The sequence below is a fragment of the Pseudanabaena sp. FACHB-2040 genome (assembly GCF_014696715.1).
GTDB lineage: Bacteria > Cyanobacteriota > Cyanobacteriia > Phormidesmidales > Phormidesmidaceae > JACVSF01.
In genome coordinates this window covers 57538-169339 of record NZ_JACJQO010000002.1, presented here as the reverse complement: position 1 = coordinate 169339, position 111802 = coordinate 57538, and the positions used below count along the sequence as shown (strand labels likewise).

Below are 111802 nucleotides of genomic sequence, written 5' to 3'. Positions count from 1 at the left end.
CTGCCAGACCGAAGGATCAAAGCTCAGCGAAATATTCTGTAAAACCCGATCTGCTGCCGATAGGGGGAACGTCGTCTGTCGCCAATGCAGCTGATTGTAAATGCTGCCATGCGTAATCATGACGCCCTTAGGTTGGCCCGTTGATCCAGAGGTATAAATTGTATACATCAAGGTGCTGCTATCAGCCACACAAATTGGATTTTCTGAGGGGCTTTTAGCAACACGGTTCCAGTCAGTATCTAAGCAAATTACCTTGGCCTGATGGGGTGGTAGGGAGCCTGACAGAGATGCCCGAGTTAAGATAACTGGAGCCTGCGTATCTTGCAGAATAAATGCTAGTCGTTCAGAGGGATAAGCCGGATCTAACGGGACATAGCTGCCTCCGGCTTTAAGAATGCCTAATAGGCCCACGAGCATGTCTAAAGAACGCTCCTCATAGAGGCCAACCAGCGTCTCTAATCCTACACCTATAGCTCGCAGATAGTGAGCCAATTGATTTGCTCGCTGATTGAGCTGCTGATAGGTTAACTGCAGATCGTTAAACGTAACAGCAACAGCATCTGGAGTTTGTTTGGCTTGGGCTTCAAACAGTTGGTGAACGCATAGGCTTTCAGGGAAAAAGGCACGCGAATCACTCCAGCTCACCGAAGGAGACATTGACGCAACTGCTGTCAAGAATTCTGCCTGTCGGCTTGCTAGTTCGGTCTCTAACCCTTCACCTTGGCTCATCTATTTATCCAATGGGATCACTCGCTCACCAGTGTAGTAAGCAGGGGTGGAACTATCTAACCTCTCACGAACCCGGTAGGTAGTATCTTCACTTCTGTCAACGATTAAACAAAGTTTCCGCAAATACCGACGTTATAGGGTGACGACCAGACTGAGAGTAGCTAAATATACATAGGAAGCCTGGGTGATTTCCCTGAGATTTTCGCGTCTGCATCGATAAGGCAGAAGATTTCTCAAAACGTATGGGGCTCTGTTTCTGCTCAGAAGAGCTAGCAGAAGGGCTTTGCAATGATTCAGAAAGTCTTGTCTAAAGGGTTTAGAGGACATCCAAGCTGATGCAGATATATTCAACTCAAACTTGTACACCCCAAATTTATACTCTTTCTGATCTCCGTAATCTTCAGGGCAATGACTTGCCCTCTTTGAAGAAAACTGCTGCTTGGACCAAACAATTCCTAGCCAGACCTCATCCTCAACTAGGAAGATCAGGCCCAGTTTGCCCTTTTTTACCCCGTGCTTTGAAGCTAGATGCTATTCGATTAGCCGTGGTTCGGACTAAAGACTTGAACGCGTCACAGATCGAAGCCATCGTTCAACAGTACCGAAATGTTTTTCTGGAGCTGCAGCCTAATCGAGGAGAGATGGCAGTATATAAAGCAATTATGCTGATCTTTCCCGATTTAGAAAAAGAGGAAGAGGCTAGCCTGATTGATGAAATTCAGCAGAGGTTGAAGCCCTTCTTTGTAGAGGAAGGCTTGATGATTGGAGAATTCCATGAGTGGAATCAAACTCCTGGCCTACACAACGCTCAGTTTCGCCCTTTGCAAAGCCCCCTTCCTATGCTCGCAATTCGCTTTATGGTAGAGTCTGATTTACCTTTTCTAGACCGGCTAACCGATGATCCTCAGGTTCGAGCCTGCTACCTGAAGGCTTATTTAAACCGCTTAGGTGCAGGACTTGAGGAACAAAAACTGCGGCATGCTCAAACGGCTTTGATGTTAGCTCAAAGTCGAATCGAACCACTTTCTACTCAGCTCAGACAGCCAGCAAGTAAGTGCCCTTTTGCTCGATTAGCGGCAGCCTATAGAAGGCTATTTACTAAGGGGACAGCCGCTTAGTCTCCCATGCCGTCTCACCTTTCTCGTACAAGAACCGATCGTGCAGTCGACTGGGTCGGCCCTGCCAAAATTCAAAGCTGGTCGGCACAATTCGATAACCGCCCCAAAAGTCTGGTAGCGGGATCTCCTGGTTGAGAAACTTCTCTTTGATCTTCTCGAACTGCATCTCCAGCAGCTGCCGCGAGGAAATCACGCTGCTCTGCTGCGAGACCCAGGCTCCGATCTGGCTGCCCCTAGGACGAGAGGAAAAGTACTTGAAAGACTCTGCTGCTGAGACTTTGGTGACGGTGCCTAAGATGGTTAGCTGCCGCTCCAGAGGGTACCAAGGAAACAGAATCGAAACGTGAGGGTTTTCCTCAATGTGCTGGGCTTTGCGGCTGCTGTAGTTAGTAAAAAAGACGAACCCACTGCGGTCAAAGTACTTCAGGAGCACCGTTCGTTGAAAGGGATAGCCCTCTGGCGAAACAGTAGAAAGTACTATAGCGTTGGGCTCTAGCAACTCGGCATCGCACGCCTGCTTGAACCACAGGTCAAACTGGTCAAAAGGATCTGCTGCCAGATCTTCTCGTGTCAGCCCTTTTTGGGTGTACTCCCGGCGTAGCGCTCCCACATCCATAAGATCAATTGCCTCAGATCAATCACTTTTACGGCAAAGCTAAGAACAGCAGTATGAAGACAAGGTCTTCATACAATTTAACGTTGCTGGGGCTATATTTTCTCTTTTCACAGCTGCTTCTTAGCCAGGCATACTGGGAGAGTGCTCCTGGTCTAGGTGCTCTCTATGACGGGTGAACTTTCGGCATGATTGATTTAAGCGGTAAAGTTATTCTCATTACTGGGGCCTCACGCGGCATTGGGGCAGTTACGGCAAAAGTACTGCATCAAGCTGGCGGATCGATCATCTTGCACTATGGGCAGGGCCAGACGGAAGCTGAGGCTGTAATAGCGAATTTGGAGCCCGATCGCACTCACCTGCTGCAGGCAGATCTCTCTCTTCCAGGTATTGCGGAGTCGCTGTGGGAAGATGCGATCGCAGTTCACGGTCGTATCGATGTTCTAGTCAACAATGCCGCTACCATGCCGGCTGCTGCCGTTAACGCTGACTGGGATATCTGGTCAACCGCTTGGCAGAATACGCTGCAGGTCAATCTGGTCGCTGTCGCTGACCTCTGCCGCGAGGCCATTCGCCATTTTCAGGCTGGGCCAGGAGGCATTTTGATCAACCTAGCTAGCCGTGCCGCTTTTCGCGGCGATGCTCCTGAGTTTATGCCCTACGCTGCTTCTAAGGGCGGCATTATTAGCCTCACGCGCACGATTGCTCGGGGCTTTGCTCAAGATGGGGTGCTGGCTTATGCGATCGCACCCGGTTTCGTTCGCACTGATCGCATTGAGGAAGTGATGCAGGAGCGCGGGGCAGAGTACGTCACCCGCGACATTCCCATCGGTGTGCCTGCTGACCCCCACGATATTGCCAACCTAATTGCCTTTCTGGCTGCTGGGCTAGCTCCCCATGCCACCGGAGCTACCTTTGACGTCAATGGAGCCTCCTACTTTCACTAACTTAGAGCGGCACAAAAAACTGCCCTCTTGGCAAAATCCCGGTGTACAATCGCAGTAAACCTGGGGCTGTAGCTCAGCTGGATAGAGCGGCCGCCTCCTAAGCGGCAGGTCGAGGGTTCGAATCCCGCCAGTCCCGTTAGTCAAACTCAGTGAATTCGGGGGTTTCAGCCCTATGGTAGGTCGGAATATTTCCGGATTCGCCAGATTTTTTGACGATGAGAGAAAGTTTACGGGGGATACGAGTAGTCAGACTGGAACTGTCTGATTTGTTTCTTCAAGTGAAACCGTCAACTCTGTTGGGTTACAGCATTTGATTAAAGAAAGCATTTCTCCCGTTCCTTCTTTAACCAAGTCCTCGATATAACCAGGGCTGTGCAGTTCGGCTTCTCGGTAGCTGTAGAATGGGCCAAAATAATAGGTGCAAGGCGGCTTAAAGGTGGTGATTTCAACCCACCAAGTTCCGGTACCGAATTGGGGGAAGTAATCTGCTGTGCTGTTCATCTTTCTCTCCATGTTTAAGTAAAAGGTGTTTCCTTAATCTTCTTAATCGCTGATTTAACTAAATTGGCAGTGAACAATATAGGAAAGTATCGATGTGTTGCCCCACAATTAACAATTAAGCCTTTTATTTTGTGAAATAGAATCAAGAAAAACATTTGTTCTTGATAGTTGTCAATTATTTTTTAAGTCAGCAGTGCCACTCGCATGGTTGCAACTTTATGTTTAGCTCGAAAGCAAACAGCATCTATGCTGCGGTCGGTTCTGCGATGGGTGGTGGGATCTGGGTCGTGAGCAAATGAGCCGCTTTCTGCCCGATCAGCGAAATGCTGGGTTGAGGGGCTTTGCGATCGCACCTCCACTCTGAACCCTCCCAAGTTGGAAATTCAATCGTCGTAATCACTCAGCGTCAGAGTTGAGATGCCTCTGCTCAAGCCAGTTCCGCATTTGCTCTTCCGAGAGCCGATCAATAAAGCAATCCAAGACAGGATCGTAGGCACTCCACCAAATATTTCCCTCCTCGTCACCGGTTCGCCAAACTCGAGTTTCTTGGCACGCAAACAGCCGCTGTTTGAAAAAACGCCCTGTGACTATCAGCAATTTCGATATTAATTTCCTAACTTTGTAGTCCCATTTAGGCGGAACAATGAGTTCTAGCCTCTGATATTCCGATCTATTCATTGAAGGTTTCATCAGTTGCAACTCCTAGTTAATGCCTATAAATGACGCCGAGATTAAAGAGTTTGAGACAGACAGGCACACTCTAAGTGCGCCTGCCTAAGAGCGGCAAGAGGCAGAGTGCATTACATCCATCAATGGAATTGATAGGTAAAGGTTTCCTCGGTCGTTTGTTTCTGCGACAATTCAGGCGTTGCTCAGGTTACTGCTATGGGTTATGGCCGTCACCATCAGCTCAAGCTGTTTCAACTGCAGGTTTTAATCACAGTGGCAGACTGCAGCAGCTTTAGTGAAGCAGCCCTGCAGCTGCAGGTGTCTCAGTCGGCAGTCAGCTATGCGATCGCAAGCCTAGAACAAGATCTGGGCGTAGTTTTGCTGTTGCGGGGTCGCTTTGGGGCGCAGCTGACTCCGGTGGGAGAGCAGATTGTAGATCGCGCCCGACAGGTAAGCTACCTGCTAGAGGAGATGTTCAAGCAGGCCAATCTAGCTAGGGGATTGAGCGGTGGGCACGTGCGCATCTCTTCATTTCGCAGTGCCGCAACTCACATCTTGCCTGAAGTGATTGCTGAATTTTGCCGCCTTTACCCTGCGATCGCTGTCAGCATTGCTGACTATGATGACCGTCCTGACGTTGAAGAAGACCTGCGTAAAGGCCGAGCCGATCTTGGCATCACCTATCTGCCTACCAGCGCTGAGTTTGAGACTTGGGACCTGATGAGAGACGAGATTGTGGCACTCTTTCCCCCTGATTTTGAACCCCAAACTGACCAACTGGCTTGGGCAGAGCTAGCCGCGTACCCGCTGATCATGGCCCCAGACGGTGATAGCTGTGACGCCATGATGTATGCCCACTGTGAAAAGCACGGGATTAGCCTGCGGCCAACCTATCAAATCCGATCAGACGCGACAATTATGAACATGGTGGCTAAGGGATTAGGCGCTGCCCTCAGCCCCCGACTTGCAGCCGAGCCTATCCCTACGGGGGTCAAGGTTTACCAATTGCCAGTGCCCATGCATCGAGTGATTTGCATTGCTGCTTTAAAGGAAGCGCTGCTGACTCCAGCGGCCTATGCCTTTCTCGACCTGCTTAAAAATGCGGCTCATCGGCTTCAGTAGGCAGTCCTTACACAGCAATGCATGGCGACACGCTTTGGCTAAGGTGTTGAGACGGCTTCTTCGAGCCGCGCCTGATTACCCTCAGCGTTCGTGCGAAAGACCCAGTTCTGATCGCCGTCAGAAATTACCACGCGCCACCCCTCAACCAGGGCCGCCAAGCAAAGTTCTGCGGGTCCCCCTAGGCCAAAGCAACCGTCTGTCCAGGTGCGTTCTTCTGCCTGAATTACCTGTAGTGTTGCAGGCTCAACTTCAAGCTGCTGGGCTGCTGTTTGCACAATTGCTTGAGCAACGGTACTGGGCAGATCTGCCTCGTCGTCTTCGTAAATCCGTTCCACCTTAAAATCAAGAATGGTGTCTTCAAATCGATTAAAGGTGACCCGCATTTCCCCATAGGAACGGGCTGTAGAAATACCCCGATGAGTTGGGCACTCAACCTGCAATAGACTTTGGAAGCTGCCGTATTCAGCATGGGTGTAGAGGGTCTTTTGGCAGGTAGGGTTGATAAACCCTTCAATAGCCAGCTGATTGAGGGCTGCAATACCCAGTGGACTATTTAAGATAAACTCCCAAATTTGGTTTTGATCTGCTGGAGTGGCTCTTTGCCAAACAGCGGGAATGGCGGTTTGAGCGCCTGGCTCAGCCGCTTTTGCAGCGAGTGGCGCAAAGCCGCTGATAATGGCCCCACTAACCCAAGCAACGGACCAGGCCAGGGAGTGCAGCTGAGATTTCCCTTGAGATTTTTCGATGCGTCCCACGCGCAGTTTCCTCTTTAACATTTTTGTACTGCGGCAATTTTGGTTGAGATGTGAATGGGGTATAGGCAGGGAAACCTCTTTAGAATCACAGCCTACATCCCTTCTTTTCATCAACGACTAGCGATTGCGTATATCCAGAATAGAGGAATTTGCCGTTCGAGGCGGCATTCTTAACCTGGCATAATGTTCTTTTTGATTACTCCATGAACGCCCCAGTTGCCGTCTACAATTTGAGTCACACCAAAGTCAGCGGCTACAGACATGAGGGAAATTGCTTCATCCTTAGACATTCCTTGGGTAGTCATTAGAAAATGATGCATCTTGCGAAAGGCATCGCGCATAGCTTTGTCCATGGAAGACTGCCCATAGATATCTCGCTGGGAAGTTTCACCTAGCTCTTCAAGATAGTTGGCGTAGCTAAAGCCATGAACGATAAACTCATCGTCTGTTTCTAGCAACGGGTAATACAGGTCTTCCAAAATGGTGCCGGGCAGATCGACCTGCTTGTGAACAGTTACTGGATTTTGCCGGCTAATGAGGTTTCAGTATCGGTTCCTGCCAGTTCAGAATCTCCCTGAGAGGCATGAGAATCGGTATCTCCCTGAGAGGCATGAGAATCGGTCTAAGATTTTGACTTCTAAGACATCGGCGTGGTGAGTTAGCGTCTCGATGGGCATTGATCTACTCCTACACCTAAAGGAACACACATAAGTGCGGCTATCTTACGAGGGGGATGGCCCAAGATTGTATTTTGGGAAATATTCGCAGAGATTGGTTCGGGTCGGCTGCTCTGCTGGGATTATTTGAAATCGCGGACTTAACTGGCCGGCTTCAAATACAGGCGCAAGTAATTCTTAAGGCACTTGCGGAGAGGCAACTCAGGGAACCAGGCTAGAAATCGTCCCCGATCAAAGTAGCAGGGTGTCATGGGGCGGTGCTGCACCTCGCGTTTACCCAGGCTCGTATTTACCAATGGTTTTGTCTAACTTTATTCTCGTTCTAGATGGGCTGCTGCTGATTTCGCTGATTGCGATCGCAGCCTTCTACGCCCTTCTACTGCGATCCCTAAAATCCGCGCCGCGCTTGCAGCCTACAGCAAGTCTGCCTAACCCTGACCTGTCGCTGGCCCTGATCATTCCGGCTTATAACGAGGCGGGCAATTTGCGGGCCTGTGTTGAGGCAGCGCTGACGACAGAACTGCCCGCAGCAACTCACTTTAAGATTTGGATTGCCGATGACCAGTCCACAGACGATACAGGCAAGATCGCCCAAGCACTGGCAGAGGAACATGCCAACGTCAGCGCTCTCACCGGCCCACCTCGCCCCAGCGATGAAATTTGGCGCGGCAAGAACTGGGCCTGCGCCCACGCTGTTCAGTTTGCCGAAACTGATTACCTACTGTTTCTAGATGCTGACGTGCGGCTCACGCCAGGAGCTATATCTGCTGCTCTTGCCGAAGCCCAAACTTACAAAACCGATCTGCTGAGCTGCGCGCCCAAGATTGAGTGCAGCTGCTTTTCGGAGTGGCTAGTTCAGCCGATCATGATGAGTGCGATCGCAATCAACTTTGACTTTGAGGCGATTAACACTTCTAAGCGTTTAGAAGATGCCTTTGCCGCTGGACCTTTCATGCTCTTTCGGCGAACGGCCTATGAAACCATTGGTGGCCATGCCGCCGTCCATGATCAGGTTGTAGAAGATGTTGAGTTAGCGCGTCAAATCCGCGCTAAGGGGTTAACTCTGCGCTATGTCCTGGGAGTTGATCTGATTGACCTGCGAATGTACTCGTCTTTTGGTGCCTTGTGGGAGGGCTGGACAAAAAATTACTACTTAGGAACTCAGGAAAATCTGCCGCTGACGCTCCTTTCGGCCTTTGCAATTGGCATGGTGTTTGTCATGCCCTGGGTCGGCCTACTCGCTAGTTTGCTCCTGAGCCTGCCACAGATCAACGCTATTGCGGTCGCCTATTATCCCACCCTTAGCCTCTATGGCTTAACTGCGGTGACTCTGCTGCTTTACTGGCTGCTGCGCATTACTGGTCATCGGCGGGTCAGCGTCCCCATACGCTACTGGTGGTTGAGCGCAGTGGGCGGCATTTTGGTAATAGCTATTGCCCTTGTCTCTGTCATCAAAACCAAGACCGGCTGGGGCTGGACTTGGCGGGGTCGGCCCTTAAAGGCTGCGTAATCTGGACAGCCATGAAAAAAGCCTAGGTCATTGGACCCAGGCTTAGGATTAGCGATGGCTAACTAGTTTTGCTGAAAGATAAAGTTTCACCCCAGGCTTAGCTGGCAGAGGCATGACCGCGATCGTAGGTAGCCCAGAAGCTAGGATGCACTTTGCCCTGGATGTGATTCCAGTAGCGGGAGGCATCGGCGGGCATTCCGGCTTCGGTCGCGCTCCGGCTTAGCATGGACTGCTGACGGCGCTTCACCAACCGGTGATGGTTGATCAGCATCATTCGAGCTCGGTCTTCAGTTGTGCGGGTTGCGACAGGGGCGGCAGGCGCTGCGATCGCAGCAGGCGCTGTCACAGGTTGTGCTACAGGAGCAGCCGTTTCACCTGTTCGATAGCCAACACCCCGATACATTAGGTCCAGAGTGGACTGCTGCACAGGAGCCTTGGCAATGGTGCGGAACCGGATATCTACACCTCGGAACGTGCCCGTTTCATCCGTCGATTTTGCTGCTACGACGGGAGGGGTGTATTCGTACTTAACGCCACGATAAGAAAGTTGCATGATGTCGCCTCCAAAAGAATCAAACGTATTGATCCGTGCATTGGGGCGCGTTCCTTCGGGGGGATCAGACCCCTACTTCCGTCTCTTGAGCGCGTCTTTAGCTTCGATCTATAGCTGCGACAGTTAAGAGATGAACGATTTGCTTACTTCTGTATAATACACTACGATTTTCAAAAAATACCGCTGAAAATGTTAAGAATTTGTGACTCACTGGCGCTGCTAATCTGTCCTCCTTAAAGTCGCTTCTTTGCGTTCTTCTCCAACCTAGGGAAGGCTTACCCCGCTTGAGCTTGGTTGGATTACTAGGCTGGTTTCTTGGGCAGATGCTATTTTTGACCCTATCTAGCTGTAGCCCTCGATTTGAAATGCTTGCTTTTGTTCTAATTTTCGTACTACTGCTGCTGCCGCTGCCGGCTGTAGCCGCGCCAACAACGCCCAATTCTTTGGCTCGACAGCAGCCCATGCTACCCCAGCAATCGCCTCAGCAAGCCCTAGAACGCCTATTTGTCGAGTCTCAAGCTCAGTCTGGTTGGTTTGCGGAGTCCTTTCTTAGGCAGGTACCTCTTGCAGGCATTCAACCACTACTGGATGATCTAAAGCAGTCACTGGGGGAGTTGCAGGAAATTCGCCCAGGTCCAGATGGGTTTGAGCTGCAGTTTGAACAGGGCCGGGTGCGATCGCAAATTTCCCTTAATGCTCAGGGACAAATCACCGCGCTCTACTTTGCACCTCCCGAGATTCCGGTGGCATTAGAGGATGCGATCGCAGCCGTCCGTTCCTTTCCGGGGGAGGCAAGCCTGCTGGTGCTACAAGCGGAGCGAGAGTTGGCTAATGTTAACGCCGAGCAGCCGTTGGCCGTCGGTTCTGCCTTCAAATTGGCTGTTTTAGCGGCACTCCAGGGCGAGATTGAGCAGGGCCGTCATCGTTGGGATGAGGTTGTAACTCTGCAACCAGGCTGGAAAAGTTTGCCCAGCGGTCTGCTGCAGGACTGGCCCGATGGCACTGCTTTGACTGTAGAAACACTCGCTACCCTGATGATCTCTCTCAGCGACAATACGGCTACCGATGCGCTGATTCACACCGTGGGGCGTCAGCCGATCGAGGTTCTCAGCCCGCGCAACCACCCCTTTCTGACTACCCGTGATTTTTTTGCGCTGAAGAATCCGCAGAATGCCTTGCTTTTGTCTCGGTTTCGGGCGGGTAATGAAGCCGACCAGCGGGCACTGCTGGAAGAACTAGCAACTGCGCCTCTGCCCGATGCCAGTGTGTTTGCCGGAAATCCGGTAGCGCTGGATGTGGAGTGGTTTTTCTCAGCCCAAGAACTGTGTGCTTTGATGGCTCAGGTTGCCGAACTGCCGCTGATGCAGGTTAATCCAGGAGTGGCTAACCCGCAGGACTGGGATGCGATCTCATTCAAAGGCGGCTCAGAACCGGGGGTGCTGAATTTGACTAGTTGGGTGCGATCGCACAGCGGCACTTCCTACTGCGTCTCTGCTACTTGGAACAGCTCTACCCAAAGCCTCGATGAAACTGCCCTGTCTCGGCTCTACAGCGGCATTTTGGCGAGGTTGCAAAGTACCCCTTAAATGCAGTTGGTTTGAACTGACAGTTACAGCACCTCAGATTGCTGAGGCAAGACCACAGAGCGAATGCTGGGCTGACAGAGCCCAGCAATAATAGCCGTACATAGCGTCGCTGAGAAATACACACCAAAAGAGGGAGCCTGCCCCCCGAGCAGCGCCAGTCCATTGTTCAGCAGGCACAGGCCCTGAAATAGCAGAGACCCAACCCAGCCCCACCGCTTTAGCTGATACAGCCCAACGGCAGACACCATACCCAAAATGCTGATGAGAAACCCGGCAACCACCAAGCCCTTAAAGAACGGTGAGAGCCGGGTCAGGTCAGCCGAGAATAGCTCAACCTGGCCCGTCAGTAGCAAAATCAGTAGCGCTCCGGTAATTAAAGAAAGCCCGCTGATAAAGAACTGGACCCAGGCAATCAGACCGATTCCCCACGAGCGATTCATAGCCGTAAACCCTGCCACTATTCCTGCAGCCCCATTGTAAAGGTAGCTGCAAGGGGCCAACCTCAGGGAGCCAACTCATGGTGGTAGAGGTCTGGCTCATTGGGTAAATACGTCATCCTTTGCAGGGTCTGCCCCTTCACCTGAAAGGCGCTGCCAATGTTGATCCGGCTGAGAAAATCCAGGTCGTGGGAGATGACTAGGAGAGCTCCCTGATAATCATTAAGAGCATCTACCATCTGATCGACTGTGCCGATGTCTAGGTTATTGGTCGGCTCATCTAAAATCAGCAAATCAATAGCAGAAATGCTGATCATGGCTAGAGCCAATCTAGCCAACTCACCGCCACTCAAAACTGAAGCTGATTTGTAGACCTCCTGATTAAAGAAAAGAAAATGCCCTAGCTGCTGGCGAATGAGTTGATAGTCGAGATCGGGGTTAACTGACTGCATATTCTCTAATAGCGTAAGGTCGTGGTTGACCAAGTCGTAGGCTTGATCGAGGTACACGCTCTTGATCTGAGGCGCTAGCAAGATCTCGCCCACTATCAAAGAAGCTTCGCTGCTTGGCTGGTAGCAGTTCAAGATAGCCTTAGCCAAACTCGATTTGCCGCAGCCGTTCGCGCCTGCGATCGCAACTCGATCCCCCGCTGCTAGGTGCAGTTGAATCTGTCGCAACAGCACTCTATCGCCTACGTTCAGGTCGGCTCCCTGAATCTCAAGCAAATGTCTGTGCTTGAGACTGCTTTCCTCTAGCTGGATGCTCGATGTCCGGTGGGTTCTGACTTTAGTTTCAGCCACTTTTTGGGTAGCTGCTGCAATAGCTGCTTCGTGCTTTTGCTTGAGCGCTCCGGCAGTGACTTCGGCTTTTCGCTGCAGGGCTCCAGCTACAACTTTGGGCATACTGCCTGCCTTGAGTTGCCCGCTGCGGCGAGACTGGGCCGCTCGCTGCTGCTCCTGCAGGGCGCTGGTCTTAGCCCGTTTTAGAGTCTTCTGAGCAACCTCGTGCGATCGCACCTGCGCCTCTAGCGCCGCCTGCCGCTGCTGCCGGTAGGCAGAGAAATTGCCGCCGTAGATCGTGATCCCTTCAGGGCCCAACTCCCAAACAGTATCAACCACCTGATCTAGAAAAAACGGCTTGTGCGAAACAATCAAAAACGCATCCTTAAATTGCGTCAAAAATTGCCGAAGTTCCTCCAGCGCAGCATAGTCTAGATGGTTTGTCGGCTCATCTAGCAGCAGCACATTGGGCTGACGGGCCAGGCCGACGGATAGGAAGAGCTTAGTCAGCTCGCCACCACTGAGTTTAGAAAGGGGCAGAGATAAATCTAGGGACATGTTGAACTGGGTTTCTAGCAGATTGGCAATAGTCCACCATTCCTCAGAACAACTCGTTAGAAAGTTCAGAACTGTGTCTTCTTTAATGTGCTGCCGGATCGTGCTGATTTGGGGCAGGTAATATACTAGGCCGTGGCGCTGCACTGAACCAGTAGTAGGCGCAACCTGCCCTGCCAAAATCTGCAGCAGCGTTGATTTACCGACGCCATTTGCGCCGACTAAGGCAATGCGATCGCTCGCCGAAAGGCTGACCTGCACATGCTTAAAAAGGGTGCGGTCGGGCGGCAATTCGTAGGCCAAGCCGTCAGCCAATATGTAGGGCTGCCGGGGCATCAAGACCTCCTTATAGCTATGAAATTAGAGTGAATGAAGCTTGCGCGGAGCAGCTAAGCTCCGTCATTTGAAACTCTCAGGCACGTTTAGCCAGGCTATGCAGAGATCAGGCTCATGGCTGGTTTGAAAACTCAAAAACTAATGCTACATAATATACTACATTAAAAATACGGCAATTCCAAGAAACGAGAAATTAGGCCTTTCTCCTACTTATCCCCTCAAAGCCAATTAAGCTCAGCGCAAAAAATAGCGGGCGCATCCTCAAGGGATGCGCCCGCCTATTACAAGTACTAATGAATGAAATTAAATTGCTGCTCCGGCAGCAGGCTCAGCCCCCATCCCAGCGACTGCATCGCGCAGTACGCGGATTTGCTGCTCCAGCTCCATTGACTCTAGGGCTGACAGCAAGTTCTGACCTTCGTCAGACATCTTATAGTCATCGGGCATAGGGATGATGGTGCCTTCATCCATCCCGCAGGACAGGAAGAACCAGAAAGCTAGTTTGGTGTTGGCACTGAGAGATCCATACTCACGACAGATCTGGTTGTTGGCATCGCGGTTTGCGATCGCACGCATCGTATCGAGCTGCTGCTCGTGAGACTGCTCCTTCACTTGCTCAAACAGACCCCCTGCAATCTCAGGAGACGCCGCACCGGGAGCAGCTGGCGTAACCGCATCGCCCATTTGCTCATAAACAAACCATAGCCAGGCAAGCTGTTCATCAGTGCCCAACTGCCGAAAATTTTCAAGGGCGTTATCGGTGTTATTAACTGCGTTGGTATAAGCCATAAAGTACCTTCCTAAAACTGCACAGCGCCAGTGAGTCTCTCAAAATAGCCGGTATCGTGCGCTCCCAGGCTTTTGAGCTGATCACTGACTACTGGGGTAACCGTAACTTTAGGGTCAGCTTTAGCCCATCTATCAATCGCCAGAGAATCGAGTACGCCCCTCGAATCTCCTCCTGAGGATCAGTAAGTTGCCTGCAGGCGGCTCTTCAGGTAATCCCCGGCTGTGATTGGCTCATACTGAGGCTTGTCTAGAAAGTTGCTCTGGGAGCCATTTAAGTCGGCCACAGCCGTCACCAGCGTTTGCGGATCAGGATCGCAAAACAGCGCCATAGAATAGCGGGATTGGCTTACAGCCGCACCCGTCGGCAGCACAACCCGATGTGGCGTTGAGCGAAAGCGATCATTGCTCCAGCGCTGCATCAGATCTCCTAGGTTTACCAATACCGCGTCGCCCTTGGGCGTGGCTGCGATCCACTCTCCAGCTGGGGTCTTTACCTGTAGGCCGCTCTGGGCATCTTGAAAAAGCAGGGTAATGCTGCCATAGTCGCTGTGCTCCCCGGCTCGAATATGTTCACCCTCAAGCGTTTGAGCCGCAAGCGAATCGTAGGGTGGATAGTGCAGCAGACGCAGGGTATGGGCAGGTTGCTGATGGTGTTTGACAAAGAAATCTTTCGGTAGCTGTAAGGCTAGAGCCAGGGCCTGTAAAACCTGCCAGGCCAAATTATTCGCGCTTTGATAGAAGGCTTGCAGAGTTTCTCGAAAAGAGGGCAACGCCGGCGGCCAGCGATTGGGGTTGCCCGGATTATTGTCAGAACCGATATTAAACGCTTCTTTGAGATCTATAGTCTGGCCAGGGTTCAGGCTCTCTCTCCCTACCCCTACATATCCCAAGTTGCTTTCTGTGGAAGACCAGCTGAGCGCGCTTTTTTCCTCAGGCGGAAGCTGAAAGAACCGAGCCGATTCTTTAAAGGCCGCTGCTCTTTGCTCAGAGGAGATATCGTGCCCAATCAGGTAAAAGAAACCCATTGACTGGCAGGCTTGAGCGACTTGATTAGCGATGGTTTGGCAAGCGAATTCATCGAATTTATCGCTCTGAGTCGGCTGGCCTGCCCTGCGCGGGAAAGTTGCCGGCACCCTGAAGCATCTGAAGTCGATAACGGGAATTTCCATTGCTTAACCTTGACTGCCGATAGGGTTCAGGGTGGGCTCATACCAGCGCCGCAGCCAGTCCAGGTCAATTTCACTGAGATAATCTACGACCCAAGTCGCCCGCCGATGAATCATCTGGTATGGGTAGGTGTGAGCTACGCCCATCACTGGCACCCCCGCCTGCTTAGCAGCCTCAATTCCGGCAAAGGAGTCTTCAATGGCGAGACAGTCAGCGGGTTTTAAAGCCAATTCAGAAAAGTGCTGATTTAGCTGCTCGATTGCCATTAAATACCCGTCTGGGGCTGGCTTGCTGGCTTTTACAGAAATATCATCACAGGAGACAATCACGGAGACAGTCTGCCTCAGACCGATTTTCTCAAGCACCCACTCAATCTCAGATCGGCGGGCTCCTGATACAACCGCCAGCTTGAGCTGGGCTGCTCGGATCCGGAAAATCAAATCATCCAGGCCAGGATACAGGGGCAGCTGGTCTAGGGTTGCCATCTCAATGCGGTAGTTGGCTGATTTTTTCTCTAGCAGCTGATCGAGGTAAGCATCGGTAACCAGGCGACCTCGGCGGCTTAGGATGTCTGCAACACAGGCGCGATCGCTCCGGCCTAGGCACACCAAGTTGTACTCTGCTGAGTCAGGCCGCAAATTTTCTTCCAAAAGCAGCTGCTCAATCAGGTACTTATGTAGGCCCTCGTCGTTAATGACAATGCCATTGAAGTCAAGCAGAACCGCTTTGAGAGGCATACGGTAAATGGAACAGGAAACTGGGTAGGGCTGCGATGCTCCCAGAGGACCATTGCCCCCTGAAGACAATCCTCGCAAATAACTATTGCGATTTTGTTACTAACGTTTCTAGCTTACCGCGACCGCCCACAGATTCTAGGGTGCTCTCCTCTAAGTGCCTGATTTTCTGGGGTTTAGCACAGTCTTAGAGTAGCTCCTCTAGTATTTCTGCGAGTCCTAGCAGCCTTCTAGACGTCTTTGGCCACGATACTTCACTGAGAGCATCCCCGTGTTATCACGTATTTCTTTCGATAGAGGCGTTAGGACTACCGTGTATTAACGATGGTGCTGAGCAGGGCCACTCCCGAGAATAGATACAGTTCTCGATGACTCGCTCTCCCAAGGACACACCGATATGGCTACTGAAACTTCTGCCCTCCGCTCCCATGGTATGGAACTACTCATGGAGTACAAGCAGGCTCCCTCTGTACCCCTGCGTAACAAGCTGGTGCGGTTGAATGCCGGTCTAGTCCGTAAGATTGCTCACCGAGTCAGCCATCAGTGTTCTGAACCCTACGAGGACCTAGAGCAAATTGGCTTTATCGGCCTGATTCGTGCCATTGAGCGGTTCAATCCCGGGCAGGGGTGTGCCTTTAGCTCCTTCGCGGTTCCCTATATCCGGGGTGAAATGCTCCACTACCTGAGAGACCGGGGCACCACTGTTAAGATTCCCCGCCGCTGGCAAGATCTACAAAAAGAGGCCCAAAAAGTTCAGAGCGAGCTTACCCGAGAGCTAGGCCGCACCCCCAATGATTTTGAAGTGGCCCAGGCCATGGGGGTTGCCGTCGAAGAGTGGCGCGAAGTCAAAATGGCTCATAGAAACCGTCTGCCCCTCAGCCTCGATGCAACCGTGAGCCAGCAGGTAGATTCCTCTATCACGTTGGGCGATACGCTGCCCGATACCCACTATCAGCTCTTACAGCTGCTTGAAGAAGACCGCCAGCAGCTTCAGCGGGCTCTCAATCAGCTAGAAGACAAAACCCGCTCTGCCATTGAATTTGTCTTCTTCAACGGCCTATCTCGCAAGGAAGTCGCTGAAAAAATTGGGGTTAGCCCAATGACGGTCACTCGTAGAATTCAACGCGGCATTGACCAGATGGTGGCTTATCTACAGCCCCAAGCCGCACAGTCTGACTCCTAAGCATTTCAAGACATCTCCAGCTTGCCAGGGTGTGTCAGCATCGACTCGGAAGGAACTTAACGGTTCCTTCCTTTTTCGTTTGTGACGAGTTGTTAACTAGAGGGCTGCTCTAAACGCCTGCCAGGCTTACGTTTCGCCTATACTCTTTGCATAGCAGTCTCACCCGATGGGACCTACGCTGACAGGTTCGCATGAGGTAGGCCCACAGGCCCATGATTATTAACGCACCCTCTTACCCTGAGTTGGATCAGGCCACTCGATTTAGGCAGCTGCAGACTCAGCTGCGGCAGCGCTGGCTGCCTGCGGATGATTTCGATGATCAGGAGCGCCAGATCCTGGTGGTGCCTTCCCTCAGCATGGATCAGGAGGAGCTGCAAAAGATTGCTGGGGTGCACTACTACGAGGAGCGGCTGCTGTTTTCGCTGATCCGGCTGCGCAATCCCAACACGCGGCTGGTGTATGTTACGTCTCAACCGCTGCATCCCAGCATTGTGGACTACTATCTGGAGCTGCTACCGGGCATTCCCAGCTCCCATGCCCGCAACCGGCTCGAGCTTTTTGCCGCCTACGATGCTTCTAAAAAGCCGCTCTCGCAAAAGCTTCTAGATCGGCCTCGGCTACTGGAGAAGATCCGCAAGACTTTAAATCCTGAGCAGGCTTATATGGTCTGCTACAACTCTACTGAGTTAGAGCGCCAGCTGGCCCTAGCACTAGACATTCCCCTGCTGGCCCTGGACCCAGATTTGCTCTACTGGGGCACTAAGAGCGGCAGTCGCGAGATTTTTGCGGCCTGCGGTATTCCTCACCCCGACGGCAGCGAACTGGTGCACACCCAGGAGGATCTAGCCCAGGCGATCTCTGATGTCTGGGAACGTCAGCCTGACCTGAAGCGGATGGTGATCAAGCTCAATCAGGGCTTCTCTGGAGAGGGTAACGCGCTGCTGGACTTGCGATCGCTTACTGACATTGCCCCTGGTGCCGCTAGCCATCGAGAGCGCCTCTCTACTCTACGCTCGGTGCTGCCAGAGCTGCGCTTCCAGTGCGAAACCGAGACGTGGGAAAATTTCTACCTCAAGGTTGGGGATTTAGGTGCGATCGCAGAAGCCTTTATCGAGGGTGACGAAAAGCTCTCCCCCAGTGCTCAGGGGCGTATTACTCCCTTTGGCGAGGTAGAAATGCTCTCTACCCACGACCAAATCCTAGGTGGGCCAGACGGCCAGATTTTTCTGGGCTGCTCCTTCCCGGCCGATGCCGCTTATCGGCTAGAGATTCAGGAGATGGGGCGCTTAGTGGGTGAACAGCTTGCCGCCAAGGGAGCGTTAGAGCGCTACGGAGTAGATTTTATTGCTGTCAAACAGCCCCCCGGCAGTCCTGAGCCCTGGAAGCTCTATGCGATCGAAATTAACCTCCGCAAAGGCGGTACTACCCACCCTTTTATGGCTCTGAAGCTGCTAACTGAAGGCAGCTACAACCTTGCTGATGGCCTGTTTTACACCCGGCAGGGTCAGGCAAAGTACTACCGTGCTTCAGACAACCTGCAAAACGAGTCTTACCGAGGGCTGCTGCCCAGCGACCTGATGGATATCATCGTGGCAGAACGGCTGCACTTCAACTCCATCAACGGCACTGGCGCAGCTTTTCACCTGATGGGCTGCCTGTCGGAGTACGGCAAACTTGGCATTACCAGCATTGGCAACAGCCCTCAGCAAGCCGAAGATATTTACCATCAGGTTGCTGCCGCCTTAGACAAAGCAACTCAATCGTAGTGGCATTTGGCCCAATTTAGGGAGTGCATTTACTGGTAGGGGCGTCATCGCAACGCGTGACGCCCCTACAACTGCACACTTTTAGCGATGACATGTTAATCAGCTAGTCCTAAGAACCTTCCCGCTGGTTGGTCGCCTCAACCAAATCCTGAATCGCACAGTCAAACGCCTCAAGCAATTTCTGTATGTGAGCAAATGTCAATCGAGGCACCTGGGCTCCCCGCTCCCAAGCGCCGACGGTGGTGACAGTGACGTTGAGCAAATCAGCAACCTGGCGCTGAGTCAGGCTGGCCTCTTTTCTTAAATCCGCTAGCGTTGGCCGTTCAGATTTGCCCATAGATTGCTGCTGTTGTGTCAATCCAGCCTGTTTATGGAGATCTGCAAGGGTTAATTGCTCACTGTTGGCAGACATCCTATGACTCAACCTCGTTGTCACCAGGCTGAGTGGCCTCTACAAGCTCTGCAAGGGTACAGCCAAGTGTTTCTATAATTTTCTGAACCTGAGCAAAGCTAAGGCTCGGCTTTTTAACACCGCGCTCCCAGCTACTGATCGTTGTAACAGTTACTCCTAGAACATCGGCTAACTGACGCTGGGTTAATCCAGCCCGTTCTCTTAATTGTTTGAGAGTTAGTTGATTATCTCCAGCGCTCATATTAAACTCTAGCTATAGAACTAGAGTTACATAGCTAGAGTTGCGTAACTTTAGTTCTAATACCTGTAACGAAATTAGTGAGTCCTACAAGCAGCTCCAAGCCTCTTTGAAAGCTGCCATTTCATAGTCTCTCATCTCGCGGAATGAATTAGCGGCTCTGGCAGGCTGCTGATTTGTCCTGCCCACTTTTCCTTTACCCGCAAAACTCCCATGAGCTACCGCAATCGCCTCTACCATTGGCATATCGTTCGCCTGCTGCCCCAAGCCCAGCGCATTACCGTAGCCCGCTTTCGCCATCGCCGCGAAGCCGAGAACCACGCCCGCCTCCTACGCTACCTGATTCCTGCTGGAACCTTTGTCATTCTCTTTGAGCCACCCTCAGTAGAAGCTCGTTTGAATCGGAGTATTGTGGAGCGGTCTTAGCGGGTTACAACTAAACTCTCAACCAGGCTCTTAGTACTGTTTCATTGCCCGGTCGATTTCTCGTTTGGCTTCCTTCTGTTTGACACTTTCCCGCTTGTCGTGGAGTTTCTTGCCCTTAACCAGGGCCAAGTTGAGCTTGATCCAGCCGCGCTTGAGGTACATCTTCAGGGGCACGAGAGTCAGGCCTTGCTGCTCTACCTTGCCAATCAGCTTGCGAATCTCATCCCGGCGCATCAGCAGCTTGCGAGTGCGCTTGGCCTCGTGGTTGTAGGCTTTGTTTGTAGTTTCGTGGGGGGAGATGTGAACGTTGTGGAGCCAAACTTCACCATCGCGAATCAGGGCAAACCCGTCCCGCAGATTAACCTTGCCCTGCCGGATAGACTTGACCTCAGAGCCTAGCAGCTCCAAACCTGTTTCAAACGTCTCTAGAATTTCGTACTCATAGCGGGCCTGTCGGTTATCGCTGATTACCTTATAGCCATCGCCGGATTCGGCTGGCATAGCTTATCCCCCTTACTCAACAACAACTCGCCACTCGTGGAGTTCATATTCTACGCATTGATTTTGAATTAGAGGATCTGCCTCTACGATAGCTTTAGCCTCTTCTAAAGAGGATGCTTGGAATAACAGCATACCACCGCCAAATTCAGCCCAGTAGCCTGTACGGGCCTGATAGCCTTGATCGATTAGCTGCCGAACATAGTTTTTGTGCGCAGAAACATGCTGGTCGAAAATTGGCTTGTTGACGATGCCTCTCTCGATCTTGACAAACCAGGGCATTTTTTAGATCCTCCAGAACTGGAAATTGCGGTGTCCGTTGTAAATTATGGATTTTGGAATCTGAATTATGGGCGCTCTTGGCGTTAAAACGGTGAAAACTTAAAATCATCCCATCCCCAATGGCTCATACACCTGGCATGGCAGGCCCCTCTAACAGATCGGAATCGAAAAAAGCCGAAAAACACCGCTTCTTCGTGGCCCTGCTGCCCCCCACCGAAGTGCAGGCAGAGGCGACCGCTATCAAGACCTATTTTCAGGAGCACTACCAGAGTCAGGCGGCCCTGCGCTCTCCTCCTCACATCACTCTGCAGCCGCCTTTTGAGTGGGCCAAGGATGATCTCGATCAGCTTTTTCAAGCTCTGGCAGCCTTTGCCCTGAACCAACCCCCCGTGCCGATGGGGCTCTCTGGGTTTAGTGCCTTCCCGCCTAGGGTGATCTTCATTAATGTGGTCAAAACTGCGGAACTCATGGCCCTTCAACCTACTTTGATGGATTGGCTGGAAGTTAGGTTGGGAATCGCTAATGCTCGCTCTAAAAATCGCCCTTTCTCTCCCCATTTAACGGTTGCGTTTCGAGATCTCAAGCCTGGGGCGTTCCGTCATGCCTGGCCGGAGTTCGAGCATCGGCCCTTTCGGGCAGACTTTACTGTGCCGGAATTGACTTTGCTCATCCACGATGGGTACCGCTGGCAGATTGCCCAAAATTTTCCCTTCCGGCAGGAATCTAACTAAAAATGTCGCCCTTGAACGGCTAGAGTTCCCATCTAACAGCAGCGCTGTAGACCGGGCTTAAGCATGACCGTATTGTGCCTATCCGGTAGGAGAGGTGAAGACCGAACTTGTTGATATGCAGCTGAGATCGCCACGATGGGCTTTATACATGCACCAAGGGGAGCACCATCATGGTTTTATCGCTGCAACAACTTGCCCATGAAGGGACAATGCAGGATTCAGCCCTAGGGAATCTGGTTGAGGAGAATCGGGATCGGGGGTTGCTTGATGCCTACTCTAGTGCAGTGACTGGGGCTGTAGCTCAGATAGGCCCGGCGGTTGTCAATATTGAAGTACAGCGGCTGCAGCCAGGCAGCAGAAATCGACAGTCCCGTTTGGTGTCTGGCAGTGGTTCTGGCGTAATTTTTACACCGGATGGCTATATTTTGACTAATAGCCATGTCGTTCAAGATGCAGCTCAGATTGAGGTAACGCTGGCAGATGGGCGGCGCTGTCAGGCTCAGCTAATCGGGTTGGATCCTGATACTGACCTAGCCATAATTCGCATTCACGCAGATAAGCTAGCGGTAGCTCGGCTGGGGGATTCTGGGACGCTGCAGCCGGGGCAGGTTGCGATCGCAATCGGCAACCCCTACGGTTTTCAGTACACGGTTACAGCAGGCATCATTAGCGCTTTGGGCCGCTCGTTTCGAGCCAGCACCGGGCGGCTGATCGACAATATCATTCAGACCGATGCCGCGCTCAACCCCGGCAACTCAGGCGGGCCCCTAGTCTCCTCTCAGGGAGAAGTGGTGGGTATCAATACGGCGGTTATTCCCACGGCCCAAGGTATCTGCTTTGCCATTCCTATCAATACGGCTAAGTGGGTCGCCAGTGCCCTACTGCGGGAGGGACGAGTGCGCCGCAGCTACCTAGGCATTTCGGCCCACACCGTACCCTTGCCTCGGCGGCTACAGCTAGCCCACAGCCTAACGGTTGAGTCGGGCATCCTGATTCTCTCGGTGGCTAAGGAGGGTCCTGCTGAACAAGCAGGGCTGCAGGAGCGGGATCTGCTGGTCGGGTTTGACGAGGTGCCCCTGGGCAGCATCGATGACCTACATCGGGTTTTGACTGAGGATCAGGTGGGGGTGCGATCGCAACTGACCCTGCTGCGTCGGGGTGAAAAGCTACACCTAGAGATCGTGCCTGCCGAGGTCAATCCCGAGGCTTAGCGAGCGGCTGCCCTCGCTCCCTGTAATGCCTTTACAGCAGCCATTCCAGGTTGATACCGAGGCGGCTGTCCTGGCCAAAGCGGGAGTTTTGAAACTGCAGGTCTGTGGACAAGCGCAGACGATTTGTCACCGCATAGCCGACTGAGGCTCCGGTTAAGCCCACTTCTTCGTCGGTGCCGGGAGCGACCCAGGTCTGACTAAGGCTGACATCGGCCCCACCACCGCGCGAGGGAATGATCATCAGCCGCATGCCCACGGTGACGCCGCTGGTGCTGTATCGCGGGGTAGAAAGCTGGCGGTAGCCCACTACGGGGGCAAAGTTAACGTAGCCGCCCAGGGGGAAAACGTAGTATCGGGCCTCTGCCCCGTAGGACTCTCGATCGCCATTCCAACTGCGGGCATAGTCACCACTTACGGTCAACCCCGTTCCTGGCCAGACAAAAACATCTTCGACCCCAGCATTAAAACCACTGACATTACCGCTGGAGGGAAACTGGGCATGGCCCAACCGCAGCCGAGTGCGAAAGCTAGGGTCGTTGGCAATTTCGTCAGCAATATCGGGAGTGCGCTCCAACCATTCTCGCAAGACTGGGCTATTTTCAATGGCTTCAGGGGGCAAATCGAGGGGAGTTGCTGGAGCAGGCTCTATCTGTTCGGGTAGGGGAACGAGCGGTTCTGCCGGCTCACTGCCAGCATCAGGGGTTGGGACAACTTCAGGGGTTTGGGCTAAAAATTGGGCGAGTTCTTCAGAGCAGACCGCTATTTCAGGAGTAGGGCAGCTCTCAGAGCGCGGCAAGGGCTGAGACGGCAGGTCTTGAGCATAGACGGCTTCCCACCCCCCGAGCAGCGCCGAGGCACTCAAAATACTTACGTGGGAGAATTTAGAGAATCCTGCTTTCCAGTCGTTCATTGGCTAGCTGCCCAGTCTTTCCAGAACTTGTCTGCCGTTTCTCGAAGAATCCGAGGAAAATAGTGGCATGAGGGGTGAATCTTTACAAGAATACTGGCAAATGCTCCTTAAAATCTGATGACACAAAAAAGCGGTTCTGCCAGTGGCAGAACCGCACCTCAGGGGGTTAAAAACCCGAGCAATTAATTAGTAAACTTCACCGCGCTTGGTGACCATATCAATGGGCTTCATGAAGTAGAGAGATGCGATCTGCCAGCCAATGTTGACGATGTGGGGCAGCTTGCGAAGCGCTTTCAGAGGGGCGGGCTGGTTTGACTCAGCCACTGCAGTGAGCTTGGCATTTGCCGTTGCTGCCACATCTAGCCGCTTAAAGAAGTCGGGATGATCCACATTGAGAATAACCGGGAACACGCGGCCAGCGGTTTTGTTGGTTTTCTCGATGACTTCAATGTCGTACTCACGGGCATTCAAACCTAGGGCGGCGTAGAAGCCGCTGGCTCGGAGGTCGTTGAGGTACATGGTGGCAAACACCGACAGCAAAAAGAAGCGGCACCACAGCCTAGCCTTCCAGTCGTTGAGAATTTGGGGCTGGGACTTCATCAGGGCCGAGAAGAAGTCGCCGTGGCGGTTTTCGTCCTGGCACCAGTTCTCAAAGAAGCGGAAGATGGGGTAGATCTCGTTCTCGGGGTGAGACTCAAGGTGGCGGAAAATAGTGATATAGCGCCAGTAGCCAATCTTCTCCGATAGGTAGGTGGCGTAGAGGATGAATTTGGGCTTAAAGAAGGTGTATTTCTTGCTCTTGGTCAAAAAGCCCAGGTCTAGCTGCATGTTGAAGTCAGACATGGCCTTGTTGAGAAAGCCCGCATGACGCGCCTCATCACGCGAGATCAGGTCAAAGCACTCGGCCAGCATGGGGTTTTTGCCCTTGAGGCGACGGCTCAGTTCTTTGTAGAGCAAGAAGCCGGAGAACTCGGAGGTGCAGGAGCGCTCCAGAAATTCCACAAATACCTGCCGGGTTTCGCCGCTAATGCAATCCCAGGATTTGTCAAAGACATCACTGCGCACGAAGTGGTGGCGGTTATAGTCAGTCCGCAACTCCTCGAGAATGGCGAGTAGTTCCTCTTCGTTGAGGGAGAGGTCCATCTGGGCCATCTCATCAAAGTCGGTGGTATAAAACCTCGGTGTCAGGATGGTATCTTTGGCCGGAGCCTTGACACCGGGCCGAATTTCTTGAAGATCAGGCTTTTTTAGGGAATCTACCATGAGTCCGTTGTCGCGTATTTATGTGTCCACCTTAGTGTGTCAGCCGTAGGAACCAGCCCACAGGGATACACCAATGTTACAGAGCTGCCCAGCCGAGGAGTGACCCTAAAATTGGCTGAAGTCTACAATAGCAGGGCGTTTGAGTGTACCCAAACCCTGAGACTTAGTCTATCAATGGAACTGCTGGGAAAGAAGGGGGTTTAAGAATTGCAACATTCCTCAACGTCGTCTTTCGTTTCTGGGCTTTTCCCGCTCGTAATCTGCCACTAGCTTGCTAACCTGCTGACGAATTTTTAGGTGTGGTTCAACCCCCTCATAGGCAAAGCGGTTGAAGCCGCCCTGCTCCACTAGCTGCTTGAGGTAGCCCACGCGGTCATCTGGGGCCGGATGGGAGGCAAACCAGTTTAAGCCGCCAGAGCGCTCCCGGTTTTCCTCTCCCAGCGTGACCATTAGGTTGTGCAAACCATCGGCCGCGTAATCTCCAGCCGCCAAAATTTGAGTGCCCAGCACATCAGCCTGCCGCTCCATCTCCCGTGAGTAGCTGGAGACAATCAGATTTGCCGTTAGGCCAGCTACCTCAGGAATGGGAATAAAGGCTGCCAGGCTGGTGGTCAAATTACCTTGGGTGACTAGCTGAAAGCCGTGGGAAAGGGCGGCGTGGGAGATCTCATGGCCCAGCAGACCGGCTAACTCAGCTTCCGACTCGGTTTTCATGATGGCTCCAGCGTTGACAAACACTTTTCCGCCAGGGAGAACAAAGGCGTTTAGCGTGTCGTCTAAGACCACGTGGAAGTCGTAATCGAATTCGTCTCGTCCGGCCAGTGCGGCTAGCTTCTGACCAATCGAATCAACGTAGGCAACGACAGCAGGATCTTTAGTCACCGGTAGCTGTTCAACGGCCCGATTGGCTACTTGAGCGCCGATGCCACTTTCTCCTTGCAGCAGGATCATGCTGGAATTAATGGCAGTAAATGGCCCTAGCAAGCCCCCTGTGAGAATGTAGCCTGCCGCTCCAGTAATAATGTTGCTGATCAGGTTGCCTGTCAGCCGCTCGTTGAGGGCTGAGCGAAACCGATTGGAGTTGTTCTGCGAGAGCTGCAGCATCGCCTCGTTTTCGGGGTGGTCGGGGTTGAACAGGGTAAATTGACGGGCGGTGATGGCAGCCTCTAGCCATTTCTCTTGGTGCATTAAGACCTGAGTTTGGACTTTGATCAGGTCGGGGTTGAAGGGGTAACGTGCGATCGCAGCCTCCATTACCTGCTGCGCCTCTTCGGCTCGGTTCTGCTGCAGTAGGTACTCGATGTACAGCGTTTGCCCTGGCAAAAACTCGGGATATTCCTTGACCAGCAGCTCCAGCGGCACCCGAATCCGGGTGGGCAGACCAGCTTCTGCTCCAGCATGGGCCTCGCGCCAATAGACTGCTGCTGCTGGCGGCAGGGCTGCTGGGTCGGTAACAGGCTCAACCTGAATAGGCAGATCCATCTCAGCGTTCCATTCAGGGTCTTTGGCCTGGCGGTAGAGCGGTTCGGCTGCTCTTGTGTCTCCGGCTAGGTAAAGCTGATCAGCCTGCATCAGGAGTTGGGCTCGGGCGGCGGCCTCTGGCTCCATCCCTACTAGCAGCGAGTCGACTGTGGTCTCTGCCTCTGCTGGGGCTTCTGGAACCGCTTCAGCCTCAGGGCTGACGGTTTCGGGAAAAGGCGATCGCAACTCCTCTGGCACCTTAATCGTGCCGTCAGGCGGTTCTGCTGTAGGAACTGGCAGCGTGTCACCTGTGGAAGCTCCCTCTACCTCAAGAGAGCCTGCATTACCTGGACTAGAAGAGGGTTCGGAGGGAGACGCTGCTGGCTCGGCTGACGGTTCTGCTGCCCTCACTGAGTGTGGCTGAAAAGGAGTGCCCTGGCCGGTCAAGCAAGCAATAAGCAACCCTGCCATGAGGGCCGACAGAAACCGCTGCCAAGATTTCATGCTCAACGTCCTTTGGGAGATTCGATAGTTCTTATGAATGGCTGGAGATGCGTTCTGAGGGCTGTTTCAGCCCTAAATTACCAGCTAGTGATAATGCCGGAAGTTCCTGTGAGACATAACTTATGCTGCCTCGACCTTTGCGTCATCGGGATCACTGATTCTATAATTTTTGTTAAGTCGTGCCGCCTTAAACTTTATGAGTATCGAGTCGATTAAGCCTTATCTGAATTTCATTCATCCTCTAATGATGTGGGGTTTGCTGGCCCTGACCCTCTACGCCTTCTACCTAGGTATGAAGTGGCGCAAAACCCGCCTGTCTGAAGGCGATGCCAAAAAAGAGCTGTTGAAAGGTCGCTTTAATATTCGCCATCACCAAATCGGATCGCTGCTGTTAGCCCTGATGATCGTCGGCAGTATTGGAGGAATGGCGGTCACCTATATCAACAACGGCAAGCTGTTTTTTGGGCCGCACTTGCTCGTGGGGCTGGGCATGACGGGCATTATCGCCACTTCAACCGCGATGGTTCCCTTTATGCAGAAGGGCAATGATACTGCCCGCTATACCCACATTGCGCTGAATGGAGCACTCGTCGGGTTGTTTGGTTGGCAGGCCGTTACCGGGGTACAGATTGTGCAGCGGATTCTAGCCGATTTTTAGACGTAGCGGTAGTCAACACGATAGGTGCCCATAACTAAAGTTATGGGCACCTATCTTTTATCGATTAACAGCTGGAGAAAAAGCGCAAGCACCAGGATTTCCCTTCTGCCCTCTGCCTTCCCATTTCTGCCCTAATCTTCGCTAGCCTGTCCTTTGCCCCAACCAGACCAAAAATGATGTCCGTGGTAGCTCTGAGGCAAAGGCAGGCCTAAAGACTCATGAAAGTCTTCCTGCACTTTACGGGTCAGCCGCTTTGACACCTGCCGGACGATTTGGTTGAGCAGGCGATCGCCCGACACTTTGACCAGTGAACCTGGCAGGGAGTGGATAAAGCGAGGAAACTGAATTTTGACAGTGAGGTGTAGCTCCCATTCTACCTGGGTGCCGATGCCGTTTAGGGCAGCCTCATTGGTAGACTCTTTGAGCTGTAGGGCTGCTCGAAAATCGACGTCGTACCCCGGTGGAGTGTATCCCGGAATGGGAATAGTCTCGATGCGGTAAACACCCTGGTCTTGGGGCAGCAGGTGCAGCCCAATTTGAGGGTCTACCTCGTAACCAAGGGCACCGAAGTGGCCGATTAAGAGGGCATACCCATTTTCGGTAATGGGTTCAACTTCCATCGGCTGGGCACATCGCTTAAACCACTCCTGGTGAACATCCAGGTAGCGGGCAACAGTGGCCGGGTCAGCCGTCATGTCCATTTGCCCGACGTATTGTCCTTCAAAAGCAACGGCGTTCATGAAGCCATCGGTCGCATGAGGGTTTTCGGAACTTTCGATGATCCCGGAGACTGCCTCAATGAACTGATCAGGCGCGGATGAGGAATAGGGGTTGGTCGACGATGACTGCATAGGTGAGCAGAACTAAACCACAATCAGCAAATCAGGAGATGCGCCATTCCCGGGAATCAGTATAAGGTTCCATTGTATGGTTCCTTACCTGACTTAACCAGGTCAGGCACATCCTAATCTGGTCCAAAAGAATGAATCTGTGACGGGTGTCACGGGATGGCAGTCCCTTTACAGAATCAGTCACACCATAACCCGATTCGCAAGAAAGCTTCATAGAGCGATCTACGGAGAAATTCTTTTCTATTTTTGGAATGAGGGTATTTACTACGTAATTTGGCGGTGCCTAGCGAGGTCTAAGACCGATGGCGCTTGAGATTTAGCAGTTCACAATGATTAAACGGGAGGCAGTGTGTCTATGAAAGCCTTTGTAGCAGGAGCAACTGGAGAAACGGGACAGCGAATTGTGCGGACGCTGGTGCAGCGAGGCATACCGGTCAAGGCATTAGTGCGAGATGCGCTGAAGGCGCGCACTATCTTGCCAATCGAAGTGGAGCTAGCCCAGGGAGATGTAACGGATCGTGAGGCGATGCGGCTTGCGATCGCAGACTGCACAGTTTTGCTGTCTGCCACAGGTGCCCGACCCAGCCTAGACCCAACAGGCCCCTATAAGGTGGACTACGAAGGGACGAAAAACCTGGTTGATGCGGCCAAAGAGAGCGGAATTGAACACTTTGTCATGGTCTCTTCTCTATGTACGTCGCAGTTTTTCCACCCGCTCAACCTCTTTTGGCTGATTCTCGTGTGGAAAAAGCAGGCGGAGGAGTACCTGCAAAAAAGCGGCCTGGTCTACACTATTGTTCGTCCTGGCGGCCTGAAGAATGAGGACGCTGATGAACGGCCCCTAGTGATGGCCTCCGCCGATTCTCTCTCCGAGGGTAATGTGCCGCGCTTGAAGGTAGCGGAAACCTGCGTAGAGGCCCTTTTTCAGGCCAACGCTCGCAACAAGATTGTAGAGATTGTGGCTGAGGAGTCGGCAGAGCCAAAATCCTTTCAGGAGCTGTTTGCTCAGGTCGCTTAGGCCTCAAGCGAGGGGTTAAAAGAACCAGCCATAGCTGTGTAGCCCCTTGCCCAGCAGGTTGACTCCCAGATAGCAGACCCATACCACGACAAAACCAGACGCAGCCAAGATAGCGGGGCGACGGCCCTGCCAGCCCTTAGTAATGCGGGCATGGAGGTAAGCGGCAAATACCAACCAGGTGATTAGCGCCCAAGTCTCTTTGGGGTCCCAGCTCCAATAGGAGCCCCAGGCTTCGTTAGCCCAGACGGCTCCGGCAATAATGCCGATAGTTAGCAGGGGAAAGCCCAAGCCGATAATGCGGTAGCTGATGTTGTCGAGCGTGTCGGCTAGGGTCAGCCGTTGGGGTGACAGGGGCTCTGCGGAGGTGGACTGTACTTTTTCTAGGACAGCGGTACCGCCATCAGCAGTGCTCATTGCAGCTGCCGGTTGGGCGACGGTTTCACTATGGCGCTGCAGCTTGACGTTGCGGAAGCTGCCGGTGCCTACAGAGCTACCTTTCAACTCAATCGCCTGACCGCGAGTGACTACCAGAAATGCGATCGCAAGCAGTGCTCCCACCATCAGCGCCGCATAGCTCAGGAGCATGACACTGACGTGCATCATGAGCCAGTTTGACTTGAGCGCCGGAACCAGGGGCTCGGAGGCCTGCATAGTGTCGGGCAAAGTCAGGGTGGCAAAGGCAGCAATGCCCATCGCCACTGGGGCAGTAACGGTGCCTACCAAAGAACTACGGCTCATGCGCTCGGCCACCAGGTGCATAGCTGTTACCCCCCAAGCCAGGGCAAAGAGCGATTCGTAGAGATTGCTCATTGGGAAATAGCCAGCCTCAATCCAGCGAGCCAGCAGCAGAGCTGCCATCGCTAGGTTCGCGACGGCCATGCCTGCAGTGCCTAGGCTGGGCAGCCAGGTGAACCGGGGGAAAGCCGCGCCGCTCCAGTACAGAAGCAGAGTGACAAAGAGAACGGCAAAAGAAAGATTGTCTAGCCAGCCCTGGAGGGTAATCAGATCCATGACGCTGCTTGCAAAATCGCTTGGTTTTATCCTACAGACTTCTATCCTACAGACTTTGAGCAGCCGAATGCTTACTCATCAGTAGGGGGTTGCGAAGTTTCTGGCGTAGGCTCTGTCTCAGGGGCGGCATCAGGATCCGCATCAGGGCTCGCATTGGGGCTTGCATCAGGATCTGGATTGGGGGTGGCATCTTTGAGCTGGGGGAGATCTCCGGGGCGGTTGCCTCGGTTCAGCGCGACAAACAGGTCGTAGCGCACCTGCCGCTCTCCTAGGGCCGTTGCCGTTACGCCAATGCCCTCAACGGCTTGGGAGGCAATGATGCCATCTTGAGGCAGGGGCGGCAACAGCAGATTGTTTTGAGCCTCGGCCATGGCCTTTAAGTTGAGGAAGAAATGGCCGTTGTTGACCCGAGGAGCCTGGGTAGTCGTGAGCTGAAAGAGGCTGTTTTGGGCCAGGGATTGCCGGGGCAGGGGTGCGATCGCACTCTCAATGCCTTCACCCAGCGACAGAAAGACAACATCGCCCTCCAGCCACCCGTAGCTCATGGCGAGCGATTGAAAAGGCGAAGTCCAGCGAGTGACGGCCACTCCCTTTAAGTCCGCTGTGTTGACGGCATAGCGGTACCGAGTTTCCATCACTTCATTAAGCTGAGCCAGAGTGGTCTCGGCGGCTTTGCGATCGCTCGCCTTCAGCATGAGCACCAGGGCCGGATTGGGCAAAGCCTCCTGATCTGGGGTTGCAGCAGAGGCTTGGGGAGGAGCCAAAATCCCCAGGGCAAACTCACCCTGAGTCCAGGGCAACAGGTCTTCTTCTAGCGTGAGGCCAGTGGCTGCCTGCAGACTTACCGACAGGTTCTCGGGGTCAATGGGCAGCAGGCTAGCTAGAGACTGGCCGGCTTTAAGGTCTTCCCAAAACCGCTGGAAGTTACCTCCTGAGGCAAACAGCAGCGCCTCTGTGGGAACCCGCTGGGTTAACTGCGTAGTGCCATTGTCTTGAGGAAAGGTTTGGTCCGTGCCCGGAGGGAGCCAGCTAACGCTCTCTAACCGCACGCCCCGAGCCTCCAGATTGATCGCTCCCACCAGTCCCCGATCTGTTTTGAAGGTTTCTAGTTGAGCCGGGGGCAGCAGGGGTTGGGAAGTGCTGGCTAGGGTTTGTACAGCAGAGGGCACATTGATATAGAAGCGAGAGAAAGCAGCAGAGCCCTTGAGCTGTTCAAACGACCGATTTAGACCGGGCAAATCGACCAGCGACTTGCCTCCTTTAAATGCGTCAATAGAGCGCTCTACCGTGACAAACTGATTGCTTAAAACTACCAGCTCAGTACCCAGCACAGCAGCGTAGAGAGTTGTCCCCTCAGCGCCTGCTAGCGGCTGGATGGCCACCCCCTTATAATCTTGAGCTGCTCCCGCCTGGGATCGCTCGATTTGGGCTGAGAATCGCGCCTGAGCCTCTGCCGGATCGGCGATGGGCACAATCATCAGGGTGTTGGCGACATCCTCAGGCAGCGGTAGGGGGGTAGGCTCAGTGTCAGTGCCCTCTTGGTCGGGCAACACGGCAACCGTTACCTCTGGCCCCACCCAAGGCTCAATATCAGCAGCGAAGGTCAAACCGTTATCGGTGAGAATGCGATCGCGCCACTTAGCCAAGAACTGGTCAAACTGCTCTTGGGTCTTGGGGGTGCCAAACTGCCGCAGCCTGCGCCACTCCGCCTCATCGGTGCTGAGGGAAAAGGCCATGACCGCATCTTCAGGAACAGCCTGCACCCCAACCGGCAGATTTTGGGCCAGTGTATTGCGGCGAGACAGCCCCCAATAGGCCACTGCCCCTCCCCCTATTAGCAACAGGGCAGCCCCAACCGTCAGCAAAAGAGGAGGTCTTTTAGAAAGAAACATGTGTGTACCCGTCTACCCTTCCGCAGATGCCCTGCCACTTTAGCAAAGAAATTCTGTCATAGGGTATGCCCGCTGTGCCAGACACCAAGTCCCTAAAACCACTGGTTTACCCTCGGTTTGAGCACTTCTTCAGGGGCCTCGATCGGTATCCAGGTGCCGTCTACCTTACAGGTCAGCGCAGCTGTCAGCTGGAGAAAGCACTATCGCCGGAAGCTAAAGTCGTAGCCAGCGTATTCATCGCCCTCGTAAAGAATCACCAGCCAAGTCTGCGGGTCAAACGCCAAAGGATAGGCTTCCCGCTCAGCTACAGCGCCTTCACGAACTTCAACTGAAGACATTAAACAGAAGGGTTCGGCGATTACCTGCCGCACGGCTTCTTTAGCTGAGCGCTCAGGAACAGAAAGCAACTCAGAAAGCTCGGTGCGGGAAAGAACTGACTGTGCCTGCACCTCCTGCTGGCAGACCTCGGCTTTGGCAGGGGCTTGCGACTTAAAATTCTGCGGCAGCAAAAAGGCCATCAGCGCCAGCATCATCGTCCCCCCGGCCAGAACATAGCCACCGGGCCTGCCCCTTCGCGGGGGGACAGCATGGGGAGACGCTGGGTGAACTACAGACCTAGCCGGTGCTACTGGGCGCTGCCGAGCCAGCACTGGTCTGGGAACTGACGGCTTTGCCGCCCCTGCTCCAGTCCCGCCATCTAGAGCAGGCACAGATCTGGGCAACGCGTGCTGTTGGTAATAGTGATTGGAGTGAGACTGGCGATGGTAGTCAGATTTTGGGTGCTGAGGCTTTGAGTACTGGAGCTTTGAGTGCTGGGGCTTTGGGTACTGGTACTGAGACTCGGAAAGGCTAGTTCTGTCGTTATCTCGATAGGGAGTCATGGGGGGACTTCTCTAAGCAAACTCAGTTGAGTATAGAACACTTGTACTATACCATCAACCCTTCGACAGAAATTTTTAGGCCCCAAGGTGGACTTAGGCAAGCGTCCTCCCGCGCCGGGCCGCTTCACCGTAGAGTCGCCACGTGCTCTTGAATCTGGCTTTGAATCAGCCCGTCCATAGCAGGAACGAAGCTTACCCGCAAAGCCGTTGCAGAGACCACAACCAGTAAAACTGCGCCGAGACGATGACACCACATAGCTGTAACTGGAGGAGACGATAGGAAACACAGTGCCATGACCTCTCAGCCTTCAAAAAGTGCCCTACCGACAAAAAATCTTGCGCCTTTGTGTAAAGTGATTAGTCACATAACAGCTTAGACGTCCTCTATGAACTCAATCCTCAGAGCGGCGCTGCTATGATGCATCTAATTCAACCGTAGGCTTTCGAGAACGACGCAGCTAATCCCGATGAAAGACCCGATTCTCGACGTTCGCAATCTCAAGGTTCAGTTTCAGATCGACGACCGCATTATCCCCGCTGTCGATGGCATTTCCTTTCAGGTGCAGCGAGGGCAAACCCTGGGGATCGTGGGCGAGTCTGGATCGGGTAAATCGGTGACGTCTCTGGCTGTGATGGGCCTAATTCCCAACCCTCCCGGCAAAATTGTGGACGGAGAAATCTTGTTTCAAGACGGGGTTGTGCAAGACGGTAGCCGGGGAGTGAGCCCAGTTGATTTGAGCCGCCTTTCGCCTAGCCAAATGCAGGCTTACCGGGGCGGCAAAGTCTCGATGATTTTTCAAGAGCCGATGAGCTCGCTAAACCCGGTTTATACCTGTGGCTTTCAGCTGACTGAGGCGATTTTGCGGCACCAAAACGTCTCTAAGGAAGAGGCGCAGCGGATTGCGATCGCAGGGCTGCAGGAAGTCAAACTGCTGCCCTCGGACAGTGAACTGCAGGCGGTTGTGCTCAAGAGCCAGCCCAAGCTTACCGACCGGCAGGCGCAGCAAGAAGTTAATCGCCGCAAGCAGGCTATTCTCAACCGCTATCCCCATGAATTGTCGGGCGGCCAGATTCAGCGGGTGATGATTGCGATGGCGATCTGCTGCAATCCCTCGCTGCTGATCGCCGACGAACCGACTACGGCTCTCGATGTGACGGTGCAGGCCACTATTCTCGATCTGCTGCGGGAACTGCGCGACCGGCGCGGCATGTCTCTAATCTTTATTACCCACGACCTGGGCATCATTGCTGAAATTGCTGACCAGGTGGCAGTGATGTACCAGGGCAAAATTGTTGAAGCGGGGCCAGTCTGGGAGATCTTCTCCAACCCTCAGCACCCTTATACGAAGGGTCTATTGGCCTGTCGCCCCAAGCCCGATCAGCGGCTGCGGCGACTGCCTACAGTGGCTGACTTTATGGAGGTCGAAACTACCAGCAGCGGGCAGGTGCAGATTCGCGAAAAGGTGCTGGATGAAAGTAAAGTTATCCAGTTTCGAAGCGAGATTAGCGAAACTGAGATTCGCGATCGCATGACTCAGCTGGAGCAAAATGCCTCCCTGCTCACTGTAGAAAACCTAGAGGTGGGATATCCGGTTCGGGGAGTTTTTGGCAACACGCAACGCTACGTCATGGCGGTCAATAAGGTCTCTTTCCAAATTCACCAGGGAGAAACCTTTGGTCTGGTGGGCGAGTCGGGCTGCGGCAAAACTACCCTGGGCCGAGCTTTGCTGCGGTTGGTGCCTACTCTCGGTGGCCGCATTTGGTTTGACGGCAAAGATGTTCTCGGTCTAGACAATCGTCAGCTGCGGGTTTTGCGCCGAGATATGCAGATCATTTTTCAGGACCCCTTTAGCTCTCTCGATCCGCGCATGAACGTGGGGGATGCGATCGCAGAGCCGCTAAAGATCCACAAAGTGATTAAGAGTCGTCGTCACCAGCAGGAGCGGGTGAGCTATCTGCTGGAGCGAGTAGGTCTGTCCGGCGACTGCATGAACCGTTACCCCCATGAGTTCTCGGGGGGGCAGCGTCAGCGCATCTGCATTGCCCGCGCTCTGGCCTTAAACCCCAAGTTCATCATTTGCGATGAGTCGGTGTCGGCACTGGACGTGTCGGTGCAGGCTCAGGTGCTCAATCTGCTCAAAGAGCTGCAGAGTGAGTTTAACCTGACCTACATCTTCATTTCCCATGACCTAGCGGTAGTCAAGTTTATGAGCGATCGCATTATGGTGATGAACCAGGGACAGATTGAAGAAATTGGTCCCGCTGAGCAGGTCTACCGCCAGCCTCAGCAGCCCTACACCCGCCAGCTCATCAGCGCCATTCCGATTGGCAGCCTAGATCGCATTCAGGAACTGCAGGCTACTCGCAGTCTGGCCAGTTAAACTACCTGCCTTGCGACAGGGTAGGTGAGGGCATAGTTTTGCTTTTTATAAATATTGCGATCGCCTGCTGGCATCAAGCAAGCTAAACCACTGAAGCCCACCTTCCTCAGCGCAGGGCTGCCGCTGCTGCTTTAAGCGGAGGCAGCAAATCTAGCGGCACCTGTAGCTGGTTGAGCCCTACGGAATTATTCACTCCGGCGCTAGCAGGGCCGTGGTAGTCACTGCCTCCGGTCATGAGCAAACCATAGTCCTCGCAGGCTTCCTCTAGCTTCCGCTCGTCGCTGGGGCTGTGGTGAGGGTGGTAAACTTCAACGCCTTTCAGCCCAGCCTCTACCAGCTTGGGCAAAATTGTCTGCACAGTGCCACCGCGAAACAGGTAAGGGTGAGCCCACACCGGCACAGCCCCACAGTCTAGCAGCAGACGGATGCCGTCTTCGGCTGAAAACTTGTCGTACTGCACATAGGCTGGCCCTCGTTCTCCCAGCCAACGGGTAAAGGCTTCTTGGTTAGAGCTTACGTAGCCCGCTTTAACCAGAGCAGCGGCAACGTGGGGCCGACCTGGGGCCATGTTGCCCGACATCGACGGCAGCTCGATGGGGTAGCCTAGCGCTGCCAGTTTTTCGACCATTTCACGGGCTCGCCGATGCCGCCCAGCAATTCGCTCTTGTAGCGGTGGCTCCAGCTTGGCTCGGTCGGGGTAGAAGCCCAGAATGTGAAGCGAACGGTCGTTATAAACGGTGCTGAGTTCCAGCCCCGGCACAATCTCTAGCGGCGTATCAGCAGCCGCTTGAAAGGCATCGTCCCAGCCTGCCAACGTGTCGTGGTCGGTGATGGCCAAGGCTTTAACGCCCGCCTTGAGGGCAGCAGCAATCAGTTCCTGCGGGGTAAGAGTGCCATCGGAGTAGGTGGTGTGGCAGTGGAGTTCTAGCATGTTGCGTGGGGGAGGAGGACGGGAGACAGGGGACACCGGAACGGGGGAGAAGGGCAGCACCAGGGAAGGTTGAGGAGGCTCTTACCTTCTACCCTTTACCTTTAATCCTTTCTTCCCTCTCCCAACTGTTCAAAAGCTACCTGTACAAGCTGCTGGGCTTTTTCATCTAGGGCTAGCCAGTCTACGTCGCCGACTTCGTCGAGCAGGTGGGGATCGACTTCGGCTGGGGTGTCAGGGTCGTAGTGGGTGAAGCAGACTTGGTAGCAGAGGTTCCAGACGTCGATGCGCTGGGTGTGCTCTCCTTGGCTGAGTCGCAGTTCGTAGCCGGGGAAGGGCATGGGCAGGTGGCTTAGCTGTTCCTGCAAGTGCTGGGCTGCTTCTGGGTCGGCGTCTTCTAGTTGGGCGGCGATTTGGCGGACTTGCTCTTGTTCGGCGGTGGTGGTACCTTCGGGCCAGAGCAGGTGCTCCTCGTAGGTACCTATCCAGTTGGAGGCTTCCATCGCCTTGCGCAGGTTGTCTACAACTCGAATCAGCACTGGCTGCAGCAGCTGTTCGGCCTGGTGCTGCTGGAACGGGTCGGCAAAGGTGGGCATGGGTTTCATTAGGGCACCCCGCAATACTTCACAGTCAGATGACTCTCCGGAAAGAGCTGACTAAACTCTTAATAGGGTCATAGAGACTCTATGCCTATCGTAATGCCCCGTCGTAAATCCTATTCTTTTCCTTTGACTGTGGAAAACCGGCTACTGCAGGCAATAGTGTTAATTGGCTCGGTCTTGCTGCTGCTGGTGATTCTGCAAATTTTGCTGCCCTGGCTGGTCTTGGCGGCCCTGTTTGGCGCGGTTTTTTGGCTTTGGCAACGGCAGCAGCAGCGGCAGCAGGATTTGCACCAGCTTTTTTATCAGCTGATTCGCTCTAGCGGTGGTCGTATTAGCGTGTTGGATTTTGCGATCGCAGCCCGCCTCACCGGCCCCCAGGCCCGCACTTTTCTCGATGCTCGTGCCCGCGAGTTTTATGCCAACTTTGAGCCGACGGAGCAGGGCGATATTCTCTACACTTTCTCTTCGCCGGGAATTCAAACGGGGAGTGAGGGGGCACTTGCGATCGCAGTAGATCCCAGCTCAGTTCCCGAGCCGCCCATTTTGCCAGATCAACTGGCCGCCCGACTGAAGTGTTCAACCGCTCTGCTGCACCAGAAGAAATGGGCCACCGATTTTGGCTCCTGGTCGGGCGAACGAGACCCAGAGGGGCAGTCCTGGAGGTATGATCCGTTGGCCGATCAGTTTTTTCCGCTGGCCTAAGCGACCGTGATAAAGAGTCGGTAAGCCTTTGCCGCTTACCGTAAACCTTGTCCGGAGGCGCAGGCGACCCATAGGAAAGTTAAATCAAAAGATTGGTCGAGGTGCTTTACAAAGGTACACCTCGTTTCTGAGCATAGAGAAGGTTTGTCATGCACCTTAGGAGCAGGAATCTGTGGAACGGACGTTTTTGATGATTAAGCCCGATGGGGTTCAACGGAACCTGGTCGGAGAAATCATTCGCCGCTTTGAAACCAAAGGCTTTACCCTGGTTGGCCTGAAATTGATGACAGTTTCCCGCGAACTGGCTGAGGAGCATTACGGTGTACACCGGGAGCGGCCCTTTTTTGCTGGGCTAGTTGACTTCATCACCTCTGGCCCAGTCGTAGCCATGGTTTGGGAAGGCGATGGCGTGATTGCCTCGGCCCGCAAGATCATTGGGGCCACCAACCCGCTGACCGCAGAACCAGGAACCATTCGAGGCGACCTTGGTGTAACCATTGGCCGCAATATCATTCACGGTTCTGATGCCCCCGAAACCGCCCAGACTGAAATCGCCCTCTGGTTCAAACCTGAGGAACTGGCGTCTTGGGAACCTACCCTTAAAGGCTGGCTGTACGAATAATTCTCCTAGCAGAGACGCGATCAATCGCGTCTCTGCTGAGAAATTTCATTTAGGATGAGAGCTGTCTCGATTCACAGGGATGATTGGGTCTTGAGCTTAGCGGAATTTGGACTGCTGCTAATTGCTGTAGTAGCGAGCTCCCTGGGGCAGATTTTTTTGAAGCTGGGTGCCCTAAAGCTGGGTGCGGTTACCTCAGACAACGCCATAGGCCACATTCTCAAAATTGCTACCACCCCCGCCCTGGTTGCCGGACTGATGGCCTATGGGGTTGGGGCTATTCTGTATATTCTGCTGCTGACGCGGGTAAAGTTGTCTGTTGCCGCGCCTTCAGCCTCTTTAATTTATTTAATCTCGGTGCTGGCGGGCTATTTTGTCTTCAATGAATCGATCTCCTTGGGGCGAGCAGTAGGGCTAGGTCTAATTGTGTGCGGAGTGGCCCTGGTTGCTTCCCGATAGGCCGAGAATACAGGGGCATCCGTAGCACTCTAGCCAGTGATGCAAACGACTTTATAGAGGCTTTGGTCAGCCTACTCAACAGAGCAGCTCTCTTGGTCACAGATGACGGTGCTGGGAACAGTCCCCTCAGGAACGACGGTAAAGCCGCCTACGCTGATGCCTGAGAGACCATACTGCTCGCGCAAGACTTGATTGAAGCTGGCAATGATTTCGGGAAGCTGCTTTTCTAGAGCAGAGCGGAGTTGATCGGCTTCGGGTGGTGGGTTTCCGACGGCTTCGACAGGCATATTTTTTGCAATAGGTGAGTACGTTTATTGTACGGCCACGGCAAATCGCAGAGTTCTGTCTTGAGTTTTTTGCCTAGCGTTCTGGGCGTGTGAGGATAGCCCGCCAATCGCTGCAAGCCTTGACAAGCCGGGGTTTCTGAGGTCGTCAGCAGGTGTTACGAAACAGACTGACAGCTCATTGCAAATCCCTTTTAATGCTGGCTAATAGTAAACCAAAATTAAGCTATGCAAAGCTTTCTTGCTCAGTGAGCTCAGTTTTTTGACTTGAGGGTTGCACAATCCAAGTTTTTCTGCTGAAATGTAAACATAGATTTGGCTATATCAAGTGGCTAGGTCATATTGACTGTAATCAATGGCAAGGCGCGGAAAACGTTGAGTGCTCTAGTAGCTCCGTAAAGAACCTAAAGCATCCAGCCGTTATCAGGCGTTCAGGCCAATGAAATAGTCACCAAGCCAGTTTTGACTGTAGTCGTAATCTCCTCATTAACTCCTGTATTTTGTGGGTGAGGCTACCTCACCCATTTTTTTTGCCGCTTAGCCGCTCGCACGTTGTCTAAGTTATGCAGGGTTCGTTGAGTATCTGGGTGAGACTCCCCCAGTAGCTGCAGTTGTTTTGTCAGGGCCTGTTGCAGTAGGTTAATCGCCTGGTCAAAACGCCTCAAACGGGCATAGAGAACGCCCAGATTATTTAGACCACTGGCAAAAGTTGGATGCTCCTCTCCTGAAATTCGCCTGATCATCTCTAGCGACTGGGTGTATAAGCTTTCCGCTTTGCGATAGCGCTCCTGAATCCGATAGAGCTCTGCTAGATTGTTTAGACTAGTTGCGATCGCAACATGTTCTTTTCCAAACAGTCGCCGCCTCATATTGAGCACCTGCGTATGCAGAGCTTCGGCTTCTTTGTAGCGCTTTTGGGCACAGTAGAGTTGAGCCAAGTTGTTCAAGCAAGTAGCAACAACAGCATGCTCGCTGCCAAGCAGTCGCTGAGCCATCGCCAGAGCTTTTTGGTACAGGGGCTCAGCTTCGCTGCAGCGTCCTTGGCAGCGGTAGAGATCAGCCAAATTGTTCAGACTGGTAACTACTGAAAGATGATCGTTTTCGGGTGGATGCTCTTCTACAAGAGCCTTCTGGTACAGCATTTCAGCTTCTTCTAAGCGCCCCAGGGAGCGATAGAGGGCAGCCAAATTGTTTAGCCCTGTAGCCCGGGTTGGGTGCTCTTCCTTAAATAGCTGGCTAATCTTCTCGATAAACTGCTGGTAAAAAGCTTCTGCCTTCTCGACGTAGCCCCGGTGCCTGTAAATCAGCGCTAAGTTATTCAAGCTAAAAGCCACATCTGGGTGGGTTTCCCCAAACCGCTGTTGGGTCGCTACCAAACAAGCCTGCCACCAGGGTTCAGCCAAGCTAAAAAGCCCTTGGCTTTGGTAAAACCGACCCAACCCAATAAAAGGCCAAATCAAATTTTCATCACTCAACCGATTGGGATGGTGCTGAACGACTTCAGCTAAATGGCCTGAGATCGGGGATAGTGCCACCGTCATCTCAGGCGTCAACTCCTGAGGAATTGCGCGGGCAATCCCAGCCAAAGTGGCAGCTAGGGCCCGCTCCAAAATCTGCTGTGGAATGATTGATTCTGCGCCGAGCGCTAGCTTTTCGCGGAAGAATGTTCTAATCAACGGATGCAGCGATAGTGCGGGTACAGGGGCCTGAGCGGGCTCTAGCAAAGCAAAGGATTGGAGCTGCTCAAGAGACGGGCGAATACAGTAGTTCTCGCCAGTTATTCCCTGCAGAGCCCATTCAGCTGGGTCGAGAGGAATGGCCTCTGGCGCAAAGAGGCTTAGCAGGCAAGCCGCACTCTGAGTTTCAGGTTCTAGAACCGCCCAGATTAACTCCAAAACAGCTCTCAATCTAGAGCCGGCCATCTCCCGAAAATGAACGCTATAGCCAACATTCTGGGCTTGGTGTCGCTCAATTAAATCTAGCTGTGCCTGAACTTGAGCAGGAGAGGGCTTTGGCGGTTGGGCTAGGTATGCTGCTAACAGCTTGAGGGTCAGGGGAAGCTGGGCTGACCACTGACAAAGAGCTGCTGCCGCTTTCGTTGCCGCTGTATTTTCTAGGGAGGTTGCGACTTTATCAGGGTAGAGGAGCTGGAGAGAGGTGGTGGGCGATAGCCCTTCTAAAATTAGGGTAGAGCTGCGAGGAACCAAATCTGGCTCAAGACTCGTCACAATAATATGAAACTGATTTGCCTGCGGCAGTAAAACTCTGCGGCAGGTTGCCAAGTCAGTCGCTTCATCAATAACAATCAGCACCCGCTCGTCTGGTCGCCAGTGCTGCCAGCACCAGTCTAACTGCTGCGGCAGAGTGAGCACAGATCCTGCCAACGTCGAAGGCGGTTCTAGCTCTAGCTGGTATTTAACAAACTCAAGCACCTGTTCCTCAATGCGGCCCACCTGAGCGTTAATCCAGCAAATACCGCCAGGGTATTCGCTCCAATAAGTTTGGGCATATTGAAGCGCCAGTTCTGTTTTGCCAATACCGGATGAGTAGTCGGTTGGAGCAATTGTGACTCGCCCTCCGTGCTGCAGCTCATGCCGCAGCCTCTGTAGGGCTTGGCCGCGGCCAATGAAACGGGCTGTACCTTGATGCGGAAGGTTGTGGGGAACGGAGATAGAGGCACCTGGCATGGGGTGTGACAGTTGTAAACACTCTGATGGAAAAATAGACCCTAGACATACAGAGGGAAAAGGGATTGCTCCCCTAATGCCCCAACAGAGAAGCGCTAAAGCTTCTGGGGCTCCAGATTTAAGCAAAATATTTCAGATATATCCTAAGGAGGATGCATGGTGATATTACTGGCTATTGCCAAGAAAATCTGTTGTTTCAAGCAAATCTTTCTATTCCAGCAGAACTGTATATCTAATTAGGTCTAAGCTGGCCTTGGGAACTGTGATCCCAGCCTCTTCGCAGACCTTGTAACCCATAGTGTTGTTCTGCGAGCTGTTTGGAAGTTCAACTTCTTAAGTTTTAGCACTGATGTATTTGAAGTTTCAGTGTGACAATTTCTTGCAGAGTGGCCGTTGGAGATCGGTGAGGGATACATAAGGATGACCTTGATCTCTTTTATCTCTCAATGGCTTCAGTTAAAGTTCTTTGTGCTCTCCCCGTTGGCCTAGCGCTTATGCTGCTGGGTTGCACCCCGCCCGAAGGAAATCGCTCCTCGCAAAGCCCTACCTCAGCCAGTACTTCGGCCTCTACAGCAGCTCAGACTGGTTCTGACTCGGCCTCTCTATCTCCAGGGCGTTACTGCTATGGAATTGAATCTGAAGATCTCAGTGGCGTTATCCGTTTGGCGGTGGAGGAAAGCCAAAGCGTGACTGGAGACAGCAGCGCGACCATCCATGCTGATTCGGAGGGCTATTACTCGTCTTATGCTCAGAAGCTAGAGGGGATCTTGCGGGCGGGACAAATTTCAATGGATGTCACGACCTGGATTGAGTATGACCTGCAGGAGAGCCAGGAAGTGTGGACAGTGACTCCAGAAACCCTTAAAACTGAGCAGAGAACTTTTACAGCTATCGACTGTGCCACTGCCCAAGAGCGGTTTGTGGGCCCAGATGGGCTAGAGGCGTCTGACTTGCTAGAGGGAGTAACGATTCGCCCTCAGCAGGTGCAATTTGAGCCAGGAACGTCGTCTGTGGTGCTAGAAGGCGCTGTAGTACAGGGCGAACGAAACGTTTACCGAGTGGATGCTCAGGGGGGGCAGCAAATGTTTTTAGACATCACTTCTCTCGAAGATAATGCTGTCTTTGATGTGATCTCGCCCAGTGGATTTGTGCTGGAGCGAGAGAGTACCTCTGGAGATGTGCTGCTATCCCAGACTGGGGAATATCAGGTCGTAGTCGGAGGAACTCGGGGCAATGCTGCCTACACTCTAAAGATAGATATTCCTTAGCTGGGTAAATTAAACTTAGGTAGCGTATTCAATCCGTGAGGTGACGGTAATGCGAGGACTGACAGCTGTTGGATTTTTGGTGGCCTTTTCAATAGTGGGCGTTTTAGCGATTCAGGGCATGAAGTCTGAAGCGTCTAGAACTGCACCTACCGGGGCTATTGATCGGGCTCAAGGTGCGGCCGAGACAATGGAGAAACAGGCCGAAAAGCTGCAGCCGGATCTCGATCGGTAGCCGTACCTCCTTAAGGTTCTGCTTCTGTCAGGATTTCGTAACAAGACAGGACGGCTTCTGGAACTGATCGAGGCCGTCCTGTCTTGCTGTCAATAAATACCCAATCGGTTTCTCCTGGCGCTAAGACGATGTTGTCTTCCAGGCGCAGGAATTTGTACTTGCGGCGTGAACGGGCTTTGCGAAAATCGGCTATCCAGGTGAGAATGCGGATGCGATCGCCTGCGAATCCAGGCCGGAGATACTCAATCTGATGGGAGCGAGCTACCCAGGTGGCCCCAACCTGCTGCGTGGCCTGGGTGCCGCCAACATGGTTGGAATGTGCGATCGCAACATCCTGCATCCACTGCACATAGGCAACGTTGTTGATATGGTTGTTTTCGTCGATGACCTCGGTGGGCACGACGAACTCGTACTGGTAAATCGGAGCCATAGGGCGAGAAACGATCGGGAAACGGCTCCACTGAGACTAGGTTTGATCGGCTATCGGTTGCTCAGTATGCGCACTAGCCAGATCGCGAGCAGGGCCAGCACCAAGTAAGCGATCATCGCCACCAAAATATTCACATCGAAGATGTGAGTGTTGCCGTCGAAGGTTGGGCTGATAAATAGGGTGGAGAAGGGCGCTACGAAGGGCTGCGACAGACTGTAAATAAAGCCTGCAAAGGTGTTGTCGGGGTTGGCGGCGGTCAAGCGCAGTAAAAAGCGCAACCCCAGCAGAATTTGCAGGGCTCCTACCAGATAGGTAATGCCCCAAATGATTCTATGAACAATAGCTCGGCGACGGGCTCTAGCAAACTGATCTTCTTCAAACCGCAGCCGCTGGTACTCGCGCTCCTGAGATTCCTGGCGCATTCGCTGCTGAGCTATCTCGTAGTTGTAGGCAGGAGGCTGGTCTGACGAATAGGCGCGATCGCGATCGGACGGACGATCAGAGTGACTCACGGGTTTGCCTGAAACTTTCACTTCTATCTATAAGAATGCCAGATAGTCATCTAATTACGTCTTCCGGCAGACACATTTCAGTAGATTGTCCTAGAAAAGGGACATTCGCCTCTGCTTGCTGGGAGTTATGAAGTAAAAAATTGTCTACGATGCTTTAATGCTTTCAGCTGTGTGCAAAGACCGTGACCGACTTTTTTCAGCTCATCTTTTATGGCATTGTGTCAGGGAGTATTTTGGCGCTGGGGGCTATCGGCGTTTCGCTGACCTTTGGAATTTTGCGATTTGCCAACTTTGCCCACGGCGACCTGATGACCATTGGGGCCTATTTTGCTTTCACCCTAGGGGTGACGCTAGGCTTGCCCTTCTGGCTGGGCTTCCTGGTGGCCTGCGGGGCAACAGCCCTGACGGCGGTCGTGACAGACAAGCTGGTGTTTCGCAAGCTGCGCCGTCGGCCGCCGGTGATTCTGCTGATTTCGTCCTTTGGCATTGCGCTAATTTTCCGCAGCCTGATTCAGTTGGTCTGGGGTTCTAACCAGCTGGTTTACCGGCAGGGCATTCAGCGCCCCGTGGCTTTGGCCGGGCTGAACCTCCGCCCCGATCAGATCACTATCGTGCTGGGAGCGGTTGGGCTAATGCTGGGGCTGCACCTGTTTCTGCAGTACACCAGAACCGGCAAAGCGATGCGGGCGATGGCCGATAATGTTGATCTGGCTAAGGTGACGGGCATTGATACGGAGCGAGTCGTCACCTGGACTTGGGTTTTGGGCGCGATTATGGCCTGTGCTGCAGGGGTGTTTTTAGGACTAGACACGCAGATTAACCCAGTGATGGGCTGGCGGGTGCTGCTCCCAATCTTTTCGGCCACGATTCTGGGCGGCATCGGCAGCCCCTATGGTGCGATCGCAGGTGGGTTGGTGCTGGGCTTGGCCTCTGAACTCTCGACTCTATTTATCTCCCCAGAGTATAAGGCTGCCGTTGCCTTTGCCATTCTGGTCGCTATGCTAATTGTGAGGCCCACAGGTCTCTTCGGGGGACGGTGATGATTAACTATCTAATTTTCTTTCTGACTCTATCTAGCATCTACGCCGTGCTCTCTTTGGGCCTAAATATTCAGTGGGGCTATGCTGGCATTCTCAATATCGGCATTGGCGCATTTTTTGCCATAGGTGCCTACTCTAGCGCGATTGTAACTACGCCTGACAGCACCAACTACCTGGGTGGCTTTGATGCCCCTTTTATTGTGGGGGCTATCGTGGCGATGGCGATTGCTGGGCTGCTGGCCTTTTTAATTGGCCTGGTCACGGTGACGCTGAGATCGGACTATCTTGCGATCGCAACTATCGGCATCTCCGAAATCGTCCGATTAGTGCTCAAGAATGAAGCCTGGCTGACCAATGGTGTTCGCGGTATTGCAGGCATCCCCGATCCCTGGCTGGCCGGTACGCCACTGACGTTTTTGATTCTGCTGGTGCTGGTGCTGGCCCTTGTCTTTTGGATTAGCGATCGCGCCTATCGGGCTCCCTGGGGCCGGGTGCTGCGGGCCATTCGAGAAGACGAACCGGCCACTATGGCAGCCGGTAAAAACGTCTTGAGCTTCCGGCTACAGGCCTTTGTCTTGGGATCGATGGTGATGGGCCTGGCCGGTGCCCTCTATGCTCACTTCGTCGGCTTTATTAGTCCCGAAGCCTTTCAGCCCGAATTTGCCACCTTTATTGTCTGGGTCATGCTGATTGCAGGCGGCAGCGGCAACACCCGAGGAGCCATTTTAGGAGCCTTCGCTATCTGGGGCATTTGGTCGGGCACCGAAATACTTACCTCTAATGTGTTGCCCCCTGACTGGATTACCCGGGCCAGCGCCCTACGGCTGCTGCTAATCGGTGTGCTGCTGCAAATTATTCTGCTGGCTCGCCCTGAAGGGCTCTTGCCAGAGCAGCCGCCTCAGCCAATCGATCCCGACAAACCCCGTCGCTGGCGCATTCGCGGCTAGCAAATTCGCTCACACAGGCCCTCCCGCACAATCTCTACCCCCTGCAAACCCATCTCCTATGGCATCCTGAAAGCAGCTTGTAGGAGAGTGTATGGCTGCAATCGGGGAAGAAAAGCGCAAAGTGGTGGTTGTGGGGGCGGGTTGGGCCGGCTTGGGCTCTACTTACCACTTAGCCAAACAGGGCTACGACGTGACGCTGCTAGAAGCAGGTCCCTATCCGGGCGGGCTAGTGGCGGGGTGGCAAACTGCCGGAGGCCGTTCTGTAGAAGCGGGCATCCACGGATTTTGGTACCCCTACCGCAACATTTTTTCGCTGACCGACGAACTGAAGATTCAGCCCTTTACGCCCTGGACTCAGTCTTCTCAATATTCGCCTCACGGCCTAGAGGTTGAGTCGCCGCTGTTCCAGGCTATGCCCTATCTGCCTAGCCCATTAGGAACGTTTCTCTATACCCGCTTTCAGCGGCTGCCTCTGGTAGATCGGCTCTCAGCCCTGCCCCTGCTCTATGCTGTCGTGGACTTCGACAACTCCCGCGAAGCTTGGCAGCGCTACGACGCGATTACGGCCCGCGAACTGTTTAAGCAATATGGGGTATCAGCTCGGCTCTACAAAGAATCTTTTGAGCCGATGCTGCTAGTGGGCCTGTTTGCCCCAGGGGAGCAGTGCTCTGCCGCTGCCGCTTTGGGCATGCTCTACTACTTTATCTTGGCCCACCAGCCTGACTTTGACGTGCGCTGGTGCCGGGGTACGGTGGGTGAGCAGATTTTTCGCCCCTGGGTGCAGCAGATCGAGCAGGCCGGGGGCCGCATTCTGGCTAACCACCGCGTTACCGACGTGATCGAGGGTTTAGAAAACCAGATTACAGCAGTGGTCTGCGGCGACGAGACGTTTGAGGCCGATGCCGTGATCTTTGCCGTAGGCATTACCGGCATGAAGAAGATTGCCGCTAGCAGTCCAGCCCTGCGCCGCCGCTCAGAGTTCCGGAATCTCAGTAACCTGGGCGCGGTGGATGTGCTGGCGACCCGTCTTTGGTTTGACCGCAAAGTTCACATTACCCATCCTTCCAATGCCTGCTTTGGCTTTCATCCCACTACTGGCTGGACTTTCTTTGATCTCAATGCCCTTCACGATGAGTACCGAGATGAGCCCGGTTCGGTGATTGAGGTGGACTTTTACCACGCCAATCAGCTGCTTAATCTAGATGATGAGGAATTGATCCCCTTGGTGCAGCGGGATTTAGCTGGCTGTATTCCGGGCTTTCGTCAGGCTCAGGTGGTAGATGCTGGTGTGGTGCGACTGCCTCAGGCCGTGAGCCATTTTGCGCCGGGCAGCTACCGCTACCTGTTGCCGGGGATCACGCCTTTTAAGAACGCCTTTATGAGCGGCGACTGGATCGACACCCGTCACGGCTCTTGGTCGCAGGAAAAAGCCTATGTTACGGGTCTAGAGGCGGCTAACCAGGTAATCGCAACGCTGGGGCAGGGGCAACCGGCCTCCATCTTGCCCATTATTCCTGATGAGCCTCACATTCAGCTAGCCCGTGGTGTGAATCGGGGGTTGCGATCGCTCCTCCACCAGAGCCTACCCGCTTTTTGGCTGCCTTAAGTCAAAACCTGAGTGCAACATTACTAAGAGTCAAGGGCAGTCAGAGAATGTAACGAAGTCAGAACTATTGTTTCAGGCTCGCAATTCTGTAGCCTTTGATACAGTTTGGCTTGCTATTGTAAAAGGGTAAGGGAACAGAGACATCCAAAACGCCGGAGGAACCGATATGTCTGTTAACGACCAAGCACGCGCCCTGATGATGCGTCACCACCAAATGGTCAAGAACCGTCAGCAGTCGATGCTGACTCGTTCTAACGTCGAAATCGGTATGCCCGGAGATCTTGAGCACTGGAGCCACATTCAAGGTAAGCCCAGCGCCGACGCTAGCCGCTCTTATGATCGCAGCGGGTCTGCCCTGAGCTAGAGCGCTTCACCTACAGGCTTGTCGTTGACGAGTAGCCTCGTTGACGATAAAACAACCGCCCAGACCATTCATTTGGCCTGGGCGGTCAGGTGTTTAAGAGCCTTTCTCCTTAAGCTCTACCTGAGTCGAAGGGGCTACAACGCTATCAAACAAGATCACGTAGGTGCCTTGGGGGATCAGCCGTCGCAGCACTTGCACGTGGGCATCGGCATCATTGCGCCGCCGAAACCGGGCGACGGTAATGCGCTGCATTTAGGGCAGCAACCGCACAATACACCAGGGTGAGAGAGCATCGCGGTAGGGTGTGAAGCTACTGGCTAGGGCGTTGAGAACTGGTTTTGGACAGGTCAAAGGTTCAGCCGCCGAGGGTGGCTGTTGGGCTGGTATCATGAATGCACCTCCCGTTTAGGGATATAGGACGTAGTCGCTCCGAAGTTTTCCAGGCTCCCGGAGCGACTGCTTTTTGACTAGACAAAAACGAGTTAGGTGGTTTTCCACCTTAATATCATTAAAGGGTGGTTTTTCACCTGTGTCAATAGATGCATGGGACGATCAGGAAGAGTTAGGCTGAAAATTCGAGAACTTGCAGAAGAGCGAGGGATTACGATCAAGGAAATCGCTGATCGTGCTGGCGTTAATTACAATACCGTCAAGAGCTATGCACGGCTTCCTACAGTGAACACTGCTGATTTATCAGCGCTGTACAAAATTGCTAAGGCTTTTGACATTGCGATCGAAGACCTGATCGAGTTGGTCGAGGATTAATAACTCACTTCAGATTGTTCGATGACTATTCATCGTGTAACTGCCTTTCAGCTATAGGCTATCGAGTAATGGGGCAACAACTTCTTGAGTTGCTTTGCTGGTCATGACTGGAACAATTTCAAAAGTTGCTCCCGAACCACACCACTTCAAAATCCATTCCTGAAATAAGCTAAGGTCGTCACATTCCATGAGCTGAAAACATCTGCTGAAGTTTGGTTCTACCCAACTGTCAATGTATTTCAAGCCTTCGGGAAACAGTCTTCCTTCATCACGAATTTGCTGATAGATTGGCAGCATGTCATTGTCCTTGAATCGCTCAATGACCATGAACAGCATTTGTTAGTCCTCAAATTCTAAGCCAGAGTGTAGGGTACGTTGTCACCTTGATGCAACCCACCGATTTTCCTAAAGAAAGTGCTTTCTGCACGATCTGATGCGTTACCCATTACGATGACGCACCCTACAGTACTATTCAACGCGTGTCAGACCTGAAGGGTTCTTGCTGTCCCTTGGCCTTATCACACTTCAGCCAGCACTGCTGGGTTGGAGATCTCAGACTGATCTGCTGCGCTCAACAGTTCACCCGTTAGGCTGAAAGGGCGCACCTCAGTGATTCTGACTTTAGCAAATCGGCCCTTTAGCTCAGTCGAGTCGCCCTTAAAGAACGTCAAACGATTGCCTCGTGTACGGCCCATCACCTGAGTGGGGTCTTTGGGGTTGGCATCTTCTACCAGCACTTCTTCAATGCGTCCGGCGTAGCGCTGGGAGCGTTCTGCGGCTTTGATTGAAACCAGGTGGTTGAGCTGCTGTAGCCGATCGGCCTTGGTCGTTTCGTCGAGCTGGTTGTCCCATAGGGCTGCGGGCGTGCCGGGGCGGGGTGAGTAGGCTGCCGTATTGAGCAAGTCGAAGCCGATATCCTCTACTAGCTTCAGCGTGTTTTGAAACTGCTGCTCGGTTTCGCCGGGGAAGCCGACGATTGCATCGGCGCTAATCGAAGCGTCCGGCATGTACTCCCGAATGGTGTGGATAATGCGGCGGTACTTTTCGTGGGTGTAGCCCCGCGCCATAGCTTTGAGCAGGTCATTGTCGCCCGACTGGAAGGGAATGTGGAAGTGCTCACACACTTTTGGCAGTTCGGCACAGGCGCGGATTAACCGCTCGGTAAAATAGCGGGGATGGCTGGTGGCAAAGCGGATGCGATCGATGCCGGGCACCTCGTGGACGAAGTAGAGCAGATCGGTGAAGGTGTGCTGATGCCGTCCCTCAGCCGTAGCGCCGGGCAAGTCTCGACCGTAGGCATCGATATTTTGGCCTAGCAGCGTCACTTCTTTAAAGCCCTGACAGCTCAGGTCTTCCATCTCGGCTCGAATGGCCTCTGGCGTGCGCGATTGCTCAACACCGCGCACGCTAGGTACTACACAGTAGGTGCAGCGCTCGTTGCAGCCGTAGATCACGTTTACCCAGGCTGTAATGGCGCTATCGCGGCGGGGCTTGGTGATGTCTTCGAGAATATCAACGGCATCGGTCGCAACCACTTGGCCGCCCTCGAACACTTGCTCTAGCAGATCTTGCAGGCGGTTGGCGTGCTGTGGCCCCATGACTAGATCTAGTTCGGGCACCCGCCGTAGCAGCGACTCACCTTCTTGCTGAGCCACACAGCCTGCCACAATTAGCGTTAGCGCCGGCTCTTCCTGCTTGCGCTTGGCCTGCCGCCCCAGATAGGAATAAACCTTTTGCTCAGCATTATCGCGAATGGTGCAGGTGTTGTAGAGAATGACGTCGGCCTGGTTAGGGTCTTCGGCCCACTCCATGCCCATTGCATCTAAGATTCCGGCCATCCGTTCTGAGTCGGCCTTGTTCATCTGACAGCCGAAGGTGGTGATGTGGTAGCGGCGAGAGGCAGTCATGGGTAGGTAATCGTCAGCTATGGCGGGCAGGGTGCAGTCTTAAATGTTAGCGCGGCGCGTCCCTTCCAGGGAATAGGCGGGTTTTAGGGAAGTAGCGGCAGTACTTGATCTTCGGCTATCACATAGGCTATGGCTTGACGAGAGAAGGGCACCTCATAGCCGCCAGTGAAGTCGCCAAAGGAGGGCAGCGTTAGCCGTTTGCGGTGGGGCTCCCAGTAGAAGCAGGGCAGCCGTAGGGTATCTAACCTCGACTTCAGCCGTACGCAGGGGTGGATATGGCCGCAGATGTTGAGTTGGCTAGCGCTCGGGTAGGGTTCGTGGCTGAGAATCAGGCCGTTGGTTATAACCGCTTCGGTAAAACAAACTAGCGTGAGCTGGTTAAAGAGGTCGGGTAGGGGGCGGTCGTGGTTACCCAGGACTAGATGCGCAGTCACCTGGGTGCGGTGCAGGAACTTGAGCCAACCGTCAATCACCTCATCTACTAGCCCTTCTTGAGCATGAAATAGATCGCCTAGGATCCAGAGGTAATCAGGCTTGACCTGGTTGCAGGCTTGCTCTAAGCGCTGCAGCGTCGCCTGATTAACTTGATTAGAAACGGGTAGGCCGTAGCTTTGAAAGGTCTCAGACTTGCCCAGGTGGAGGTCGGAGACGAGAAGCGATCGCATCTCCTCTACATACACAGCCTTCTCCGGCAGGAGCTGCAGCCGCAGCTGGTCCACCACAATTTCCTGCATGTACCCCTGCGTCTGTCCCATGATCAAAGAGAATTGAGGGATTGGCCCTGATACTGTCTGGCCGATATTGGCAAAGTCGTTATTCCATTATTCATGACCCTGGCTCCCTGGCGTTCTTCTCTGGCCCGTGCCCTACATCGCAACCGCAGTCGGCCTTACAGCCGCTATCTGCAGCTAGCTACTCTTCGGTCCAACGGCAGGCCCGCTAACCGCACTGTGGTGTTTAGAGGGTTCATGCAGGACAGCAATACCCTCACTTTAATCACCGACGCCCGTAGCGAGAAGGTGGGCCACATAGCCCACCAACCCTGGGCCGAGGCCTGCTGGTACTTTACCGAAACCCGTGAACAGTATCGCCTTACCGGCACGCTGCTGTTGATCAATGCCTCCTACCCAGATGCAGTTCTGCAAACAGCCCGGCAGCAGACCTGGGAGAGTTTGTCAGAAGCGGCCCGTGCCCAGTTTACTTGGCCTGCCTCTGGCCAGACCCGCGACTCGCAAAGTGCTTTTGAAGCCCCTGCGCCGCATCCTTCTATCCCGCTGGAGTCATTTTGTCTGCTGCTGCTGCTGCCAGTAGAGGTCGATCATCTGGAGCTTAGAGGAGATCCTCAAACTAGAACGCACTACCGTTTTGTGGAGCCGGAGCAGTGGGTGGTTGAGTCGATTAATCCGTGAAAGGTGGAAGACAGAGGGGTAGAGGGCCGAAGGGAAAGGGCAGCACTTCGGCGCTGTAAGGAAAAAACAAGGTAGAGAGGTGGCTGTGGCGGAGGCTAAATGCCAGAGCCGTCGAGAAACTCTTCGATAACGCGGTCTTTGATCCGGCAGCTAGCTGGTGTAAGGGCTTCGCGCAGTTCTGTGGAAGCGCTGGCGATTACGAAGATGGGCTGCTCTGCTGGGGGCTGCAAATCTCCAACCTGTTGCTCTAGAGCCTCAATGCGGTCAACCAAAGCGCGAATTACCTGGGCTTCTGAGTCGGGCAGACGACCGTGCTCCAGCGCATCCACTCGCTCTCCTGAGCGAAAGACGATGCGACCCGGCACCCCTACTACTGTGCAGTCAGAGGGCACCTCTCGCAGCACAACTGACCCAGCCCCAATGCGAACGTTGTGACCAATTTGAATGTTGCCAAGGACTTTGGCACCCGCTCCGACGACGACATTGTCTCCCAGGGTGGGGTGGCGCTTGCCGCTTTCTTTACCTGTACCGCCCAAAGTTACGCCCTGGTAGATCAGAGCGTAGTCTCCAACGATGGCTGTTTCACCAATTACCACGCCCATGCCGTGGTCAATAAACACCCCGCTGCCAATGGTGGCCCCTGGGTGGATCTCAATGCCCGTTAGGAAGCGGGCCAAATGGGAGATCAGGCGGGGCACAAAGGGTAGGCCCAGAGCCCAGAGCCAGTGGCTAACCCGGTGAAAAACCAGCGCATGAAAACCTGGGTAACAGGTTAGTACCTCTAACCAACTGCGCGCGGCGGGGTCACGCTCAAAGACGATGCGAAAGTCTTTTACCAGGGTTTTAAACACAGCCATAGCCTCTTGGAATAGGCGCATCAACGTTTATATTAGCGTGTCTTCCGGGCGCTATAGCTGGGCGGATTACTGCCCAACCGTCAGGGTGTAGTTGTGCCGCTGTCCCTGGTCGTGAGTGCCAACCCAAATCCGGTAGGTGCCTGCCCTAAAGTCGTTATCTTGTACTGAGGCATCTAGGTTGCGGCGGTCGGTGTCATCACCGCAGCGAATTTCGTTATCGTTGGGGCCTTGAATTAGCAGGGTGGTGTCGTTGCCGCCGCTGTTGACTTGCACAGTGAGGCTAGAAAAATCTTGCTGCAGCGTCAAAATGTGGTCGGGGGTAGACGCTGCAAATCCAGCACAGATGTTGCCGCTGCGATCGCGACCCGCAATAGTTGAAAGGGTAAAGAAGCCGGAGGTATGGCCCTGAGCGCTGCCTGTTAGGCTCCCGCTTCCCAGGGTGATTGCCTCAAAGTTAGCGTTTTGGGCTAGGGCGGGTGCAGTTCCCAACAGACCCAGTAAGCCACCCAGCATAACCAGTTTGGACCAGGGAGATGAGAAACGAGCTTTCATATCAGTTTATTGAGTTCTACTTCTTAGCTTGCTTTAGATTTAGTTTTATTCATGACTACAGTAGACAGAATCTGAAAGTGTCCCTCGATACATCTCAGCATCCGTGTTGTGTAGATGGCTGTATGAGTGCATGTTCTTAAGAATGTCTTTACAAGAGTAGGGCTGCTTTCAAACGATAGGATTGTTTTTTGACCCGTCGAAAACCGGGTGGCTTACAAGTTTACAAAAACAATGGCTCTACCCCTGCTGCTGCTTCTATTGATAGTTATTTCCAGCAAGCTCCTGTCGGATCTAATTGACTGGAGCCCTGACCTGATTAGCTCCGTGCTGCTTCCGCCTAAGTGGCTGCTCTGGTTTGGTCTAATTGCTGTGTTGACCTGGCTCAGCGGCGACGAATAATAAGGCTAACCAGTTAACTCTCATTAGGGCTGACGCGTTCTGAGGACAGCGCTTGCTTAATTCGAAAGTTGCCCTATCACCTCAGTAATTTTACGAGGGCTGTTGGCTTTTTCTGTTTTTAATATGGACAAGAATGAACTGCTGTGAAGGGGAGTAGAGTGGCTCAGGTACACAACGATATTGACTGGGAACAGCTGCACGAACTTTCTGGGAACGATCCAGAGTTTGAACAGGAGCTGCTACAAATTTTTCTGAAAGATTCTCAGGGACAGATAACTTACTTGGAATCTGCTTGGTCCAGCCACGACCTTGCTGAAGTCCGCCAAATTGCACACCACATTAAGGGAGCCAGTGCCAATGTAGGGGCAGTGACCCTTTCTACCTTGGCGGCTCAAATCGAAGTAGCGGCCCGGAATCAACAGCCTGAGGCGATCCCCCAAGCTTTAGCAAGCCTCAGTCAAAGCCTCGAAAGACTGCAACACAGCCTGGGCAATGGATGACCCTATGGCTCCGTAGTCCCATAAAGCTCTGGCATGTCTCGAGATGGCGGCAAGGTTCTAGAATCTCGGGTTTCGATATATCCCGTATAAAAGGCTCCTGGCTCAATTTCTAGAGAGCCTGCCACAACATCTCCCTCCAATCGTGAGGTGCTGCTTAGGGTGAGCTTACCTTCGGCATGGACCCGTGCCTTTAACACACCCTGAACCATGATGTTTTTGGCTCTAACTTCTGGCCCTTCGATCAACCCGGTTGCGGAAATTTCTAGGTCTCCCTGTACTTCCACAGTGCCGTGAATAATGCCGTCTACCCGAAGCATGCCTTCGGCATGAAGGGTTCCTTCAAATTCGGTTTTGTTGCTGAGGTAGGTCAGTAGAGGTGCCGGTTTCCGTTTAAACATGGAGGTCGTGAAGTGCAATAGATGGTGAATGCTGCCTATCAGGAACTTTTGTGGGAGCAGGAGATGTGTCCAACCACTGGGGAATGCACCACCCAAAGCATAGAGGATATCGCTCTAGGAGTTGGCATTTCTTTATTATTGCCGCATAAGAAAATCGCTTAACTCCGCCTGTTGTAGCATCCCTTACTTTTTGGACTACAGTTCTCGGTGCTTTGTCCTGTGACGGGGGAGCCGCTGGAGTGCGTCTCGGCGGATGGGTCGCTGCTGCAGCCCTGCCAACGCATTATGTCATTGTGACTAGGTAAGTAGGTAGCTAGAAATAGTCACTGTGGGCAAGTGTATAGCTAAGGAGCATTCAAGAAAAGTGAAGCCATGCTTGGAGGGCTATAGCGATCTCTGAGGCTGCTCGCTTTTATCCCAGTAACGGGCATATTTAATTTGGGCTATCCATTTAGCATTTTTTCCTCAAAATGGATCGACTAAAAGTAAGAATCCTTTGATTGGGGATGGGGCTCCAAACTTGAGCCATTCGAGAGAGCACCTGATCAGGTTCAAACGCCTATGCTATATATGATCCCCAGATTTAGGGAAGTTCTTCATGAATATTCCTTGAGGAAAGCGAAGAAAAACCTTAGTTTTTCACATGTTTCCAAAATACCGGGGATCAATAGAAAAGGGCTTTGAATCGCTTTTCTAATGAGAAAAGCATTTTTTTAACAAATGTATTGAAAAATACCTTCCGTTGGATAGAAACCTACCTTCGGAATTAAGCAAACAGAGAGGAATTCATCATGACTGCCGTAGAACTAAAAACTGGTTTTAATCAAGCCATAACCTCCTTCAAACAGGCAAATGCTGACTGTAAGCTGGCCGTTCTAGAGCATGCTTACTGCAATCTGAGACATGCGATCGCATCTCCGGCCCCAGCTGCTTTGTTCTCTCAGGTCGTCAATCACCTGATCCGTCAGTTTCAGCAGGTGCGGCGGGAAGACCGACCAGAGACCCTCAAGGAAATTCTCGTTGGAGCGGAAACTCGCTTTGGCCGGGAATATTCCACGCTAAATATTAATATGCGGTTAGCGTTTTGGTATCGCCTGTCCCAAGATATGGATCCGGCTTTGGTAGATGCGGCTAAAAACTGTCGAAAAAACTCCAGCACAGCCCAGGAAATCATTGAGCTGATTGATGAAATGGATCTCAACCAGCAAATGCATTTTCTTCGCCAAGTTCTTAGCCCAGGGGCTGCCTGCTAAAAGCTGTTCGATGGCTCTGGAGAGTGCGCGTAGATTGAGGAGGGGGCAGGAGACTGCCCCCTTTGAATTGAGAGCCCCTTGCTTTGGGCTAGTTTTTGGGCTGGCTATGGCTTTACCGCGTCAAACAGCCAAGCGAACAGGCTAGGATAAACTTGCTGCGAGGAGGCGTGCCGTGTTTTTTAGTGTTGTGATTCCCACGTACAACCGCAAGGCGATTTTGGAGAAGTGCCTGCGGGCGATGGAGCAGCAATCGCTAACTCCGGGTGGATTGGTGGAGGGCTACGAAATCGTGGTGGTAGATGATGGATCTACCGACGGCACGGTTGATTGGCTGCAAAGCAGCACCGCTTTTCCCCACGTCCGGCTGTTTGAGCAAAACCATTTAGGGCCAGCAGCGGCCCGCAACCTAGGGGTTGAAAAAGCGGCAGGGGACACTGTTATTTTTATTGATAGTGATTTGGTGGTGCTGGAGGGCTTTTTACAGCACCATGCAGATGCGCTGGTAGCTGCCCAGCAGCGGCTAGGAAACGACAGGGTGTTTACCTATGGGCGGGTAGTCAACACCTGCAACTTTGAGAACCCAACCTCTGAACCCTTTAAAGTAACGGACTACTCTCAAGCTTTTTTTGCAACGGGCAATGTTGCGATCGCAAAGCACTGGCTCGAAAAAGCGGGCCTGTTCGACACCCGCTTTACCCTCTACGGCTGGGAAGATCTCGAACTGGGAGTGCGCCTGAAGAATTTAGGGCTGAGCCTAGTCAAAGTACCTGAGGCGGTGGGCTATCATTGGCACCCACCTTTTGCCCTTGACCAAGTGCCCAACCTAATTGACAAAGAAATTCAGCGGGGCCGTATGGGGGTGCTGTTTTACCAAAAACACCCCACGCTAGAAGTTCGCATGATGATTCAAATGACCTGGCTGCACCGCATTCTTTGGGGTGGACTGTCTTTGGGCGGGCTGCTCAACGAGAAGACAATGGCTCCTCTATTGCAGTGGCTAATCAATCAGGGTAAGCCCCAGCTAGCGCTGGAGGTAGCCCGTGTTTTCCTCAACTGGTACAACGTTCAGGGTGTTTACGCCGCCTACGGTGAGAGCCAACAGGCTTGAGCTATTTAAGCGGCCGTTTGAAAAGTAGCAGGGCTTACCTAAATTCCCCTAGTCTTCCTTGAGGAGGGAACTCTTCACCCCATTCTTAAGAGGTAGGGGAATCCTTGCCAAGTGAGTGTGCAGGAAACATCCTCTAGGGCTGAGCGTCGAGAACTTAGAGTCACCCAAGCAGGTTTTATAAAAAACGTTTCTTAGGAACAACCATCTTTTAAGAGAGCGGTTAAAATTCAATCAAATTAAATTCTTCTGTTTTCCTTGCGAGAACAGAAGCGTTATCGCTTGTTCTCCTGGCTTTGAAAGAAAAATGGAGGTCCATTTCAATTCATTGCTTTGCATTTCATCAAGGCAACATTACTCCGTTAGGGGCAGGTCATCCTGTGCCCTTTTTTTATACCCTTTTGTTATTCAATCTCTTTCCCAAAACCTTTTTCAGTTCGAGTTGTTGATATGAACTACAGCTTTGACATTGTTGGTGTTTCGCCGACGCTCCAATTTTTTAACTATCAGCAGAAAGTAGAGCAAACGCCTAGGCGCAGTAAGGCTTACCTAGGCAGTTACTGCTGCACTTTGGATGCCTTTATTGAGGCCACAGACATTGTTCACCAGAAGCCCGACTGGAACTGGGATGAAGTCGTTAATTCTATGGTCGATTTTTGGCTGAATCAGGAGGAGAGCATCCGTCATTGGAAAAGCGAGCTACAAAATTCGGGCGGCGACAGCCTTCTGATTGCGCGGGTTGCCAACTTAAAATCCCTGCGCTCTGAATTTGAGCACTTGTTTGATCCCGGAGTTTGAAACTAGGGCTGCTAAAAGTAGGTAGGCAACTTCTCTAGCTCTAGCCGATTAAACATAAAGTTTGTTGACCCTAGGGAGGTGGGCAACACCCACCTCGAATTCATTATGCTGCTGTAGAGCTGCAAACTTTATGACATGAGTATAACCGGCATGATTCGGCCTCTAGAAAAGCTGCCGCGCTGGCTAATTTGGGAGATAGCTATCCCCCTGACCATATTGAATGGCTGGTTGTTCTACAAGTTATTTCAAACATTTCAAGCGCCGATTGCGCTGTTGGTGACCGCAACGCTGCTATCGTTTTTGCTCAACTATCCGATTGAGCTGCTGATGAAGCAAGGATTAAAGCGGGGCTTCAGTGTTCTGATAATCTTTCTGCTAACGCTTGGGGGCATTGCCTTACTGGGCGCACTACTGGTGCCAATTTTGGTCACTCAGCTGACGGAACTAGCCAACAAATTACCTGTTTGGCTAGACTCTGGCGGGGAACAGTTTCAGGCCCTAGACCAATGGCTGATGGCACACCAAATTCCGCTAGATACCTCTGCTCTAGTGGCTGGACTGGCGGATGCTTTGCCGGAGGAACTAGGCCAGTTGCCAGACCAAGTACTGGAATTAGTCACGGGGGCAGCGGATAGCGTTATTGGGATACTGGTAACGGTGGTGCTGACCCTGTATATGCTGCTGCACGGGCGCGAATTTTGGTACGGGCTGATTCGTTGGCTGCCGGGGAATTGGGGGCTGGAGGTGCGGGTGGCTCTGAAAGAGCAGTTCAAAAACTACTTTGTGGGTCAGGCAACGGTGGCGGGGCTGATGGCGGCTACACTGACGACGGTTTTTTTCCTGCTCAAAATTCCTTTTTGGCTAGTTCTGGGATTAAGCATTGGGGGGCTGGTGCTGATTCCCTTTGGTGACACGGTTGCCGTTTTGGTGGCGAGTCTGCTGTTGAGTTTTCAGAGCCTTTGGTTAGGCCTGGAAGTTTTTGTAGTTACGCTCGTGATTGACCAGCTCATTGACAATGGCGTGGCTCCTAGAATTTTGGGCAATTTAGTTGGGGTTAATCCTGTATGGGTAATTTTGTCTCTGCTGGTAGGAGCCCAGTTTGGCGGGGTCTTGGGTTTGGTGATTGCGGTGCCGTTGGCAGGGTCAATCAAGCGAATTTTTAATGACCTACTTCCCTTCGATGAGCTGACCATAGAAGGAGAAAGCTCTTGATTGAGCGCTTGATTGAGCGATAGGGAGGATGCGATCGCATCCTCCCTACCAAATCTCGCTCCTGCAAAATCAGCCTGTTACGCGGTTATAGGCTCAGCGTCGCGCTGAGGATGGAGGCTGGTGCCCTGCTGTAGAGCCGTATAGAGACGGTTCAACGCATTCACGTAAGCGTGGGCAGAAGCAACCACGATATCGGTATTGGCGGCATGGCCAGAGTAGACCCTGTCTTCGTGGCGAATGCGGATAGTGACCTCGCCAATGGCATCGATCCCGGCGGTGACCGACTGCACGGTGTATTCGATGAGCTGGTTAGGAATATCGACCACCCGGTTAATCGCTCTATAGACCGCATCTACTGGGCCGGTGCCAATGGCGGCATCCATTAGCTCTTGGCCATCGGGAGTGCGAACCGTGACCGTTGCTGTGGGACGAGACTTATCGCCGCAAGAAACCTGTACCAGATCCAGATAGAAGTGCTCCAGCGTTTGCTGAGTTTCGTCATTGGCGATGGCTTCGATGTCCCAGTCGGTAATTTCTTTTTTCTTATCGGCTAGATCTTTAAAGCGCAGGAAGGCGCGGTTGAGTTCTTGATCGGGCAGCTCATGGCCTAATTCTTTGAGCCGGGTGCGGAAGGCGTTGCGGCCAGAGTGCTTACCCAACACGATCTGGTTGTCGTTGAGGCCGATGGACTGGGCATCCATGATTTCGTAGGTGAGCTTGTGCTTGAGCACACCATCTTGGTGGATGCCTGACTCGTGGGCAAAGGCGTTGGCTCCGACGATGGCCTTGTTGGGCTGCACAAACATGCCGGTCAGGTTCGACACTAGGCGGGAGGTCTTGTAGATCTGGCGGGTGTCGATGTTGGTGAGCGGGGCTTCAGAATCGACAGGTCGACCTAGGAAGGGGTTGTAGTACTGGCGGCGCACGTGCAGACCCATAACCAGTTCTTCTAAGGCAGCATTTCCGGCCCGTTCACCGATGCCGTTGATGGTGCATTCAAGCTGGCGGGCTCCGTTTTTCACTGCTTCGAGGAAGTTGGCGACAGCTAGGCCCAAATCGTTGTGGCCGTGGACGGAAATCACCGCCTGATCAATGTTGGGCACGTTTTCTTTGATGCCTTTGATCAGCCCGCCAAACTCAGTCGGGGTGAGATAGCCCACGGTATCTGGAATATTGACGGTGGTGGCTCCGGCTGCGATCGCAACCTCTAGCATTTCGTACAAAAACTCGGGATCTGAGCGACCTGCATCTTCGGGGGAAAACTCCACATCGTCAGTGAAAGTTTTGGCGTAGGCCACCATATCTTTAGCAATGGCCAACACTTCGGGGCGGGTCTTGCGCAGCTTGTACTGCAGGTGAATGTCGGACGTGGCAATGAAGGTATGAATGCGCCACTTGGCTGCCGGCTGAAGCGCTCTGGCAGCTATTTCAATGTCCTGCTGGGTCGCTCTCGCTAGTCCGCAGATGATGGGGCCATCGGGCGTACCGACGTTTTGAGCAATTTTTTGCACTGCTTCAAAGTCACCAGGGCTAGCAAAGGGAAACCCGGCTTCGATGATGTCAACCCCCAGCCGGGCCAGCTGCCGCGCAATAGTTAACTTTTCTTCCACGTTTAGGGTTGCGCCAGGCGATTGCTCCCCATCTCGAAGCGTGGTGTCAAAGATCAAAATACGGTCTGGGTTAGATTGAGTGCTCATCAGTGTGAACGTCAGATAAACGACACGGTAGCGACACTGTTCATTCTAAAGCTACCCCACGCATCCATTGCGGTAACTCCGCTGATATTTGAGCATTCGGTAACGTGCAGGATGTCTGGCATCATCACTTGCTTTCTAAAGCAGCAGATAAGATGCTGACAAAAACTGTTCGCCATATAACTATAGGTAGTCCAAAATCTCAAGGAACAGACTGCTGCTTTAGAAGCAATCGTGCTCGTAATGAGTAAGAGAATTTGCTCAAAAAATGAATCAATAATGAAATAGCTTTGTGACTATTCTTTGAAGTAAAACAGTAGCTTTGCTGAGGGTGTTTGCTGTAGGTTTGTAAAGAGATACTGGGCACGACTAACCTCAGTTTCTCTGTGCTAATCCTGCAAAATACCCAATGTTATCAGCTTTTACTGCCGGCCTTCTCCTAATTACGATTGCAGAATTGGGCGATAAAACCTTTTTTATTGCCGCGATTCTGGCCACTCGCCACCCACGCCGCTGGGTCTTTGTGGGTGCGATCGCAGCGCTGGCAGCAATGACAATTATTTCAGTTTTAACCGGGCAAGTAGCCGGGCTGTTGCCCAGACACTATGTCAAAGTGGCAGAGGTCGTTCTGTTTTTAGGGTTTGGCCTAAAGATGCTATACGATGCCCTGCAGATGTCTGGCCAGGAAACTTTGGAAGACGAATGCAAAGAAGCGGCAGAACTTTTGGAAGAATCAGGCAGATTGCCCCCGGCTGTTGCGCCCTGGTCGATCATTTCTAAAGCTTTTACCCTGACTTTTTTAGCTGAATGGGGCGATCGCACTCAAATTGCCACCATTACCTTAGCTGCAGGCAACAATCCCTTTGGCGTTGCCATTGGAGCCACTTTGGGCCACGCCATCTGTGCTGCTATAGCAGTGCTTTTTGGCAAGCTAGTTGCCGGACGGCTTTCTGAGAAGACGCTCATGCTGCTGGGAGGCGGGCTATTTATCGTGTTTGGCCTGGTGGCAGCTTTCAATATTGCCTAAAGTCTGCGCGGGCTGGTCGCAATCCTTAGCCCAGCCCTTTCAGCAACTATTGGCCTGATTGCGGTTGGCAAAGGGCCGCACAGTCTTGGGCAATGGCCCATTCCTCTTGGGTGTGAATCACCAGCACCCGCACAGCAGAATCGGCAGCAGCAATGTCTTGATCGTCTGGGGATCGCTCAAGTTTAGCTGGATCTAATCTCAGTCCTAAAAACTGGAAGGCAGCACAGGCCTTTTCCCACACCAGAGGACTGTTTTCACCCATTCCAGCTGTAAATACTAGGGCATCTACCCCCCCCAGGCTAGCCAGCATCGCACCTATTTCTCGCCGCAGACGGTGAATGAACAGATCGAGAGCTAGCTGGGCGCGGGGATTTTGGGATGCGATCGCATCCACCACCCCCCGCAAATCGTTAGACACGCCCGAGACTCCCAGCAGCCCCGACTCTTTATTCAGCAGGTGGTCGAGCTGATCGGCGCTGTAGTCTTCGCTCCGCATCAAGTGAATCAAAATCCCCGGATCAACGCTGCCTGAGCGGCTGCCCATCATTAGCCCATCTAGGGGGGTAAAGCCCATTGTGGTATCAATGCTCTGGCCCTCCTTTATCGCTGCCAGAGAACAACCGTTGCCTAGATGGCAAGTAATCAGCTTTAGCTCAGCTAGATCTCGATTTAGCAGTTCAGCAGCCCGCCGCGCCACGTATTTATGGCTAATGCCGTGGAACCCATAGCGACGAATGCCCTTTTCCCACCATTCGTAAGGGCCAGGATAGGTTGCGGCGGCAGCGGGCAGCGAAGCGTGAAAGGCAGTGTCAAAGGCGGCAATCTGAGGCACATCTCCCAGTAACTGCTCCAGCACCTCAATGCCCTCCAGGTTGGCTGGATTGTGCGATGGAGCCAGGGGAATCAGATCGTGGATGGTGGTTTTGACCGCCTCAGTAAGGCGAACGCTGTCGCTGTAGTTCTGCCCGCCATGAACTACCCGATGGCCCACCGCATCGATCTCTGAGAGGGAGCCGATCACTTGAGTAGACCCTTGGTGCAATGTCTTCAGTAGGCACTCAAGGCCCTCCTGACGAGAGTCGGTGGTGATCACTTCCTGGATAGATTCCCCTGCTGCCGTGTGGGCAGACAGCTCAACCTGGCCCGCCTGATGGCTCCAATCGAGTTGGCCCCGCCAGATCGGAGTCGGTGCGGAGCCAGCACCGTCTGTCCTCGAAGTTAGGTCAAACAAGCTGCTTTTATGACTGCTCGATCCGGCATTGAGGACAAGGATTTTCATGCCTCTGAGCGGAACTCGGCAATCATGGCCGGGGTATGCATAACCGTGTCGGCAATTGAAGCAGCGCTGTTGAGAACGTGAAAGTACTCAATTTTTTGGTTGATTGCTTCCAGTTCTGTCCGGAGGCGGGCTGCTTCAGCTGTGTCGGCAGCTTCAATCTGTCCCAGGATCTGTCCTTGAGCAATTTTGTAAAAGGACTGCATATCTCGGAAAAAGGAGTGCAGCTCGCTTACAACGCCAATAGGACTTTGGTCTTTCAGGCCGAAAATAGGCTTTTGATTTTCCATGAGAGGCTGGCAATGTTAAGTAGTGAGATTCTATGAACTTTTGGGAAAAACTGGGGGTTTAGAGTGCCTTTACAGGAAATTTGCCTATGTGCCCGGTCTAGCATCTAGCTCCTCTGGCAAGTGAGAACGGTCGCCATGCTTGACCAGGAGCGGGCCATGAGACCCGAAATCGACAACGGAGACGGAGGCGACAGGAAGGGCAATGCGATAGCGATACCGCCCTAGGTCAATGCCCAGCAGACTGCACAGCAAAATGCGGATGGTGGCTTTGTGAGACACGACCAAGACGTTGCCCTCGCTATGCTTGGCCTCGATCTCGGCAATCACCAGGGAGGCGCGGCTAGCAATTTGCACAGAGGTTTCACCGTCAGTTGGTGGGTTCCAGGCAGGTTCGGTGAGCCAGCGCACATGTTCATCATTAAAGTGCTGCTTAACGTATTCAGGGGTCTGTCCCTCCCACTGCCCGTAGTCAATTTCTTTAAGGCCGTCGCGGAGCTGCATCTCCAGGCCAGCCGCTTGGCAGAGGGGCTTAGCAGTGGCGATGGTGCGCTTCATCGGGCTGACGTAAACGGCCTGCCAGGAGAAATGCTGGTATTTTTCCGCAAAGGCCTCAGCCATTTCTAGCCCTTCTGGGGTGAGTTCGGGGTCGATGCGGCCGCAGAAGCCCCCAGTTTGGCTGGCTTCGGTTTCTCCATGGCGGAGGAAGTAGAGAGAGAGAACCATAAAGTTGTTTGTTGACTGGATACTGTTGACAGGGTAGCAGGAGCGTAAAGGGGGCGCTCGCTGTGTGCACTACCATTCCAGTACGTCCTTCAGGTGCTGCAAATCTTTCTCGACCGCAAGCTTGTCTGCCACAAACTGCTCGTCAGACATCCCCGGCTGGCCAAATAAGCTGAATACGAACTCACTCCCATTGCCGTTGGGTAGAACTCGCATGGGATTGCGAACAACTGGCCCGATTCGAATAGATTTGTTTTTGTAGAGATATTAAGTGTTGAAAACAACTTTATTTTTGGCACACAGAAGCAAGTTTGATTGATACGCTTGCGACATGCGAACTCGTAGTGAGTATGATTTAATGCAAAATTTGAGCCTCTGAGCCTAGTTAATGCTTTGTAAATCCCTGGCTTTGCCAAGACGACTCGAATAGGCTTGGCCGGAGAATCTTGAGCCATGCCCAAGTTAGTAGCTAACGAGTCATCTTTCGCAAGTAAGGGGCTGGGCAAATGTTGTTCAATCATGAGGGCCAACGTGTCCCTCAAGTCACTTTTCGAATGTTTGCAGAGGTGGGTTGGTATGATCTTTCGACGGCGGATCTCTTTAATTACAAAGCCGTGGTGGTATTTGCGGTGCCGGGAGCCTTTACCTGCCCGCATTCTCCTATTCAACTGTTAACCTACAACGAATATGCCAAGGTATTTCGAGCGAACGGAATCGATGAGATTCACTGCATTTCGGTAAACGATCCGTTTTCGCTGGCGGCTTGGGCTCAAGCAGAAGGAGCCGATCAGGTGCGCTTTATACCTGATGTGAATGGCGACTTTACCCGCGGGATGGGAATGATGGTGAACCTTTCCGATAAAGGGATGGGATACCGCTCTTGGCGCTATTCCATGCTCGTGAAAGATGGAGTTGTTGAAAAAATGTTTGTCGAACGAGATGGCTTTGAGGCGATGCCTGTGTTTTCTAATGCCGAAACCATGTTGAACTACATCAATTCAGAGGCTAAGCAACCCGAGCAAACGGCTGTGCTAATGCAAATGTGGCGGACGATGCTTTCCGTTTAAAGAGTGATGTAGAGAAGAAAAAACACACCACAATACCACAACACACAACAGGAGATATCATGAGCAGCGAAAGCGGATGTCCGTTTACAGGCGGAGGTCAGAGAAAGACTCGTCAGGTGACGGCGAACCGAGACTGGTGGCCGCATTACTTGAATCTGAGTATTCTCCACCAGCACTCACGCCAGGCGAATCCTATGGATGAGTCGTTTAACTACGCTGAGGAGTTTAAGAGTCTTGATTTAGCTGCCCTGAGAGCAGATATCTATGAGCTGATGACCACCTCCCAGGACTGGTGGCCAGCTGACTACGGTCATTATGGGCCGCTCTTCATCCGGATGGCTTGGCACAGCGCGGGCACGTATCGTATTGGTGACGGCCGCGGCGGTGCGGGATCGGGTAGTCAGCGGTTTGAGCCGCTCAACAGTTGGCCAGACAATGCCAACCTCGATAAGGCGCGCATGTTGCTTTGGCCAGTTAAGCAGAAATACGGCAAGAAAATCTCGTGGGCCGACCTAATGATCTTCGCCGGCAACTGCGCCTTGGAGTCGATGGGCTTCAAGACGTTGGGCTTTGCCGGTGGGCGCGTGGACGTCTGGGAGCCAGAAGAAGATATCTACTGGGGTTCTGAGAAAACCTGGCTCGGCAATGAGCGTTATGAAGAAGATCGAGTTTTGCTGAATCCCCTTGCTGCCGTTCAGATGGGCCTGATCTACGTCAACCCAGAAGGGCCAGACGGCGAGCCTGATCCGCTTGGCTCAGGGCGCGACATTCGCGAAACCTTTGGCCGAATGGCGATGAATGACGAGGAGACAGTTGCGCTCACCGCTGGTGGGCATACCTTTGGCAAATGCCACGGTGCGGGCGAGGCGACGCATGTAGGGGCTGAGCCTGGGAGTGCCACCATTATGGATCAGGGCCTCGGCTGGAAGAGCACCTTCAACACGGGTGTCGGCGTCGATGCGATTACCAGCGGTATCGAAGGCGCATGGACTCCCACGCCGACGCAGTGGGACAACACTTATCTCGAAACCCTGTTTAAATATGACTGGGAGCTGACGAAGAGCCCCGCTGGTGCGTGGCAGTGGAAGCCCAAGGGCGACGCTGGTGCGGATACTGTGCCCGATGCGCACGATCCGTCGAGACGCCACGCCCCTATGATGACCACAGCGGATATGTCCATGAAGATGGACCCCGTCTACAACCAGATTGCGCAGCGCTACCGCGACAACCCGGATGAGTTTGCAGAGGCGTTTGCTAAGGCGTGGTTTAAGCTGACGCACCGCGACATGGGACCCCGCTCCCGCTACCTCGGCCCTGAGGTTCCTCAGGAAGAGTTCCTGTGGCAAGATCCCATTCCGGCAGTCGATCATGAATTGGTTAATGGGCAGGACGTCGCTGCGCTCAAAGACAAGATTCTAGCCTCGGGACTGTCTATCTCCCAACTGGTTTCAACTGCTTGGGCGTCGGCGTCAACGTTCCGCTGCTCTGATATGCGAGGCGGGGCAAATGGGGCGCGCATTCGTCTTGCGCCGCAGAAGGATTGGGAAGTTAACCAGCCAGATCAGTTGGCAACGGTGCTGCAAACCCTAGAGGGAATCCAACAGGAGTTCAACAGCTCGCAGATTGGCGGCAAGCGGGTTTCGCTTGCTGACCTGATTGTTCTGGGTGGATGTGCGGCCATTTGGCAAGCGGCGAAGAACGCGGGTAACGATGTGGCAGTGCCCTTTCAGCCGGGACGCACGGATGCGTCGCAAGAGAAAACGGATGTTGAGTCTTTTGCCCCACTTGAGCCGACTGCAGACGGGTTCCGCAACTACACTAGCGGCAAACACAGCGAAACGCTCGAGGAGGTGCTGGTTGATCGGGCGCAGTTGCTGTCTCTGTCGGCCCCTCAGATGACGGTTCTCTTGGGCGGTTTGCGCGTTTTGGGCGCGAACTTTGGAGGGTCTAAACACGGCGTCTTCACCGATCGGCCAGAGACGCTGACCAATGACTTCTTCGTGAACCTGCTCGACTTGGGCACGACGTGGAAGGCGACCTCCGAAGATGAATATGAGTTTGAGGGGAGCGATCGCAAAACCGGCGAACAAAAGTGGACTGCTACCCGAGTTGACCTCGTCTTTGGCTCAAACTCCCAGCTCCGAGCCATCGCAGAGGTCTACGGATGTGTGGACTCGCAGCAGAAGTTTGTGAATGACTTTGTGGCGACGTGGGACAAGGTGATGAACCTTGATCGCTATGACCTTCGCGCAGTCCAGGCGTCTAGCTCTGCAAGGGGTTTCTAAGCTAGTGTCAGCTACGTTAACCTGCGGCAATCTTGAACGTAGGTAAAAGTTAGAGAGAAAAATCGAGAGCGGCGTTTCAACTTATCTTGAAACGCCGCTCTCGGCTTTAGACCCTGATGTCAAAGCTATTTAGAGAGCTGCAATTGAGTTCCTAGTGGTGGCCATCTGTGAAACCGTTAACATAACTCAAAGCACACAGAAAATCGAATATATAAAATAGCTGCCCACAACATTGTGTGAAGCTGCATGCAGAGTAAATCTAACATCTTTGTACGTCGCTGCTTGTTCCAAAGCATAACGGCAAAACGCAGCGGCGGCAGATAGCTTGGCATCCCCACAAGCGGCTTTCGTCCGTCTGCTGCCGTGAAGTGTTAGCCTGCGCAACTATAAATGATTGGGCATGAAATCAAGCTCTGCAAGTATTTTTTGACACTTTGCAGGTTGAATATTTATTTGGTTTGGGCTCTGAAATCTTCTTTGTTCAAAGTCATATTTTTTCACCATAGTTTGCCCATGTATTATCAATAATTGTGGGCTATTCTATGCCATCTCTTTGGCTTCTGCCACCTGTATTAACCCTGAAAACAGAATTTTTATCCTAGCTTTGCAGGAGCTTCAATAGTTCTACCCTGCTCCTAACACCCTTCTCGCTAGGGGCTAATGCTTATATACAAGGCAGAGGCTTAGGATGCGCCACACGGTGATGACTTGACCAAAGGCCAAACTACGGAAAAAGGCTTTAAGCATTATAGAAAAAGCCAGGTCGACCTCATTTCAAAATAGAGCTGAAACTTTTTGGGGCTAAACCAGTCTATTCGATCTTGCTGTATAGGTAGTCATCGAACAAGGGGGCAACAATTCACGGTGTGACAGTTGAAATAGCGGAAAGTTGATCGGCAACGGTGACAGAAAGAGACATTACTTTATTGGAAGTAGCAGCACACAATTTCCACGTGTATTTAGGCGAGGGATGATTAAAGCTGCTCATTTGCCTTCATTAGCTAAACAAAGCGCTCTTAAGCAATTTTTTTGGACCTTGCGGAAACTAATAGCATTGGCAGTCCCCCCAAACTGATTCAACAAGAACTAGATCAGGAAATATCGGCTGAAACAGCCTATTAGAGTAGAGAGTCGCGATCGCAGTCGTGACCAAAATCTACTAAAAATGCATCTACTTCTTTTCCCATCTTTGGAGTTTTCATCATGTCTAATGCTTTTCGTCTAAAGTCTGGAACGGCTCTCGTACTGGCCTTAGGGTTGGGTTTCGGTGCCTTTACTCCGATGATTACAGCCGCACCGGTAGTTGCCCAAACCCAAACTCAAACTCAGTTTACCGATGTGTCTTCAGGGTACTGGGCACGTCAATTTATCACCAGTTTGGCGGAGCGAAACATCATTGCCGGTTTTCCAGACGGTACCTTTCGGCCCGACGAGCCGGTAACCCGCGCCCAGTTTGCCGCTATGGTTCGTCAGGCCTTTAACCAGTCTGCAGTGCGCGGGGCGACATCCTTTGTGGATGTACCGGCTAATTACTGGGCCGCCGCTGCCATTAGTGAGGCTAACATGATGGGATTTTTGTCGGGCTACCCCGGTAATGTATTCCGCCCCAATGAAAACATTCCTCGGGCGCAGGTGCTAGTTTCTCTATCTAACGGGCTGAACTACACCGCCAGCAACCAAAACAGTGTTCAAGTTTACCGCGACGCTGCCCAAATTCCTCAGTATGCGGTGGCTAGTTTAGCGGCGGCGACAGAACGGCGCATGGTGGTTAACTATCCTGATGTGCAGGCGTTGAGGCCCAACCAAACAGCGACCCGGGCCGATGTGGCGGCCTTCATCTACCAGGCTCTGGCTAGCCAAAATCAGGTGGCGACTGTCAACTCTCCCTACATTGTCGGGCAACAGCAGGCGGCGACTCAGTCCACTGTGCCTGCCGGTACTGTGATAACCACAAACTACGAACAGAGCGACAAAGTGGTTGTGCTCCCCGACGAGACTGCTGCTCTAACCCTCAACGTGACTCAAGCCGTCACCGATAGTACCGGACGAGTGCTAATTCCGGTGGGTAGTCAGGTGGTGGGAGAACTGCGCCCCAGCGCCAATGGCTCTCAGTTTGTGGCCCAGGAACTGGTCCTGCCAGGGGGGCAGCGGATGGCGATTAACGCTACCTCGCAAACCGTCACCACTAGAGAAACAATCCGCCAGGGTGGCACCTTTGGTGAGACGCTGGCGGGTGCGGTGCTGGGGTCCGGCGCGGCTGCCGCGATCGCCCGCACTACTGGCGACCAAAGGGCTGATGCTCTAGAGGTCTTGGCCGGAACTGCCACCGGGGCCACGCTGGGTCGAATCTTTGGGCGCAACCAGGTTGATGTAATTGCCATTAACCCCGCCCGCGATCTGAGCTTGACCGTCAATGCACCCCTGATGCTGTCAGGGCGATAGAGCACTGTTAAAGCGTCAGTAAGTCAGTTTCACCCCTGGGGAAAGACTTACCCAGGGGTGTTGCTTTATGTGGCGGCGCAGGACAGGCTCAAACCATAACCCCCGCTGCCGAAGCACCGGGGGCTGATTCTGTATAGGGGTCTTGATGTTAAGGTGTTTTGTATAGAGCAAGACGCTCTTGCCCATTTCTACAATGCCCTAGATTAGGGCCATCCGCCACGCCATGCCCCTATCTTTACGGAGAGTTGGTGTAATTACGGAGAACCCTCAGGTTTACGCCATTGTGATGCTGGTCGGCTTTGTTGCATGAACAGTGCAAGAGGCAGGTGTTCTGTGTCAGGAATCGAGACCTAAGCCTCAACCGGATAGCTATCGGGCTTGGCCAGTTGAATTATGCGGTTGAGCGCTGCACGCTGCAAGAAGAGTTCGACGGCCTGGTTGTCAAAGGTCCGTGAGCGAACATGCCCCCAAAGGTGACTTCGCACCCGCCGTTTGTGGTGCGATCGCAAAACCGGCGAACAAAAGTGGACTGCTACCCGAGTTGACCTCATCTTCGGCTCAAACTCGCAGCTCCGCGCCCTACCGGAAGTCTATGACTGTGTGGACTCTGAGCAGAAGTTTGTGAATGACTTTGTGGTGGCGTGGGACAAGGTAATGAACCTTGATCGCTATGCTCTTAAAGCAGTTCAAGCGTCAAGCTCTGCAAGGGGTTTCTAAGCCGAGTGTTAGCTACGCTAACCTGCGGCCATCTCGAACGTAGGTAGAAGCTAACAACAAACTGAGAGCGGGGTTGCAAGTTAAGTTGAACCCCGCTCTCAGCTTTAAGCCCAGATACCAAAACTGTTAACGTTTAAGTTCAGCGGACGCGGCGCTGTAACGCCAGAGAAGAAAAAGTCGGCAGTTCTGTGCTCCGCTGCAACGATTGGTTAGCTAGTTATCTCTTCCATGCCCACCCTCCGACATTGGGCCATGACTTTCTTGCCTCAATGTTGCATAACTGGGACTGTTCAAACGTGGCCTTGGGAATCCTCATACGCGCATAGGAATCACTTGTTATTGCAACTAAATAGAAGCCGTAGCCTTTGCGAATGGTAGTTGCATCAGCACCTTTTGGACTAACTACCAATGCCTTGTTCTTGGGCGAGTTAATGTAAGCGGAGAAACAATGCCCAGACTTGAACACGCTGCCTCTATCTCGCCCCCTCCATTCAACCGAAAAATCGTTGACCACTTCATAATTTGGTCCACCGTATTGAACTGTTCCAACGACCCCTTGCTCTGGATTATCTGGTGGTGTAAATGGGCAACCGCTGTCTCCGATGCAATCAGTGTCGCTGCGCGAGAATTGTGCTTTACCATCAACGCTCACCATTACGATTTCTTCAGGCATCCGAACCTGGTACCGTGTTAACCCAAACAGTTTCTCGAGAAAGCCGTTCTTTACCTGCCAAGACCAACTGCCCCAATACCTTACTTCGGGCTTAAAGTTGGAGTAGTCAACCTGTAACTCTTTCAGGTTAGAATAAATGTTTGGGTAGCTGAATCGAATTGCTTCATCAATGATTTCTCGCTGCTCCACGTACTCTAATCTCTTCCACGAGAATCCTGTGAGGTTGCCAGCTTCATATAGTAGAAGAGATAAGAGCAACAATATGAAGATCATGCGACGCATAGTATTGGGCTAACTCGTAATTAGAGAGAAACTTTCTGCCTAACGACCGTTTTCAGCGGCAGCAGATCGACCTGAACGATAGAAAGGAATGTTCAACTGTCCGCTGCAACGCGATTGTTAGACCTCGCCGCTAGATGAGTTTCTAATTCATTCTAGTTGCCACAGAATCTCGCCCATTCTGATGAATTATTACATTTGATGCCTTGCCTGTTTCATCCACCTTAAAAGTGAGTTGGAGATCTAACACTTTGAGAAAAAACTGAGTCGAGGACGCTGGAAAAATCTCCATGCGGTCTTCTCCAGTAAAGTTCATAAAGATACGCTTAGATTCGGTCGTGATGATTAAGTTGTACTTTGGAGCAAATTCGTAAGCTCCACTATACTCTCCCACATAAGCTTCATAGACAGCAGAATCAAGGTTGATTGCTTGTGGTGGAGTTGGCATTCTGTACGGTTCGTTGAACAAAATCGCAGCTAAATCATTCTCGATCCTCTCGATCGAAACATCGCCAACATTGCTCAATGCAATTACAACTGCTTTTTCGCTGGGGTAGCGGGACAAGATTGCACGAAAACCATGAATGGCTCCATACCACATCTGGCGATCGCGTCCATAGTGAGTATCAATGCTCCAGCCATAGCCGCAGTATTCTTTCGGTTCACTTGAACCTACGCGAACGAGTGGGGAAAACATAATATTTCTAGAGTGTTCATTCAGCACCGCATCGGTATAGAGAGCTTGATCCCACTTATAAAGATCTTCAGTAGTTGAGTACATTCCTCCGGCTCCAGAGGGCTGTGACATATCCCAAAAAGGCGGATTTCGATATCCTGCTTCAGTTAGGAGGTAGCCTGATGCTCGGTGTGGCAAAACCAATTCTTGCTGGTCATAGCCTGAATTCAGCATATTTGCAGGCTCAAGAATGTGTTGTCGTAAGTAATCTGCATAGGATTGACCAGAAGCAACCTCGATAATTTTTGCTAGAAGCACGTAACCAGAATTGGTCGGTCGGTAGCGCTCTCCGGGCACAAAATGTAAAGGTTTATCGCTGAACCAAGAGATCAATTCGTCGAGTGTAACCTTAAGAGGTTGCTTCTTTTCGGCATCAGGAAAGCTCGTAAAGTTGGGAATGCCTGCGGTGTTAGTCAACAGGTGATGAATAGTAATTTGCTCACCGTTTGGATAATTAGGTACATAGGCTGAAATGGAGTGCCGCACATCGAGCAACCCTTGTTCCTGAAGTTTTAGAACTGCCGCTGCTGTAAACGGCTTTGTGAGCGAAGCGATACGGAACTTAGTTTGAGAAGTGTTTAAGACCCCATGCTCAAGGTTTGCCATACCGTAACTTTGATGAAATATCACTTCGCCTGCACAAGCAACCAAGGCAGACCCCATAAAGAAACCTGTTTCCAGATAGGCTTGAAGATATTCTGCCATCTTGCTTGCAGTTGACATGGCTTATTCTTCTCCCTGTCTTTCCATAAAAGTGTTGAAGAACCTAATGCATTTGCTCGAAATAGTTAACTTCATAGGACTGCGATCGCTCCACAGATAATTTTAAAAATACTTTGATCTTGAATACAAACAGAATATCTTCAAACGACCGCCTCACCGACAAGTCAGAGGTCTAACTAGATATTAAGTGTCAAATCCGCTTGCTAAGCCCCCTATCCAAGGTATTATCTGTCGGGTCTACGGGATAATACCCAGATCTTAAGAAATTAAACAGAATAACTGATGGATAATGCCGCGGATCTAGGATGTTATCCAGCAGATTTAATAGTTAATCCTAAGAATTGGGGGGATTATCCAGCAGAAGTGACGGATAATCCCTCTAATTGAGGAGTTATCTAGCATCTATTGATGTCACCATCTCAGCTACTATGCTTGTTTGATTAAGTAAGAGCAGTTATTCGTCTGAATCATTGCAGTCATAAGACGGAAAAATCTTATGTTCGCTGCATTTGAGATTACATTCTGTTTTATGAAAAGCATCACTTAAGGAGACGGGTACTGATGAAATCAGAGCGTATCTTCTCCCATTGGCGATTCAACGCAACATAGCGCCTTCAACGCAGACCGCAGCGTTCAATGCGATGCTTCTGTTTTACACATGTGCTCAATCGAGGTGAGCGTGGGGCAGGAAACCCGACAAGAGTTAACCCTGTACGGTTGAACTCTTGGGCTGCATTTAGTATTGTCAGTGGTGCGGGGAATGATTCTGGGCGGGGAAGAGAGAAGTTGGCGCTTCTCAAATCCCCTGAGTCATCCCAACTTAGACTGGGTAAGCTGGCGAAGACCTGGAATCATTCTAGGTTCTAGCACTCTGTTTTACCTTCACTTGGGAGCGCTAGATAGTTCCCCGTTTTCTTTAGAAAGCGGAGAGACCCGTATGTTTCAATCACCCGAAGGGGAGCACAGCTCCTCGCAGTTTCGTTTACCCTCGTATCGGCCCGATCAGCTCTGCCATATCTTGCTGGGCGACTATTCTGCTGTCGTGGGGGCAATCAACCGGATGGAGGTGCTGGGCTACTGCGACAGAACCGCCTGGATCAAACCCATTGCGACAGGTCGAAGCGGCGAGTACATCAGCGTCATGAGCCGCAGGCTCGGAAGGCCTGACACCTAGGAGGGTAACGGGTGCGATGGTCAAAGGCTTGCCTTGGGGTCATCGCGCCCGCCTTTTATGGAGCGATCGCACCTCCCTTCTCTCTCCTCCCTCATTTAAGGAACCCGCCTACCCCTAGCGGCTGTAAACAATGAGTACCATTCTTCCCGTGTCAAAGCGATTTCATCGGCTAAAGCACACGCTGCAATCCGTTCTGGTTGAGTTGTCCCCACGACAGGTTGAATGCCCGCAGGATGGCGCAACAGCCAAGCGAGAACAATAGCCTCACGACTTGTCTGCTTTGCCTCAGCCAATTGACCCACTAGCTGAGCCGTTTTACCTAATGCCGGATCTGCCTCTGCGTCGGGCTCGAAAAGCTTGCCACCTGCCAGCGGTGCCCAAGCCTGGATCAAGATATTGTGGTTGCGGCAGTAGTCGAGCGTTCCAGTTGCCAAGGCCGAGCTAACGCCAGACACGTTTGCAACAATGCCCTCATCAATCAAATACGAGTGCAGCAGGCTTAGCTCTACCTGATTGATCAGTAGCGGCTGCTCCACACTCTTTTGCAATAGCTCAATCTGCCCCGCTGTATGATTACTGACGCCGAAGTGGCGCACCTTGCCTGCTGTCTGCAACGCATCAAATGCTCGCGCGACTTCCTCGGGTTCTACTAAGGGATCAGGGCGATGCAGCAGCAGAATATCGAGGTAGTCGGTTTGCAGTCTTTGCAAACTGCCCTCTACCGACGCAACGATGTGCTCATAGCTAAAGTCGTAGCGCTGGGGGTCGCTAGTCTGAGGATCTCCCGCAAAACGAATACCGCACTTTGACTGAAGCACAATTTGCTCACGCAAACCTGGCGAGGCTTTGAGCACGTTACCAAACACCTGCTCTGACTTGCCCCGTGTGTAGATATCTGCATGGTCAAACAGGGTGATGCCTGTTTCCAGAGCTGCCTTAATGGCCCGAGATGCTCTTTCCTGTACGTTTGTAGAAGGCGGTGTATCATCCCAAGTTCCGCCAATATTCATGCAGCCATAGGCAACTCGCGAAACGCTCAAATCAGTGCCCGGCAGCGTGTAGGTGTGCATCAGCGTTTAGAGCTAGGGGGAGCGATGAACAGGTCAATCCGTCCCCATCCTACTGGCGGTTATAGCATCTGCCCACTGATTGCTGCGGCGGATCCGGACGCTATGCGGCGATAGACCTGAAAGTTACGCGTCCGGCGTCCGGTGACGTCCGTTTGCTCCTGCACAACCGCCAGCAACGCCCCGTCCTTGGAGGCGACCCGGCGCGCCGACGCGATCACTACACCATGCGCTAGCGCGGCGCTGTCGAGTGTGTGCGCATCGACCCGCGTCAGCGTGTGCGCGTCGGGCCCGTGGGCGGGAGCATCCGGCAATGCGGGGAGCACGTGGGGTGTTCCGTCCGCCTGTCCGCCAAAGGCGACCTCGTGCACCGGGCCATCGGGTTCGGTCTGCCAGCGCACGTGCAGCGTGAGCACACCAGGCGCTGACTCGGCAATCGTATACCGACCACACGCTGGCGGCGTGCCAGTCTCATACAACGACAGTTCGGGCACGAGCTCCCATGTACCGAGATAGTGGTCGATGTGCATCACTGTTTCCAAGCTGACAAGTGTAGTGGGCTCTAACTATAAATTAGTTATTAGATCTGCTAATTAAGCTCCTCCACGCTCGATATTATCTAGCAGATCTGATAGATAATACCCAAACTTTAGGAAGTTAAATGGCGGCAGATAACTTGGCATCTCATTTCAGGATCTTTAAACCGTCTGCTGCTGCGCCGTGTTAGCCTATTGCTCTTTTACGCTTAATAATTTGGCTTTACCTCGATAAGCTGAAGAATTTGATTATCTCGCCCGATTACCTTTAACTCATCCACTTTGACACCGACAGCTTGGATCGGCGCATCAAAGACGAATAAGCCATTGGTTACCTCATTTCTCAAGGTTCTACCATCACTCAATACTGCTTCTACCGCAGCCACTTCTGTGGAGTGGCTTTGACCAAGAAGGATAAGTGAAGTATGAACACTTTGAGTGGGTCCTGCGTGTGAATACTCCACGAACTCGGTTGAAATGATATGAGGAGATTGAGAGCTGAAGTTTGACCCATCTTGGGATGCTCGCCAGACTCTCCAAGGCCAACGCACAACGCGAACTTGTCCTCTATCTAGAGATGCTGGCAAGCCCTGGCAAACCACAATTGCGGTAGTTGGTGTCGTTCGTTGCGCTTTTACAACGGGGGCATCTTGACAATAACTATCTCGTCTAGCGGCTCGTTCTGGCGTGAGTGCCCAACCATCCATGTGCCAAAAATACCAGATTCCCGGAATTATGCTGAGAGAAGTTAGCAGTATTACTACCTGGCTGCTTCTTTTTAATACTCTTAACATTTTGCAGAGTCCATTTGGTGAAGCCAATGTTCATTGGCTATCTACAGTGACTTATAGCTACCGTGACTGGCTATCTCTACACTGGTTCCCAAGTACTTTGCTCAAGAACTTGGGCAATTGCTCATCGCCAACGAAACTCTTCACTCTCGGATGCGCACACACAAGCTCTGGAGAACACTTACAGGTGTAACTGGACGGCTAACTACAAATTAAGTATCGGATCTGCTAGATAAGCTCCTTTATGCCCGGTATTATCCGGCGGATCCGGTAAGTACTGGCGGTTTTATAATTGAGTGATGCAAAAGCTTACGATTACTCGACCCGACGACTGGCACTTACATCTGCGCGACGGTGCGGCGCTGAAAGCGGTTCTGCCCCATACGGTGCGTCAGTTTGCCCGCGCGATTATCATGCCGAATTTGAAGCCTCCGGTACGCACTGTTGCGGATGCTGCGGCCTATCGCGATCGCATCTTCGCAGCTATTCCGGCTGGCGAACAGTTTGAGCCGCTAATGACGCTCTATCTCACTGATAACACGAGCCCCGAAGAAATTATTGCGGCTAAAGCATCCGGGTTTATCAAGGCGGTAAAGTACTACCCAGCCGGTGCAACGACCAATTCAGACTTGGGGGTGACGGATATTGGGAAGTGCGATCGCATCTTTGAAGCGATGCAGCAGGTAGACCTGCCTTTACTGCTGCATGGGGAGGTGACCGATCAAGATGTTGATATGTTCGATCGCGAGAAGGTGTTTGTCGAGCGACATTTGATCCCCCTCAAGCAGCGATTTCCTAATCTGCGTGTGGTGCTTGAGCACGTTACGACTTCAGATGCTGTGCAGTATGTCTTGTCTGCCAACAATATCGCTGCAACGATCACGCCACAGCATTTGTTGTTTAACCGCAATGTCCTGTTTCAGGGTGGCATTCGCCCGCATTTTTATTGTCTGCCCATCTTGAAACGGGAGGAGCATCGCCACGCACTTTTGCAAGCGGCAACTTCTGGTAATCCTAAGTTTTTTCTGGGCACCGATAGCGCCCCCCATCCCCGCGATGGTAAGGAAAGTTCTTGTGGCTGCGCGGGTTGCTATTCGGCTCTGCACGCTCTGGAGCTGTATGCAGAAGCGTTTGAGAGCGTTGATGCGTTGGATAAACTTGAAGCTTTTGCCAGTTTCTATGGGCCAGATTTCTATCAGCTTCCGCGTAATACTGAACAGATTACTTTGACCAAGACGACCTGGCGTGTTCCTGATGAAGTGCCATTTACGGAATCTGGGCTTGTGCCTTTACGGGCAGGCCAGGAGATGACGTGGCAAATGGCTTAACCTCACTAGGGTCTAACTTTTGCAGCATAGCCCAGCTCTGCAAGCCAAACTTCACTGCGAGTAGGGCTACTCATAGTCTGCCTTATTTTGTGAGTTCTAGTTCGACAGCTCGGTAGAACTCTTTCACATCCTTAGGCGACTGAAGATAATAAACCTGCTTTCTCTCCTTAGCTTTATGCACATACTCTCGGTACTTTGGCGTGAGCTTCTTGTGGCAAAGCCAAACTGTGTAATAACTGTTGAGCGTACCCTTTAAGAGCGGACTGTTCTCGGGCCAATTTGCTGGTGGAACTACAAAGCCTTTCAAGAATCGCTTTGTTACCCACCAATAGTGCCTGAGAACTGGCATGTCAACATAGATCAAGGTGTCTGCAACCTCCAGCCGTTCCCATACTGTGTCTAATGATCCATATCCATCGATGATCCACTGGTCCTGCTGAAGGAGTTGATCGTGAGCAGCTTTATAGTCTTCGTACGGAACTTCTCCGCCACCAGGTTTGTACTTCAAGAGGTCTAAAGCGACCATAGGCAAACCTGTCATTTTTGCCAGACGCTTGCTGAGCGTGGATTTCCCGCCTCCAGCATTGCCAAATACAGCAACTTTTTTCACAGGTATCTCCTTCCTGAGCGTCGCTTTAAACTACTCCTCAGTCATGAAATTTTACGGACTAGCTGACGGTATTTTCAGTGTCTAAAGCAGATTTCAGGTGCTGTAGTACCCGTGTAGGTACTCCTGGATCATTGGTGGGAATGGTGGGTACGCACATGACTGCCCCACAGTAATGCCTCTATTGGCTAATGATGCTCATCACCCACTGTTAATGTCTCGATTCTAATAGACAACTTTAATGCGGTCAGGTGCAGGGGCGTTGGTGAATGAGAGTCGGGCTTAGTCCTCGATGGCCTCAATACCAAGTTGCCTAAGTCGCTCAAGGTTGTCCTTCATGGTTTTGATCTCTTGGGGCGAGTGCCCCTGCCAATCCATCACCTCACCCACAACCCGCAGCGGATCCTGAGAGCGATATGACTTCGTCGGATTACCCGGGTATTTCTTATCCGTCAGATTGGGATCATCTGCAATTGGGCCGGTCGGCTCCACGATGTAGATTCTGCCGGATCCTTCCCCAAGGGCCAGCTCGGCCCCCCAAGTGGCCGCATCCAAGGTGGCAGTCAGATAGACGTAGGCTGCCTTTTTCCTCTTGCCGTAGTTAGAGTTATAGCCTGGCACGATCAGGTCCCCTGGTTTCAGGTCGGCTTTCGTACCATGGTAAAACTGTTGCAAATTCAGGTCGTTGGTGGCTTGCATCGGTTTGTTCCTCATATTCTGTGTTCCCACCCTTCAGTCTGAGCGCGAAAGCAGTGGTTGTAGAATCAGCCAAAGAGTGGCTGAAAGGCTTGAGTAAAGAGAATTTCGACGGTCCAATGACCAACCTAGACCATTTGTCACTATAGGAGTGTCTATAGATTCAGATGAAGTCTATAAGCAACTGCTTCCTAATTATGAAGATTTGACCCCACGAAGTAGCCAGCTTATGAATTCGGCGGAGTGTCACTGAGAGAATCAGTATATTAGAAATACTGGCTAGCAAAGAAGCAACTGCTCAGGATTCCAAATGAAAACTGTGGAGCTTACCAAAAAAGAGCGTGATCGGCTCATCAAGGATATTAGTAGTGCATCGGGGGTAGCCCAGTATGCATTGAAGGAAAAAATGAAGGATGAGCAGATCGTTAAAGCCGCACAGCATCTAGAGATTTTAGCATTGGTCAAAGATGCTAATAACTTCAACCGTTACAAGCAGGGCCTCAAGACCCAAGAGGCCAACGAAAAACTAAAAGCTTTCCTAAATCCCCAGCACTCAGAAATTTTGAACGCTGGCAAATGGTTGCTCAATGTGCTTTCTAAATCAGGAAGCGATCGCAAGCAAGTCCTTTTGGAGAAAGACCTGGTGCATAAGCAGGACTACAACGAAACTGTTCAAGAACTGCGAAATGCTGTCACAGACATAACCGGGATCAGTGAAGAGACAACTACGGAAGCAGAGACCAAAATTTCTGAATTAGAGAAGCGTATTGATACCCTTAAAGGACAGCTATCTAAAATTCAGGAATACATTGCCTTCAATTACGGCAAAAAAGAGTGGCAGGTGCTTAAGAAAACTTTCAATCTTGACTAGAGGATAACCATGAATATTGATGGCATGAGTTATCGCGAGTGGCAGAAGCGTAATTCTGACACTTTTCAGATATTAACGAAAGCTCAGCAGCAATCCGTGCGTCAGCAAGGATACCGCAACGTTAGCTGGCAGAAAGTCCAGCAGTCTTGGAAAATTTTGCAGCAGCTCAAGCCTCCAAGTTTGTTTGACGCCAAGCTGAAGAAGGGAGACCTCCCTGGCGCAATTGATCAATCTATTCTGGGAGCTGAGCAAGTTCAAGATTTGGCCAAGCAAGCAAAGTCAAACTTGAAGCGCAAGCGCAACCAGATTCAAAAGCGTGCTGACGAAGTGTTAGACAAATACCAGCTGCTATAAATGACTGACTTCAATCCGCAGGAACTAGCCACTCTATATTCAAGTGCTGACATTAACGAATTGTGGCAAGCAGCCCAAAACTGTCCAGTCATCGATCATCCCAACTTCGGCAAGATTAGCCCGAATCAGTATCGCGCCAAATACCATCAAAAGCCGTGCCCTTTTTGCGGCCAGAAAATGGTTCATGGAAAGTCCGCTCATAGTACCAATGACAAGCAGGAAGCAATTGCTCGCGGCTATCAATACTTGGACGGGAATGACAAAAAAACTATCAATAAAGCTGGCAAGACTTACTTTCATCCTCACTACGTCACTCTCGACCACAAGCTAAACAAGGCTCGCTGCCCGGAGCGCATGTTTGACTGTAGCAACCTCCAAATTATGTGCTGGAAGTGCAATAACCTCAAAGGTGATAACAACGCCTTTGAGATTCAGCATAACCTTAGTTATCTTCAGGATCTTGCTGAGGGTGTTCTCCACCGCTACCCACTTCTCTGACCATAGCGAAAGATAAACTCTAAGGCTAATATTTCTATTTCAGAGTTTCTTGAAGTATCGGGCAATTGGCCATAGATCAAAGCCCGCTTTCTCATAGATGTATCGCACTGCAGCATGGCCAGGATCGCCTCCCGTCTCGACCATAGCAATAGACATCCCAGCCTCTTATTCAGCTCAGAGTAAATTCTGTGAGTGCGCTGCCAATGCCGCGACCTTGAAAGTCTGGATCAACTGTTAGAAGCAGACACACCCGCAGGATGGGCAAAGGGCGATAGCTGTGCCTATCGCTCAAGGGAAATGCTGTGATGGGCACGCTTTGCTTTGCCCATCCTACAAAACTGCTGAACTTCACAATTCCTTGCACAGGGCATGACCCAACGGGCTATCATTATTCCTGCGAATTTCATAGGAATACCCTGAACCAGTCATAGAGCCACCACCTGCAAGTCGAGCAATATCCCATTCACCCAATTTCTGAATCAATGAGTTTTTGTAACCTATAGCCTCTTCGTATGTAACAAGAGTAGAGCCAGGCGGGCAAGTTTCACCGCTCACTTTAAATACAGATGAGGCAGTTATCTCAGAAGGTATTTGAGGTGTCTGTTGCGAGGTAGGTAATTCTAATAGTCTAGGTAGCATCATAGTCACCCCTATCAAAACTGATAAAGCTGTACTTCCGAGTAGCACACTTCGTCGAACTGCTCTCGAATGAAAGATTCTAGATTGAACTTCTTCGTTGGGTAAGCGCAATTTTGCTCTAATTGATTCTATATCCATACTCTCTAAACCCAAAACCTCCTGAAACCGCTTTAGCTCTTGACGCTTGTAATCAGGTAAAGGATTCTCGCGTTCCAATTCCTTTACCAACGCTTCCTCATACTGCTGCAATTTCTGCTTGTACTCTTGGTAAGGCTTTAATACCTGAGCCTCAATTTCTTGTGCTTCTGCGGTTGAAAGACCCAACTGGTTCTGTCGAGTATTCAGTGTATAGCGTGCAATATCAGAGATTTCGCCTCGACTGGCAAAACTTTCTACTTCTTGGCGATATCTCAGCTTTGGATCACCGACAGGCGCTTTAGCTAGACGAATCTTGAACCCTTCCTCCACAGCATAGATTTTGGGCTTCATTGCTGGTGCAGATTCTTGAACCTTTCGACTCGCGTATTCATGTAGCTCATCAATGGAAATTATTCCATCACCGTTTAAGTCAGCTGCACCAGTTTCCAATCCTTCTACAAGAAAGCGTGTGTAGATTGAAAGATCTGACCCCTGCTGTTCAAAAGAATATTGGGTAGAACTTGAAGAAGTCAGAACTGCACGCCCTTCGCCCCCTAACTGGGTTTGAACATCGATTGAACCATCATCTTTTGCCCTCATATCTTCGGCAAATGCTCCACTAAAACAACAATCCAGCAGCACGACCTGGCGCTTGGAACGGCTATTTAGCATTACATCATTTACAAAGTGAGCAGGAACAGCAGTCGATTTAACCAGTTCACCTTGGGCTGTTTTCCGAGTGATGGTAGTTGCTAGATATAGCCTGTTACTATCATCCTTGACACCATGACCTGAGAAAAATAGAAGGATTAGGTCATCCTTAGAGCGATCTGCACATAGATTTTCAATTTCTCCCTGCATTACAAGAGGATCAGGATTAGCTAACGTTTTGACCTGATCGAATTGGCCCATCTCCGAATGCTGCAATACTCGCTGCATCGCTTCAACATCCTTGATTGCGCCAGGAAGCGCATTCAAGCCCGCCCCATACTCACCCACCCCAATTAATAAGGCAACCTTAGCCACTGTAATCTCCTATTCTGGGTGTAGTCAGAAATCATGCAGACTCAGCTACGAAGTCCTGAGCTGATTTGATAGCGACCTCTAGCTCCTCGCGGCTCTGCACTTTGACTTTGAGCTTTTTGCCATTTGCTTCTACCTCCAGTTCGATCGATTTTCCTCCCAGACGATCGCCTAAGAAACCAAATAACCGCTTTGCATTTTCGGCATTTGCCTCTGCCGTTAGCAGCCCTACTAAAATTCCGCCTAATGCCTTATTGCCTTCAGGTGGGTTAGGGTCAAGCACGCGATTGACTGTTTCTACTTCATCCACGTCTTTGAGTTCTGCAATGAGCCGTAGAGCTTGCTCATCCCGCTCATCTGGGGTTAGGTTCGGATCGTTGAAGTTGAACGTTAATTTAATCCTAGATTGACTTTTCATATCAATAGACAGGTTTCCATTATGCTTTAACAAACAGTTCAGTGATCGAACAACTAAGTAGATGGCCTTAAATAACCGTTGTTCTGCTAGATGGAATAGATGGGAGAGCGAATGAAGCATCCAATTTGGAAATTGAAACGCTAGACTTTGTAGCCTGCGGTTTCGGCCCGTTCTGCCACTGCGGTGATTACCCCTTAAGCTAAAGCGTAAGTATCCTCAAGCATCTGCAGTAACCTCAAAATTGCTTCAGACCTACTGAAGTTCCTACCTGCTACTCACAACAGAAAAGCGCTAAATATGCATCTCTTTACATAGTTTTACAATTGCGGTTCTGCCAAAATTAATTTGCATAAAGCTTGTGCCATTGGCTGAGTAGATATGGAGGCAATCACCAAGGAAACAACGTAGCTTCTAAGTTTCAAGCTCTCTTAATACCCACATCACTAAAATCAGCAGCGCTCTTGACTTGTGATAAGGAGTATTTTCCTAGGGGAGAGGTTGGGGACTACTTTGGCGACGGCATAGCAGCAGGTAAGCAGCTAGAGTGAAGTAGAGGGCCAGAATGGGTGAGCCACCGATACCGCCTGCCTAATCACTTAAAGCAAAACCCAACCGCCAGAAAGTCGCCAACGTACTGTATGGCAGCCTAGAAGCCCTCGATCGCATGCCAAGTACCTGCACACCCTCCAGTACACAGACGCGGATCACTGGAGCGACCCCAGACTCAGCGGCAAAGATTACCAGTGAATGGTCGTACACATAAAGCACCTGCTGATTGAGTAGGGTCTGCCAGTAGATCCCGTAGGATAAGCAAAGCAAAGCGTGCCTATCACAGCCTAGGTCGCTAAAAGATGCGCATGGGCTATCGCCCTTTGCCTATCCTACAAAAGCTACAAAAGCCTAAACCCGCTCCCTAAGCGTAGACATACCACTACGCTGAATAGCACTGGTCGCAGTGACAAACACAAGCGTTTCGCTGCCAACCATCCTGGCAAATGCTGACGTAAAAACAGATCATGCATAAGCAAAAGCTGCAAACGCTTAAGCAAAAGCCCTAAGTGTTTAAGCAAAAGCCCTTAATGTTTAAGCAAGAGCCCTTAATGCTTATATAAAAGCCCTAAACATATAAGCAAAAGCTGTAAATGCTTAAGCAAGAGCTGCAAATGCTTATACAAAAGCCCTAAACATATAAGCAAAAGCTGCTAATGCTTAAGCAAAAGCGACTAACGCTTATACAAAAGCTCTAAACATATAAGCAAAAGCCCCAAGTGTTTAAGCAAGAGCCCTTAATGCTTATATAAAAGCCTTAAACATATAAGCAAAAGCTGTAAATGCTTAAGCAGAAGCGACTAACGCTTATTCATTTGCGACAACGACTCAAGCAAAAGCAACTCACCCATAATTACAGGAAGCGTCACCCAGCAGCGCACCTAATTCAATGCCGCCAGCCCAACCACCTCAGCAAATGCAATCCCCACAGCCCCCTGACGATGACCGTTTTCAGCTAGCAGTGCAGGCCGCCAGCGAAGTTGCCCGTAGCTATGGTCTTGTCTTTGAGCATCCTGTAGCGCTGCAAAGCACCAGCAATGTCATAGTGCATTTGCAACCTACTGGAGTCGTTGCCCGCATCGCCGCTGTTCCCAGCACCATCCGCGCTGGCGATGCTTGGTTTATCCGTGAGCTGGCAGTGGCAAAGCACTTGGTCGCCGCCAGCGCTCCCATTATTCCACCCAGCCGCCAGATCGACCCCGGCCCCCACCAGCACAACGGTTTCACCCTAAGCTTTTGGGACTATGTGCAAATTCTGCCAGAGCCTTTTGATCCGGTGTTGGCGGGGCGAGCGCTGCGGGTTTGCCACTGGGCACTTAACAGCTTTACCCAAGAGCTGCCCGTGTTGGCCCTGATCACCGAAGCCAAGCGGCTCTTGAGCCAGCTCACCACCCAAGGTACATTTGCCCCCGCTGATGCCGCACTGTTAGCGCAGGTCAGTGCTCCCTATGAGGAGCGACTGCACGGTCTGCCCATGCAGCCCCTCCACGGCGACTCCCACTCTGGCAACGTGCTCCACACTTCCATCGGTGTGCTGTGGGCTGACTGGGAAGACGCCTTTATCGGCCCTATCGAGTGGGACTTGGCCTCCCTGGTGGCAAACCCTTATGTCTTCGGGGTTGACCAAGACAAAGCCGAAGCCGCTCTTTGGGGCTATGGCACTTACGACCCCCAAGTTCTCGCGCTGTGCATTGAGATCCGCACCTTTGTGGCGCTGGTGTGGTCAGCCATTCAGCACCAGCAGCAGCCTAGCCCCCAGCACCAGGAGCGCATTGAGTACCGCCTGAACTGGTTCCGGCAGCGGCAAAAAGGAAACGAATAAGATACCCGTGCCCATCGCTAAAGGGCAATGCTGAGATGGGCACGCTTTGCTTTGCCCATCCTACGAGCTGGCATCCTGGAATACACCGTTCAAAGACACCAGCTTGTTTTTTCAGTAATCTCTAAGACGCATCCAATTGCGTAAGTCGCTGTCTCAGGCTGTTGATGGTCACTCTCAAAGTTTGTCGGCTGGAAGCATCAGCTTGGCGTTGATACTCGGCTTCCAATTCAGTAATTTTGAGTTGAAGTGCGCTTCGTGTTGCTGACGTTGCCAATGTTAGGTAGCGTTGCGGCTGAAGGTCTTTTAGCCGTGCTGTGAGTAATATAGATTGCCGATTGAGATCTTGAATAATCGGAGTATCTGCTTGACCACGAGAAAGTGCGATCGTCCGCTCAACGTCAATGGCTCCAAACTTGCTGGACAGGGCACTTTGTGAGGCTGACCTTACTAACGCCTGATAACGCTGCGGCTGAAGCTCTTTTAGCCGCGCTGTGAGTAATATAGATTGTCGATCGAGATCTTGAATAGCCGGAGTATCTGCTTGACCACGAGAAAGCGCGATCGTCCGCTCAACGTCAATAGCTCCAAACTTGCTGGACAGGGCACTTTGTGAGGCTGACCTTACTAACGCCTGATAACGCTGCGGTTCAATCTGCTGTAGCTGTGAAACCAGTGCTGTCCGGCGTCGGTTGAGGTCTTCGATGACCTGAGTATCTGCCGGAAAGCGACTCAGAGCGATCGCATGCTCGACTTCAATCTCTCCAATGCTCTGAGACAGGTTGTTGACTTGCGTAGCTGGTGTTTCGGCTTGGACTGGAGTAGATACTGCTTGTGATGGCTTAGTTGTGCTTTGAACAGAGATAACTCCGACTGAGGTGAGGACACAAGCTCCAATCAGACATAAAAGCTTTGATTTGACGAGCATTGAGCAAGTTCTCCTTCTATGAACTTAGAAATGCAGTCTGATCATGAGATGAAGCAGTACTATCTAGTTGAACCGGATTGGTAATAACTTCTTGACGAGATGCACTTTCAATTAAGGACAGTTAAAAGATGAACTGGTTCCACATAAGAGTAGTAATTTAGGTAGTCCTATTTCTTAAAGGCTAAAGAGAAACAGTCATTTTTAGAAGTCTTGCCAGATGGACTTTCAAAATTTTGCTTTTTTCTCTGATTTTTACGCAAGGGCACTACCGTCGTTAACTTTGAAACAGACACATCCGTAGGATGGGCAAAGGGCGATAGCCCGTGCCCATCGCTAAAGGGAAGTGCTGTGATGGGCACGCTTTGCTTCGCCCATCCTACAAACCTCCGCTGGCTGAGCGGAGTCGTGTGTCCTTCAGACAGCGAGCACTCTTTAGGTGATCACCGTGGGCTTTTCGCGTCCAGTCAACTCGCGAATCTTGGCGATTTCATCCGCCATCCGCACCAAGTCGCCCAGCGCTTCCTGAGTATCCTGATCGTGCTTAGCCGGGTCGGGTTCGTAGCTCTCTAGATAGATCCGCAGCGTGGCTCCCTGAGTACCTGTACCCGATAGCCGGAAGACAATGCGGGAGCCGTCGGTAAAGCCAATGCGGATACCCTGCTTTTTGCTAACGCTGCCGTCTATTGGGTCGGTGTAGCTGAAGTCGTCGGCGTAGGCGACTTCATACTGGCCGAACCGTTGGCCTGGCATAGAGCCGACTGCCGAGCGCAGGTTTTCCATCAGGGTGTTGGCTGGGTCGGAGTCAACGGCTTCGTAGTCATGGCGAGAGTAGTAGTTGCGACCGTAGGTGCGCCAGTGATCCTGGACGATCTCTTCTACCGACTGCTTCCGCACTGCCAGAATATTCAGCCAAAACAGCACCGCCCACAGCCCGTCTTTCTCACGGATATGGTTAGAGCCGGTGCCAAAGCTTTCTTCTCCGCAGAGGGTAGCTTTGTCGGCATCTAGCAGGTTGCCAAAGAATTTCCAGCCGGTCGGCGTTTCATAGCAATCGATGCCCAGCTTTTCGGCTACTCGGTCGGCGGCTTGGCTGGTGGGCATGGAGCGGGCAATGCCGCTAAGGCCAGAGCGATAACCCGGTACTAGGTGAGCGTTGGCGGCCAACACGGCCAGGCTGTCGCTGGGAGTGACGAAGAAGTGGCGGCCCAAGATCATGTTGCGATCGCCATCGCCATCTGAGGCAGCGCCAAAGTCGGGCGCATTGTCGCCAAACAAAATCTCTACCAGGTCGTGGGCGTAGACCAGGTTGGGGTCGGGGTGACCGCCGCCAAAGTCTTCTAGCGGTTCGCCGTGGATGACGGTGCCCGCAGGCGCATTTAGCCGCCGCTCAAACAGAGCCTTGGCATAGGGGCCGGTCACGGCATGGAGCGAGTCCATGCACATTCGGAAGTTGGCAGAGCCGAGCAGCTGTTGAATCTGGTTGAAGTCAAACAACGACTCCATCAGCGCCCCGTAGTCGTTGACGGCATCAATTACCTCAACTCGCGTATTGCCGAGCTGAGTTGAGCTGACGCGGTCTAGGTTAACGTCGTCAGCCTCAAGAATTTTATAGGAGCTGATTTTTTGGCTGTTTGCAAAGATGGCGTCGGTGACTTTCTCGGGAGCCGGGCCACCGTTACCGATGTTGTACTTGATGCCAAAGTCTTCATTGGGGCCGCCAGGGTTGTGGCTGGCCGAGAGAATGATGCCGCCAAAGGCATTATTTTTACGAATGACGCAGGAAGCTGCCGGAGTTGAGAGAATGCCGCCCTGCCCCACTAAAACTCGACCAAACCCATTAGCCGCCGCCATTTTGAGGATGACCTGAATGGCTTCTCGGTTGTAGTAGCGGCCATCGCCCCCCACTACTAAGGTCTGGTTTTGATAGCCTTCTAAGCTGTCGAAGGTAGATTGAATAAAGTTTTCTAGATAATTAGCCTGTTGGAACGTCGGCACCTTCTTACGCAGGCCCGAGGTTCCCGGCTTTTGATCCGGATAGGGTTGAGTGCTGACAACTTGAACCGTCATGAGTTGTGATCTCGCGCTAAGAAAGCTAGCTGTGGCTCTAGCTCTACCTGTGCCCCAGTATGGGTAATTAACCGTAAGCTCAGGTTAAGAGCATAAAGCAACAACTACGCTTTACTTTAATCGAGAGCGCCGAGCAAACTGCCCGAATTTGCTCAATCTCTATCAAAGGTTGGATTCCCTTCAGGTTTTGAAAGGTTTCGTGAGGCATGAGCTAAACGATCCTTGCTCCCCTAGCCATTTTTCTAGGTTCGATTCAGCCCATTTACCTGATGGGGCAGCGGCCCAAAGTTTTGCATTCTGGGACTATTCGCTCATAGGTTTCAGGAGTTTATATGTCTTTTGCAGAGAATGCGAATCCCCTGCAGGGGTTTTCTGAAGGGCTAGCCGATGCCCTTGACCAAGTCAGCAACAGTATTGTGGCAGTCCAGGGGCGGCGACGCTTTGCCTGCAGCGGCGTTTACTGGCAGCCGGGGGTGATTGTGACGGCTGACTATGTGCTGAAGCGGGAGTCGGCTCTGACGGTAGTTTTGCCAAGTGGAGAAGCGGTGAGCGCTGAGCTGGTAGGCCGCGATCCGGCGCTTGATTTGGTGGTGCTGCGGGTGGAGGGGGTAGATTTGCCGGTGCCGCAGCGCAGTGATCCGACTCAGCTGCGGGTAGGGCAACTTGCGATCGCAGCCGGTCGCTCCCTCGAAACAGGCCTTAGCGCTAGCCTAGGCATTCTCAGTAATCTGGGCGGGGCGTGGCGAACGATGCAGGGTCGCGCGATTGATCGCTTTATTCGGCCCGATGTCACGCTCTATCCCTCTTTGCTAGGCGGGGCGTTGGTCGATACCCAGGGCCACATTATCGGCATCAACCTGAGCGGGCCGCGCAACTGGCCGATTACCATTCCCGCTGAGACTCTAGATCGGGTGGTGGGCACGCTGCTGCAGAGCGGACAGATTCCTCGCGGCTACTTGGGCATTGGTCTGCAGCCGGTGGTGCTGCCGCCGGGGCTGCAAGAATCGCTGAACCTGACGGATGAGGTGGGCGTGCTGGTGGTCAGCCTAGAACCGGATAGCCCGGCCGATCAGGCGGGGATTTTCATTGGCGATATTTTGCTGTCGCTGGGGGATCAGCCGGTTGCCAACCTGCAGGATGTGCAGGCAGCGCTAGATGCTGATACGGTGGGGCAATCGCTCCAAGCGCAGATTGTGCGCGGCGGGCAGCTAATTGAGGCGACATTGGTAGTCGGGGAGCGGCCCCAGCGGGGGCGTTGCTAACGGCAGCGAGGAGAGAGTGCGTGAGGCAGGTTTTAGTGGTGGCTGAATCTGCGATCGCACGGGCCGGTCTGACTGCCCTGATCACAGAACAGACAGACCAGTGGCAGGTTTCTAGCGTGGCCGACCTCTCAAGCTGGCTGCAGCGCCCTCCGACGGAAATGCCCGATGTGGTGCTGATCGATTTGAGCCACTCGGGCAGCCAGGTTACTGCCGATCTCCTCGGCATTTTGGAGGACTGTCCGGCGGCGGTAGTCGTACTAGTAGAGCAATGGCCCGAGCCCAACTGGGCAGAGATCCTGCGATCTGGGGTGCAGGGACTGCTTTTGAGCGAGGCTACGGCAGGTGCGATCGTCGCGGCCCTCGAAGCAGCGGCGGCAGGTCTAGTAGTGCTGCACCCAAATCTGGTTGAGGAGCTATTAGCAACGGCCCCTAGCCTGTCACGCATGGCTGGCGAAGCTCCAACTCAGCCTCTCACCAACCGCGAAGTTGAGGTGCTGACCCTACTGGCAGAAGGGGTAGGCAATAAGACCATTGCGCGCCGTCTTACCCTCTCTGAGCACACCGTTAAATTCCATATCAGCACAATCTTCGCCAAGCTAAACGTCTCTAGCCGCACCGAGGCTGTGATTGTAGGGGCAAGGCTGGGGCTGATTTTGCTGTGAAAGCTTGGTATACCAATCCTCTAAACAGCCGTGCCCCATCCACCCATCCACTCCCTATCCGCAGCCCTTTTTTCTGGAATGGGTATTACTCGCTGCAAGCCTGCTCCAACAGCAGCAGCACCGCATTTTCCTCAAAGTTCAGGCCATTGTCAGGGAAGGCTGGTGCATTGTCTGGGTCCAGCGCGGGCAGCAGCGTTCCGTTTTCGTAGGCTTCTACAATAGCCGGATGCACATAGTATTTGCGGCAAGTGCTGGGACGATTGCCCAACTGCTTAGCAACGTCTTTAATCGCCTGGACAATGTTGCGATTGGCTTGGGTTTTGGAGGTGAAGGGGCCAATTTCTTTGAGCGCTAGGGCTGTCTCCACGGTGCCTGCCCAGGTTCGGAAGTCTTTGGCGCTGAAGGTGTCTTCGGTAATCTCGCGCAGGTAGCTGTTGACGTCTTCTGAGCCAATGCACTGACGCTGGCCGTCTTCATCGTAATACTGAAACAGTTCATAGCCGGGAATGTCGCGGCAGCGCTTGACCAGCTTGGCCAGTTTGCGATCGCACAGCTCAATCTCGTGCTCGATGCCGTGTTTGCCTCGAAACTGAAACTTGAGTGTGCTGCCTGTAATCTCCACATGGCGATCGCGCAGGGTCGTCAGGCCGAAGGAGCGATTTTTCTGAGCATACTCGTCATTGCCGATGCGAATAAAGGTTTCTTCCAATAGCCGCACTACAACGGCCAGCACTTTTTCCCGAGACAGCTTCTGCTTACGCAGGTCTTGATCAACTCGCTCCCGAATCTTGGGCAGAGCCAAACCAAAGGCCAGCATGCGGCTGAACTTGGCTTCGTTGCGAATTTTGTTCCAGTCGGGGTGGTAGAGGTACTGCTTGCGGCCCTTAGCGTCGCGGCCTGTCGCCAGCAAATGTCCATTTAGCCGAGGACAAATCCACACATCCTGCCAGGCTGGGGGAATTCTTAGGGCTTCGATGCGCTGCCGTTCTCGGGCATTTTGAATGCGAGCGCCTTTGGTGTCGTAGTAGCTAAAGCCTTTACCACTGCGCTTGCGGCTAATTCCAGGCCCTTCGTCTGAGACATGACGCAACCCGGCGGCTTGGGCAAACTGCTTGGGGTCAGCCACCTGGACAAGAAGCTCTACCGAAGCGGTGTAATTGAGGGTTGATGGGGCAGAGGATGGCATTGATAGCAGAAGGTTAAGAGACGAAAAAGGGCTAAACATTCCAGCAAAAGGCGCGGCAGCGACCTGAGCTCTTTTGTGAATGCTTAACCCCTGCAATGTCTTTTGGTCAAAGCAGACTATCTGCTCACAGCTAGACAGGTCTAAGACTACTCGGCTTGTTCAGTTTCTTCGTCTTTAGGCTGAACCTCGTGGGCCATGTTGCGAAAGGCTGCAGGGCTACCGGGTTGGCTGCTACCGCTGGTAAAAGCTGAAGATTCGCTGCCAGCATCGGAGGTATGGTTGCTGCCAGTTCCCGTCGCGTTTGATTCAGGGGTTGAATATTCCTGGGCAAGCTGATAGTCATCATCGAAGTTGCCTTCGGAAACCTCAGTCTTTTTAGCTTCTCCTTCTTTGATCTCTTCTGACAGACGATCAGCATCAAAATTGGAGGAGTCAGAGGTTGCTTGAACCATAGGAGTTTCCTTTTTTAGTTCTTAAATTGGTGTTTTTTAAGACTAAATAATTGACCTAAAAATGCTGAGAGTCCTCGGATAGATTACTGCTGTGCCGCAGGTGGGATTTAGATAGCTGACTACGCTCAGCAGCAAAGTCTATTGGCACAGCCTTCTATCAGGCACCTAGCTGATTACCAAAGAACCTCGACAAACCCTCCCGAACGATTGATGCCATTCTCCAGGTCGCTCTACTAGGGTCTAAACAGCCGTTGATGGGGTTTGGCGGTGGATGCTGGGAAAACTTTGACAGCTCGCTTTAACACTAACCCTTGCAGATAACACCCTAATGACTTATGGATCGAGTTCTGATTATTGGCGGCTGTGGCCGCATCGGCAACAGCATTGCTAAAGATATCCTTGCCCACACTGATGCTGAAGTCACCATCACCGGACGCAACCCTCAAATGGGCATGGCAACCCTGGAGCGTCTGGGATCTACGGTGCAGTTTCAGGTGCTGGATCTGTGTGAGCCAGATCAGGTTCGAGATGCGATCGCAAAGGCCGACCTGGTCATCCATTCCGCAGGTCCCTTTCACTACCGCGACACCCACGTTATAGAAGCCTGCATTGAGCAGGGCGTCAACTACACAGACGTCAGTGATGAGCGCGGCTTTACCAAGCGGGCATTGGCTCTTAGCGAAGCCGCCGAAGCCGCAGGCGTCACCGCCATTATTAACACTGGCGTTTTCCCCGGCATCTCCAACAGCATGGTTCGCAAAGGCGTAGAGATGATGGAAAAGGCTGAATCTGTTCAGCTAAGCTACGTTGTGGCTGGCTCTGGAGGCGCAGGCGTCACAGTTATGCGCACTACCTTTTTGGGCCTGCAGCGCCCCTTTGAAGCTTGGCTAGATGGTCGCTGGCAGTCGGTCAAGCCCTACACTGCCCGCGAAGCCCTAGACTTTCCCAAGCCCTACGGACGGGCGCATGTTTACTGGTACGACATGCCTGAGTCACTCACCCTGCAGCAGACCTTTCCGGTGCAGAACGTGATTACCAAATTTGGAGTGGTGCCCGACTTTTACAACCATGCCACTTGGTCAATGGCCCACTGGCTGCCCTCGTCGGTACTAAAAAGCCCTGCTACCGTGGAATTTCTAGCCCGAGTTAGCCACTTCATGACCGATGTCACCGACCGCTTCTCCGGTACGGGCGTTGCCATGCGCTGTGACGTTAAAGGCTATCAAGATGGTAAACCGGTTCATTACTGCAGCAGCTTTGCCCATGAAAGCGCAGCTGTTGCCACAGGTTTGGGCACCGGCAGTATTGCTGAACTGCTCCTAAACGGCAAACTGCGGCAGCCCGGCGTTCACCCGGTTGAGCGAGCGCTACCGACCCCCCTGTTTGAAGAGGTTATGGAGCACCGCCAGCTTCCCATTCATGAATCTATTGTTTAAGCCCAAAAGCGGTTGAAATAGGTCTAACCAAAAGGGGTGAGCGGTGCTCACCCCTTTTGTTATTTTTGTTGGTTATCAATTGGTTAGGGTCAATGCATAGCCGACCTAAAGCTAGGGCCTCAGCTCGTTTGTACAGTCTGCCGGATATTGCCTGGGACGGCACTTTCCAAGTTCAGAGGATCTGCTTCTTCTAAATCGGGAGAATCTGCCTGCAAGTGCTTCTCTAGCAGCGACAGGTTACGTAGATTGGCCTTAAAAGTGGCATCAAACAGGTCGCCCACCAAGGGCACAGTTCCTACTACCGATTCTAGGGCAACGTTTAGCGCCATCTTTCGCAGCACAGGGGCCGGCAGCTTGAAGCGGGCAGCGAGAAACACGATATAAGCAGAAATTCCAGCAGTGATCAAGTCTCCTCCACCAGGAATTAAACCCAGTAGGGGATCTAAGCCAATGCGAAACTTGGTGCCAGGAAGACCGATTGCCGTATCCATAAGACGGCTGATACGGCGAATGCGATTTAGAGTTTTGAGGCCGGCGACTGTATCCATAATTTAATCGTAGCGAACTATACGAAGGCTGCCTTATATCAGGAACAAGATATAGCCCAGACTTTTGACAACAAAGTTGCCAAAAACTTGAGCTTAGGCAGATTGGAATAAGAGGGCTAAAAAGCGGTAGATGCGAGCCAAAGAACTCAGTATCTACCGCTTTAACTTAACCCTAACGGCAGCTTCTATTTAGCCGATTTGCACCTGGTTAATATCTACCGAGGTTGCGCCTCGCACCTGCCGAGCAACGCTCACCATCTTATCGAGTAGCTGTTGCTGAGGCACTTTACCTTTGAGAACGACGGTGCTGCCAGTTTGAGCAACCCACACGGTCTCAATATCATCGAGGTTAGGATCTTCATCAAATGCTTGGGCGACCCGCTTGGCCAGACCACTCTGGTCATACTCTCCGTTTAGGCCAACTCGCTCAGGGGGGATTGACTGCTGTTGACTAACTGTTGCATTAGGAGCCGCTTGAGCAGCAGCTTGGGTATTTTGTTGAACCCCTTGATTACTTCTTGCTTGGGTTCCTTGATTGCCTTTATTCTGATTGTTGGGAAGAACGCCTTGTCCAAAAATTCGCTTTAACCAGCCCATCTCGAACTCCTTTTCAGTTGGAATCTTACCCTTTCATTGAACTCAATTGAGCTGGTTTCGGCATCTCACACAGGGAACAAGTCTGCTCATTCCTGTCGTCAAATTTTATCTCTAACGAAATAACTCAAATGGTATTAATAAACTTCCTAGAAAGGCTCTGGCTTCTCCATTTGTGTAGGCCTCTGTGACGCTATTAGAAAATCTATTTAACGAGCCGTTTGAGCATTGTTGAGCTTATCTGCCTCTTCCTACTTCCTTAGGGGGCCGTAAAGTCCTCTTTGAAAACAAGGATTATAGGGCTTTACTGCCTAAGGGTGCTTAAGCCCACTTCAAGCAACCCTTAAGCGGTTACTCCGAGTTGGCATGAAAAAAGGAGCCAGAGGCTCCTTTAAGGTAGCTGGAAATCTCTTACTCGGCTTAAGCCGTGGCTAGCTGCTTTACCTTTTCTTCAATTGATTCCAGCAAGGAATTGTAGGGCTGATTGAATTTCTCAATGCCTTCTTCTAGAAGCTCCTCCATGACGCTGTTCAGATCGATTTCGATGTCTGAATCAGAGAGGCTGTTGATTATGTTGTGCGCTTCGTCTAGATCGGCTTCAATGCGATCGCAACCCACTTCGCAGTGATCCGCACAGGCTTCAATGGTTTCGACCGGCATGGTGTTGACCGTGTCGCGCCCCACTAGCTCATTGACGTACAGCACATCGCTGAAGTTGGGGTTCTTGGTGCTGGTGCTGGCCCAGAGTAGCCGTTGGGGGTTGGCTCCTTTGTCTTTTAGCGCCTGCCAACGATCGCCGTTGAACAGCTCTAGATACTTCTGGTAAGCCATTTTGGCATTTGCGATCGCAACCTTGCCTTTAAATGCCTCCAGTCGCTTTTCCATATTCAGGCTTTCGGTGCCTTCCCGCTTCAGCCGACTATCAAGCTGCTCATCAATTTTTGAATCGATCCGGCTGATGAAGAAGCTGGCTACAGAAGAAAGTTTGTTGATGGGCTGGCCTTCCTCTGCTCGCCGCTCCAGCCCCCGAATGTAGGCTTCGGCTGCTCGGGCATACATATCCACTGAAAACAGCAGCGTCACGTTGACGTTGATGCCTTCGTAGATTACCTGCTCGATCGCTTCCATACCCTCGGAAGTGCCAGGAATTTTGATCATCACATTGGGCCGTTCAATCGCCTTGTAAAGCCGTCGGGCTTCTTCCAAGGTGCCCTGAGCATTCTTGGCTAGCAGAGGAGAAACCTCGATGCTGACATAGCCATCTAGGCCATCGGTTTCCTCAAAGACGGGATGCAAGATATCGCAGGCGTTGCGAATGTCTTCAATTGCCAGAGATTCAAAAATCTGCTGAGCAGACCACTTATTGCGAATGCCCTCTTCGATATCAGGCTGGTAGGTTTGATTGCCCTTGATCGCTTTCTCAAAGATGCTGGGGTTAGAGGTGATGCCTCGCAACCAGCCCTCGTCTACCTTCTGCTTGAGTTCGCCAGATTGGATGAGATCGCGGCTGAGATAGTCCATCCAGAGGCTTTGGCCGCAGTCTCGGAGTCTTTGGAGTTGGTTATTAGTCATGGCATATCCTCGTTTTTCTACAAAGAAATAAAATCGGCCGGAGGTGCAAGATCACCCCCCGCCGATAGGCTAATTTAAGCCAGATTAAGGCTGACGCGCAGTGTTAATCTCGGTCAAGCCCAAATCAAAGGTGAGTTCGTGAACGCCAGGAATATCCTTGATTTCATCCACGATGCGCTGAGCAACTCGACGGTTTTTCACTTCCCCAGAGATGCGAACAGCCCCATTTGAAACGCTGGTGGCAATCTCGTCAGAAACATTGGCACGGATCCGCCGCTCAATCTCTGTATCGCTGAGAGGAGTGCCGTCTACTTCTGGATACTCAATGCCGTGAAACTGATTGCCGTTAGGAGTTTCCTGAAGGGCACCGTTCAGCGCTCGTTGGTCAGAGCTGATAGCGCTGTCTTTGGCAGCGGCAGCTGCCTGAGCAGGTAGGCTTGCACTGAGCATCATGATGACACTTAGAGCAACTGCAGCCAGTTCTACTCTCGCACGCCGAGCCGAAATGTTAGCCAAATACGCAGCAGCTGCAGCAAACAGCATTAAAACAAGAACATCAAAAGGGTTAAGCATATTTTTTCTTTGAATTCGACTGATTGAGAAGCAGGTTGAGAAGCGCTGCTCCAACCTTTAGCAGGTTAGAAAAAATACAAGTATTGTTGCGTCTGCCGGTCGAAAGAAATCTCTTAGCCCAAAGGTAGAGATAATTGAGCGAAATTAGCGGAAATTTGAAGAAATATTGCTTAATACATAAGTCTTTCTTTAAGCGGGTATCGCTCAGGGATGCTGCTTTTAAGCTAGGTAATTGCCCAAACGCAAGGTTGCATTAAGGACGTTCTATGGTTGCTGCTCCATCCTCGAATCGATCTATTGTCGATTGGCTAGGAGAGGAAGCCGACTCCCTCCTCACGTACCAGGCCAAAGTCTCTCGGTCTACCCTGCATCTGCCGGGGCCGGACTGGGTCGATCGCATTTTTGCCCATAGCGATCGCAACCCCCAAGTGCTCCGCAGCCTGCAGCAGCTCTATAGCAGTGGACGGCTAGCCAACACTGGCTACCTTTCCATCCTGCCGGTAGATCAGGGCGTTGAGCACTCTGCTGGGGCCTCCTTTGCGCCCAACCCCATCTATTTTGACCCTAGCAACATCATCGAGCTGGCTATTGCCGGAGGCTGCAATGCCGTGGCTACAACCCTCGGCGTTTTAGGCAGCGTGTCTCGTAAATACGCTCACAAAATTCCCTTCATTGCCAAGCTCAATCACAATGAGCTGCTGACCTACCCTAACCAGTTTGACCAGATCATGTTTGCCTCAGTCGAGCAGGCCTGGAACTTAGGTGCAGTTGCAGTCGGGGCCACGATTTACTTTGGCTCACCCGAATCTGTCCGCCAAATTCAAGAGGTGCGAGAGGCCTTTGAGCGGGCGCACCAGCTGGGTATGGCGACGATTCTCTGGTGCTATCTGCGCAACGAAGCCTTTAAGCAAGATAAAGATTACCACCTAGCAGCAGACCTGACCGGGCAGGCCAACCACCTAGGTGTCACCATTCAGGCCGACCTGATCAAGCAAAAGCTGCCTATGCTGAACGGGGGCTACCAGGCTGTCGCCCAAAAGGAAGGCAAGTCCTACGGCAAAACCCACGATCGCATGTACAGCGACCTGATCACTGACCACCCGATTGACCTGGCCCGTTATCAGGTACTCAACTGCTATGCCGGACGGGCAGGCCTGATTAACTCAGGCGGTGCCTCTAGCAAAAATGACTTTGCCGAGGCCGTTCGCACAGCTGTGATTAACAAACGTGCGGGTGGCTGTGGCCTAATTTCGGGCCGCAAGACCTTTCAGCGCGACTTTAAGGAAGGGGTGAAGCTATTTCATCAGATTCAAGATGTGTACCTATCTGATGAAATCACGGTGGCCTGATTGGATTAGCCCATGAACTTCACGGTGCCTGCTTGAATGGCGTCGAACAGGCGGTTAATTTGCCGCCGCTCTTGCTCATCTACTGTGCCGTCTGCTAATACTGTTGCGGAAATCTGTTGGTATTGAGCCAGCGTGATTTGCCGGGAAGCGATCAGCTGGTTGACTAGCTTAACCAGCTCAGCGGACGGTACAGGGGAGTCGGGCTGCATTGAGGTTATTCCTAGGAAGGGGCTTTGAATTTGTCTACTATAGTTAACTACTGAAGCTAAAGCTACCGCTGCAATGCAGAAATCACCTTGTCTTGCTGGGCTAGCCAACTTGTTGCTGAAACAGCCAAGAGAAGGGTACTAAGTGCCCTCAACTTGGCGTCTCAACTCGCCAAATCTGATGCTCTATTAGTATCAAAATTGTACAGAATGTAAGTTATCCTCAAGCGATCGCGAAGCTGGCCAATCGCACATCTGGCACAAATCTTGACTGGTCCATTGGCAAGCTGGCTATGGTTATATCCAAGGATCTCTGCTTTTTTCGATAGGGTCAGACCCGTGGTCGCTCCTCTTAGCTGAGTACATCTGTTGGCTCTAGAGAGGCTTGAGCTGACTCAAACTTTGGGTAGGCTGCTGGGCGAAGAAGCAGATAGATTCCTTGGCCTTCACCTATGAGGAACCCCCAACATGGATCGGGAAGTCGCGGAGCACTTTAGCCCTTTCGGTGAAGCAGATTGCGAGTCGGAACTCAAGCTTCTCCAAGGTGAGTACAGCAAGTATTTCTTCTACCACACTTGGTTTAACGAGGTTGCCCTCGACCCTAAAGTTTTCCTCATTGTTGGGCGAAGAGGCTCTGGGAAAACTGCTTTATCTCAATTCTTTTCCTTTCAAAAGCGGTTCCGCCGAGCCACAGCGATTGATGTCGATGAACCTGTTGCCTTTGAGCAGGTGCTGCAAGACATTGCCTCAACTGCAACCCAAAGCCGCGAGATCGCAATTCCTCGCATTGCTAAAGTTTGGAGCTTTGTCATCTGGTCAATCATCTTCCGGGAGCTAAAGGATCAGGATGTACGTATCCGGGCAGCCTGTATTTTTGGAGACAAAAGTGGCAGGCTCTCTACCTTTATCCGTCATGCCCTTAAATCTTTGCTCAATCGCTTACTAAAAACTGAAAATGACCTCTGGGACGAGCTGGAGGACATTCTCTCAGACGATCGCATACAGGCTGGGCAGAAAGCAGTGCTTGAGCTAGCGCGCAAAAAACCTGTGATTCTCTCCATTGACACTCTGGAAAATTACGCTGTTAATGATGTTGCCATGATGCGGGCGATTGCTGCCCTCATCCAGTTTGGCTCTGACTTTAACCGAGATTATGGGATACGGGGCCTTCACCTCAAGCTGTTTCTGATGGATGAAGTGTTTCCTTACCTCAAAGAGGAGATGGTGCTTAACCCGCTCAAGTTTGTTCGCAATGTGGTTTATCTCCATTGGCGACCCAAAGATCTGATGCGGTTGATCAGCTGGCGGTTTTACACTTATCTCCAGGCAATTGGCAAGCTCGATCCGGCTTCTAAAGCCATTGATTGGGACAGCCACGAGGATGTGCTGGAGAAGCTTTGGTATCCGTACTTTGGCACAAGCTTGAGAAATCGTCAGGGCGTGCCTGAGCTAACATTTCCTTACCTGCTGAGGCATACCCAGATGCGTCCTCGCCAGCTGATAGTGTTGTCAAATGCGATCGCAAAGCAGGCACTGGCCGAAAAGTCATTTCCTCACTTTCGTCCTAACGACATCGTAGATGCGATTTATCAAGGTCAATGCGACTTGGCTGAAGAGGTTATCAATTCTTACAGCTCGGTCTACCCCAAAGTTGGGCGTATTGTAGAAGCTCTCTCTGGGCTACCCATGATCTTCACGGGTAACGAACTCGATAAACGTGCGCCCCTTACTGCATCTGAATGGCCTCCCGGTGAATATTCTCCTTTGTCGTTTCGTCAACTAGTTGCTGAGTTGGGTATCGTCGGACGAGTTCGGCATCTAGATGAAAAGGCAGGCTATGCTGAGGCTGATTTTGAATACAGCATGGAGGGAAGATTGCCGTTGATGGTGACCGATACCTGTGTGATTCACCCAATGTTTTATCGGAAGCTCAACATTAAAGTCAATCGCAAGCTGCGCGTCTATCCTTTTCCTGACCACGACGAGTACAAGGATTTGAATTGCTACTTCCCAAACTCCCTCAATTAAGTTTGACGAGGTACCGTAGGATGGGCAAAGCAAAGCGTGCCCATCCTACGGTACTTGCGATTGAGAAGAGTGATCGCCAAGGAATATGACAATACGGTTGAACTCCCCTGGTGCATCTTGTATGCTCTTTTTGCGGAGAATGATTCTGGTCGGGGAAGAGAGAAGTTGCACCTTCTCAAATCCCCCAAATCATCCCAACTTGGCGTAGGTAAGCTGGAGACGACGCCTCATCTTTCCAACTATCTTCTTACCAGCCCGAAAAACTCTGCCACATTTTGCTGGGCGACTATGCCGCTGTTGTTGAGGCGATCAACCGCATGGCGGTGCTGCATTATTGCGATCGCATCTCCTGGCTCGACCCCATCCCTACTGGCAGAGGCGGGGAGCACATTAGCGTGATAACACGCAGGCAGAGCTAGGGAAAGGGAAGGGGGTGGATGGGTAGATGGGATATACTTACTCTCCCACTCTCCCACTCTCCCACTCATCACTCTCCCACCCCTCCCACCGCCTCCTCAATAGCGCCGAATCTCCTTAGCCGTGGTTCCCATCGCGGTGCCTGCTGCGTATTTGGAGTATTGCTCAATGTGGTAGTCGCCTGGATAGGCGGTTGCTTTGACTGGCTCTAGATCCTTCATGGTCTGCCACCACTGTTGTAGCCGGGTACACTCTGCGGGTACTGTCACGCCTCGGTAGTGCTCTAGGGCTGACCAGCGCTCGAACCACGGGTAGTAGGAAAAGTCTACGAGGCTGACCGTATCGCCTAGCCAGAAGGGGCCTACTGAGAGCTTGCATAGCCCTTCCTGCTCAATAAATATGAGGTGTTTGCGAATCTCTTCGGCCCACTCTTGCTGTTTTTCGGGTTCCTGGCTCAGCAGCAGTTTGTAGAAGGCGGGAATGAGCTTGGTATTGGCAAAGTCGATCCAAATACGTGCGATCGCACGCTGACCCGGCTCTGAGGGCAGCAGTGCCGGTTGGGGAAAGACCTCTTCTAGGTATTCGTTGACGATCGCCGATTCCCAAACCCGGTTTGACCCGTGAATCAGGACCGGCACTTTGCCATAGGGAGAAATATCTAAAAAATTAGCAGGTTTGTTTTGCAGATCGATCTCGGTAACTTCAAACTCTACGCCTTTGGCCAGCAGCACCAGGCGGCTACGCTGAGCGAAGGGGCAGACGGCAGCACTGAAAATTTCAACCTCAGCCATAGGGGTTTAAGGATGCTGGTAGAGTCTACATTTCATGAACCTAGCATGGCTGCCCGGAATCTGTCGGTTAACGTTGATTCCAAGCAATAGGGTGTACCTTTTCGCTCAAATCAGGGGCTACATGTTATGAAACCACTGCCTTTTACCATTGAAAGATTGGTCTTTAGAGATGATCCAACCGTTCAGCACCTGTCTTTTGAGCCAGATAAAGCTGGCGAAAATAATGCGGTGCAGCTAGTCGAGGTGCTGAGCAGCTCTCCCAGTAAGGCGACCATTCCTGGCTATTTTGTCATGAGCAACGCCCCTCCTAATATCGAGGATGCGTATGAGTCTGACCCACAGGATATGGAGAATGCAGAGCAGGGCCTTGAGGAAATTGCTGACCACCTTTACCGCATCCATCAGCAGAGCGCGACAGCCCCAGAACTGGTTATTGCTGTGCATGGCTACAACACCAGTCGCGGGTCGGTGAGGAACTGGTACAAGGACATTTTTCAGTACATCAATAGCTACGATGGGGCCATTTCTAGCTACGCCAATAAGGTGTTTATTGGCTATCGCTGGCCTTCTGAAAATGTTGAGCCGGGGCGCTTGAAAGAAGCTTTTTCGGCGCTGCCGCCGCTGCCTCGGGATCTGTTGATTGGCGGTGTTGTTGGTGCGATCGCATTGCTGATCCTTCAGCTGTTTCCCGTGGCGCGCACTTGGCTCGGGTTTGTGCTGGCGCTGGGGCTTTCTGGCTTGATCTTGCTGGGTGCGCTAATACTGGCGCTGGTGATCATGCGGCTGATTGTCTACTTCCGCGACAACTACCGGGCCAACAATTTTGGTGTGCTAGATCTGGTGGAAATGATCAGGCTGCTGGATCAGAAGCTGGTCGAGCGCAGGGCCAAAGATATTGCGGCAGAAAACCCTGACCATCCCGATGCCTCTGCCGCCGCTTTAAACTATTGGGAAGAGGCCCCTGAGGGCAAGATCAAGCTTTCCTTTGTCGGCCACAGCATGGGAGCCTTTGTGGTGACCAACGTAGTGCGGATTTTATCTGACGTGTTTGACAGCCGGTCTATCCAAAAAGATCCAACGGCTGAAATCGGCTACGTGTTTTGCCTGGGGCGGTTAGTGTTGGCCTCACCTGACATTCCGGTGCTGACGATTATCAGCAGCCGGGCCAACTTTTTAGACTCTTCGCTGCGGCGGTTTGCTGAGTCTTACCTATTTAGCAGTGAGGGCGATATTGCTCTGCGCATTGCTTCGACTACTGCTAACTACATCGCTTTTCCCAGTCGCACCCAGGCGCGCGGCTACCGGCTGGGCAACGTGGCAGTTCGCTCAACGTATCAGTCTCGGCAGGACTATGGCATTGTCAACCTGAATGTGCTCGATCAATACTTTTCTCCCGGCATTTCTATGGAGGATGCGATCGCACAGTCCCCTGAAAAAGTGCTTGATTGGCTGTTTCTCACCCATCAGCGCTCGGCTAAGACTCGCTGCCTGACGCTAGCTGATTTGTTTAAAGATCAGACTCGGCTGAACAAAGACCGAGTAACGGTCTCTGACTTCTTCACCTTCTTTGACTGCACCGACTATAAAGATGTCACCTTCTCAGTGCGCGACCAGCAACGCTCTAAAACTCCGCAAGGAATCTTGACTCGGGCCAAAGCCAAAGGACCGCTGCGGTGGCTTGATTATCTGCAGCTCACCCTTGACTACGCCTTTGGTAAACGGGATGTGCATGGCGGCTATTTCCAAGGCGAGTTTAGCCAGCAGATGCTCTACCGAATTGCCTTCTTAGGCTTTACTGGCTATCTCAAGACTCTTGATAGCGACAGCAAGCTGGCCTACGACCCCCATGCTGCGCTCAGCAAGCTGCATATGCAGTGCCGCGATAAGGGGGTGCAGGGCCTGCTTTCGCCTATTCGCTACCGAGTCGACATTCAGAAGCACAATCTGCAGGAAACGAAGCACGAAATGCTGGAGGCCATCAGCAAAGACCCTGCCGCCACCCCTTAAAATTGGGCTTTGACGTTTTCCGGGTGGGCAGTGCCTACCCTACGAAGTGATGGGCGGCTTAATTATTGCAGGGGAGCGCAGCGGTGCAGGCAAAACGACGGTTACCCTGGCGTTGCTAGCCGCTTTGGGTCGCCGCTCCCAGCGGGTGCAGTCATTTAAGGTGGGGCCAGACTACATTGACCCTATGTTTCACCGCTACGTCACCAGGCGGCCCGCCTATAACCTCGATCCGGTTCTCACCTCCGAAGCTTACATTCCCAAATCCTACGCCTACTACAGCCGGGATGCAGAATATGCCTTAGTGGAGGGAGTTATGGGCCTGTTTGACGGGGCTTCAGGCGCGCATGACTTTGCCAGCACCGCCCACATCGCCCGACTGCTCGATCTGCCGATCCTTTTAGTCATCGACTGCAGTCGCCTTTCTCGCTCCGCTGCTGCCATCGTCCACGGCTACCGCACGTTTGACCCGCGCCTACAGTTCGCTGGAGTGGTGCTCAATCGCGTCGGTAGCGATCGCCACCTAGACCTGCTCAAAGCCGCCCTGACTCCCCTCAACCTACCCATCCTCGGTGTCCTTCGCCGCCAAGAAAGCATCACCATTCCTGACCGCCACCTAGGCCTAGTGCCCACCGCCGAACTGCCCGAACTGCGTCAAATCACCGATCAGCTGGCTGACTTAGGAGAGCAGTGCTTCGACTGGCAACAGTTAGAGCCCTTGCTAAAACTAGAGCACCCCCCTCACACCCCAATCGAGCCTCCCTACGCCTCCTCCCTTCTTTCCCCATCTACTCACCCACCCATCTACCCATCCACCCATCCACCCATCCACCAGCCTAGGATTGCGATCGCACACGACTCGGCCTTCAGCTTCTACTACCCCGACAATCTGGAAATCCTTGCTGCCCTCGGAGCCGAGCTGGTTTACTGGAGCCCTCTAAAGGACAAATCCCTTCCCGAAAACATCCAGGGCCTCTATTTTGGCGGCGGCTTTCCAGAAGTTTTTGCCGAAGCGCTCTCTGCAAATAAAACCGTTCTGCAGCAGGTCAAACAAGCTGTTCAAGCAAACATCCCTACCTACGCCGAATGCGGCGGTTTGATGTACCTCTGCCAGAGCATTGCCGATTTTGCAGGCAATGTTTGGCCTATGGTCGGGGTACTGCCAACTGCCATTGAAATGGGCCAGCGGCTAACGCTGGGGTATCGGCAGGTCGAAGCCCTACAGGCCAGTTCCCTATTACCCAAGAACATTCAGGCACAGGGTCACGAGTTTCACCGCTCCAGGCAAACGACCTTAACAGCTGTTCCGCTCTACCGCCTATGCCCCTACGATGGCAGTCGCTCCCCCACTGAAGAAGGCTGGCACATCCATCGGGTTCATGCGTCCTATGTGCATATGCATTGGGGAGGGAGCTTTGCGATCGCGCACGAGTTTGTGAAGCAGTGCCAAAGCAGAATGATTGAAGAACTGCCAGGGAGCAAAGGGACGCAGGGCTTGGAGCAGCATTCAGACCCTTAGAATTTCTTTTGTGGATGTTCCGAATGCGTGTATTTGAATGCGTATAGACAGTTTAGCGTTGAGGTGAAGCGTTTCATTCTAAGAAACTGCCTCCTTCATCGAGCCGCCTACCTGTTGTACTCACCAGATTGGCAACTTCCCACCGAATAGGAGGAGCCAAAACAGCTTTACTAATACTCTGAGCCCTTACCCACAGTGGGTAAGCATGCCAATGGTAGTCATAAGCATACTGCCAAGTTTGCTCAAAAATACCAACGTTAACAGAATACTTGCCACTGCATAGATCAAGCCGCTCACAGTAAAACTTTATTTTCCCTTTCCCCTGCTCAAGAGGGAGCCGAGGCCCTATGTTTTGTGTATTTTCATCCAAGCACACAACATCATCTTCTCGATTAATTGAAATAGAGAAGATAACGGATTCCATTTTATTGGGAGCGTTATAAGTAATTTCAACACAAAGTGGGTCGCCTCCGTCAATATGATCCCCAGGTAACAATTGCACATCAAGGATCTCGACTTCTTGAGAGCCAAAGCGATTTTCGTTCACCTTGAGTTCCTGGCCGGAGCGGGTAAGCTGAGGCGGCCGCTGAGGGGTACGCTGCAGCGTTTCAGTACGCATTTCAGTCACATACTGACCAACCACAACAGGAACCGTTCCATAGGCAACTGCCTGCCCCTGCCGCAACCACAAGACGCGATCGCACATTTGCTCAACTTGGGCAGTATCGTGAGATATCAAAACAATCGCACACCCCTGGCGCTTAAGTTCAGCGATTTGATTTAAACATTTAGATTGAAAGGCTAAGTCACCAACGGAGAGAAACTCATCAACTAGTAATGTGCCTGGATCTGTGTGAACAGCAACTGAAAATGCTAGCCGCATCTGCATACCAGTGCTATAAGTCCGCACCGGATTATCAATAAATTCGTGCAGTTCAGAAAACTCGACAATTGAGTCAAATCGTTTTGCTACTTCCCGGCGAGTTAATCCAGCTACAACTGCCATTACAAAAACATTCTCCCGCCCCGACAAATCTCCGTGGAAACCGGCACCTAGTTCTAACAAGGCTCCAATCCGACCTCTCATACGGATCTGTCCTTCGTCGGGTCGCCCTACCCCACCTAAAAGCCTCAGCAGCGTGGACTTGCCTGCTCCGTTATGGCCAATAACGCCCAACATTTCACCAGGTCCAACCGTGAAGCTGATATGACGCAAAGCCCAGAACTGACGAACAGGATGCATCCGCCGCACTCCACCTAGAGCGGCTTCCATAATGGTGGCAGGTTTATGAGTATGGTACTGGCTAAAGTACTTCCCAAGATTATGAACAACAATCTCGTTATTCATTCATGTAACCTCGCACACATCTAAATCTCAAGCAGATTGGACAAAAGAAACTAGTGCTAGACCCCTGCATTTAGACTAACCTTGAAGTAAGACTTCACTACCAACCTTGTGCAGTTGGGCAACCTTTCTATAAACTTCAGACATTTGTTTTGCAGTAGAAGCATAGTTATATCTGAGAGCCTTTGTACGAGCTGCTTTAGACAGTTTAGCTTGATAGTCCGGATTGCTTAGAACCTTGAGCATTCCCTCTGCAAGTGCTTCTGGGCTACCCTGTTCGCACAAAACACCAGTCTCACTATCTACATATTCAGGAATACCACCAGTGTTTGTAGCTACAACTGGCAAGCCTGACGCCATTGCTTCCAGCAATGCATTGTTTGCGGTGGCCTCCTGAAAGGAAAATACAGCTAAGTGGGCTTTTTGATAGGCTGCTTTTAGGTCTTCATCGCTTAGTCCTTCAAGGAATTGAATTCTCTCATCCTCTAAACCATCAAAGAAACACTTTTTATTGTTGCGTGTTCCAACAGCAATAAATCGCACCTGAGGATTAACCTGCCAAACCAGCTGCATAGCTTCCTTTAATGTTTTGAAGTCACGCAGATGAGAACCTACAGTAATGCAGGTTGGCTGGTCAGCTTTGTTATTAGAGGGGCAGAAAAAATCCGTATCAATCCCATGAGGGACAACGAAAACGCGCTGTCTATCGAGTATTTCCTCAAAATACGGACGCTGCGCCTCAGAAACAAGAACAACCCCATCCAAATTTTTTGCAATTCTTTCAATAGCACCAAGCTCTTTAAGATGCGGCGAAGGTTGGTGAAAAGAAGCAATCAATAGGTTTCTGGTTCTAGTCCAGCCTTTAAAGAAGGGCAAAAGCCATAAATCTGAGTCTCCATATAGAACATGATAAACAGATTTTCTGTGCAGCAACATGTGCCATAGCGTTGCCACTTCTGTGAAAAAAGCACCCAGGGAGTACCATAAGTGCCCAGTTACTACATTAATAAAAATAGTTAGGGGCCAACCAATAGGTCCTAATGTCCAGCGAAAATTAACAGGAGGTCGAAGAAAATCGCCTAAATAACGGCCATACCCTTCATACCCAGAATGAAGTGCATGATGCTGATAACGCAGCCCGACATAGAATATTTTCTGATTCAGCATGATTAATTTTTTCGAGTTTTACGAAGGATAAAAAGCAAAGTACAATCAAAGCTCTTCAACGAAACGAAAGCTCTGACGCTTAAAGATTTTGTAACCAAAGGGTAGCGTGACAGCAGTGAACAGCCCTAACAAGAGCAGTGAATGCCAGTTGGGGGAAGCACCATCAAGCAAGATAGCTCGATAACCTGTCACAATGTGAACCAGTGGGTTGAGTTCATAGAGAATCTTATATCGGGAGGGCACATTACTAATGTTGTAAAAAATAGGCGTCACGTAGAAGAGGAGTTGAAGCACTACCCCAAGCGTGTGCTGAACATCTCGAAAGCTCACGTTCAAAGCTGCTAACAGATAGGCTAATCCAACTGTAAAGACCATCTGTAATAGCTGCAAAACAGGGAGAAACATTACATAAGGTGTCAGATGTACACCATCTAACATCAAAAATACGATTAAAACTGGTAGAGCTAAAACAAAATGAACTAAGCCAGTAGCAGTAATGACTACTGGCAAAACTGTAATTGGGAAGCCTGGTTGCCTAATGAGTGCGGCGCTATCGATAATTACCCCTGTTGCCTGAAACAGAGAGTTTTGAAACCATGTCCATACTAGTAACCCTGTAAAAACAAAAGAGGTATAGTGCGGCATGTCAATGGGCAAAATTAGCTGAAACACGAATACAAAAACAGCTAATTGTAGTAAAGGATTAAGTAGTGTCCACGCTATTCCTAAAGCAGAGCGCTTATACAGCAACTGCATCTCTCTAGAAATTAAGGTGTATAGTAAGTCTTGAAAGTAATCGAATCGCTGCCCAAATCTATACATTTGCTTCAAAGAGAAACTGTTTGCCTAGTGCTCAAAAAACTTCATCTTGAAATCAGACTTCAAATCTAAAGCTACATGTAATTCTTTTGCTAGCTTTTGCCTGCACTAGAATTAACAATGTGGCTGCTTGAGGAAATTGGAACAGCTCCTGATCTTTTCTCGGAGCGCAAGAAATGCGTTTTCAGCGTAGAGAAAACACCATTGATATTTCCCAAAATTTCCACAAGAACGAGAGATATTTTGTGGCTTTTGCGATGCAGCAGAACTTCTTTTACTTGCCTCAGATGAAACAAGGGTAGAGCAAGCAAAAGATGTATTAGCCCTCGCCAGTCACCATCTTTCAACCAAACTTTTAAGTGAAAAGCGGCATGGTTTTTTCCATGCTTGTATAGCTTTTGTTGGAGGAGTTTTACATTATCTAGATTCTTATCCCAGAGATAAGCTTTGGGCTCATGTAGAACTGTGTAACCTAGTTTAAGAATTTTGTACAGATGATAGGTATCCTCAGCTCCTCCTGCTGATAAATCCTTATCGCCTAGAGCTTCATCCATTAATTGAATGCAGGGATGGGTAAAAATCTTAGAGCGAAAAGCTATGTTAGGGATGCCGCCTAGCCACTCAATTGGGGATGGCTTATAGAATGATGACTCAAACCAGTTCCCAGTAGCACAGAAAGGTTTGAGATACCAATCTGGAAAAGTAGAGCGGTTTAGTAGTTCTTGAGTAAGTGGGTTAACAGCTGATGGCAGCGTAGCGCCAGTAACCGCCATAACATCAGCGTTCTCAAAAGGCTCAACCAAGGCCTCTAGCCATTCGGAAGAGAGGTTAACCCTATCGTTGGTCAGGAGAACGATATCTCCTCTACTTGCCTTGATTCCTGCATTGTAAATACTGGCTGAGTTACTACTATTCTCAGTAATTACTAAGGTGTTTGGAAAGTCAGACTGAATGGCGCTCTCTAAGTCTGAAGTAGAGTCATTAGCCACTACAATGACTTCAAGTTCTGTTTGGGTTGGCAGATGGTGAAGTTGGGTTAGAAAATCCTTTAAAGTATCTACCTGCTTGCAGGTGGCAATGATAATTGATACAAGTTTTTGCTTTATCCAAGCAACCTCATTCTTTTCACTATTGTCTTCCTGACTTGATTGGCAATAGTGCTCGTACAGAGTTGAAAATATTTGACTTGTATCATAGCTTGTGTAACCTGCTCTCGCGTATATACCGGGAGTAGGAGCTAAATTAAGTAACTTAAAGCCAAGAGCTTCAACAATAGCTTCTCTAAGCCTATCGGCACTAACAACCTGATGCAGATTAAAGATGTCTACACTGCCAAGCAGCGTATTGTTTCGTAGAATGACAACACGAACACAGGGATAATCAACTACATCATTTAAAGATGGAATAGGCTGTGACAACTCAACTGTACGCACAGCAGTTTCTGTTCGCCGTTCATGGCTGCTTTCTTCAGAAATAGAAGCCGACTCTTGGCCTGGCAGGATAATTGGGCCAAAGTCCTTTTCAACCTGAGTTGCAGCTTTCTGAGCTTTAGGATAGCGGTTCAGTCCCATGAAGCAACCCTGCAGTTCAGCCAGAATCAAGTCTCTTGGGTAACGAGCTGGGTAAATTAAAGAGATTATTAAACGACGTAGGTGCCAGGACAAAAACCAAATGATTCCCAGCTTTAGGAACGAAAGCAGCTCGTCTGGATACCTGCGAATGCCTGCGTGCATATAAGAATATGCGCCCCCGTTGCCAGAGAGTTGGTAACGTAGTCTGGCATAGTCTCTGCGGTGACGATGGAAGACAACAGCGTTCGGCTCATATACAAGTGGATGGCCTTCTTTGATGACTCGGAAAAACATTTCTTGATCACCACCGCCGTTGGTAACTGTTCCAACATCTAACGCAGGATCAAAGTAGCCAATTTCACTAAAGACTTTGCGTCGATAGGCCATATTAGCGCCAGCCCCGCAGTTTCCTGTCCCCAAGAACCACCACGGGAGCTTATTGCCTCGTTTCACATAAAATCTCTTCTGTTGAAAGCCTTTACCGAAGCCCCCACACATCTCAAACAAGACTTGTGCTTCTGCTTCTAATTCATAGGGTACAATTAAGCCTGTAATGGCCATTACTTCTGGATTCTCGCAGAAGTGTTTTGCGATCGCACTCACCCAACCTGGATCGACCACCACATCATCGTCGGTATAAGCAATAAATTCTCCCTTGGCTTCATAAATGGCCCGATTACGTGCCCAGTCCAGGCCTGGTCGAGGTTCACAACAATAGCGAACATGAGGATATTTACTTTTCACCAAGTCTTGAGTGGCGCTGTTAGTAGGCGCATTATCTACCACTAAAACATCTAAATTAGGGTAATCTAAGCGGCTAATTCCCTCAAGGCAAAGGTCAATATCGGCAGGGCGATCGCGAGTACAAACCGCAACGGTTACTAGTGGCCAGGGGCCCTCATAACTTGCTGAAGGAGCGCTGAGTAAGTCCTCCATTTGAAGCCCATTGGGTGGAGAGGGCGCAGCTAAGCCATTGACTAGCAGTTGATGGATGATAGCGTCGCCGTGTTGTTCTAAGATAAGCCGACTGAGGGTTTCTGAAGAACAGTTTCCTGCTGTGATAGGAGCCTGAACATATCCAATTGGTTTACCGTGTAAACGGACAAGCGCCAGTAATTGCAGATAAACATCTAGGCCCGAAAAACCCGGTATCGTACGGCTCAATTCAATATCAACTACTTTAATGGGATACAGCATAGGTGCGACGAAACTTCCTACAAAACTGATAATGAGCGGTGTAACAAGTAGCTAACGCGGAGCTTAAACCAAAGATTGATTGGCTGAACTGTGAGGGTACGAATTTTATTGGTTGGAGCTATATCTTTCCAGGGTTGCCTATGAATATCTCCAGAAAAACTATTGTCTGAGACCATCACCTGAATACCAAGTTTAGCTATGCTTTTAAGCAGTACGAAGTAAAAACCTGGTCGCCAAAGGGGTGTAAGGGGATCTACTTGGAATGCTCTCCAAAGCCAAAATAAGGAACGGGAATAATTTTTGAGAGCTTCATTTTGCCGAGCAAAATATAGATATAGGCTACTGCTAGAAAGCCGGTACGCTAGGCGAGAAATCTCTGGATGCCTCATCATCATCTTCGAGATCATTATCGAGTGAGAGTTTGCCATTCTATTAAAGTCGGTTGACATGCTCTCGGCAGTCTTTCGATAACCTACTAAAAAAATTGGAACAACACGAAACTGATAGTTCTCAGCAATTCTTAAATACAGGTCCCAATCTTCGCATCCCTGTGCACCTTGACTTAAAAATTGGTTGTCATAATGTCCTACTTCATCAAAACATTCACGGCGAATCAAAGAGGCACTGGCATTACCTAGAAAGTAATGACATAAAAGGGTTTTGTGGACTTTTCCTTCAATAGA

General features: G+C 51.8%; 113 protein-coding genes, 1 tRNA gene, 4 pseudogenes and 1 riboswitch (2 of these 119 running past the window's edge). Of the genes and pseudogenes, 48 read left to right on the top strand and 70 right to left on the bottom strand.

The genetic code is table 11. The features are described from left to right. Positions 1-729, bottom strand: partial view of an amino acid adenylation domain-containing protein gene (locus tag H6G13_RS02595; RefSeq protein WP_199305690.1) — the start only. The gene continues 1956 nt to the left of window position 1, outside the view; only the first 729 of its 2685 coding nucleotides appear in the window; its start codon is at positions 727-729; the stop codon falls past the left edge of the window. A 335-nt stretch (positions 730-1064) separates the two neighbouring features. On the opposite strand from H6G13_RS02595, the gene H6G13_RS02590 reads away from it, so the two are divergent. Continuing rightward, on the top strand, positions 1065-1847 hold the full coding sequence (locus H6G13_RS02590; protein ID WP_347277423.1) for a DUF6875 domain-containing protein: 783 nt from the start codon (positions 1065-1067) through the stop codon (positions 1845-1847). On the opposite strand, the gene pdxH is transcribed toward H6G13_RS02590, so the two are convergent. Continuing rightward, complete coding sequence (gene pdxH / locus H6G13_RS02585) at positions 1828-2463, bottom strand: pyridoxamine 5'-phosphate oxidase (RefSeq protein WP_190481603.1); 636 nt, start codon at positions 2461-2463, stop codon at positions 1828-1830. The genes H6G13_RS02590 and pdxH overlap by 20 nt on opposite strands. 185 nt (positions 2464-2648) lie before the next feature. On the opposite strand from pdxH, the gene H6G13_RS02580 reads away from it, so the two are divergent. Next, positions 2649-3407 (top strand): SDR family oxidoreductase, encoded by a 759-nt coding sequence (locus tag H6G13_RS02580; protein WP_190481602.1) that lies wholly within the window; start codon positions 2649-2651, stop codon positions 3405-3407. Between the two features lie 62 nt (positions 3408-3469). Continuing rightward, a tRNA-Arg gene (locus tag H6G13_RS02575) sits at positions 3470-3543 on the top strand. A 110-nt stretch (positions 3544-3653) separates the two neighbouring features. Here H6G13_RS02575 and H6G13_RS02570 read toward each other — a convergent pair. Together H6G13_RS02570 and H6G13_RS02565 are read right to left on the bottom strand one after the other, a co-directional pair. Beyond that, positions 3654-3908: a DUF1816 domain-containing protein gene (locus H6G13_RS02570; protein WP_190481601.1), complete on the bottom strand. Its 255-nt coding sequence runs from the start codon at positions 3906-3908 to the stop codon at positions 3654-3656. 244 nt (positions 3909-4152) lie between these two features. Further along, the gene (locus H6G13_RS02565; protein WP_190481600.1) at positions 4153-4308 is read right to left on the bottom strand and encodes a hypothetical protein; all 156 of its coding nucleotides are present in this window, start codon (positions 4306-4308) and stop codon (positions 4153-4155) included. A gap of 485 nt (positions 4309-4793) precedes the next feature. Here H6G13_RS02565 and H6G13_RS02560 point away from each other — a divergent pair, with 485 nt between their 5' ends. Further along, entirely contained in the window at positions 4794-5699 is a 906-nt protein-coding gene (locus H6G13_RS02560; protein WP_190481599.1) for a LysR family transcriptional regulator, read from the top strand. 38 nt (positions 5700-5737) lie between these two features. Here H6G13_RS02560 and H6G13_RS02555 read toward each other — a convergent pair whose 3' ends face one another. Together H6G13_RS02555 and H6G13_RS02550 are read right to left on the bottom strand one after the other, a co-directional pair. Then, the gene (locus tag H6G13_RS02555) at positions 5738-6454 is read right to left on the bottom strand and encodes a hypothetical protein (RefSeq protein WP_190481598.1); all 717 of its coding nucleotides are present in this window, start codon (positions 6452-6454) and stop codon (positions 5738-5740) included. Between the two features lie 170 nt (positions 6455-6624). Next, positions 6625-7046, bottom strand: a pseudogene (locus H6G13_RS02550) (acetamidase); the annotation flags it as partial. A 380-nt stretch (positions 7047-7426) separates the two neighbouring features. On the opposite strand from H6G13_RS02550, the gene H6G13_RS02545 reads away from it, so the two are divergent. After that, positions 7427-8641, top strand: a complete 1215-nt coding sequence (locus tag H6G13_RS02545) for a glycosyltransferase family 2 protein (RefSeq protein WP_190481596.1) — start codon at positions 7427-7429, stop codon at positions 8639-8641. A gap of 97 nt (positions 8642-8738) precedes the next feature. On the opposite strand, the gene H6G13_RS02540 is transcribed toward H6G13_RS02545, so the two are convergent. Then, positions 8739-9194, bottom strand: a complete 456-nt coding sequence (locus H6G13_RS02540; RefSeq protein WP_190481595.1) for a DUF4278 domain-containing protein — start codon at positions 9192-9194, stop codon at positions 8739-8741. Positions 9195-9238: 44 nt separating this feature from the next. Next, a riboswitch (Glutamine riboswitch) is annotated at positions 9239-9333 on the bottom strand. 226 nt (positions 9334-9559) lie between these two features. Here H6G13_RS02540 and H6G13_RS02535 point away from each other — a divergent pair. Next, complete coding sequence (locus H6G13_RS02535; protein ID WP_190481594.1) at positions 9560-10780, top strand: serine hydrolase; 1221 nt, start codon at positions 9560-9562, stop codon at positions 10778-10780. Positions 10781-10803: 23 nt separating this feature from the next. On the opposite strand, the gene H6G13_RS02530 is transcribed toward H6G13_RS02535, so the two are convergent. From H6G13_RS02530 to H6G13_RS02510, 5 genes are all read right to left on the bottom strand, one after another. Further along, positions 10804-11220, bottom strand: coding sequence for a hypothetical protein (locus tag H6G13_RS02530; protein ID WP_190481593.1), 417 nt, complete (start codon positions 11218-11220; stop codon positions 10804-10806). A gap of 62 nt (positions 11221-11282) precedes the next feature. Beyond that, the gene (gene abc-f / locus H6G13_RS02525) at positions 11283-12887 is read right to left on the bottom strand and encodes a ribosomal protection-like ABC-F family protein (RefSeq protein WP_190481592.1); all 1605 of its coding nucleotides are present in this window, start codon (positions 12885-12887) and stop codon (positions 11283-11285) included. A 303-nt stretch (positions 12888-13190) separates the two neighbouring features. Continuing rightward, positions 13191-13676, bottom strand: a complete 486-nt coding sequence (locus H6G13_RS02520) for an orange carotenoid protein N-terminal domain-containing protein (RefSeq protein ID WP_190481591.1) — start codon at positions 13674-13676, stop codon at positions 13191-13193. A gap of 179 nt (positions 13677-13855) precedes the next feature. Next, positions 13856-14845, bottom strand: coding sequence for an isopenicillin N synthase family oxygenase (locus H6G13_RS02515; RefSeq protein ID WP_190481590.1), 990 nt, complete (start codon positions 14843-14845; stop codon positions 13856-13858). Positions 14846-14848: 3 nt separating this feature from the next. Continuing rightward, complete coding sequence (locus H6G13_RS02510; RefSeq protein WP_190481589.1) at positions 14849-15580, bottom strand: HAD family phosphatase; 732 nt, start codon at positions 15578-15580, stop codon at positions 14849-14851. A 394-nt stretch (positions 15581-15974) separates the two neighbouring features. On the opposite strand from H6G13_RS02510, the gene H6G13_RS02505 reads away from it, so the two are divergent. Then, positions 15975-16760, top strand: a complete 786-nt coding sequence (locus H6G13_RS02505; protein ID WP_190481588.1) for an RNA polymerase sigma factor SigF — start codon at positions 15975-15977, stop codon at positions 16758-16760. 212 nt (positions 16761-16972) lie between these two features. Beyond that, complete coding sequence (locus H6G13_RS02500) at positions 16973-18526, top strand: peptide ligase PGM1-related protein (RefSeq protein WP_190481587.1); 1554 nt, start codon at positions 16973-16975, stop codon at positions 18524-18526. Positions 18527-18635: 109 nt separating this feature from the next. Here the strand turns inward: H6G13_RS02500 and H6G13_RS02495 are convergent, their stop codons facing one another. Then, positions 18636-18863, bottom strand: coding sequence for a helix-turn-helix transcriptional regulator (locus tag H6G13_RS02495; RefSeq protein ID WP_190481586.1), 228 nt, complete (start codon positions 18861-18863; stop codon positions 18636-18638). Between the two features lie 76 nt (positions 18864-18939). Next, positions 18940-19179: a helix-turn-helix transcriptional regulator gene (locus tag H6G13_RS02490; protein ID WP_190481585.1), complete on the bottom strand. Its 240-nt coding sequence runs from the start codon at positions 19177-19179 to the stop codon at positions 18940-18942. Between the two features lie 210 nt (positions 19180-19389). On the opposite strand from H6G13_RS02490, the gene H6G13_RS02485 reads away from it, so the two are divergent. Next, positions 19390-19602: a hypothetical protein gene (locus H6G13_RS02485; protein WP_190481584.1), complete on the top strand. Its 213-nt coding sequence runs from the start codon at positions 19390-19392 to the stop codon at positions 19600-19602. Positions 19603-19632: 30 nt separating this feature from the next. Here the strand turns inward: H6G13_RS02485 and smpB are convergent, their stop codons facing one another. Together smpB and H6G13_RS02475 are read right to left on the bottom strand one after the other, a co-directional pair. After that, a complete protein-coding gene (gene smpB, locus H6G13_RS02480) occupies positions 19633-20103 on the bottom strand; it encodes an SsrA-binding protein SmpB (RefSeq protein WP_190481583.1) in 471 nt (156 codons plus the stop codon). 12 nt (positions 20104-20115) lie between these two features. Continuing rightward, positions 20116-20382 (bottom strand): YciI family protein, encoded by a 267-nt coding sequence (locus H6G13_RS02475; protein WP_190481582.1) that lies wholly within the window; start codon positions 20380-20382, stop codon positions 20116-20118. A gap of 119 nt (positions 20383-20501) precedes the next feature. On the opposite strand from H6G13_RS02475, the gene H6G13_RS02470 reads away from it, so the two are divergent. Both H6G13_RS02470 and H6G13_RS02465 read left to right on the top strand, forming a co-directional pair. Then, complete coding sequence (locus tag H6G13_RS02470) at positions 20502-21113, top strand: 2'-5' RNA ligase family protein (RefSeq protein WP_242028079.1); 612 nt, start codon at positions 20502-20504, stop codon at positions 21111-21113. A 170-nt stretch (positions 21114-21283) separates the two neighbouring features. Continuing rightward, positions 21284-22324, top strand: a complete 1041-nt coding sequence (locus H6G13_RS02465; protein ID WP_190481581.1) for a trypsin-like peptidase domain-containing protein — start codon at positions 21284-21286, stop codon at positions 22322-22324. A 31-nt stretch (positions 22325-22355) separates the two neighbouring features. On the opposite strand, the gene H6G13_RS02460 is transcribed toward H6G13_RS02465, so the two are convergent. The 3 genes from H6G13_RS02460 to H6G13_RS02450 form a co-directional block, all read right to left on the bottom strand. After that, entirely contained in the window at positions 22356-23234 is an 879-nt protein-coding gene (locus tag H6G13_RS02460; RefSeq protein WP_190481580.1) for a hypothetical protein, read from the bottom strand. Positions 23235-23420: 186 nt separating this feature from the next. Further along, positions 23421-24497: a magnesium-protoporphyrin IX monomethyl ester (oxidative) cyclase gene (gene acsF, locus H6G13_RS02455; protein ID WP_190481579.1), complete on the bottom strand. Its 1077-nt coding sequence runs from the start codon at positions 24495-24497 to the stop codon at positions 23421-23423. A gap of 219 nt (positions 24498-24716) precedes the next feature. Next, complete coding sequence (locus H6G13_RS02450) at positions 24717-26462, bottom strand: M48 family metalloprotease (RefSeq protein WP_190481578.1); 1746 nt, start codon at positions 26460-26462, stop codon at positions 24717-24719. 196 nt (positions 26463-26658) lie between these two features. Here H6G13_RS02450 and H6G13_RS02445 point away from each other — a divergent pair, with 196 nt between their 5' ends. Beyond that, a complete protein-coding gene (locus H6G13_RS02445) occupies positions 26659-27120 on the top strand; it encodes a DUF4079 domain-containing protein (protein ID WP_190481577.1) in 462 nt (153 codons plus the stop codon). A 131-nt stretch (positions 27121-27251) separates the two neighbouring features. Here the strand turns inward: H6G13_RS02445 and H6G13_RS02440 are convergent, their stop codons facing one another. After that, positions 27252-27971 carry a DUF1997 domain-containing protein gene (locus tag H6G13_RS02440; protein ID WP_190481576.1) on the bottom strand — a complete coding sequence of 240 codons (720 nt, stop codon included), beginning with the start codon at positions 27969-27971 and terminating at the stop codon, positions 27252-27254. A 355-nt stretch (positions 27972-28326) separates the two neighbouring features. Between H6G13_RS02440 and H6G13_RS02435 the strand changes: the two genes are divergently transcribed. After that, on the top strand, positions 28327-28989 hold the full coding sequence (locus H6G13_RS02435) for an SDR family oxidoreductase (RefSeq protein WP_190481575.1): 663 nt from the start codon (positions 28327-28329) through the stop codon (positions 28987-28989). A gap of 15 nt (positions 28990-29004) precedes the next feature. On the opposite strand, the gene ccsB is transcribed toward H6G13_RS02435, so the two are convergent. From ccsB to H6G13_RS29025, 4 genes are all read right to left on the bottom strand, one after another. Next, complete coding sequence (ccsB, locus tag H6G13_RS02430) at positions 29005-30000, bottom strand: c-type cytochrome biogenesis protein CcsB (protein ID WP_190481574.1); 996 nt, start codon at positions 29998-30000, stop codon at positions 29005-29007. A gap of 71 nt (positions 30001-30071) precedes the next feature. Further along, a complete protein-coding gene (locus H6G13_RS02425; protein ID WP_190481573.1) occupies positions 30072-31892 on the bottom strand; it encodes a DUF3352 domain-containing protein in 1821 nt (606 codons plus the stop codon). 200 nt (positions 31893-32092) lie between these two features. After that, the gene (locus tag H6G13_RS28535; RefSeq protein ID WP_199305689.1) at positions 32093-32773 is read right to left on the bottom strand and encodes a hypothetical protein; all 681 of its coding nucleotides are present in this window, start codon (positions 32771-32773) and stop codon (positions 32093-32095) included. A gap of 124 nt (positions 32774-32897) precedes the next feature. Further along, a complete protein-coding gene (locus tag H6G13_RS29025) occupies positions 32898-33029 on the bottom strand; it encodes a hypothetical protein (RefSeq protein WP_277882473.1) in 132 nt (43 codons plus the stop codon). 211 nt (positions 33030-33240) lie between these two features. Between H6G13_RS29025 and H6G13_RS02415 the strand changes: the two genes are divergently transcribed. Continuing rightward, a complete protein-coding gene (locus H6G13_RS02415; protein WP_190481572.1) occupies positions 33241-35154 on the top strand; it encodes an ABC transporter ATP-binding protein in 1914 nt (637 codons plus the stop codon). A gap of 106 nt (positions 35155-35260) precedes the next feature. Here H6G13_RS02415 and H6G13_RS02410 read toward each other — a convergent pair whose 3' ends face one another. After that, positions 35261-36085: a PHP domain-containing protein gene (locus H6G13_RS02410; protein ID WP_190481681.1), complete on the bottom strand. Its 825-nt coding sequence runs from the start codon at positions 36083-36085 to the stop codon at positions 35261-35263. Positions 36086-36186: 101 nt separating this feature from the next. Then, a complete protein-coding gene (locus tag H6G13_RS02405; protein WP_199305688.1) occupies positions 36187-36687 on the bottom strand; it encodes a hypothetical protein in 501 nt (166 codons plus the stop codon). An 81-nt stretch (positions 36688-36768) separates the two neighbouring features. Here H6G13_RS02405 and H6G13_RS02400 point away from each other — a divergent pair, with 81 nt between their 5' ends. From H6G13_RS02400 to H6G13_RS02390, 3 genes are all read left to right on the top strand, one after another. Beyond that, on the top strand, positions 36769-37386 hold the full coding sequence (locus H6G13_RS02400) for a hypothetical protein (protein WP_190481571.1): 618 nt from the start codon (positions 36769-36771) through the stop codon (positions 37384-37386). Between the two features lie 172 nt (positions 37387-37558). Further along, on the top strand, positions 37559-38008 hold the full coding sequence (gene ndk, locus H6G13_RS02395; protein WP_190481570.1) for a nucleoside-diphosphate kinase: 450 nt from the start codon (positions 37559-37561) through the stop codon (positions 38006-38008). A gap of 90 nt (positions 38009-38098) precedes the next feature. Then, positions 38099-38464 (top strand): EamA-like transporter family protein, encoded by a 366-nt coding sequence (locus H6G13_RS02390; RefSeq protein ID WP_190481569.1) that lies wholly within the window; start codon positions 38099-38101, stop codon positions 38462-38464. 71 nt (positions 38465-38535) lie between these two features. Here the strand turns inward: H6G13_RS02390 and H6G13_RS02385 are convergent, their stop codons facing one another. Next, the gene (locus tag H6G13_RS02385; protein ID WP_190481568.1) at positions 38536-38751 is read right to left on the bottom strand and encodes a hypothetical protein; all 216 of its coding nucleotides are present in this window, start codon (positions 38749-38751) and stop codon (positions 38536-38538) included. A 509-nt stretch (positions 38752-39260) separates the two neighbouring features. Beyond that, a complete protein-coding gene (locus H6G13_RS02380; RefSeq protein ID WP_190481567.1) occupies positions 39261-41435 on the bottom strand; it encodes a tetratricopeptide repeat protein in 2175 nt (724 codons plus the stop codon). A 446-nt stretch (positions 41436-41881) separates the two neighbouring features. Between H6G13_RS02380 and H6G13_RS02375 the strand changes: the two genes are divergently transcribed. Then, positions 41882-42703 carry a hypothetical protein gene (locus H6G13_RS02375; RefSeq protein WP_206756503.1) on the top strand — a complete coding sequence of 274 codons (822 nt, stop codon included), beginning with the start codon at positions 41882-41884 and terminating at the stop codon, positions 42701-42703. 49 nt (positions 42704-42752) lie between these two features. Next, positions 42753-42935, top strand: a complete 183-nt coding sequence (locus H6G13_RS02370; RefSeq protein WP_190481565.1) for a hypothetical protein — start codon at positions 42753-42755, stop codon at positions 42933-42935. A gap of 10 nt (positions 42936-42945) precedes the next feature. Here the strand turns inward: H6G13_RS02370 and H6G13_RS02365 are convergent, their stop codons facing one another. Both H6G13_RS02365 and H6G13_RS02360 read right to left on the bottom strand, forming a co-directional pair. After that, complete coding sequence (locus H6G13_RS02365; protein WP_190481564.1) at positions 42946-43365, bottom strand: acyl-CoA thioesterase; 420 nt, start codon at positions 43363-43365, stop codon at positions 42946-42948. Positions 43366-43415: 50 nt separating this feature from the next. Then, the gene (locus H6G13_RS02360) at positions 43416-43877 is read right to left on the bottom strand and encodes a YggT family protein (protein ID WP_347277422.1); all 462 of its coding nucleotides are present in this window, start codon (positions 43875-43877) and stop codon (positions 43416-43418) included. A gap of 182 nt (positions 43878-44059) precedes the next feature. Here H6G13_RS02360 and H6G13_RS02355 point away from each other — a divergent pair, with 182 nt between their 5' ends. The 4 genes from H6G13_RS02355 (at position 44060) to H6G13_RS02340 (ending at position 47834) form a co-directional block, all read left to right on the top strand. Beyond that, positions 44060-44917 (top strand): branched-chain amino acid ABC transporter permease, encoded by an 858-nt coding sequence (locus H6G13_RS02355; RefSeq protein ID WP_190481563.1) that lies wholly within the window; start codon positions 44060-44062, stop codon positions 44915-44917. After that, a complete protein-coding gene (locus H6G13_RS02350; RefSeq protein ID WP_190481562.1) occupies positions 44917-45864 on the top strand; it encodes a branched-chain amino acid ABC transporter permease in 948 nt (315 codons plus the stop codon). Before H6G13_RS02355 ends, H6G13_RS02350 begins: the two co-directional genes overlap by 1 nt. 91 nt (positions 45865-45955) lie before the next feature. Further along, entirely contained in the window at positions 45956-47470 is a 1515-nt protein-coding gene (locus H6G13_RS02345; protein ID WP_190481561.1) for an FAD-dependent oxidoreductase, read from the top strand. Between the two features lie 166 nt (positions 47471-47636). Further along, a complete protein-coding gene (locus H6G13_RS02340; protein WP_190481560.1) occupies positions 47637-47834 on the top strand; it encodes a hypothetical protein in 198 nt (65 codons plus the stop codon). A 93-nt stretch (positions 47835-47927) separates the two neighbouring features. Here the strand turns inward: H6G13_RS02340 and H6G13_RS02335 are convergent, their stop codons facing one another. Both H6G13_RS02335 and H6G13_RS02330 read right to left on the bottom strand, forming a co-directional pair. Then, positions 47928-48086: a hypothetical protein gene (locus H6G13_RS02335; protein ID WP_190481559.1), complete on the bottom strand. Its 159-nt coding sequence runs from the start codon at positions 48084-48086 to the stop codon at positions 47928-47930. Then, on the bottom strand, positions 48087-48224 hold the full coding sequence (locus H6G13_RS02330) for a hypothetical protein (protein ID WP_190481558.1): 138 nt from the start codon (positions 48222-48224) through the stop codon (positions 48087-48089). It lies immediately after the preceding gene. 153 nt (positions 48225-48377) lie between these two features. Between H6G13_RS02330 and H6G13_RS02325 the strand changes: the two genes are divergently transcribed. Next, positions 48378-48599, top strand: a complete 222-nt coding sequence (locus H6G13_RS02325; RefSeq protein ID WP_190481557.1) for a helix-turn-helix transcriptional regulator — start codon at positions 48378-48380, stop codon at positions 48597-48599. Between the two features lie 51 nt (positions 48600-48650). Here the strand turns inward: H6G13_RS02325 and H6G13_RS02320 are convergent, their stop codons facing one another. From H6G13_RS02320 to pdeM, 3 genes are all read right to left on the bottom strand, one after another. Further along, on the bottom strand, positions 48651-48935 hold the full coding sequence (locus tag H6G13_RS02320; protein WP_190481556.1) for a DUF3303 family protein: 285 nt from the start codon (positions 48933-48935) through the stop codon (positions 48651-48653). Positions 48936-49117: 182 nt separating this feature from the next. Further along, positions 49118-50506 carry a tRNA (N6-isopentenyl adenosine(37)-C2)-methylthiotransferase MiaB gene (gene miaB / locus H6G13_RS02315; protein ID WP_190481555.1) on the bottom strand — a complete coding sequence of 463 codons (1389 nt, stop codon included), beginning with the start codon at positions 50504-50506 and terminating at the stop codon, positions 49118-49120. Positions 50507-50589: 83 nt separating this feature from the next. After that, positions 50590-51261: a ligase-associated DNA damage response endonuclease PdeM gene (gene pdeM, locus H6G13_RS02310; protein ID WP_190481554.1), complete on the bottom strand. Its 672-nt coding sequence runs from the start codon at positions 51259-51261 to the stop codon at positions 50590-50592. Between the two features lie 72 nt (positions 51262-51333). On the opposite strand from pdeM, the gene H6G13_RS02305 reads away from it, so the two are divergent. Then, positions 51334-51915, top strand: a complete 582-nt coding sequence (locus H6G13_RS02305) for an Npun_F5749 family FMN-dependent PPOX-type flavoprotein (RefSeq protein WP_190481553.1) — start codon at positions 51334-51336, stop codon at positions 51913-51915. 95 nt (positions 51916-52010) lie between these two features. Here the strand turns inward: H6G13_RS02305 and cysE are convergent, their stop codons facing one another. Together cysE and H6G13_RS02295 are read right to left on the bottom strand one after the other, a co-directional pair. Continuing rightward, entirely contained in the window at positions 52011-52793 is a 783-nt protein-coding gene (gene cysE, locus H6G13_RS02300) for a serine O-acetyltransferase (protein WP_277882472.1), read from the bottom strand. A 45-nt stretch (positions 52794-52838) separates the two neighbouring features. Then, the gene (locus tag H6G13_RS02295) at positions 52839-53324 is read right to left on the bottom strand and encodes a hypothetical protein (protein WP_190481551.1); all 486 of its coding nucleotides are present in this window, start codon (positions 53322-53324) and stop codon (positions 52839-52841) included. Between the two features lie 231 nt (positions 53325-53555). Between H6G13_RS02295 and H6G13_RS02290 the strand changes: the two genes are divergently transcribed. Next, the gene (locus H6G13_RS02290; RefSeq protein WP_190481550.1) at positions 53556-53723 is read left to right on the top strand and encodes a hypothetical protein; all 168 of its coding nucleotides are present in this window, start codon (positions 53556-53558) and stop codon (positions 53721-53723) included. A 158-nt stretch (positions 53724-53881) separates the two neighbouring features. Next, positions 53882-54223, top strand: coding sequence for an Hpt domain-containing protein (locus tag H6G13_RS28530; protein ID WP_190481549.1), 342 nt, complete (start codon positions 53882-53884; stop codon positions 54221-54223). 2 nt (positions 54224-54225) lie between these two features. Here the strand turns inward: H6G13_RS28530 and H6G13_RS02280 are convergent, their stop codons facing one another. Beyond that, complete coding sequence (locus H6G13_RS02280; protein WP_190481548.1) at positions 54226-54621, bottom strand: polymer-forming cytoskeletal protein; 396 nt, start codon at positions 54619-54621, stop codon at positions 54226-54228. Positions 54622-55412: 791 nt separating this feature from the next. Between H6G13_RS02280 and H6G13_RS02275 the strand changes: the two genes are divergently transcribed. The 4 genes from H6G13_RS02275 (at position 55413) to H6G13_RS02260 (ending at position 58989) form a co-directional block, all read left to right on the top strand. Then, the gene (locus tag H6G13_RS02275) at positions 55413-55874 is read left to right on the top strand and encodes an orange carotenoid protein N-terminal domain-containing protein (RefSeq protein WP_190481547.1); all 462 of its coding nucleotides are present in this window, start codon (positions 55413-55415) and stop codon (positions 55872-55874) included. A 172-nt stretch (positions 55875-56046) separates the two neighbouring features. Then, positions 56047-56982 (top strand): glycosyltransferase, encoded by a 936-nt coding sequence (locus H6G13_RS02270; protein WP_190481546.1) that lies wholly within the window; start codon positions 56047-56049, stop codon positions 56980-56982. Positions 56983-57429: 447 nt separating this feature from the next. After that, positions 57430-57777 (top strand): hypothetical protein, encoded by a 348-nt coding sequence (locus tag H6G13_RS02265; protein ID WP_190481545.1) that lies wholly within the window; start codon positions 57430-57432, stop codon positions 57775-57777. A 135-nt stretch (positions 57778-57912) separates the two neighbouring features. After that, a complete protein-coding gene (locus H6G13_RS02260; RefSeq protein WP_242028077.1) occupies positions 57913-58989 on the top strand; it encodes an AI-2E family transporter in 1077 nt (358 codons plus the stop codon). 77 nt (positions 58990-59066) lie between these two features. On the opposite strand, the gene H6G13_RS02255 is transcribed toward H6G13_RS02260, so the two are convergent. After that, positions 59067-60686: a 2-isopropylmalate synthase gene (locus tag H6G13_RS02255; RefSeq protein ID WP_190481544.1), complete on the bottom strand. Its 1620-nt coding sequence runs from the start codon at positions 60684-60686 to the stop codon at positions 59067-59069. A 406-nt stretch (positions 60687-61092) separates the two neighbouring features. Between H6G13_RS02255 and H6G13_RS02250 the strand changes: the two genes are divergently transcribed. Continuing rightward, a complete protein-coding gene (locus H6G13_RS02250; protein WP_190481543.1) occupies positions 61093-61710 on the top strand; it encodes a TMEM165/GDT1 family protein in 618 nt (205 codons plus the stop codon). Between the two features lie 46 nt (positions 61711-61756). Here the strand turns inward: H6G13_RS02250 and H6G13_RS02245 are convergent, their stop codons facing one another. The 4 genes and pseudogenes from H6G13_RS02245 to H6G13_RS02230 all read right to left on the bottom strand — a co-directional run. Then, positions 61757-62989 carry an acetate kinase gene (locus tag H6G13_RS02245; RefSeq protein ID WP_190481542.1) on the bottom strand — a complete coding sequence of 411 codons (1233 nt, stop codon included), beginning with the start codon at positions 62987-62989 and terminating at the stop codon, positions 61757-61759. Then, on the bottom strand, positions 62986-63276 hold the full coding sequence (locus H6G13_RS02240) for a hypothetical protein (protein WP_190481541.1): 291 nt from the start codon (positions 63274-63276) through the stop codon (positions 62986-62988). Before H6G13_RS02240 ends, H6G13_RS02245 begins: the two co-directional genes overlap by 4 nt. Before the next feature lie 84 nt (positions 63277-63360). Next, the gene (locus tag H6G13_RS02235) at positions 63361-63999 is read right to left on the bottom strand and encodes a histidine phosphatase family protein (RefSeq protein WP_190481540.1); all 639 of its coding nucleotides are present in this window, start codon (positions 63997-63999) and stop codon (positions 63361-63363) included. Between the two features lie 69 nt (positions 64000-64068). Continuing rightward, positions 64069-64233 (bottom strand): annotated as a pseudogene (locus H6G13_RS02230) (SRPBCC family protein); the annotation flags it as partial. Positions 64234-64502: 269 nt separating this feature from the next. Here H6G13_RS02230 and H6G13_RS02225 point away from each other — a divergent pair. The 3 genes from H6G13_RS02225 to H6G13_RS02215 all read left to right on the top strand — a co-directional run bounded on the left by H6G13_RS02225 (position 64503) and on the right by H6G13_RS02215 (position 69790). Then, a complete protein-coding gene (locus tag H6G13_RS02225; RefSeq protein WP_190481539.1) occupies positions 64503-65063 on the top strand; it encodes a redoxin family protein in 561 nt (186 codons plus the stop codon). Between the two features lie 59 nt (positions 65064-65122). After that, positions 65123-67348, top strand: coding sequence for a catalase/peroxidase HPI (katG, locus tag H6G13_RS02220; protein WP_190481538.1), 2226 nt, complete (start codon positions 65123-65125; stop codon positions 67346-67348). Positions 67349-68551: 1203 nt separating this feature from the next. Then, positions 68552-69790 (top strand): S-layer homology domain-containing protein, encoded by a 1239-nt coding sequence (locus H6G13_RS02215; RefSeq protein ID WP_190481537.1) that lies wholly within the window; start codon positions 68552-68554, stop codon positions 69788-69790. A 350-nt stretch (positions 69791-70140) separates the two neighbouring features. On the opposite strand, the pseudogene H6G13_RS02210 reads toward H6G13_RS02215, so the two are convergent. From H6G13_RS02210 to H6G13_RS02200, 3 genes and pseudogenes are all read right to left on the bottom strand, one after another. Further along, positions 70141-70257, bottom strand: a pseudogene (locus tag H6G13_RS02210) (IS5/IS1182 family transposase); the annotation flags it as partial. A gap of 467 nt (positions 70258-70724) precedes the next feature. Then, positions 70725-71462, bottom strand: a complete 738-nt coding sequence (locus H6G13_RS02205; RefSeq protein WP_190481536.1) for a hypothetical protein — start codon at positions 71460-71462, stop codon at positions 70725-70727. 142 nt (positions 71463-71604) lie between these two features. Then, entirely contained in the window at positions 71605-72918 is a 1314-nt protein-coding gene (locus tag H6G13_RS02200; RefSeq protein WP_199305686.1) for a serine hydrolase, read from the bottom strand. Positions 72919-73855: 937 nt separating this feature from the next. Here H6G13_RS02200 and H6G13_RS02190 point away from each other — a divergent pair. After that, on the top strand, positions 73856-74092 hold the full coding sequence (locus H6G13_RS02190) for a hypothetical protein (RefSeq protein ID WP_190481535.1): 237 nt from the start codon (positions 73856-73858) through the stop codon (positions 74090-74092). Positions 74093-74187: 95 nt separating this feature from the next. Here H6G13_RS02190 and H6G13_RS02185 read toward each other — a convergent pair whose 3' ends face one another. The 3 genes from H6G13_RS02185 to H6G13_RS02175 form a co-directional block, all read right to left on the bottom strand. After that, positions 74188-75162, bottom strand: a complete 975-nt coding sequence (locus H6G13_RS02185) for an aldo/keto reductase (protein ID WP_190481534.1) — start codon at positions 75160-75162, stop codon at positions 74188-74190. Positions 75163-75221: 59 nt separating this feature from the next. Further along, on the bottom strand, positions 75222-75689 hold the full coding sequence (locus tag H6G13_RS02180; protein WP_190481533.1) for a hypothetical protein: 468 nt from the start codon (positions 75687-75689) through the stop codon (positions 75222-75224). A gap of 215 nt (positions 75690-75904) precedes the next feature. Next, positions 75905-76159 carry a hypothetical protein gene (locus tag H6G13_RS02175; RefSeq protein ID WP_190481532.1) on the bottom strand — a complete coding sequence of 85 codons (255 nt, stop codon included), beginning with the start codon at positions 76157-76159 and terminating at the stop codon, positions 75905-75907. Between the two features lie 626 nt (positions 76160-76785). On the opposite strand from H6G13_RS02175, the gene pyrC reads away from it, so the two are divergent. Continuing rightward, positions 76786-77814 carry a dihydroorotase gene (gene pyrC, locus H6G13_RS02170; RefSeq protein ID WP_190481531.1) on the top strand — a complete coding sequence of 343 codons (1029 nt, stop codon included), beginning with the start codon at positions 76786-76788 and terminating at the stop codon, positions 77812-77814. Between the two features lie 82 nt (positions 77815-77896). Here pyrC and H6G13_RS02165 read toward each other — a convergent pair whose 3' ends face one another. Further along, positions 77897-78424: an adenylate kinase gene (locus H6G13_RS02165; protein WP_190481530.1), complete on the bottom strand. Its 528-nt coding sequence runs from the start codon at positions 78422-78424 to the stop codon at positions 77897-77899. Between the two features lie 279 nt (positions 78425-78703). Next, positions 78704-79120: an NAD(+)--rifampin ADP-ribosyltransferase gene (gene arr, locus H6G13_RS02160; RefSeq protein ID WP_190481529.1), complete on the bottom strand. Its 417-nt coding sequence runs from the start codon at positions 79118-79120 to the stop codon at positions 78704-78706. Between the two features lie 307 nt (positions 79121-79427). Here arr and H6G13_RS02155 point away from each other — a divergent pair, with 307 nt between their 5' ends. Genes H6G13_RS02155 through H6G13_RS02145 form a run of 3 tightly spaced genes read left to right on the top strand, consistent with a single transcriptional unit; the run spans position 79428 to position 80840 of the window. Then, complete coding sequence (locus H6G13_RS02155) at positions 79428-79988, top strand: hypothetical protein (protein WP_190481528.1); 561 nt, start codon at positions 79428-79430, stop codon at positions 79986-79988. A 9-nt stretch (positions 79989-79997) separates the two neighbouring features. After that, on the top strand, positions 79998-80342 hold the full coding sequence (locus tag H6G13_RS02150; protein WP_190481527.1) for a hypothetical protein: 345 nt from the start codon (positions 79998-80000) through the stop codon (positions 80340-80342). After that, complete coding sequence (locus H6G13_RS02145) at positions 80343-80840, top strand: HNH endonuclease (RefSeq protein WP_190481526.1); 498 nt, start codon at positions 80343-80345, stop codon at positions 80838-80840. Positions 80841-80879: 39 nt separating this feature from the next. Here the strand turns inward: H6G13_RS02145 and H6G13_RS29345 are convergent. The 3 genes and pseudogenes from H6G13_RS29345 to H6G13_RS02130 form a co-directional block, all read right to left on the bottom strand. Next, positions 80880-81081, bottom strand: a pseudogene (locus tag H6G13_RS29345) (GNAT family N-acetyltransferase); the annotation flags it as partial. A 107-nt stretch (positions 81082-81188) separates the two neighbouring features. Next, a complete protein-coding gene (locus H6G13_RS02135; RefSeq protein ID WP_347277421.1) occupies positions 81189-82643 on the bottom strand; it encodes a caspase family protein in 1455 nt (484 codons plus the stop codon). Between the two features lie 31 nt (positions 82644-82674). Continuing rightward, entirely contained in the window at positions 82675-83058 is a 384-nt protein-coding gene (locus tag H6G13_RS02130) for a hypothetical protein (protein WP_190481525.1), read from the bottom strand. A gap of 1438 nt (positions 83059-84496) precedes the next feature. On the opposite strand from H6G13_RS02130, the gene H6G13_RS02125 reads away from it, so the two are divergent. Continuing rightward, the gene (locus tag H6G13_RS02125; protein ID WP_190481524.1) at positions 84497-85429 is read left to right on the top strand and encodes a phosphotransferase; all 933 of its coding nucleotides are present in this window, start codon (positions 84497-84499) and stop codon (positions 85427-85429) included. A gap of 121 nt (positions 85430-85550) precedes the next feature. Here the strand turns inward: H6G13_RS02125 and H6G13_RS02120 are convergent, their stop codons facing one another. Further along, on the bottom strand, positions 85551-86354 hold the full coding sequence (locus H6G13_RS02120) for a hypothetical protein (RefSeq protein WP_190481523.1): 804 nt from the start codon (positions 86352-86354) through the stop codon (positions 85551-85553). 432 nt (positions 86355-86786) lie between these two features. Next, positions 86787-88421, bottom strand: coding sequence for an alpha-D-glucose phosphate-specific phosphoglucomutase (locus H6G13_RS02115; protein WP_190481522.1), 1635 nt, complete (start codon positions 88419-88421; stop codon positions 86787-86789). A gap of 332 nt (positions 88422-88753) precedes the next feature. Between H6G13_RS02115 and H6G13_RS02110 the strand changes: the two genes are divergently transcribed. Beyond that, the gene (locus H6G13_RS02110) at positions 88754-89683 is read left to right on the top strand and encodes a trypsin-like peptidase domain-containing protein (protein ID WP_190481521.1); all 930 of its coding nucleotides are present in this window, start codon (positions 88754-88756) and stop codon (positions 89681-89683) included. A 20-nt stretch (positions 89684-89703) separates the two neighbouring features. Next, the gene (locus H6G13_RS29340; RefSeq protein ID WP_190481520.1) at positions 89704-90345 is read left to right on the top strand and encodes a response regulator transcription factor; all 642 of its coding nucleotides are present in this window, start codon (positions 89704-89706) and stop codon (positions 90343-90345) included. 85 nt (positions 90346-90430) lie between these two features. On the opposite strand, the gene H6G13_RS02100 is transcribed toward H6G13_RS29340, so the two are convergent. Together H6G13_RS02100 and H6G13_RS02095 are read right to left on the bottom strand one after the other, a co-directional pair. Beyond that, positions 90431-91531, bottom strand: a complete 1101-nt coding sequence (locus tag H6G13_RS02100) for a DNA topoisomerase IB (RefSeq protein ID WP_190481519.1) — start codon at positions 91529-91531, stop codon at positions 90431-90433. 146 nt (positions 91532-91677) lie between these two features. Continuing rightward, the gene (locus tag H6G13_RS02095; protein WP_190481518.1) at positions 91678-91983 is read right to left on the bottom strand and encodes a hypothetical protein; all 306 of its coding nucleotides are present in this window, start codon (positions 91981-91983) and stop codon (positions 91678-91680) included. Positions 91984-92318: 335 nt separating this feature from the next. On the opposite strand from H6G13_RS02095, the gene H6G13_RS02090 reads away from it, so the two are divergent. Continuing rightward, positions 92319-93419 carry a saccharopine dehydrogenase NADP-binding domain-containing protein gene (locus H6G13_RS02090; protein ID WP_190481517.1) on the top strand — a complete coding sequence of 367 codons (1101 nt, stop codon included), beginning with the start codon at positions 92319-92321 and terminating at the stop codon, positions 93417-93419. Between the two features lie 119 nt (positions 93420-93538). Here H6G13_RS02090 and H6G13_RS02085 read toward each other — a convergent pair whose 3' ends face one another. The 4 genes from H6G13_RS02085 to H6G13_RS02070 all read right to left on the bottom strand — a co-directional run bounded on the left by H6G13_RS02085 (position 93539) and on the right by H6G13_RS02070 (position 96706). Further along, positions 93539-93967, bottom strand: a complete 429-nt coding sequence (locus H6G13_RS02085; RefSeq protein ID WP_190481516.1) for a DUF4112 domain-containing protein — start codon at positions 93965-93967, stop codon at positions 93539-93541. Between the two features lie 189 nt (positions 93968-94156). Next, a complete protein-coding gene (locus H6G13_RS02080) occupies positions 94157-94564 on the bottom strand; it encodes a BON domain-containing protein (protein ID WP_190481515.1) in 408 nt (135 codons plus the stop codon). 417 nt (positions 94565-94981) lie between these two features. Continuing rightward, entirely contained in the window at positions 94982-96133 is a 1152-nt protein-coding gene (tal, locus tag H6G13_RS02075) for a transaldolase (protein WP_190481514.1), read from the bottom strand. Between the two features lie 84 nt (positions 96134-96217). Beyond that, complete coding sequence (locus H6G13_RS02070) at positions 96218-96706, bottom strand: BON domain-containing protein (protein WP_190481513.1); 489 nt, start codon at positions 96704-96706, stop codon at positions 96218-96220. A 266-nt stretch (positions 96707-96972) separates the two neighbouring features. On the opposite strand from H6G13_RS02070, the gene H6G13_RS02065 reads away from it, so the two are divergent. Then, entirely contained in the window at positions 96973-98055 is a 1083-nt protein-coding gene (locus H6G13_RS02065) for a class I fructose-bisphosphate aldolase (RefSeq protein WP_190481512.1), read from the top strand. 5 nt (positions 98056-98060) lie between these two features. Here H6G13_RS02065 and H6G13_RS02060 read toward each other — a convergent pair whose 3' ends face one another. Beyond that, positions 98061-98264 (bottom strand): hypothetical protein, encoded by a 204-nt coding sequence (locus H6G13_RS02060; protein ID WP_190481511.1) that lies wholly within the window; start codon positions 98262-98264, stop codon positions 98061-98063. A gap of 465 nt (positions 98265-98729) precedes the next feature. Here H6G13_RS02060 and H6G13_RS02055 point away from each other — a divergent pair, with 465 nt between their 5' ends. Continuing rightward, positions 98730-100289, top strand: a complete 1560-nt coding sequence (locus H6G13_RS02055; RefSeq protein ID WP_190481510.1) for a hypothetical protein — start codon at positions 98730-98732, stop codon at positions 100287-100289. Positions 100290-100528: 239 nt separating this feature from the next. Here the strand turns inward: H6G13_RS02055 and H6G13_RS02050 are convergent, their stop codons facing one another. After that, positions 100529-100678 (bottom strand): hypothetical protein, encoded by a 150-nt coding sequence (locus H6G13_RS02050; protein WP_190481509.1) that lies wholly within the window; start codon positions 100676-100678, stop codon positions 100529-100531. Between the two features lie 126 nt (positions 100679-100804). Then, a complete protein-coding gene (locus H6G13_RS02045) occupies positions 100805-101497 on the bottom strand; it encodes a glutathione S-transferase family protein (RefSeq protein ID WP_190481508.1) in 693 nt (230 codons plus the stop codon). A gap of 126 nt (positions 101498-101623) precedes the next feature. Here H6G13_RS02045 and H6G13_RS02040 point away from each other — a divergent pair, with 126 nt between their 5' ends. Further along, the gene (locus tag H6G13_RS02040; protein ID WP_190481507.1) at positions 101624-103504 is read left to right on the top strand and encodes an alpha/beta hydrolase; all 1881 of its coding nucleotides are present in this window, start codon (positions 101624-101626) and stop codon (positions 103502-103504) included. A gap of 49 nt (positions 103505-103553) precedes the next feature. After that, positions 103554-105020 (top strand): cobyrinate a,c-diamide synthase, encoded by a 1467-nt coding sequence (locus tag H6G13_RS02035; protein ID WP_190481506.1) that lies wholly within the window; start codon positions 103554-103556, stop codon positions 105018-105020. Between the two features lie 73 nt (positions 105021-105093). Here H6G13_RS02035 and H6G13_RS02030 read toward each other — a convergent pair whose 3' ends face one another. From H6G13_RS02030 to H6G13_RS02010, 5 genes are all read right to left on the bottom strand, one after another. Beyond that, positions 105094-106368, bottom strand: coding sequence for an ABC transporter ATP-binding protein (locus tag H6G13_RS02030; protein WP_190481505.1), 1275 nt, complete (start codon positions 106366-106368; stop codon positions 105094-105096). Between the two features lie 75 nt (positions 106369-106443). Further along, the gene (locus H6G13_RS02025) at positions 106444-107532 is read right to left on the bottom strand and encodes a glycosyltransferase family 4 protein (protein WP_190481504.1); all 1089 of its coding nucleotides are present in this window, start codon (positions 107530-107532) and stop codon (positions 106444-106446) included. Between the two features lie 45 nt (positions 107533-107577). Next, a complete protein-coding gene (locus H6G13_RS02020; protein ID WP_190481676.1) occupies positions 107578-108354 on the bottom strand; it encodes an ABC transporter permease in 777 nt (258 codons plus the stop codon). Between the two features lie 89 nt (positions 108355-108443). Beyond that, positions 108444-111119 (bottom strand): glycosyltransferase, encoded by a 2676-nt coding sequence (locus tag H6G13_RS02015; protein WP_190481503.1) that lies wholly within the window; start codon positions 111117-111119, stop codon positions 108444-108446. 17 nt (positions 111120-111136) lie between these two features. Beyond that, positions 111137-111802: the 3' portion of a glycosyltransferase family A protein gene (locus H6G13_RS02010; RefSeq protein WP_199305684.1), read on the bottom strand. Its footprint extends 453 nt past the window's final position; the window shows 666 of its 1119 coding nt (coding positions 454-1119); its start codon lies beyond the right edge, outside the window; its stop codon occupies positions 111137-111139.

Excerpts from the sequence above, each read along its gene's own strand:
- H6G13_RS02590 (WP_347277423.1), top strand. The coding sequence starts at position 1,065 with ATGCAGATATATTCAACTCAAACTTGTACACCCCAAATTTATACTCTT.
- pdxH (WP_190481603.1), bottom strand. The coding sequence starts at position 2,463 with ATGGATGTGGGAGCGCTACGCCGGGAGTACACCCAAAAAGGGCTGACA.
- H6G13_RS02580 (WP_190481602.1), top strand. The coding sequence starts at position 2,649 with ATGATTGATTTAAGCGGTAAAGTTATTCTCATTACTGGGGCCTCACGC.
- H6G13_RS02570 (WP_190481601.1), bottom strand. The coding sequence starts at position 3,908 with ATGAACAGCACAGCAGATTACTTCCCCCAATTCGGTACCGGAACTTGG.
- H6G13_RS02560 (WP_190481599.1), top strand. The coding sequence starts at position 4,794 with ATGGGTTATGGCCGTCACCATCAGCTCAAGCTGTTTCAACTGCAGGTT.
- H6G13_RS02545 (WP_190481596.1), top strand. The coding sequence starts at position 7,427 with ATGGTTTTGTCTAACTTTATTCTCGTTCTAGATGGGCTGCTGCTGATT.
- H6G13_RS02540 (WP_190481595.1), bottom strand. The coding sequence starts at position 9,194 with ATGCAACTTTCTTATCGTGGCGTTAAGTACGAATACACCCCTCCCGTC.
- H6G13_RS02535 (WP_190481594.1), top strand. The coding sequence starts at position 9,560 with ATGCTTGCTTTTGTTCTAATTTTCGTACTACTGCTGCTGCCGCTGCCG.
- H6G13_RS02530 (WP_190481593.1), bottom strand. The coding sequence starts at position 11,220 with ATGAATCGCTCGTGGGGAATCGGTCTGATTGCCTGGGTCCAGTTCTTT.
- abc-f (WP_190481592.1), bottom strand. The coding sequence starts at position 12,887 with ATGCCCCGGCAGCCCTACATATTGGCTGACGGCTTGGCCTACGAATTG.
- H6G13_RS02520 (WP_190481591.1), bottom strand. The coding sequence starts at position 13,676 with ATGGCTTATACCAACGCAGTTAATAACACCGATAACGCCCTTGAAAAT.
- H6G13_RS02515 (WP_190481590.1), bottom strand. The coding sequence starts at position 14,845 with ATGGAAATTCCCGTTATCGACTTCAGATGCTTCAGGGTGCCGGCAACT.
- H6G13_RS02510 (WP_190481589.1), bottom strand. The coding sequence starts at position 15,580 with ATGCCTCTCAAAGCGGTTCTGCTTGACTTCAATGGCATTGTCATTAAC.
- H6G13_RS02505 (WP_190481588.1), top strand. The coding sequence starts at position 15,975 with ATGGCTACTGAAACTTCTGCCCTCCGCTCCCATGGTATGGAACTACTC.
- H6G13_RS02500 (WP_190481587.1), top strand. The coding sequence starts at position 16,973 with ATGATTATTAACGCACCCTCTTACCCTGAGTTGGATCAGGCCACTCGA.
- H6G13_RS02495 (WP_190481586.1), bottom strand. The coding sequence starts at position 18,863 with ATGGGCAAATCTGAACGGCCAACGCTAGCGGATTTAAGAAAAGAGGCC.
- H6G13_RS02490 (WP_190481585.1), bottom strand. The coding sequence starts at position 19,179 with ATGAGCGCTGGAGATAATCAACTAACTCTCAAACAATTAAGAGAACGG.
- H6G13_RS02485 (WP_190481584.1), top strand. The coding sequence starts at position 19,390 with ATGAGCTACCGCAATCGCCTCTACCATTGGCATATCGTTCGCCTGCTG.
- smpB (WP_190481583.1), bottom strand. The coding sequence starts at position 20,103 with ATGCCAGCCGAATCCGGCGATGGCTATAAGGTAATCAGCGATAACCGA.
- H6G13_RS02475 (WP_190481582.1), bottom strand. The coding sequence starts at position 20,382 with ATGCCCTGGTTTGTCAAGATCGAGAGAGGCATCGTCAACAAGCCAATT.
- H6G13_RS02470 (WP_242028079.1), top strand. The coding sequence starts at position 20,502 with ATGGCTCATACACCTGGCATGGCAGGCCCCTCTAACAGATCGGAATCG.
- H6G13_RS02465 (WP_190481581.1), top strand. The coding sequence starts at position 21,284 with ATGGTTTTATCGCTGCAACAACTTGCCCATGAAGGGACAATGCAGGAT.
- H6G13_RS02460 (WP_190481580.1), bottom strand. The coding sequence starts at position 23,234 with ATGAACGACTGGAAAGCAGGATTCTCTAAATTCTCCCACGTAAGTATT.
- acsF (WP_190481579.1), bottom strand. The coding sequence starts at position 24,497 with ATGGTAGATTCCCTAAAAAAGCCTGATCTTCAAGAAATTCGGCCCGGT.
- H6G13_RS02450 (WP_190481578.1), bottom strand. The coding sequence starts at position 26,462 with ATGAAATCTTGGCAGCGGTTTCTGTCGGCCCTCATGGCAGGGTTGCTT.
- H6G13_RS02445 (WP_190481577.1), top strand. The coding sequence starts at position 26,659 with ATGAGTATCGAGTCGATTAAGCCTTATCTGAATTTCATTCATCCTCTA.
- H6G13_RS02440 (WP_190481576.1), bottom strand. The coding sequence starts at position 27,971 with ATGCAGTCATCGTCGACCAACCCCTATTCCTCATCCGCGCCTGATCAG.
- H6G13_RS02435 (WP_190481575.1), top strand. The coding sequence starts at position 28,327 with ATGAAAGCCTTTGTAGCAGGAGCAACTGGAGAAACGGGACAGCGAATT.
- ccsB (WP_190481574.1), bottom strand. The coding sequence starts at position 30,000 with ATGGATCTGATTACCCTCCAGGGCTGGCTAGACAATCTTTCTTTTGCC.
- H6G13_RS02425 (WP_190481573.1), bottom strand. The coding sequence starts at position 31,892 with ATGTTTCTTTCTAAAAGACCTCCTCTTTTGCTGACGGTTGGGGCTGCC.
- H6G13_RS28535 (WP_199305689.1), bottom strand. The coding sequence starts at position 32,773 with ATGACTCCCTATCGAGATAACGACAGAACTAGCCTTTCCGAGTCTCAG.
- H6G13_RS29025 (WP_277882473.1), bottom strand. The coding sequence starts at position 33,029 with ATGTGGTGTCATCGTCTCGGCGCAGTTTTACTGGTTGTGGTCTCTGCA.
- H6G13_RS02415 (WP_190481572.1), top strand. The coding sequence starts at position 33,241 with ATGAAAGACCCGATTCTCGACGTTCGCAATCTCAAGGTTCAGTTTCAG.
- H6G13_RS02410 (WP_190481681.1), bottom strand. The coding sequence starts at position 36,085 with ATGCTAGAACTCCACTGCCACACCACCTACTCCGATGGCACTCTTACC.
- H6G13_RS02405 (WP_199305688.1), bottom strand. The coding sequence starts at position 36,687 with ATGAAACCCATGCCCACCTTTGCCGACCCGTTCCAGCAGCACCAGGCC.
- H6G13_RS02400 (WP_190481571.1), top strand. The coding sequence starts at position 36,769 with ATGCCTATCGTAATGCCCCGTCGTAAATCCTATTCTTTTCCTTTGACT.
- H6G13_RS02385 (WP_190481568.1), bottom strand. The coding sequence starts at position 38,751 with ATGCCTGTCGAAGCCGTCGGAAACCCACCACCCGAAGCCGATCAACTC.
- H6G13_RS02380 (WP_190481567.1), bottom strand. The coding sequence starts at position 41,435 with ATGCCAGGTGCCTCTATCTCCGTTCCCCACAACCTTCCGCATCAAGGT.
- H6G13_RS02375 (WP_206756503.1), top strand. The coding sequence starts at position 41,882 with ATGGCTTCAGTTAAAGTTCTTTGTGCTCTCCCCGTTGGCCTAGCGCTT.
- H6G13_RS02370 (WP_190481565.1), top strand. The coding sequence starts at position 42,753 with ATGCGAGGACTGACAGCTGTTGGATTTTTGGTGGCCTTTTCAATAGTG.
- H6G13_RS02365 (WP_190481564.1), bottom strand. The coding sequence starts at position 43,365 with ATGGCTCCGATTTACCAGTACGAGTTCGTCGTGCCCACCGAGGTCATC.
- H6G13_RS02350 (WP_190481562.1), top strand. The coding sequence starts at position 44,917 with ATGATTAACTATCTAATTTTCTTTCTGACTCTATCTAGCATCTACGCC.
- H6G13_RS02345 (WP_190481561.1), top strand. The coding sequence starts at position 45,956 with ATGGCTGCAATCGGGGAAGAAAAGCGCAAAGTGGTGGTTGTGGGGGCG.
- H6G13_RS02340 (WP_190481560.1), top strand. The coding sequence starts at position 47,637 with ATGTCTGTTAACGACCAAGCACGCGCCCTGATGATGCGTCACCACCAA.
- H6G13_RS02335 (WP_190481559.1), bottom strand. The coding sequence starts at position 48,086 with ATGCAGCGCATTACCGTCGCCCGGTTTCGGCGGCGCAATGATGCCGAT.
- H6G13_RS02330 (WP_190481558.1), bottom strand. The coding sequence starts at position 48,224 with ATGATACCAGCCCAACAGCCACCCTCGGCGGCTGAACCTTTGACCTGT.
- H6G13_RS02325 (WP_190481557.1), top strand. The coding sequence starts at position 48,378 with ATGGGACGATCAGGAAGAGTTAGGCTGAAAATTCGAGAACTTGCAGAA.
- H6G13_RS02320 (WP_190481556.1), bottom strand. The coding sequence starts at position 48,935 with ATGCTGTTCATGGTCATTGAGCGATTCAAGGACAATGACATGCTGCCA.
- miaB (WP_190481555.1), bottom strand. The coding sequence starts at position 50,506 with ATGACTGCCTCTCGCCGCTACCACATCACCACCTTCGGCTGTCAGATG.
- pdeM (WP_190481554.1), bottom strand. The coding sequence starts at position 51,261 with ATGGGACAGACGCAGGGGTACATGCAGGAAATTGTGGTGGACCAGCTG.
- H6G13_RS02305 (WP_190481553.1), top strand. The coding sequence starts at position 51,334 with ATGACCCTGGCTCCCTGGCGTTCTTCTCTGGCCCGTGCCCTACATCGC.
- cysE (WP_277882472.1), bottom strand. The coding sequence starts at position 52,793 with ATGCGCCTATTCCAAGAGGCTATGGCTGTGTTTAAAACCCTGGTAAAA.
- H6G13_RS02295 (WP_190481551.1), bottom strand. The coding sequence starts at position 53,324 with ATGAAAGCTCGTTTCTCATCTCCCTGGTCCAAACTGGTTATGCTGGGT.
- H6G13_RS02290 (WP_190481550.1), top strand. The coding sequence starts at position 53,556 with ATGGCTCTACCCCTGCTGCTGCTTCTATTGATAGTTATTTCCAGCAAG.
- H6G13_RS02280 (WP_190481548.1), bottom strand. The coding sequence starts at position 54,621 with ATGTTTAAACGGAAACCGGCACCTCTACTGACCTACCTCAGCAACAAA.
- H6G13_RS02275 (WP_190481547.1), top strand. The coding sequence starts at position 55,413 with ATGACTGCCGTAGAACTAAAAACTGGTTTTAATCAAGCCATAACCTCC.
- H6G13_RS02265 (WP_190481545.1), top strand. The coding sequence starts at position 57,430 with ATGAACTACAGCTTTGACATTGTTGGTGTTTCGCCGACGCTCCAATTT.
- H6G13_RS02260 (WP_242028077.1), top strand. The coding sequence starts at position 57,913 with ATGAGTATAACCGGCATGATTCGGCCTCTAGAAAAGCTGCCGCGCTGG.
- H6G13_RS02255 (WP_190481544.1), bottom strand. The coding sequence starts at position 60,686 with ATGAGCACTCAATCTAACCCAGACCGTATTTTGATCTTTGACACCACG.
- H6G13_RS02250 (WP_190481543.1), top strand. The coding sequence starts at position 61,093 with ATGTTATCAGCTTTTACTGCCGGCCTTCTCCTAATTACGATTGCAGAA.
- H6G13_RS02245 (WP_190481542.1), bottom strand. The coding sequence starts at position 62,989 with ATGAAAATCCTTGTCCTCAATGCCGGATCGAGCAGTCATAAAAGCAGC.
- H6G13_RS02240 (WP_190481541.1), bottom strand. The coding sequence starts at position 63,276 with ATGGAAAATCAAAAGCCTATTTTCGGCCTGAAAGACCAAAGTCCTATT.
- H6G13_RS02235 (WP_190481540.1), bottom strand. The coding sequence starts at position 63,999 with ATGGTTCTCTCTCTCTACTTCCTCCGCCATGGAGAAACCGAAGCCAGC.
- H6G13_RS02225 (WP_190481539.1), top strand. The coding sequence starts at position 64,503 with ATGTTGTTCAATCATGAGGGCCAACGTGTCCCTCAAGTCACTTTTCGA.
- katG (WP_190481538.1), top strand. The coding sequence starts at position 65,123 with ATGAGCAGCGAAAGCGGATGTCCGTTTACAGGCGGAGGTCAGAGAAAG.
- H6G13_RS02215 (WP_190481537.1), top strand. The coding sequence starts at position 68,552 with ATGTCTAATGCTTTTCGTCTAAAGTCTGGAACGGCTCTCGTACTGGCC.
- H6G13_RS02205 (WP_190481536.1), bottom strand. The coding sequence starts at position 71,462 with ATGCGTCGCATGATCTTCATATTGTTGCTCTTATCTCTTCTACTATAT.
- H6G13_RS02200 (WP_199305686.1), bottom strand. The coding sequence starts at position 72,918 with ATGTCAACTGCAAGCAAGATGGCAGAATATCTTCAAGCCTATCTGGAA.
- H6G13_RS02190 (WP_190481535.1), top strand. The coding sequence starts at position 73,856 with ATGTTTCAATCACCCGAAGGGGAGCACAGCTCCTCGCAGTTTCGTTTA.
- H6G13_RS02185 (WP_190481534.1), bottom strand. The coding sequence starts at position 75,162 with ATGCACACCTACACGCTGCCGGGCACTGATTTGAGCGTTTCGCGAGTT.
- H6G13_RS02180 (WP_190481533.1), bottom strand. The coding sequence starts at position 75,689 with ATGCACATCGACCACTATCTCGGTACATGGGAGCTCGTGCCCGAACTG.
- pyrC (WP_190481531.1), top strand. The coding sequence starts at position 76,786 with ATGCAAAAGCTTACGATTACTCGACCCGACGACTGGCACTTACATCTG.
- arr (WP_190481529.1), bottom strand. The coding sequence starts at position 79,120 with ATGCAAGCCACCAACGACCTGAATTTGCAACAGTTTTACCATGGTACG.
- H6G13_RS02155 (WP_190481528.1), top strand. The coding sequence starts at position 79,428 with ATGAAAACTGTGGAGCTTACCAAAAAAGAGCGTGATCGGCTCATCAAG.
- H6G13_RS02150 (WP_190481527.1), top strand. The coding sequence starts at position 79,998 with ATGAATATTGATGGCATGAGTTATCGCGAGTGGCAGAAGCGTAATTCT.
- H6G13_RS02145 (WP_190481526.1), top strand. The coding sequence starts at position 80,343 with ATGACTGACTTCAATCCGCAGGAACTAGCCACTCTATATTCAAGTGCT.
- H6G13_RS02130 (WP_190481525.1), bottom strand. The coding sequence starts at position 83,058 with ATGAAAAGTCAATCTAGGATTAAATTAACGTTCAACTTCAACGATCCG.
- H6G13_RS02125 (WP_190481524.1), top strand. The coding sequence starts at position 84,497 with ATGCCGCCAGCCCAACCACCTCAGCAAATGCAATCCCCACAGCCCCCT.
- H6G13_RS02120 (WP_190481523.1), bottom strand. The coding sequence starts at position 86,354 with ATGCTCGTCAAATCAAAGCTTTTATGTCTGATTGGAGCTTGTGTCCTC.
- H6G13_RS02115 (WP_190481522.1), bottom strand. The coding sequence starts at position 88,421 with ATGACGGTTCAAGTTGTCAGCACTCAACCCTATCCGGATCAAAAGCCG.
- H6G13_RS02110 (WP_190481521.1), top strand. The coding sequence starts at position 88,754 with ATGTCTTTTGCAGAGAATGCGAATCCCCTGCAGGGGTTTTCTGAAGGG.
- H6G13_RS02100 (WP_190481519.1), bottom strand. The coding sequence starts at position 91,531 with ATGCCATCCTCTGCCCCATCAACCCTCAATTACACCGCTTCGGTAGAG.
- H6G13_RS02095 (WP_190481518.1), bottom strand. The coding sequence starts at position 91,983 with ATGGTTCAAGCAACCTCTGACTCCTCCAATTTTGATGCTGATCGTCTG.
- H6G13_RS02090 (WP_190481517.1), top strand. The coding sequence starts at position 92,319 with ATGGATCGAGTTCTGATTATTGGCGGCTGTGGCCGCATCGGCAACAGC.
- H6G13_RS02085 (WP_190481516.1), bottom strand. The coding sequence starts at position 93,967 with ATGGATACAGTCGCCGGCCTCAAAACTCTAAATCGCATTCGCCGTATC.
- H6G13_RS02080 (WP_190481515.1), bottom strand. The coding sequence starts at position 94,564 with ATGGGCTGGTTAAAGCGAATTTTTGGACAAGGCGTTCTTCCCAACAAT.
- tal (WP_190481514.1), bottom strand. The coding sequence starts at position 96,133 with ATGACTAATAACCAACTCCAAAGACTCCGAGACTGCGGCCAAAGCCTC.
- H6G13_RS02070 (WP_190481513.1), bottom strand. The coding sequence starts at position 96,706 with ATGCTTAACCCTTTTGATGTTCTTGTTTTAATGCTGTTTGCTGCAGCT.
- H6G13_RS02065 (WP_190481512.1), top strand. The coding sequence starts at position 96,973 with ATGGTTGCTGCTCCATCCTCGAATCGATCTATTGTCGATTGGCTAGGA.
- H6G13_RS02060 (WP_190481511.1), bottom strand. The coding sequence starts at position 98,264 with ATGCAGCCCGACTCCCCTGTACCGTCCGCTGAGCTGGTTAAGCTAGTC.
- H6G13_RS02055 (WP_190481510.1), top strand. The coding sequence starts at position 98,730 with ATGGATCGGGAAGTCGCGGAGCACTTTAGCCCTTTCGGTGAAGCAGAT.
- H6G13_RS02045 (WP_190481508.1), bottom strand. The coding sequence starts at position 101,497 with ATGGCTGAGGTTGAAATTTTCAGTGCTGCCGTCTGCCCCTTCGCTCAG.
- H6G13_RS02040 (WP_190481507.1), top strand. The coding sequence starts at position 101,624 with ATGAAACCACTGCCTTTTACCATTGAAAGATTGGTCTTTAGAGATGAT.
- H6G13_RS02035 (WP_190481506.1), top strand. The coding sequence starts at position 103,554 with ATGGGCGGCTTAATTATTGCAGGGGAGCGCAGCGGTGCAGGCAAAACG.
- H6G13_RS02030 (WP_190481505.1), bottom strand. The coding sequence starts at position 106,368 with ATGAATAACGAGATTGTTGTTCATAATCTTGGGAAGTACTTTAGCCAG.
- H6G13_RS02025 (WP_190481504.1), bottom strand. The coding sequence starts at position 107,532 with ATGCTGAATCAGAAAATATTCTATGTCGGGCTGCGTTATCAGCATCAT.
- H6G13_RS02020 (WP_190481676.1), bottom strand. The coding sequence starts at position 108,354 with ATGTATAGATTTGGGCAGCGATTCGATTACTTTCAAGACTTACTATAC.
- H6G13_RS02015 (WP_190481503.1), bottom strand. The coding sequence starts at position 111,119 with ATGCTGTATCCCATTAAAGTAGTTGATATTGAATTGAGCCGTACGATA.